This is a genomic window from Olleya sediminilitoris, assembly GCF_016785945.1.
Classification (GTDB): Bacteria; Bacteroidota; Bacteroidia; order Flavobacteriales; family Flavobacteriaceae; genus Olleya; species Olleya sediminilitoris.
Window position 1 is genome coordinate 346,029 of record NZ_JAEMEF010000002.1, and the last position, 80,924, is coordinate 426,952.

82 protein-coding genes and 3 pseudogenes are annotated in these 80,924 nt (G+C 31.0%); 50 read left to right on the forward strand and 35 right to left on the reverse strand.

The features are described from left to right. The first annotated feature begins 17 nt into the window (after positions 1-17). Positions 18-275: a type II toxin-antitoxin system ParD family antitoxin gene (locus JAO71_RS03855; protein ID WP_028608036.1), complete on the forward strand. Its 258-nt coding sequence runs from the start codon at positions 18-20 to the stop codon at positions 273-275. Further along, positions 262-546 (forward strand): type II toxin-antitoxin system RelE/ParE family toxin, encoded by a 285-nt coding sequence (locus tag JAO71_RS03860; RefSeq protein WP_202998999.1) that lies wholly within the window; start codon positions 262-264, stop codon positions 544-546. Before JAO71_RS03855 ends, JAO71_RS03860 begins: the two co-directional genes overlap by 14 nt. 640 nt (positions 547-1,186) lie before the next feature. Here the strand turns inward: JAO71_RS03860 and JAO71_RS03865 are convergent. The 5 genes from JAO71_RS03865 to JAO71_RS03885 all read right to left on the reverse strand — a co-directional run bounded on the left by JAO71_RS03865 (position 1,187) and on the right by JAO71_RS03885 (position 6,643). Continuing rightward, entirely contained in the window at positions 1,187-2,425 is a 1,239-nt protein-coding gene (locus JAO71_RS03865) for an FAD-dependent oxidoreductase (RefSeq protein WP_202999007.1), read from the reverse strand. A 5-nt stretch (positions 2,426-2,430) separates the two neighbouring features. Further along, positions 2,431-2,652 (reverse strand): hypothetical protein, encoded by a 222-nt coding sequence (locus tag JAO71_RS03870; protein ID WP_028290021.1) that lies wholly within the window; start codon positions 2,650-2,652, stop codon positions 2,431-2,433. 241 nt (positions 2,653-2,893) lie between these two features. Next, positions 2,894-3,322 carry a PepSY-like domain-containing protein gene (locus tag JAO71_RS03875; RefSeq protein ID WP_036599892.1) on the reverse strand — a complete coding sequence of 143 codons (429 nt, stop codon included), beginning with the start codon at positions 3,320-3,322 and terminating at the stop codon, positions 2,894-2,896. Positions 3,323-3,329: 7 nt separating this feature from the next. Then, entirely contained in the window at positions 3,330-3,647 is a 318-nt protein-coding gene (locus JAO71_RS03880) for a hypothetical protein (RefSeq protein ID WP_054851046.1), read from the reverse strand. A 170-nt stretch (positions 3,648-3,817) separates the two neighbouring features. After that, entirely contained in the window at positions 3,818-6,643 is a 2,826-nt protein-coding gene (locus JAO71_RS03885) for a M16 family metallopeptidase (protein WP_202999009.1), read from the reverse strand. 124 nt (positions 6,644-6,767) lie between these two features. On the opposite strand from JAO71_RS03885, the gene hpf reads away from it, so the two are divergent. After that, complete coding sequence (hpf, locus tag JAO71_RS03890; protein ID WP_054851044.1) at positions 6,768-7,070, forward strand: ribosome hibernation-promoting factor, HPF/YfiA family; 303 nt, start codon at positions 6,768-6,770, stop codon at positions 7,068-7,070. Positions 7,071-7,141: 71 nt separating this feature from the next. On the opposite strand, the gene JAO71_RS03895 is transcribed toward hpf, so the two are convergent. After that, positions 7,142-8,260: a DEAD/DEAH box helicase gene (locus tag JAO71_RS03895; RefSeq protein WP_202999152.1), complete on the reverse strand. Its 1,119-nt coding sequence runs from the start codon at positions 8,258-8,260 to the stop codon at positions 7,142-7,144. An 87-nt stretch (positions 8,261-8,347) separates the two neighbouring features. Next, complete coding sequence (locus JAO71_RS03900; RefSeq protein ID WP_054851042.1) at positions 8,348-9,901, reverse strand: DEAD/DEAH box helicase; 1,554 nt, start codon at positions 9,899-9,901, stop codon at positions 8,348-8,350. Between the two features lie 109 nt (positions 9,902-10,010). On the opposite strand from JAO71_RS03900, the gene JAO71_RS03905 reads away from it, so the two are divergent. The 11 genes from JAO71_RS03905 to JAO71_RS03955 all read left to right on the forward strand — a co-directional run bounded on the left by JAO71_RS03905 (position 10,011) and on the right by JAO71_RS03955 (position 23,441). Next, entirely contained in the window at positions 10,011-10,823 is an 813-nt protein-coding gene (locus JAO71_RS03905) for a DUF1853 family protein (protein WP_202999011.1), read from the forward strand. Between the two features lie 92 nt (positions 10,824-10,915). Then, a complete protein-coding gene (locus tag JAO71_RS03910; RefSeq protein ID WP_202999013.1) occupies positions 10,916-12,490 on the forward strand; it encodes a DUF4139 domain-containing protein in 1,575 nt (524 codons plus the stop codon). 429 nt (positions 12,491-12,919) lie between these two features. Next, a complete protein-coding gene (locus JAO71_RS03915) occupies positions 12,920-13,414 on the forward strand; it encodes a hypothetical protein (protein ID WP_236011153.1) in 495 nt (164 codons plus the stop codon). Then, the gene (locus JAO71_RS03920; RefSeq protein WP_202999015.1) at positions 13,404-13,853 is read left to right on the forward strand and encodes a hypothetical protein; all 450 of its coding nucleotides are present in this window, start codon (positions 13,404-13,406) and stop codon (positions 13,851-13,853) included. Before JAO71_RS03915 ends, JAO71_RS03920 begins: the two co-directional genes overlap by 11 nt. A 115-nt stretch (positions 13,854-13,968) precedes the next feature. Further along, positions 13,969-16,269 (forward strand): type IA DNA topoisomerase, encoded by a 2,301-nt coding sequence (locus tag JAO71_RS03925; RefSeq protein ID WP_202999017.1) that lies wholly within the window; start codon positions 13,969-13,971, stop codon positions 16,267-16,269. 80 nt (positions 16,270-16,349) lie between these two features. Next, positions 16,350-16,934, forward strand: coding sequence for a pseudouridine synthase (locus tag JAO71_RS03930; RefSeq protein ID WP_202999019.1), 585 nt, complete (start codon positions 16,350-16,352; stop codon positions 16,932-16,934). A gap of 73 nt (positions 16,935-17,007) precedes the next feature. After that, positions 17,008-18,258 carry a mechanosensitive ion channel family protein gene (locus JAO71_RS03935; protein WP_116822797.1) on the forward strand — a complete coding sequence of 417 codons (1,251 nt, stop codon included), beginning with the start codon at positions 17,008-17,010 and terminating at the stop codon, positions 18,256-18,258. A 94-nt stretch (positions 18,259-18,352) separates the two neighbouring features. Further along, a complete protein-coding gene (locus JAO71_RS03940) occupies positions 18,353-19,039 on the forward strand; it encodes a TetR/AcrR family transcriptional regulator (protein WP_116822796.1) in 687 nt (228 codons plus the stop codon). After that, the gene (locus JAO71_RS03945; protein WP_202999027.1) at positions 19,032-20,699 is read left to right on the forward strand and encodes a peptidase domain-containing ABC transporter; all 1,668 of its coding nucleotides are present in this window, start codon (positions 19,032-19,034) and stop codon (positions 20,697-20,699) included. Before JAO71_RS03940 ends, JAO71_RS03945 begins: the two co-directional genes overlap by 8 nt. 1 nt (position 20,700) lies before the next feature. Next, positions 20,701-22,056, forward strand: a complete 1,356-nt coding sequence (locus JAO71_RS03950) for an HlyD family secretion protein (protein ID WP_054851031.1) — start codon at positions 20,701-20,703, stop codon at positions 22,054-22,056. A gap of 2 nt (positions 22,057-22,058) precedes the next feature. Then, positions 22,059-23,441 carry a TolC family protein gene (locus JAO71_RS03955; RefSeq protein WP_202999029.1) on the forward strand — a complete coding sequence of 461 codons (1,383 nt, stop codon included), beginning with the start codon at positions 22,059-22,061 and terminating at the stop codon, positions 23,439-23,441. Here JAO71_RS03955 and JAO71_RS03960 read toward each other — a convergent pair. Both JAO71_RS03960 and JAO71_RS03965 read right to left on the reverse strand, forming a co-directional pair. Next, positions 23,438-24,202, reverse strand: coding sequence for a hypothetical protein (locus tag JAO71_RS03960; protein ID WP_202999031.1), 765 nt, complete (start codon positions 24,200-24,202; stop codon positions 23,438-23,440). The two genes, JAO71_RS03955 and JAO71_RS03960, sit on opposite strands and share 4 nt — an antisense overlap. A gap of 63 nt (positions 24,203-24,265) precedes the next feature. After that, entirely contained in the window at positions 24,266-26,242 is a 1,977-nt protein-coding gene (locus tag JAO71_RS03965; protein WP_202999033.1) for an alpha-ketoacid dehydrogenase subunit alpha/beta, read from the reverse strand. A gap of 155 nt (positions 26,243-26,397) precedes the next feature. On the opposite strand from JAO71_RS03965, the gene JAO71_RS03970 reads away from it, so the two are divergent. From JAO71_RS03970 to JAO71_RS03990, 5 genes are all read left to right on the forward strand, one after another. Then, positions 26,398-27,345, forward strand: coding sequence for an isopenicillin N synthase family dioxygenase (locus JAO71_RS03970; protein WP_028608013.1), 948 nt, complete (start codon positions 26,398-26,400; stop codon positions 27,343-27,345). Between the two features lie 78 nt (positions 27,346-27,423). After that, positions 27,424-27,750 carry a translation initiation factor gene (locus JAO71_RS03975; protein ID WP_028290045.1) on the forward strand — a complete coding sequence of 109 codons (327 nt, stop codon included), beginning with the start codon at positions 27,424-27,426 and terminating at the stop codon, positions 27,748-27,750. Between the two features lie 2 nt (positions 27,751-27,752). Beyond that, complete coding sequence (locus JAO71_RS03980; protein ID WP_202999034.1) at positions 27,753-28,682, forward strand: DUF1835 domain-containing protein; 930 nt, start codon at positions 27,753-27,755, stop codon at positions 28,680-28,682. After that, positions 28,682-29,551 (forward strand): nucleoside phosphorylase, encoded by an 870-nt coding sequence (locus JAO71_RS03985; RefSeq protein ID WP_202999036.1) that lies wholly within the window; start codon positions 28,682-28,684, stop codon positions 29,549-29,551. Before JAO71_RS03980 ends, JAO71_RS03985 begins: the two co-directional genes overlap by 1 nt. A gap of 1 nt (position 29,552) precedes the next feature. Next, entirely contained in the window at positions 29,553-30,407 is an 855-nt protein-coding gene (locus JAO71_RS03990) for a substrate-binding domain-containing protein (protein WP_028608010.1), read from the forward strand. Positions 30,408-30,487: 80 nt separating this feature from the next. Here the strand turns inward: JAO71_RS03990 and JAO71_RS03995 are convergent, their stop codons facing one another. Together JAO71_RS03995 and JAO71_RS04000 are read right to left on the reverse strand one after the other, a co-directional pair. Next, complete coding sequence (locus tag JAO71_RS03995) at positions 30,488-32,341, reverse strand: polysaccharide lyase family 7 protein (RefSeq protein ID WP_202999038.1); 1,854 nt, start codon at positions 32,339-32,341, stop codon at positions 30,488-30,490. A gap of 249 nt (positions 32,342-32,590) precedes the next feature. Beyond that, positions 32,591-33,256, reverse strand: coding sequence for a uracil-DNA glycosylase (locus JAO71_RS04000; protein ID WP_202999040.1), 666 nt, complete (start codon positions 33,254-33,256; stop codon positions 32,591-32,593). A gap of 101 nt (positions 33,257-33,357) precedes the next feature. Here JAO71_RS04000 and JAO71_RS04005 point away from each other — a divergent pair, with 101 nt between their 5' ends. From JAO71_RS04005 to JAO71_RS04040, 8 genes are all read left to right on the forward strand, one after another. Next, the gene (locus tag JAO71_RS04005; RefSeq protein WP_202999042.1) at positions 33,358-34,851 is read left to right on the forward strand and encodes a YfcC family protein; all 1,494 of its coding nucleotides are present in this window, start codon (positions 33,358-33,360) and stop codon (positions 34,849-34,851) included. 7 nt (positions 34,852-34,858) lie between these two features. Then, entirely contained in the window at positions 34,859-35,380 is a 522-nt protein-coding gene (locus JAO71_RS04010; protein WP_202999043.1) for a hypothetical protein, read from the forward strand. A 172-nt stretch (positions 35,381-35,552) separates the two neighbouring features. After that, a complete protein-coding gene (locus JAO71_RS04015; protein WP_202999045.1) occupies positions 35,553-36,575 on the forward strand; it encodes an SAM-dependent methyltransferase in 1,023 nt (340 codons plus the stop codon). A gap of 176 nt (positions 36,576-36,751) precedes the next feature. Further along, the gene (locus JAO71_RS04020; RefSeq protein ID WP_394370842.1) at positions 36,752-37,243 is read left to right on the forward strand and encodes a GNAT family N-acetyltransferase; all 492 of its coding nucleotides are present in this window, start codon (positions 36,752-36,754) and stop codon (positions 37,241-37,243) included. 407 nt (positions 37,244-37,650) lie between these two features. Further along, the gene (locus JAO71_RS15940) at positions 37,651-38,124 is read left to right on the forward strand and encodes a WG repeat-containing protein (protein WP_317193453.1); all 474 of its coding nucleotides are present in this window, start codon (positions 37,651-37,653) and stop codon (positions 38,122-38,124) included. 287 nt (positions 38,125-38,411) lie between these two features. Next, complete coding sequence (locus JAO71_RS04030) at positions 38,412-38,912, forward strand: hypothetical protein (protein WP_202999049.1); 501 nt, start codon at positions 38,412-38,414, stop codon at positions 38,910-38,912. After that, positions 38,905-39,105, forward strand: a complete 201-nt coding sequence (locus JAO71_RS04035) for a hypothetical protein (protein ID WP_202999051.1) — start codon at positions 38,905-38,907, stop codon at positions 39,103-39,105. The genes JAO71_RS04030 and JAO71_RS04035 overlap by 8 nt, the downstream gene beginning before the upstream one ends. Before the next feature lie 158 nt (positions 39,106-39,263). Continuing rightward, complete coding sequence (locus JAO71_RS04040; RefSeq protein ID WP_202999053.1) at positions 39,264-39,878, forward strand: hypothetical protein; 615 nt, start codon at positions 39,264-39,266, stop codon at positions 39,876-39,878. A 211-nt stretch (positions 39,879-40,089) separates the two neighbouring features. Here JAO71_RS04040 and JAO71_RS04045 read toward each other — a convergent pair whose 3' ends face one another. The 16 genes from JAO71_RS04045 to JAO71_RS04120 form a co-directional block, all read right to left on the reverse strand. Further along, a complete protein-coding gene (locus JAO71_RS04045; RefSeq protein ID WP_115840013.1) occupies positions 40,090-40,731 on the reverse strand; it encodes a DUF6266 family protein in 642 nt (213 codons plus the stop codon). Positions 40,732-40,868: 137 nt separating this feature from the next. Next, complete coding sequence (locus JAO71_RS04050) at positions 40,869-41,309, reverse strand: DUF6943 family protein (RefSeq protein ID WP_133965464.1); 441 nt, start codon at positions 41,307-41,309, stop codon at positions 40,869-40,871. A 249-nt stretch (positions 41,310-41,558) separates the two neighbouring features. Further along, positions 41,559-41,717 (reverse strand): hypothetical protein, encoded by a 159-nt coding sequence (locus JAO71_RS04055; protein WP_159140115.1) that lies wholly within the window; start codon positions 41,715-41,717, stop codon positions 41,559-41,561. Between the two features lie 807 nt (positions 41,718-42,524). After that, on the reverse strand, positions 42,525-42,818 hold the full coding sequence (locus JAO71_RS04060) for an STAS-like domain-containing protein (RefSeq protein ID WP_202999061.1): 294 nt from the start codon (positions 42,816-42,818) through the stop codon (positions 42,525-42,527). 31 nt (positions 42,819-42,849) lie between these two features. After that, positions 42,850-43,806 carry an ATP-binding protein gene (locus JAO71_RS04065; protein ID WP_202999063.1) on the reverse strand — a complete coding sequence of 319 codons (957 nt, stop codon included), beginning with the start codon at positions 43,804-43,806 and terminating at the stop codon, positions 42,850-42,852. Between the two features lie 15 nt (positions 43,807-43,821). Continuing rightward, a complete protein-coding gene (locus tag JAO71_RS04070) occupies positions 43,822-47,043 on the reverse strand; it encodes a type I restriction endonuclease subunit R (protein WP_202999065.1) in 3,222 nt (1,073 codons plus the stop codon). A 75-nt stretch (positions 47,044-47,118) separates the two neighbouring features. Beyond that, on the reverse strand, positions 47,119-47,529 hold the full coding sequence (locus JAO71_RS04075) for a hypothetical protein (RefSeq protein ID WP_202999067.1): 411 nt from the start codon (positions 47,527-47,529) through the stop codon (positions 47,119-47,121). Between the two features lie 10 nt (positions 47,530-47,539). Next, a complete protein-coding gene (locus tag JAO71_RS04080; protein ID WP_202999068.1) occupies positions 47,540-49,018 on the reverse strand; it encodes a restriction endonuclease subunit S in 1,479 nt (492 codons plus the stop codon). Further along, entirely contained in the window at positions 49,018-49,500 is a 483-nt protein-coding gene (locus JAO71_RS04085; RefSeq protein WP_202999070.1) for a nucleotidyltransferase substrate binding protein, read from the reverse strand. The genes JAO71_RS04080 and JAO71_RS04085 overlap by 1 nt, the downstream gene beginning before the upstream one ends. After that, the gene (locus JAO71_RS04090; RefSeq protein ID WP_202999072.1) at positions 49,493-51,040 is read right to left on the reverse strand and encodes a type I restriction-modification system subunit M; all 1,548 of its coding nucleotides are present in this window, start codon (positions 51,038-51,040) and stop codon (positions 49,493-49,495) included. The genes JAO71_RS04085 and JAO71_RS04090 overlap by 8 nt, the downstream gene beginning before the upstream one ends. Positions 51,041-51,051: 11 nt before the next feature. Beyond that, entirely contained in the window at positions 51,052-51,243 is a 192-nt protein-coding gene (locus tag JAO71_RS04095) for a helix-turn-helix domain-containing protein (protein ID WP_202999164.1), read from the reverse strand. A 51-nt stretch (positions 51,244-51,294) separates the two neighbouring features. Further along, complete coding sequence (locus JAO71_RS04100; protein WP_202999074.1) at positions 51,295-51,720, reverse strand: hypothetical protein; 426 nt, start codon at positions 51,718-51,720, stop codon at positions 51,295-51,297. A gap of 158 nt (positions 51,721-51,878) precedes the next feature. Then, the gene (locus JAO71_RS04105) at positions 51,879-52,778 is read right to left on the reverse strand and encodes a hypothetical protein (protein ID WP_202999076.1); all 900 of its coding nucleotides are present in this window, start codon (positions 52,776-52,778) and stop codon (positions 51,879-51,881) included. Then, positions 52,779-53,066, reverse strand: a complete 288-nt coding sequence (locus JAO71_RS04110; protein WP_202999078.1) for a helix-turn-helix domain-containing protein — start codon at positions 53,064-53,066, stop codon at positions 52,779-52,781. Between the two features lie 101 nt (positions 53,067-53,167). Then, positions 53,168-55,216 carry a hypothetical protein gene (locus tag JAO71_RS04115; protein ID WP_202999080.1) on the reverse strand — a complete coding sequence of 683 codons (2,049 nt, stop codon included), beginning with the start codon at positions 55,214-55,216 and terminating at the stop codon, positions 53,168-53,170. 3 nt (positions 55,217-55,219) lie between these two features. Continuing rightward, complete coding sequence (locus JAO71_RS04120; protein WP_202999082.1) at positions 55,220-56,437, reverse strand: site-specific integrase; 1,218 nt, start codon at positions 56,435-56,437, stop codon at positions 55,220-55,222. Positions 56,438-56,760: 323 nt separating this feature from the next. Between JAO71_RS04120 and JAO71_RS04125 the strand changes: the two genes are divergently transcribed. From JAO71_RS04125 to JAO71_RS04170, 10 genes are all read left to right on the forward strand, one after another. Continuing rightward, the gene (locus JAO71_RS04125; protein ID WP_202999084.1) at positions 56,761-57,564 is read left to right on the forward strand and encodes a CPBP family intramembrane glutamic endopeptidase; all 804 of its coding nucleotides are present in this window, start codon (positions 56,761-56,763) and stop codon (positions 57,562-57,564) included. A gap of 122 nt (positions 57,565-57,686) precedes the next feature. After that, complete coding sequence (locus JAO71_RS04130; protein WP_202999086.1) at positions 57,687-58,319, forward strand: hypothetical protein; 633 nt, start codon at positions 57,687-57,689, stop codon at positions 58,317-58,319. A 161-nt stretch (positions 58,320-58,480) separates the two neighbouring features. Further along, on the forward strand, positions 58,481-58,948 hold the full coding sequence (locus JAO71_RS04135; protein ID WP_202999088.1) for a hypothetical protein: 468 nt from the start codon (positions 58,481-58,483) through the stop codon (positions 58,946-58,948). 220 nt (positions 58,949-59,168) lie between these two features. Next, the gene (locus JAO71_RS04140; RefSeq protein WP_202999090.1) at positions 59,169-59,750 is read left to right on the forward strand and encodes a hypothetical protein; all 582 of its coding nucleotides are present in this window, start codon (positions 59,169-59,171) and stop codon (positions 59,748-59,750) included. A gap of 138 nt (positions 59,751-59,888) precedes the next feature. Beyond that, entirely contained in the window at positions 59,889-60,257 is a 369-nt protein-coding gene (locus JAO71_RS04145; RefSeq protein WP_202999091.1) for a hypothetical protein, read from the forward strand. Between the two features lie 175 nt (positions 60,258-60,432). After that, positions 60,433-60,975, forward strand: a complete 543-nt coding sequence (locus tag JAO71_RS04150) for a hypothetical protein (protein ID WP_116824492.1) — start codon at positions 60,433-60,435, stop codon at positions 60,973-60,975. A gap of 189 nt (positions 60,976-61,164) precedes the next feature. After that, positions 61,165-61,776: an outer membrane beta-barrel protein gene (locus JAO71_RS04155; protein WP_202999093.1), complete on the forward strand. Its 612-nt coding sequence runs from the start codon at positions 61,165-61,167 to the stop codon at positions 61,774-61,776. A gap of 191 nt (positions 61,777-61,967) precedes the next feature. Beyond that, complete coding sequence (locus JAO71_RS04160) at positions 61,968-62,441, forward strand: Crp/Fnr family transcriptional regulator (RefSeq protein ID WP_116822772.1); 474 nt, start codon at positions 61,968-61,970, stop codon at positions 62,439-62,441. Positions 62,442-62,524: 83 nt separating this feature from the next. Next, positions 62,525-62,935 carry a DoxX family protein gene (locus tag JAO71_RS04165; protein WP_116822771.1) on the forward strand — a complete coding sequence of 137 codons (411 nt, stop codon included), beginning with the start codon at positions 62,525-62,527 and terminating at the stop codon, positions 62,933-62,935. A gap of 293 nt (positions 62,936-63,228) precedes the next feature. Next, complete coding sequence (locus JAO71_RS04170) at positions 63,229-63,534, forward strand: hypothetical protein (protein WP_202999102.1); 306 nt, start codon at positions 63,229-63,231, stop codon at positions 63,532-63,534. Between the two features lie 64 nt (positions 63,535-63,598). Here JAO71_RS04170 and JAO71_RS04175 read toward each other — a convergent pair. Continuing rightward, a pseudogene (locus JAO71_RS04175) lies at positions 63,599-63,901 on the reverse strand (transposase); the annotation flags it as partial. A gap of 277 nt (positions 63,902-64,178) precedes the next feature. Between JAO71_RS04175 and JAO71_RS04180 the strand changes: the two are divergent. Both JAO71_RS04180 and JAO71_RS04185 read left to right on the forward strand, forming a co-directional pair. Beyond that, entirely contained in the window at positions 64,179-65,102 is a 924-nt protein-coding gene (locus JAO71_RS04180) for a DUF6602 domain-containing protein (protein WP_202999104.1), read from the forward strand. Between the two features lie 159 nt (positions 65,103-65,261). After that, positions 65,262-66,338 (forward strand): PIN domain-containing protein, encoded by a 1,077-nt coding sequence (locus JAO71_RS04185; protein WP_202999108.1) that lies wholly within the window; start codon positions 65,262-65,264, stop codon positions 66,336-66,338. A 34-nt stretch (positions 66,339-66,372) separates the two neighbouring features. On the opposite strand, the pseudogene JAO71_RS16000 reads toward JAO71_RS04185, so the two are convergent. Both JAO71_RS16000 and JAO71_RS04190 read right to left on the reverse strand, forming a co-directional pair. Then, a pseudogene (locus JAO71_RS16000) lies at positions 66,373-66,576 on the reverse strand (IS110 family transposase); the annotation flags it as partial. Positions 66,577-66,619: 43 nt separating this feature from the next. Continuing rightward, entirely contained in the window at positions 66,620-67,369 is a 750-nt protein-coding gene (locus JAO71_RS04190) for a hypothetical protein (protein WP_202999110.1), read from the reverse strand. A 358-nt stretch (positions 67,370-67,727) separates the two neighbouring features. Here JAO71_RS04190 and JAO71_RS04195 point away from each other — a divergent pair, with 358 nt between their 5' ends. From JAO71_RS04195 to JAO71_RS04215, 5 genes are all read left to right on the forward strand, one after another. Next, positions 67,728-68,846: a transglutaminase domain-containing protein gene (locus JAO71_RS04195; protein WP_202999112.1), complete on the forward strand. Its 1,119-nt coding sequence runs from the start codon at positions 67,728-67,730 to the stop codon at positions 68,844-68,846. A gap of 149 nt (positions 68,847-68,995) precedes the next feature. Further along, positions 68,996-69,946, forward strand: coding sequence for an SDR family oxidoreductase (locus JAO71_RS04200; RefSeq protein WP_202999114.1), 951 nt, complete (start codon positions 68,996-68,998; stop codon positions 69,944-69,946). Positions 69,947-69,977: 31 nt separating this feature from the next. Then, complete coding sequence (locus JAO71_RS04205; protein ID WP_202999116.1) at positions 69,978-70,589, forward strand: SRPBCC family protein; 612 nt, start codon at positions 69,978-69,980, stop codon at positions 70,587-70,589. A 68-nt stretch (positions 70,590-70,657) separates the two neighbouring features. Next, on the forward strand, positions 70,658-71,572 hold the full coding sequence (locus tag JAO71_RS04210) for a helix-turn-helix domain-containing protein (protein WP_202999118.1): 915 nt from the start codon (positions 70,658-70,660) through the stop codon (positions 71,570-71,572). A 1-nt stretch (position 71,573) separates the two neighbouring features. Further along, positions 71,574-72,098 (forward strand): hypothetical protein, encoded by a 525-nt coding sequence (locus JAO71_RS04215; protein ID WP_202999120.1) that lies wholly within the window; start codon positions 71,574-71,576, stop codon positions 72,096-72,098. Between the two features lie 46 nt (positions 72,099-72,144). On the opposite strand, the gene JAO71_RS04220 is transcribed toward JAO71_RS04215, so the two are convergent. From JAO71_RS04220 to JAO71_RS04235, 4 genes are read right to left on the reverse strand one after another with little or no spacing between them, the layout of a single operon-like run. Beyond that, a complete protein-coding gene (locus tag JAO71_RS04220) occupies positions 72,145-72,834 on the reverse strand; it encodes a peptidoglycan DD-metalloendopeptidase family protein (protein ID WP_202999122.1) in 690 nt (229 codons plus the stop codon). Between the two features lie 31 nt (positions 72,835-72,865). Further along, on the reverse strand, positions 72,866-74,413 hold the full coding sequence (locus JAO71_RS04225) for a hypothetical protein (RefSeq protein ID WP_202999124.1): 1,548 nt from the start codon (positions 74,411-74,413) through the stop codon (positions 72,866-72,868). 25 nt (positions 74,414-74,438) lie between these two features. Next, a complete protein-coding gene (locus JAO71_RS04230) occupies positions 74,439-75,017 on the reverse strand; it encodes a hypothetical protein (protein WP_202999126.1) in 579 nt (192 codons plus the stop codon). Then, positions 75,001-75,558 (reverse strand): RNA polymerase sigma factor, encoded by a 558-nt coding sequence (locus JAO71_RS04235; protein WP_028290671.1) that lies wholly within the window; start codon positions 75,556-75,558, stop codon positions 75,001-75,003. Before JAO71_RS04235 ends, JAO71_RS04230 begins: the two co-directional genes overlap by 17 nt. A 184-nt stretch (positions 75,559-75,742) precedes the next feature. Between JAO71_RS04235 and JAO71_RS04240 the strand changes: the two genes are divergently transcribed. The 6 genes from JAO71_RS04240 to JAO71_RS04265 all read left to right on the forward strand — a co-directional run bounded on the left by JAO71_RS04240 (position 75,743) and on the right by JAO71_RS04265 (position 80,656). Beyond that, positions 75,743-76,291, forward strand: a complete 549-nt coding sequence (locus tag JAO71_RS04240; protein WP_202999128.1) for a DUF2911 domain-containing protein — start codon at positions 75,743-75,745, stop codon at positions 76,289-76,291. A gap of 51 nt (positions 76,292-76,342) precedes the next feature. Further along, positions 76,343-77,410 (forward strand): methylmalonyl Co-A mutase-associated GTPase MeaB, encoded by a 1,068-nt coding sequence (meaB, locus tag JAO71_RS04245; RefSeq protein ID WP_202999129.1) that lies wholly within the window; start codon positions 76,343-76,345, stop codon positions 77,408-77,410. 226 nt (positions 77,411-77,636) lie between these two features. Then, the gene (locus tag JAO71_RS04250) at positions 77,637-78,227 is read left to right on the forward strand and encodes a hypothetical protein (RefSeq protein WP_202999131.1); all 591 of its coding nucleotides are present in this window, start codon (positions 77,637-77,639) and stop codon (positions 78,225-78,227) included. 167 nt (positions 78,228-78,394) lie between these two features. Then, positions 78,395-79,225, forward strand: coding sequence for a TLC domain-containing protein (locus tag JAO71_RS04255; RefSeq protein WP_202999133.1), 831 nt, complete (start codon positions 78,395-78,397; stop codon positions 79,223-79,225). Positions 79,226-79,385: 160 nt separating this feature from the next. Then, the gene (locus JAO71_RS04260; RefSeq protein WP_113786746.1) at positions 79,386-79,742 is read left to right on the forward strand and encodes a hypothetical protein; all 357 of its coding nucleotides are present in this window, start codon (positions 79,386-79,388) and stop codon (positions 79,740-79,742) included. A gap of 233 nt (positions 79,743-79,975) precedes the next feature. Further along, the gene (locus JAO71_RS04265) at positions 79,976-80,656 is read left to right on the forward strand and encodes a hypothetical protein (protein WP_202999135.1); all 681 of its coding nucleotides are present in this window, start codon (positions 79,976-79,978) and stop codon (positions 80,654-80,656) included. A 47-nt stretch (positions 80,657-80,703) separates the two neighbouring features. On the opposite strand, the pseudogene JAO71_RS15750 reads toward JAO71_RS04265, so the two are convergent. Beyond that, positions 80,704-80,924 (reverse strand): annotated as a pseudogene (locus tag JAO71_RS15750) (IS110 family transposase); the annotation flags it as partial.

The window sequence follows — 80,924 nt, forward strand, 5'->3', positions numbered from 1 at the left end:
TATTTAAACAAAAGAATATGTCTACAGTTAGAAAAACAATAACATTTACTAAAAAACAAGATAAATGGATAAAAACAAGAATTACTGATGGGGAATTTACTAATGATAGTGAATACATTCGTGATTTAGTGAGACAAGATCAGGCAAAAAACGCTAAATTTTCCGCACTAAAAGCCGCTATAACAGAAGGTATGGAAAGCGGTATTAGCCACAGATCTGTCCCAGATATTATGAAAGAAGTCGAAGAACGTATGCGAGCTGATGGGCGTTTATAAAGTATCTGGAAAAGCTGAAAGTGATCTTGCCAAAAAGTACGAATTTGGAATCGAAACATTTGGATTAAAACAAGCACAATCATATTTATTTGGAATACACGATATCTTTCAAGTTTTATCAGACAACATCAATCTTGGACGCGATGCTTCAGAATTTATCTTATCACTAAAACAATTTTTTTATAAATCTCATACTATTTTTTATTTGGCCATAGATGATGATATCTTAATAGTTCGTGTTCTAAATCAAAGTATGGATTACGTTACGTAAAGAATTTTTAACTATTAGCTTGTCATAATTACTCACGGATATTATTATTATTATTAAAGGAGTTCGTGAATCTCCTAAAGTCGATTTTCCTTCGATATAAGTCTGGCAACCATTATATTTGCAATTATGTTAAATGTCGCTGAAAAGCGCTATTACGATGATTTATAAATATAACTATGATGCCACAATTAGCTTGTCATAATTACTCATGTATTTATATTTATCTATATGTATTCGTGAATCTCATAAAATCGATTTATCTATCGATATAAGTCTGCGACGTTATATCTGCAATTATGTTAAATATCGTACAAAAGCGCTATTACGATGATTTATAAATATAACTATGATGCCACAATTAGCTTGTCATAATTACTATTGATATAAGTCTTCGACGTTATATCTGCAATTATGTCAAATATCGCTGAAAAGCGCTATGATGATTTATAAATATAACTATGATGCCACAATTAGCTTGTCATAATTACTATTGATATAAGTCTTCGACGTTATATCTGCAATTATGTTAAATGTCGCCCAAAAGCTCTATTACGCTAATTGTTATGAAATGCACTATAATTTATATTATGTAAAATAGAGTTTTTAGAAAACTAACCTATTAAAGAGCTTGAATAAAATATTACTTATTGTGTAATGTTTCAATTATGTGTTTAGCAACAGTTTCTCCGCTTGACATTGCTGCATTAATGGATCCGTTGAGTTGTGTATCTCCTGCTAAATAAATTGTATCTGAATATTTAAATTCTGAACGGTTACTGCTATGACTTACTTGTTTTAAATTTGGTAAGGCTTTTTTGATTTTGTAACGTTTTATAAATCGCTTAGTCACAATATTACAATACGTTTTTAATTCATCTTGAACGGATTGAATTAATTTGGTTTCATCCAAATTGTGAGCTTTAACTATAGTTACAGACAGTACATTTGAATTATTACTGGAGCTTGTCGCTATGCTTGTTGTATAAAAAATATTATTAATTAGTGCATTGCTATTTGTTACTAAACCAATAATTGGCTTTTTGATGGTGTCTTTTTCGACTTCAAAATATAATGTATCACAGGATTTCCAGGTCATTGTTTGTTTGATTCCTAATACATTTGAGGCTTCTGTAGCTATTATAGTAATGTCTGAATCAATTTTGGATTGATCTTCTAATACTAAATGGTTATCCTTTACAGATTGTACTTTGGTATTGAATACAAACTGAGTGTTTTTTAGCTTGGATTGTAGTTGGTTAGGTATATCCTGCATTCCGTTTTTAGGAATTGAAGCTAAACCCTGACCAAACATCTTGTATATGAATTGGAACATTGTACTAGAGGTTTGTAATTGAGTTTCTAGAAAGATTCCGCTAAAAAAAGGTTTGAAAAAATCTTTGATGATTCGGTTTGAAAATCCTTTATCCTTTAAGTATTTTTGTGTTGTGGTCTGTTTGGACTTAAAAATAGCGTCAATAGCTTTGTTTTTAAGTTCAATATTTAATTTAAGGATTGCTATTTTATCTTTTAATGACCCAATATTAGATAGTATGGTAGGTATTAAAAGTGACCAATCCCTTAGAGGATCACCAATGGTTTGTGTTGTTCCGTTTTTAAAAATGACAGCTCCTGGTTTGATTTTTTGAAGTTGTAAAGCGTCATAGTCTAAGTATTGTTTAGCTTTTGGATATGCTTCTAAAAGAACTTGAAACCCATGATCGAGTTGGAATCCTTCAAAAACATCTGTTTTTACACGACCTCCAACTCGATCACTAGCTTCTATTATTGTAGGACTAAATCCTGCTTTTTCTAGGTTTATGGCTGCAATAAGACCGCTTATTCCTGCACCTACAATAGTAATTTTTGTATTAGTACTCATTGACCTTATACTAATCTACCTTTTAAACGTACTTCAATTTTTTTCTTTTTGACCGTTAAACGTTTCATGATGTCCATTAAAGACTTGTCTTTATTTTTTTTGTAAATTTCGTTAATTGCTAAAATTAGACGTTTCGCTTCTCTTGACGCTACTACTCTATCACTTGTTGACATATGATTCATTTTAGCTTTTTCAAATTCTAATGCTTGATTTATTAAAAGTTCCATATTAAGTTTTGTTTAATTTTACATAAAAATACCTAAACAAAACTGTATTGTGTTATTTTTTGTTAAAATTTAATATAATTTTAAGAAATTACTATAAGTAGACATTTCACTAAAAAATGGTACAAATGTGATCTTACCTTTTAATTGAAAGCTTGTCATATGGACGTGTATACTTTGAGTCCCTAAAAAAAGCCCAACATTTAAGTTGGGCTTTTATCATGCAAAGGATTGTATTACTTAATTAGTTAATAATATTACCATTAGCTCTAAACTCGACATCCTTGTTTTTTCCTTTACGTTTAAACTCGACGTCATAAAATGTACCTTTAGATGCGCTAGTCACGTATTCGATTTCGGTTATGGTTTCGTCTTTATATTTATCTTTAATTACCGCTTTAATGGCTTTAGGCAAATCGCCTTTACTAATACTAGATTCGGTTTCTATCCATTGTCCATTAGGACTGAAATCTGCTCTGTATTTTTCGCCTTTTTGTTTGAAATGAGCTTCATAGTTTCCGTTTGAATCTTTCTCCCAATCCGGATCGTTTTCTCCTGGATATTTATTTTCAAAAGCTGATTGTACTGCTTTTGGTGCTTGAGCTTGAATAGTGTTACAGCTAAATGTTAATGCTATGATTATAATGTATGGTATGGTTTTTAAGTATTTCATGGGTTATTTATTTTAATATGTTAATAGATACGACTTCAATTTCGCTATATATATTGTCTTGGGTTGTTTGTTTTAATTTTAAATTAAACGCTTCACCCACGTGTTTGTTTACGTCTAGATCATAGGTTTCTAAAGCTTTACTAGCCTCAATCTCTTCTATAATAATTACATTGTCCGAATGGTCTGTGAAATAGAATAAGCGTCCATCAAAACCGTCGTAAATAACTTTTTTAGTTACTTCTGCTTTATTTATAGTGTTATGTTCTGTATTTACAGCTATTGTTGACGCAAAAAACAGACTTATTATAATGCTTATTAGTTTCATAATTTATGTTTTTAAAGGTTATACTTGTGTCTTTACAAAGATGATAACAACGTGTTGTTTTTACATTACATAATTATGGATGTGCTTTACATGATTAACATATTAACGTTTTTTAACGCAAAAAGCACAATGATGACATTGTGCTTTTTGATAATTAAATGTGTTGGTTGTTAGATTTTATTACCGTAAATATCTAATTCTATTACAGGTTTACCTAATTGTTTAACTTGGTCAAACTGTGTTTTTTTATCTCCCACTATTAAATATACCATTTCGGATTCGTTTAAATATTGATTGATAACGGTTTTATAATCCTCTAAAGACATATTTATTAATTCGTTTTGATCTTTATCTAAAAAGTCGTCCGCTTTTTGGTATTTACTAATCGCTCTAAGTATGCTTAGCTGAGCACCTAAACTTTCATAAGCTCTGGTGTTTCCTTTTAATATTTTATTTTTAGTAAGCTCTACTTCTGTATCTGTAAAACTATCTTTGTAATTAGTAACCATGTCTTTAATAATCTTTAAAGATTTTAAAGTCGCATTAGCACGAACGCTGGTTCTGATAGTAAATGGACTAACCGTGTGACGTGAGGTTATGCCAGAATAGGCACCATAGGTATATCCTTTACCAATTCTAAGGGTTTGAAATAAGCGTCCACTAGAACCACCACCTAAAATCTCGTTAGCAAACTCTAGTTTATTTGCATTATCGTCTGTTGCAGTTAAAGCTAATTTACCAATATACACTACTGATTGTTTAGCATCAGGTACATCTACAAAATACAAGTTTCCGGCAGTATTGGTATTATCAAGCTCTTGATTAGGAATTGTGATTTGGTCTCCAGTCCAATCTTTTAGAGGGCTTAAAGCTGCTTCGGTTTGTGATTTATTGATCGCACCTGCAATATGGAATGTAGCTTGTTTAGGCGATAGATTTTTATAATAGGCCTTTAGGTCTTCCATTGTAATAGACGCAGTACTTTGTAAGGTCCCAGATCCATTAATCCCAAAGCGATTATCTTTACCATACATTAATTGGTTATAGACATTAGATGCTATTGCATTTGGATTAGCCTCGCTACCTTTTAACCCTGTTTCTAATGCTTGTTTTAATCTGGTAAACTCTTTACTATCCCAACGCGGTTCTGAAATAATTTCTTTAACCAGTTTAATGGTTTCGTCTAAATTTTTAGTCAAACACGATCCAGTGATATGAAAGTCCTCACTAGCACTATACATACTTATTCTAGCCCCTAATAAACCAATAGCCTCTTCAAGGTCTGCAGCAGTTTTAGTTTTTGTTCCTTGCATCATTAGATCGCTAAATAAATTAGCCACTCCTTCTTTACCTTTAGGGTCTAATAGTTGACCACCAGGAATGGTAATATCAAATTGTACTAAAGGGACTTCGTTATTTTCTATTCCGTAGATAGCTAAGCCATTTTCTAATTGCCCTTTCCAGATGGCAGGAGATTTAAACACTGGAAGTTTACCAAAATCAGGTTCACTTCTATCAAATTTGCTAGGTGTTTTTTGGTACACAGCTTCCTCACCTTGGCTTACTTCTTCATTAGCGACCTCTTGTTTCACCTCTTCAATCCAAACTGTTGCTTGTTGGCTATCTGCTACCGCTAAGTCTAATTGCCCTTTAGGTACAACACTAGTCATAACAAAGTTTTTACCTTTGATGTATTGGTTATACACACGCATAACATCCTCGGCAGTTACTGCATTGGTTAATTTTGCACGTTGCGTGATAAAACTTGGATCACCATTGAACTCGTTATCCTGTACTAATTGAAATGCTTTATTTAAAACCGTACTTACCCCTTGGTATAATCCAGTTTCAAGTTCGGCTTTAATACGTTTTAAATCCGAAGTATTAACTCCGTTAGTTTCAAATTTTGTTAACCCAGCATCAATTGCTGCTTTTACTTGATCTAAATCAGTACCAGCATTAGCACGCACTCTAAATACAAACTCGCCAGCTAATTCACTGCTATTTTGGTAAGTTCCAACACGAGGTGCCAATTTTTGTTCTTCAACAAGGACATTATATAAAGGAGACTTTTTACTTCCGCTTAACAATTCGCTTAAAATATCTAAAGCATAGCTATCTTCATGATAGTTTTTAACCGTTGGAAATACCATACGAACTTCAGGAAGCTTAGCAAAATTGTCTTCAAAATAAAGCGATTTAGTTTGTTCTAAAACTACTGGGTCAAAATTTTGCTCTTCAACGTCAGGTCCACTAGGAATTTCTCCAAACCACTGCTCTACTAATTTTTTAGTTTCGTCGATATCAATATCTCCAGCAATTACTAAAGAAGCATTTTTAGCACCATAATATTGTTTATAAAACTCTTTAACATCATCAATGGTTGCTGCTTGTAAGTCTGGTAATGCTCCGATAACAGTCCAATTATAAGGGTGTCCTTGTGGGTATAAGTTTTTACGAATAATCTCGTCTGTATAGCCATAAGGAGCGTTATCCACACGTTGACGTTTTTCGTTTTTTACGACTTGCTTTTCACGTTCAAGTGCTGCTTCTGTCACTGTGTTGATCATATATCCAAAACGGTCAGAATCTATCCACATGATTTTTTCAAATGCATCTTTAGGGACTACTTCATAATAAACGGTATAATCGTTAGAGGTTCCACCATTACGACTTCCACCCCATTCTGGAATCATTTTACGATTGGCTCCAACTGGTACATTTTCAGAATCGTTAAACGACATATGTTCAAAGAAGTGAGCAAAACCAGTTTTTCCAGGTTTTTCTCTGTTAGATCCAACGTGCATTAAGGTTGCTACAGCCACAATTGGGTCTGAATGGTCTTCGTGAAGGATTACTTCTAGTCCATTGTCTAGAGTGAATTTTTGGTACTCGATTTTAAAATCGGGTGTCTGTTCTACGGTTGTTTCAGCCGAATCTTTACAAGATATTAAGGCTAAAGCACTTAGAACGAAAAGGGATTTAATTGTTCGCATTATATTAATTTTAATAGATAGACCTTAAAGGTAATCATTAATTATTTGTCTTAAATAAATAATAAAAGATGACCATTTGACAATGATTTTAAGTATCTTTAAGTATAACTTAAAATAAAATTATATGGATATCAATTTTGAATATGATAAGGTAAAAGCTAGTGAAAGCTTAGAGCAATTTACTACTGAGAAAATCCAAAAGTTGTTTAATAAATACGAATTTATAGTACGTGCTGATGTGTTTTTTAAATTAGAAAACACTCATGACGATAAATCAGGCAAAATTGCTGGTATTAGATTAAGTGCACCAGGACCAAGATTGTATGCTGAAGAAAGTAAAGACACGTTACATAAAAGTGTTAGCGAAGTTGTGACACAATTAGAGCGTCAATTAGCTAAAAGAAAAGGAAAAATGAAAGCCCATTAATAGTATATTTATCGACAGATAATAAAAAAAGCCTAATCGTTAGATTAGGCTTTTTTTATGTTATAAATAACTTATACTGTAATTTGTTTCATTTTAATGCCTAAGGTTTGCTCGATTTTTTTCAGGTCTTTGTATTCGTTTCCTAAAATTAAAGCAATAGACTCCCCTTTTTTTCCAGCACGAGCTGTACGACCACTTCTATGAGTGTAATACTCTATATGCTCTGGCAATTGGTGATGCATGACAAATGCTAAGTCGTTAACATCAATACCTCTAGCAGATACATCTGTAGAGATTAATAATTGTAAACTGGTATTTTTAAAAGCACGCATCACTTTATCACGTTCTTTTTGTTGCATATCACCTTCTAAAGCACCAACGTTAAACCCTTCGGTTTCTAATTGATGTTTTAAAGCTTGTGCGCCAGCTTTAGTACGAGTAAAAATAATACCACGTTGGTCTTCTCTATCCTCTAATAATCGCATTACTGTAGACGATTTTTCATGTAAAGATGTTTCGACAAAAAAGTGGGTTATATTTTGATTAACAATACTTGTTCTGTCAATTTCTAATCTAATCGCTTCATCTGCAATGTAGCGTTTTACAATTGCTTTTAGGTCGTCAGACATAGTTGCACTAAATAACCATGTGTTTTTTGGACCAGTAACACCGCTTAAAATAGTAGTTAAATCGTTTTTGAATCCCATGCTTAGCATCTCGTCTGCTTCGTCTAAGATAATGGTTTTAACTTCAGAAAGATTAACTGCTCCACGGTTAATTAGATCGACTAATCGACCAGGTGTTGCAATAATAATATGAGTTGTTCTGGCTACATTTTTAAGTTGAATGTCAATTTTTTCGCCACCATAAACACCCTCTAAAAAAATCTTGGTGTTATTATATTTTGTGAATTTAAAAAGTTGTTTTTTTATTTGTTGCACTAACTCTCTGGTTGGAGCTATAATTACTGCTTGAACTGCATCCTTTTTAGGATTAATTTTATGCAATACTGGTAAACCAAACGCAGCTGTTTTACCAGTACCCGTTTGTGCTAACCCAATAAAATCGGTTGTTTTTTTAAGTAATATAGGTATAGCTTGTTCTTGAATTTGAGTTGGTGTTTTAATCCCTACCTCTTTCAATGATTTTACGTAATTTTTGTCTAAACCAAGGTCTCTAAACGTCATAATTTTAGTAATTAGTCAATCGTTATTTTAATATATTACAAAAGTAAGCAACTGCAAACTGCGACTGGATACTAGTACTTATTTAATTTATTATTCCTCAGGTGGAAACCCGTTTATTTCTTCAAAAATCTCGTCAAAATTAGATCTTAAATACGAATTTAATTTTTTACGATAATCCTCTTTTAGCCACTCTACGAAATTGTAAGTACTTTTACTAATGCACTTAGTATAACGAGAGATACGGTAATCTATATCGTCCCCTAATAATTTAGCTAAAGCTAAAGCATCCCAAAGGTCTTCGCTATTTTCTGTACAAATGTGTGCGTGGTGTTGTATAGAGCGTTCTAATACAACTTTAGAGCTCTCTCCTGCTCTGATACTGTCTATGTAACATTTTTTGATATCAAAATAGACTTGTTCCGACTTTTTAAATTGCTCACGCAACTCGTCTGGCATTTCATATCTAAAATTGTTTTCAAGCTCTTCATCACTTAAAATTCCATCTAAATAATAATTTGGAGAACGGAAAATTTTATGCCAATCTAAGTCACTTCCCCATGGACCAAAACGGTGTAGGTTGTTTCCTAAATCGATTACTGTAAATCCGCTTTTATCTTTTAAAATACGCGATCCACGACCAATCATTTGGTAGTATAAGGTCAAAGATTTTGTGGCTCTGTTAAGCATGATACACTCGACTGTAGGCTCATCAAAACCAGTTGTTAAGATACTAACAGAGGTTAAAATAGCATCAGGCGTTTCTTTAAACCATCTTAAGATTTCTTTACGTTCTTTTTTAGTATTGTTATTGTCTAGGTGTGCGACCGGATAACCTGCTCTTCTAAAGGTATCATACACGTGTAATGACGTATTAATACCATTGTTAAAGATTAGGGTTTTTTTACCTTTACAACGCTCTTCATAAGCTTGAATAAGCTTAGTTAGCATGTCTGTATTGGTATATAAATCTTCAGAAGATTTTACTGTATAATCTCCGTTAGCACCAACTACTAATGAGGTTAAACCTACATTATAGCTATACACTTCAGCACGAGCTAAAAATTCGTTTTCAATTAATGATTGAATAGTTTCACCAACAATAAGCTCGTTATAATTATCCTTCATTGGAAGGTTAATATTACTACTTAAAGGCGTTGCTGTTACCCCAAGTATGAATGATTTTTCAAAAAACTTAAAAAGCTTAGTAAAACTGTTGTAGTGCGCCTCATCAATAATTACTAAACCAATGTCCGAAATGTCTAGTTTATTATCGTTTAATCTGTTGTTAAGCGTCTCTACCATTGCCACGAAACAGTTAAACTCGTGTTGATCGGAAAGATCTGCTTTACTATCTACAATCTTATTAGATACACCAAACTCTGATAACATTCTTGACGTTTGTTTACAAAGCTCTATACGGTGTGTCATTACTAACACTTGCTTTTTGTGAGTTTTTAAATATTGTCTTACAATTTCAGAGAAAATCACTGTTTTACCACCACCTGTTGGTAGTTGGTATAATAGATGGTAATCTTCTGGAGCTTCTTCAAAACATTTAAAAATCTTATCAATAGCACCTTTTTGGTAGCTATAAAGACTTTTTCCTTCTTTGCGTTCTTGTAATTCTATAGTTTTCACAGACATTAATTAATAGTAATTTTAAATTTTGAGATGTGCAAAAATACAACGAATTAAAGGGTTATGACAAATAATCTGAAAAAAAAATTATAATGTCTATTTTTACAATTATAATATGGTACAAAACAGCACACAAATTCAAGCTCAGTTTTCGGGATTTTTTAATACTCCGCATTTATTTAAAACTTCAATTAAAGGATTGCAAGTATTTGCAAAACAGCTAGATACTAATTTTGTTTTCAATAGTGATGTAAGAACAAATATCCGTCTTGGATTACTTGTAGAACACTTTGTTTTTGAAGAACTTATTCGTTTTGACTCTACTGCTGTTTTAGCTAAAAACATTCAAATTCAGGAAAATGCTAACTTAACTGTTGGTGAATTAGACTGTTTGTATACGTATAAAACGCAAGTTTATCATTTAGAAATTCAGTTTAAGTTTTATCTCTATGATGCTACTTTGGGTGCATCAGAACTAGATGGACTAATCGGTCCTATGCGTCGTGATAGTTTGAATGAAAAACTACACAAGTTGAAATCCAAACAACTTCCGTTATTACATAAACCGGTTACTAAACCTTATTTAGAAGATTTAAAAATTGATACTAAAAAAATAAAACAACAGATCTACTTTAAAGCACAACTGTTTATTCCGTATGGTCAGAACATTACGTTTAAAACATTAAATAACGCTTGTGTTTATGGTTTTTATTTTAATTATAACCAATTGGACACCTTTAAGACTTGTAAGTTTTATATTCCTAAAAAAATAGATTGGTTAGTAGATGTTCATACCAACGTAGACTGGCAGAGTTACACCCAAGTCATACCTAAATTAGAGGTATATCGATCTGAGCAGTATGCACCTATGTTGTGGCTAAAATTCCCGAATGGAAATCTCACAAAATGTTTTATTGTGGCTCGCTAATTAAAACCATAACTTCCCTCAATCAAAGGTTTGGTTTACTCATTATTACTTTTTACAACAACTTATTATTATAACTTCGTGAAAAAAAATATATGAACAAACTATTTAGTCTACTGCTACTCTTCACAGGTATTACTGTATTTTCTCAAACAGCAATTGATTCTAAAATCAAAGCTGTAAAAGTCTTTAAAAGTAATGCTGAAATTACAAGAGAAGCCACATTTGTAACAAAAACTGGATCGCAAGAAATTGTATTAACAGGTGTTTCTACATCCATAAATCCATCTAGTTTACAAGTACAATTTAACAACTCTAATACTATTTTGGTCTCTGCTAAATATGAAAAAAACTATCTAGTTTCTAAAGTTAATAACAAAGGCGTTGAAGCTTTAAAAGAGCAGTTAGAACTATTAAATGATGATTTAATCTGGTTGTCACACCAAAGAAATAGTTTGTTAGGCATTGAGCAAATACTTAATAAAAATCAAGATTTAGGGCATGGTAATTCTGGTTTTACACCACAACAGGTTATAGAATTAAGTGACATTTATCAAGCTAAATACTTAGAGATAAAAAAGAAAATTATAGCTTTAGATAAAAAGGAAAAACCTATCCAAGAAAAAGTTACAAAGCTAAACCAGCAATTAAACGAGCTTAATGCTAAATTTAATAAACCCAGTGGAAACATTGTATTACAAATAGACTCAAAAGCAGCTGGTAATATTACTATTGATTGCAAATATGTGGTTGGTAATGTAGGTTGGAGTCCATTATACGATTTAAGATCTAAAAGTATTACCCAGGATGTAGCGCTAACATATAAAGCTGCAATCTACCAAAACACAGGGTTAGATTGGAATAATGTAGACTTAACAATTAGTACTGGTAATCCGTCACAAAATAACAACAGACCAATTTTAAGTCCATTGTATGCAAACATTTATCAGCAGCAATTAAAAAGGCTTCAAGAAGTTGCATTAGAGGAAGTTTCTGTAAGTAATATGGCCTATACACAAGACGCTAGATATGATAATCCTTCAAGCATATCAGAAAACCAATTAACAGTAGATTTTGATATTTTAACAAAACGCTCAATTACAAGTGATGGTAAAGAAAACTTGGTGGCTTTACAAACTTTTAATTTAAAAACAGACTACATCTATCATACTGTTCCAAAGTTAGATAGTGGTGCTTTTTTACTTGCTAAAATAACAGATTGGAGTCAATATAACCTAATTGCAGGACAAGCAAACATCTTTTTTGAAGGCGCTTTTGTTGGTACATCTCATATTAATCCGGAAGTCACTGCAAAAGAATTATTTATATCTATGGGACGCGATAACAGCATTGTGGTAGAGCGTATTCCTGTAAAAAAATATACGTCATCTAAGTTTATTGGTAGCAATAAAAAAGAAACGTTTGGATATGAGATTGTTGTTAGAAATAAAAAAGGAACACCAATTACAATTGAAATTTTAGATCAAATTCCTGTGTCACAAAACAAAGATGTATTAGTAACTTTAGATAGTAGTCAAAATGCAGAGTACACAGAAAATATCGGTAAATTACTATGGACATTAGACTTAAAACCTAGAGAAACAATTATTGAAACCTTTAGATACACTGTTAAATACCCAAAAAGCCAGAGTGTTTATGGGTTAAAATAAATCTATTTTAAATTGAAAAAGTTAAGAAAGGCAATCTGTATTTAGGATTGCCTTTTTTCACGTTTTATTATTTGATTTTATTGAAAAAAAATAACTTCCTTCGAATTTGATCAAGTATCACAAAACAAACCTTAACGAGACTTAAAATTACAGTTGAATAAACACTGGATTTACTGGAATCGATGAACCGTTGACTTAATGCTTAAATTTAGTAAAAACTTAGATTATTTTACTAGATAGAAACCTGACAAAATATTTTTTTGTTGCTTGGTTATATTCATTATATAATGTCTGTATTTTATAAAATAACACTAGTTTTACGTTATATATAAACTAAATTACTCGACTTTTTTTTAAGTGAAAACTCATAAAAACATCCGACGTTTTATCGTTATCCTGCTTTTAATTATTCAGTCCTTTTTTTTGGCTATGATTATAAAAGAGCATTATGCAGAGCATAATTTTATGGTTGTAGTGGCTATTGTATGTATTATTTTTGCTGTTTATTTTGGATATCGCTATTTAGATTTACATCATGAGACCTACGAATACGAACGAATATCCGTAGCTATTTGGGTACCGATTGGTGCCATTTTATGTTATATTTTAAATATTGTCTTTGGTTTAGGTAGTGTCTTAGCTGCTGGTATTGTTGGATTTTTAGCCTCGTTTTTACCAGCACTTAATAGTCAATCTAATTATTTAAAACAATTACCAACGGTAATATATTGTGGAGCTTTTGTTGGTATGTCAAGTGTGCAAATTACACCCTCAATGGGTTTTGTAATTGCAGCAGGTGTTATTACAGGATTATTATATATGCCCTCTAAAAACTTGTTTTTAGGTATTGGTGGTAAACTTGGTGCTTTAGCTTTTGCTGGTGTCATTATTGTTTCATTAATCCATTGGTTATATGTTTATTAATAGCATTATCATTATTGTAACAAGTATGATAGGTGCCATACTTACATTTTATATTAGTGAGTCTTTAAACCAAGGCGCTGTTAGAGCCTCATCTTTACTAGCTTTACTTGTTGGTTTGTTTTTTTATGTTTTTCCAGACGTTTTAAATGTGTATTTAACCAAAAGTATTCCTGTCGTTTTTATTGGAGCAACATTTATTGGTATGGCCTCACCTAAAGGTCGTAACAATTATCTTTTATTAGCAGTTGCAGGTGTTTTATTTAGTCTTGTTTACATCAATAAAAGTCGTTTTTTTAATGGGTATGGAGGTGCTTTAGGGACTTTAGCATTTATAGCTTTACTCTCTACACTTGCTTTAAATCATATTTTTTCACGCCATAGCCCAGTTTTAAAACGTCTACAAAGCATTAAAAATAAAGTGTTTAAGTATAAATCGTAGTTTTTACAATACCACATCCTGCTCTATTTTATACTCTAGTTAATAACTACTGACAAAACCCTTTTAATAATTTAAGTAATTGATTTACTTTGCAAGTCTAAATTTTTATAAGCTTTTGAAAGTCTGTATTGCCGAAAAACCGAGTGTTGCTAGAGAAATAGCCCAAGTATTAGGAGCCAAAACTAAACGTGATGGTTATTTTGAAGGTAATGGATATGCGGTAACTTACACTTTTGGTCATTTATGTACATTAAAAGAACCAAATGATTATAAACCGTATTGGAAAAGTTGGGATTTAAACAACTTACCCATGTTACCTGATAAATTTGAAACCAAGGTCACCAAAGATTCTGGTATTCAGAAACAATTTAAAATTGTAAAGCGTCTATTTGATAGTGCTGATGTTGTTATAAACTGTGGTGATGCAGGAACAGAAGGAGAATTAATACAACGTTGGGTTTTAGACCAAGCCAATTATAAAGGTGAAGTCCAACGTTTATGGATTAGCTCTCTAACAACCGAAGCTATTAAAGAAGGATTTGAAAAATTAGAACCAAGTAAAAAATACGATAACCTATATTACGCTGGATTTTCTAGAGCTATTGGCGATTGGCTTTTGGGTATGAATGCCACACGTTTATATACTGTAAAACATGGTGGTTACAAACAGGTTTTAAGTGTTGGTCGTGTGCAAACACCAACCTTAGCCATGGTTGTCAACCGTTGGAAAGAAATAGAACACTTTAAACCACAACCCTATTGGGAACTACAAACCTTGTATCGTGACACTTTATTTAGTTATGAAGAGGGACGTTTTTTAAAAATGGAAGATGGCGAAAAGTTAGCCAATATTGTTAAAGCTCATGATTTTGAAATTGTCTCTATTACCAAAAAGAAAGGTAATGAGTATGCTCCAAAACTATTTGACCTAACTGGACTGCAAGTATATTGTAATACCAAGTTTGGGTTTTCGGCAGACGAAACTCTAAAAATAGTACAGAAGTTATATGAAATGAAAGTTGTGACTTATCCAAGAGTTGATACTACATTTTTACCTAATGATATTTACCCTAAAGTTCCAGGTATTTTAAAAAACCTGACACAATATGCTAGTTTAACAGCTCCTGTTTTAGCTAAAAAAATCAAGAAATCTAAAAAAGTTTTTGATGATGCTAAAGTTACAGATCACCATGCTATTATCCCGACTGGAGTACAAAGTAATTTACAATATAATCAGCAACAAGTCTATGATATTATTACCAGACGATTTATAGCTGTTTTTTATGACGAATGTAAGGTCTCAAATACCACAGTTATAGGTAAAGCCGAAAGCGTCAACTTTAAAACAACAGGAAAAGAAATTTTAGATAAAGGCTGGCGTGTTGTTTTTGAAACCAAAGATAGCCCAACACGAGAAGCTGGTACTTTACCTACTTTTGTTAAAGGTGAAAAAGGTCCACACACTCCTAGTTTTTTAGAAAAGCAAACCAAGCCACCTAATCAATTTACTGAAGCCTCTCTCCTACGTGCTATGGAAACCGCAGGAAAACAAGTTGATGATGATGAGTTACGTGATTTAATGAAAGAAAATGGTATTGGTAGACCCTCTACAAGAGCCAATATTATTGAAACACTATTTAGGCGAAAATACATTAAACGTAATAAAAAACAGGTGTTACCAACGGTTACAGGTATTCAGCTGATTGATATTATAAAAAATGATTTACTTAAATCTGCTGAGTTAACTGGTCTTTGGGAAAAGCAATTAAAAGACATTGAAAAAGGCGAATATTCTGCTTCAGCGTTTATAAACAACATGAAAAGAATGGTAGATCAATTGGTCTACGAAGTACGCACCGAAAAAGTTGAAGCCAAAATTAGCTACACCAATAATAAAACAGGTAAAGCCAAAACTAAAAAGACTAAAACAACTACAAAAGGGATTGTTGGTAAAGCCTGTCCTAAATGTAAAACTGGACAAATTTTAAAAGGAAAATCGGCTTATGGTTGTAGTGCTTACGGTAAAACCTGTGATTTTGTATTACCGTTTGATTTTGGTGGAAAAAAGATTTCAGAAAACCAATACAAACGTTTATTGGATAAAGGCTCAACTGTAAATTTGAAAGGGTTTAAAATTGAAGGTGTTTCAGTAGAAGGCTTACTTCGGTTTGATGATGATTTTAAGTTGAAATTGGAACCAAAGCATAAAAAAGCCTCTCAAACCACAGCTGATTCTGACGAAAAAACTTGTCCTAAATGTAAACAAGGCACCATAATAAAAGGAAAAACAGCCTATGGTTGTAGTGCATATAAAACAGGCTGCGATTTTAGATTTAGTTATGATCTGATTCGCGAAAAAGCCAATGGACAACCCTTAACTAAGGCTTTAGTATTCCAGATTTTAAATGCGAATTAAGCTGATTCTTTAAGCATTTTACTTAAAGTGATTTTGATTACTAAAATGACTTAACTAGAATTGATAATAACATTACTACATTGAAAGACCACAAACATTTTAAAATCTATAAGCCTTACAAAATGTTAAGTCAGTTTTCTAGTAACGCTAAAAAAGAACAACGTAAACATTTTTTAAGCGAGCTAGGTACTTTTCCAGAAGGTACTATGCCAATTGGTCGCTTAGACGAAAAAAGTGAAGGTTTACTGTTGTTAACAACTGATGGCAAATTAAGTGATCATGTTAACCAGTCTGGTATTGAAAAAGAATACTATGCTTTGGTGGATGGCGAGATTTCCGCGAAAGCGATACAAGATTTATGCAATGGCGTCGAGATTGGTTTTAATGGTAAAAAATACCAAACCAAACCCTGTACTGTTTTGAAGTTAAAGAATACACCAATATTACCAGAACGGTCTCAAAAAATAAGAGATGCAAGACATGGTCCAACCACATGGATTTCGGTAACTTTAACAGAAGGTAAGTTTAGACAAGTCCGTAAAATGACTAGTGCTGTGGGTTGTCCAACTTTAAGATTAGTACGTGTTAGAATTGGAAACATCACGCTTGACAACCTACAACCAGGAGCTATATTACCTATTGCTAATCCAAACCAATTACTTTAACGTATCTTTAGTTTTTAATACTATTGTAATCGTTTTAAACCCTTTACTTTTGTAGCATAATTACACTTTACAAATGATTAAATACGCACATTTTTTTTACGACCATTTTAGAGATTTAGGCCTTACTGCAATCACGTCAAAATACTTAAACATGACGGTTTTACTTATTTTGGTTGCTTTATTTATTTTTTTAATAGATGTCTTAGTTAGAAAGGTTTTACGTTTAATATCTGCAAGAATAGCCTCTAGGACTAAGTCTAATTTTGATGATTTATTAATTTCAAATCGCGTTCCAAGAAATGTTGCACACATACCTGCTTTATATATTGCTTTAAAAAGTATCCCTATTGTATTTAAGGATTTTAATAATCTACACTTACTTTTTCAAAAATCCATACAAATAGCTGGTATAATTTTAGGATTATGGATTGCAAGAAGCTTATTAAATACTTTAAAAAACTATTTTAAAACATTACCAAGATTTAGAGATAAACCTATAGATAGCTATATCCAAGTCTTTATGATTTTTGCTTGGTTTTTTGGTGTTGTTATGGCTTTGGGTGTTATCGTTGGTGGTGACTCTTTATGGAAGTTTTTAACAGGTTTTGGTGCTGCAACTGCTATTATTTTATTGATTTTCAAGGATACCATTTTAGGTTTTGTAGCAAGTATACAAGTCTCTATTAACGACATGGTACGTATTGGAGATTGGATTACATTTGAAAAATTTGGTGCTGATGGTGATGTTATTGAAATTAATTTAGCGACTGTAAAAGTGCAAAACTTTGATAACACCATTACTACTATACCAACCTATGCCTTAATTTCAGATTCGTTTAAAAACTGGAGAGGTATGACCAATTCGGATGGTAGACGTATTAAACGACACATGTTAATTAAGCAAACTAGTATTAAATATTTAAATGGAGAAGATATTGAAAGGTTAAAAAACATTGAAATTATATCAACGTATTTAAACACTATGCAAGATAAAATTAACAATTTTAATCAATCACATACCATAGACAAATCTGTTTTAATTAATGGACGTAATTTAACAAACATTGGTGTCTTCCGTAAATTTATACAAACCTATTTACAACAACATTCTGCCATAAATAATAACATGTTGTTAATGGCTAGGCAACTTCAACCTACTGCACAAGGCATACCTTTAGAGATCTATTGTTTTAGCAAAGACAAACGTTGGGAAAGTTATGAGTATGTTATGAGTGATTTATTTGATCATTTTTTAGCTGCAGTCCCTTATTTTGATCTTGAGTTGTTTGAATTGCCCAACGACACGTCTTTTTTAAAGTCTTAAAACACACTAATAATCAATAGAAAAGTTAATGATTAGTTAATTTGATTTCATTTATGATAGTATTACTATTATATTTGCATTCAAATTAATTGTTATGCAGTCACTACTTTCAAATTTAAAAATTAACATTAACGAAAAAATCTACCTGAAAGACCCTGAATCTTCAGCTTTAGGTAAGCGTATTGTAGAAAATAGCATCTTGCTTATTGATGAATTAGGTTTTGATGCTTTCACATTTAAAAAGTTAGGTGCAAAAATAGGCTCTAACGAAAGTAGCATTTATCGTTATTTTGAAAGTAAGCATAATGTCTTAATTTATCTAACATCATGGTATTGGACATGGCTTGAATATCAATTGGTTTTTACAACTAATAGTATTGAAAACCCTATTCAAAAGATTGAAAAGGCTATAGTCATCTTAACTAGGAATACTGTAATTGACTCTGATTTTTCACATATTAACGAAGTTCTTTTAAAACAAATTGTCATAAACGAATATTCAAAATCATACTTAACCAAAGAGGTTGATGAAGAAAACAAAGATGGTTATTTTAAAGTTTATAAGCGTTTAGTTACCCGTTTACATGATATGATTTTAGCTGTAGATGCTAATTATACTTACGCCTTTAGTCTTGCAAGTACAGTTATTGATGGTGCCTTACATCAGCACTTTTTAAAAGATCATTTTACTACCATTTCAGATTTAAAACCTGAAGAATCACCTACTAATTATTTTAAAGATTTAGTTTTTAAAAGTTTAAACATTTCGACACATGAGTAAAAAAATACTAACTGCTTGGCAACGTTTTATTGCATTATTAAAACTAGACCGTAAAGATGTAAAACAGGTGTTTTTTTATGCCATTTTTGCAGGATTAGTCAACCTATCTTTACCATTAGGTATTCAGGCTATAATTAACCTTTTACAAGCTGCACAAGTCAGTACATCATGGATTGTATTGGTTATATTGGTTACCTTAGGAGTTATTTTTGTAGGTGTTTTACAGCTTATGCAAATTAGAATTATTGAAAACATACAGCAAAAGATATTTACAAGAGCTTCTTTTGAGTTTGCTTATCGTTTTCCTAAAATGAAAATGAGCGAACTTAACGGTTATTATCCTCCAGAATTAGCCAATAGGTTTTTTGATACTATAAATGTTCAAAAAGGTATTGCAAAGGTTTTGATTGATTTTCCTGCAGCAGTTTTACAAATTATATTTGGACTTTTACTACTTTCATTTTACCATCCGTTTTTTATAATTTATGGTGCATTATTAATCATTTTAATATATGTGGTGTTTAAGTTTACTGCCGAAAAAGGTTTAAAAACTAGCATAGACGAGTCTAACCACAAATACAAAGTCGCGCATTGGTTACAAGAAATTGCACGATCAATTGTTAGTTTTAAACTATCTGGAAAAACTAGTTTAGCTTTAAATAAAAATGATAAATTAGTTACCGATTATCTTGAAGCTAGAGAAGGTCACTTTAAAATTTTAGTCACTCAGTTTATTCAACTTATTGGATTTAAAGTCTTAGTAACTGCTGGTTTACTAATTATTGGTGGTGCTTTAGTATTAAACCAACAAATGAATATTGGACAGTTTGTAGCTGCCGAAATCATTATATTATTAGTAATCAATTCAGTTGAAAAACTAATTTTGGGTTTAGAAACTTTTTATGACGTATTAACCTCAATTGAAAAATTAGGTAAAGTAGTTGATAAAGATCTTGAACCACAAAACGGAGCTCTATTAGATGATTCTGTAATAGATTTTAATATAGAGTTAGACGATGTCACACTAACTGTTAGTGATAGATTAGATCCAATTATTGATAATTTATCATTACAGATTAACACTAAAGATCGCATTTTAATTCAAGGTAAAAGTGGTTCTGGAAAATCTAGTCTTTTAAAACTAATAGCAGGTGTTACAAAACCTACTAAAGGTAGTATTTACGTTAATGACAAAAACCTAAGTAGTATTAATATTAATAATTACCGAGCAAATATTGGTCAGACGTTAGCCGAAGAAACCCCTTTTGAAGGTACATTAAGAGAAAACATCACCTTTGGTAATACAGATATTACAAGTAAACAATTGGATTGGGCTATTAATAATGTTGGACTAAAAGATGTTATCAAGCAAATGCCAAACGGGTTAAACACTATGATTTATCCTGAAGGAAAAGGTATTTCGTTTACAGTGTCTAAAAAAATTATGTTAGCAAGAAGTATTGTAAAACAACCTAAATTACTAATGCTAAAAGAGCCATTAGATCAATTTGAAACACAGGAAGCTAATCAATTAATGGATTTTTTAAGTCAACCAGAACACCCTTGGACATTAGTAATAGTTAGCCAAAACCACCTTTGGAAAACTAAATTAAACCGAATCATAACCTTGGATAAAGGTCAAATAATTAACACGCAATAATATGTTAAATATTTCAAGAAATAGCGTCAATAAAAATGTTGATATAAGCAGGTTTAGTTCTGTACAAAAAGCATTTAACAAAAAGCATTATAAACATTTTAATCGTTTACTAATCACCTCAGGAGTTATTGGTATTATCGTATTATTTTTACCTTGGACACAAAATATTACAGCCTCTGGATCAGTCACTACCTTAACACCAGACCAACGTCCTCAAACCATTCAATCACCTATTCCTGGACGTATTGAGAAGTGGTTTGTACGTGAAGGTGATTTTGTAAAAAAAGGCGATACTATTTTGTTTATTTCCGAAATTAAAAATGATTATTTTGACCCTAATTTAGTCGAAAGAACTGGTCAGCAAATTAAAGCTAAAACCTCATCGGTTCAATCCTACACTGGTAAAGTTAAAGCATTAAACAATCAAATAGCAGCACTAAGTAATGAGCGAGGTCTAAAATTAAAGCAAGCAGAAAATAAACTATTACAATCCAAACTTAAAGCCAAAAGTGATAGTATAGATTTTGAAGCAGCTAAAACCAATTTAAACATTGCAGAAACACAATTAAACCGTACCCAACAATTACAATCAGAAGGCTTAAAAGCAGTGACTGAAGTCGAAGAAAAGCGTCTTAAACTTCAAGAGACTCAAGCTAAATTGATTTCGCAGGAAAACAAATACTTAGCCTCTCAAAATGAAATCATTAATGCTAAAGTCGAATTAAATAGAATTAGTGCTGAGTATTCTGACAAAATTTCAAAAGCACAAAGTGATCGTTTTACTGCAGAATCTAATGGTTTTGATGCAGAAGCACAAGTCACAAAATTGGAAAACGATTTTACTAACTATTCCATGCGTAATGACATGTATTACATAAAAGCACCACAAGATGGTTACATCAATCGTGCTATAAAAGCAGGAATTGGAGAAACATTTAAAGAAGGCGAACAACTAGTAGGAATCATGCCTGCAACTTATGACATTGCTATCGAAACCTTTATAGCACCAATAGATCTTCCACTAGTACATGTTGGCGAAGAATTTAGAGTCCAGTTTGATGGTTGGCCAGCTATTATTTTTAGCGGTTGGCCTAATGTATCTTATGGTACTTATGCTGCAAAAGTTGTAGCAATCGAGCAATTTATAAGTCCAAACGGAAAATTTAGAGTCCTACTTTCTCCTGTTCAAAAAGCACACAAATGGCCAACAGCAGTCCGTGTAGGATCTGGAGCAAAAACAATGGCTTTATTAGAAGACGTCCCAATTTGGTATGAGTTATGGAGGCAATTAAATGGGTTTCCACCTAACTACTATCAGCCAGACAGTAAAGCGACTACTAAAGCAGATAAAAAATAAACATGAAACACGTATTCTATTATATTTTATTGTGGTGTCCCATAATAGTATCAGCACAACAATTAGACAGTCTTAGTTACACTGAGTTTTTAAGTTATGTCAAACAAAATCACCCAGTAGTAAAACAAGCCAATTTACAGTTAGACACTGGTGAGGCAACACTTTTAAAAGCAAGGGGAAGCTTTGATCCAAAAATTGAAGGGACTTTTAATGAAAAAGACTATAAAAATACCGAATATTTTGAGCGTCTAAAAACTACTTTTAAAATTCCTACTTGGTATGGTATTCAGCTAAAAGCTAATTATGAAGAGAATACTGGCTACTATCTAAACCCAGAATACACAGTACCAGATGACGGTTTATTTAGTGCAGGTATTGGCTTTTCATTAGGTCAAGGTTTACTAATTAATCAACGAATGGCTGATGTTAAAAAAGCTAAAATCTATCAAAAACAAACTAAAGCAGAACGCGATTTAATGGTAAACCAAGTGCTTTATGATGCTTCAGTTGCTTATTTTAATTGGTTGCAAGCCCATAAAGAAACTACTATATATCAACGTTTTTTAGACAACGCTAACATTCGTTTTAAAGGTGTTAGATCAAGTGTTATAGCAGGTGATAAAGCAGGAATAGATAGCCTGGAAGCTGGAATTATAGTAAAAAATAGAGCATTACAATTAGAACAAGCTAAAGTAGATCTTTTAAAGTCCAAATTAGAAGCTTCTAATTTTATTTGGCTAAAGAACATACCAGTTGAAATTACAGACAATATAAAACCTGTTGTTATTTTAAATGATGAAATAGATAGCCAATTAGCCTTAAATAACACTTTAGAATATGATAATAACAATCATCCCAAATTACTTGCATTGCAAAGTAAAATAGACGGTTTAAATATTGACCGAAGACTAAAAGCTAACAAATTACTACCTGTTATTGATGCTGAATATAATTTTTTAACCGAAACTCCAGATGTTTCAAATTCTTTTAATGCAGGAAATTACAAAGCTAGAATAAACGTCTCTTTTCCTTTATTTTTAAGAAAAGAACGTGGTGATTTAAAAATTAGTAAAATTAAGATTTCTGATGCTGAGTTTGATTATTCCGATAATAAGCTTCAGATTAAAAATAAAATTAAAGCATTAACCAAACAGCTTGAATCTTATACAATCCAAAACCAAATGATTACTGATATTGTAAACGATTACAACACGATGCTACAAGCAGAAGAACGTAAGTTTAGTTTTGGAGAAAGCTCAGTCTTTTTAATAAATAGCAGAGAAAATAAATTAATAGAAGCGCAAGTCAAAGCCATTACTTTAGAAAACAAATTATTAGCCACAAAAGCTAAACTATTTAATAGTTTAGGACTTGTACCAAATTAATCGTCGTTTTTAGGATTAGGGTCTGCTTCAGACTTATCTTCTGTTTGAGATTTAAGTTTAAGTCCAGAATCCTTTTCCTTTACAACAATTATAGATGCTTTAACACCTGTAGCAAGATTCCATTGGTTAGTTGCAATAACATTACCTAGCTCATCTAAAACCTGAAACTCTGCAGTATTAGGACCTGAAGTTCCTTGGTTTAAAGCCTGAAAGTCTATTTTATTAATACCCTCATCTAAAGGCATTAATAAACCATTAAACCCAGAAGTCAGTGTCACACTGGATACCATAATATCATCATTAACATACACTCTAATTGCATCACCATCCGGATATTGATGATCTCTGTATATAATATTAACAGCTTTAGCAGTAGTCTTGTATTCTCCTAAAAATTGATTAACTAAGCTTCCGTTGTTAGACTTTTCGTCATCTTCTTTAAATTTAAGTTGACGTTTTAATTGTCCAGCATACAATTCAGCTGGATTTCTAAAATTATTATCCTCTTCATACACTGAAAATTTAGGTCTTGGCTTTGTTACTGTTTTAACTTCTTTAGGTGCTATAACTTCGTTATTACTATCCTCATCAGGTTTAACGTCTATAGCTTCAGGAGCAGGATCAATAATTAATTCTGGATCATCTTCAGGATCATCACTCTCAATAGCAGGAATGGCAAACCCATTGTTGTCGCTATCAATTTGAGCAAAGCTTACCGTTGATAGTGTTAGTAGAATGAAAAGAGAAATATAAAATTTCATGTTATTACTTTATAATATTTGTCGAAAATAAACCAAAAACCATACCTTAATGCTAAAAAAATATTAATACTGTAATAATTTTAACAATTCACCTTCAAATTTATCTCTAGACAAGTATTGATCTTCCAGTTGATTAATAAACGGAATTGGTGTATCTAAACTTGCTACACGCTTTACAGGTGCATCTAAATACTTGAAACAATGTTCCATAATTAATGCAGAAATATCACTAGCAATTCCTCCAAACAAAGAGTCTTCTTGTAAAATAATAGCTTTACCTGTTTTTTTTACTGAGTTATAAATAGTCTCAGTGTCTAAAGGCTGTAAGGATCTTAAATCTATAAGATCTGCATTAATATTTGGATGTTTATCTAAGGTATTTAAAGCCCAATGCACAGCAGCACCATAAGCTATAATCGTAATATCCTCTCCTGTTTTTAAAGTTGCTGCTTGACCAAACGGTATGGTATAATAGTCTGTAGGCACATCTTGTCTTATACTTCTATATAAGGCTTTATGCTCGAAAAACAGTACTGGATTAGGATCATTAATTGCTGTTGCTAATAAGCCTTTTGCATCATAAGGAAATGCTGGATAAACCACTTTTAAACCTGGTGTTTTAGTAAACCAAGCTTCGTTAGTTTGGCTATGAAAAGGTCCTGCTGCTACTCCTGCTCCACATGGCATTCTTAAAACAACATCTGCATTTTGATTCCATCTGTAATGAGATTTTGCTAAATAATTAACCACAGGATTAAAACCTGAAGTTACAAAATCACTAAACTGAAGCTCTACCACGCTTTTCAAACCAGCAATACTTAATCCCATTGCAGTCTCGATTATTGCAGATTCACATATTGGTGTATTACGCACTCGGTCTTTTCCAAACTGTTTAACAAATCCATCTGTGATTTTAAAAACACCACCATATTCGGCTACATCCTGACCCATTATAATTAAGTCGTCATGTTTTTCCATGGACTGTTTTAAGCCTTCAGCAATAGCATCAACTAGACGTTGTTCTTTTTTAATTGAATTTTCTTTAGTTTCCTTATAATCAAATAATTGATAAACGTCATTTAACTCTACAGTTTCAGTTGAAACGATTGGTTTTTCCGCGTAAGCGATATCTAAATTATCATTAATTTCTTGAATAATTTCAACTTTAAATTGAGTCACTTCTCCAGCTGTTAAAAGCCCTTCGTCCTTTAAAAATTGCTCATAATTGTCTATCGGATCTTTTGCAGACCACTGATCCATTAATGCTTGAGGTACATATTTTGTTCCGCTAGCTTCTTCATGACCACGCATTCTAAAGGTCTTAAATTCGATTAAAATTGGACGCGGATTTTCACGCACACTTTTTGCTAACTGGTCCATTGTGTTATAGACTTCAAGTATGTTATTACCATTAATTATGTGGCTTTCCATACCATAACCTAAGGCTCTGTCTGCTAAATCTTTACAATTGTATTGCTCATTAGTTGGAGTTGATAATCCGTAACCGTTATTTTCAATACAAAACAATACTGGTAATTGCCAAACTGAAGCGACATTTAAGGCTTCATGAATGTCGCCTTCGCTTGTACCACCTTCTCCTGTAAATACAGTAGTAACCTGTTTTTTATCTTTTAATTTAGACGCTAATGCAATACCATCTGCCACACCAAATTGTGGTCCAAGATGACTAATCATCCCTACAATATTAAACTCTTGTGTTCCAAAATGAAAACTTCGATCACGACCTTTAGTAAATCCGTTAGCTTTACCTTGCCACTGTGAAAATAAACGATGCAAAGGGATTTCTCTGGTAGTAAATACTCCTAAGTTTCTATGCATTGGCAAAATGTATTCTTCGTTAAGCATAGCAGAGGTAACACCTACAGATATAGCTTCTTGACCTATTCCAGAAAACCATTTACTAATTTTACCTTGTCTTAGTAAAATTAACATCTTCTCCTCTATTAATCTGGGCTTTAGCATACGCTTATACAATTGTATAAGTGTCGCTTTATCTAAGTTTTTTTTATCAAAAGTCATTTTGGTTTTTATAGTTGGTGTTGTTTTAGTTAGTGTTTGTCAAATATAGAATTTTTGCCATAAACAATTATGAGTGCTATTAAAATAATGTAAGACTACCATTTTATCAATGTTTTCGCTACATTTGTATATATTAGTATTATAATTTAATAAAAATGAATAGCATACCTAGCGTTAATTTAAAAGATTTTATATCTGGAGATCCTGTTAAAAAACAACAATTTGTGGATCACATTGGAAAGGCTTATGAAGAAATAGGTTTTGTAGCCTTAAAAGGGCATTTACTTGACGAAACATTAGTTGATAATTTATATGAAGAAATCAAGAATTTTTTCTCTTTACCATTAGAAACAAAGCATAAATACGAAATTCCAGGCATTGGTGGTCAACGTGGTTATGTATCTTTTGGAAAAGAAAGTGCGAAAGGAAAAAAAGAAGGTGATTTAAAAGAGTTTTGGCATTTTGGTCAATACGTAGAAGATGATGAAGCACGTGCTAAAGAATACCCTCAAAACGTTACTGTAAATGAGTTAGCTAAGTTTAACCAAGTAGGTAAACAAGCATATCAAAAGTTAGAAGAAACTGCTAAATATGTGTTACGTGCTTTAGCTTTACATTTAAATTTAGAAGAAACTTACTTTGATAATTATATCCATAACGGAAACTCTATTTTAAGACCAATACACTATCCTCCAATCACACAAGAGCCTGATAATGCAGTACGTGCAGCAGCACATGGTGATATTAACTTAATTACGTTATTAATGGGTGCTCAAGGACGTGGATTACAAGTCCAAAATCATAAAGGAGAGTGGATTGATGCAATTGCAGAACCAGACGAATTAATGATTAATGTTGGAGATATGTTATCTAGACATACCAACAATAAATTAAAATCAACCATACACAGAGTGATCAATCCACCAAGAGAACTTTGGGGAACTTCACGCTACTCTATCCCATTTTTCATGCATCCGATTAGTGAAATGAAATTGGATGTTTTAGATAGTTGTATTGACGATAATAATCCTAAACAGTTTGAAGATATAACTGCTGGAGCTTTTTTAGATGAACGTTTAAGAGAACTTGGATTAAAAAAATAGTACTTAGTATTAGGCCTTAATAATTTGTTTATACAACAATTATTAAGGCTCTTTACTTATTTTCAAACATTTAATAGCATGGATTTAAAAGATCAACTTAAAAACCTTTTTCCAGAACACGTCTCTGAAACTGTTGAAAAACAAGACACTAAAAGCGATATCTGGTTGCAGGACGATCCCATTATTTGCAAATACGAAAAACGTAAAGGGAAACCTATAACTATTCTTGAAGGTTATACAGGTGCAACCGAAGATTTTAAACTATTAGCAAAATCACTTAAACAAAAGTTGAGTGTTGGTGGTAGTTTTAAGGATGATAAAATAATAATCCAAGGCGATTATCGTGATCAAATAATGACTATCCTAAAAGACAAAGGATTTAATGTCAAACGTGTTGGTGGATAATTATGGACACTAATATACTGCATATTACCAATGGTTCTAGCCTTACAGCGTTTTTAGAAAAAATAAATATTTCTGGAGATTTTCTGACTTGGAGAGAAATGTTATGCGAAGGTCCAACTATTAAAAACATTGATACACCAGAGTTTTTTAAACTAAGACAAACGTTTTTAGAACACACTTATGATGTAGACTACGACCTTGATTTAGCTAAAAAAGACATTGCTAAACTAGACGATGTTAGTCCATACACAGAGATAGTGCTTTGGTTTGAATACGATTTATTTTGCCACATTAATTTAATAGCTGTTATTAGTTTAATAAAACAAAAAGGCATTTCGTTACCTCTATATTTAGTGTGTAGTGGTCGTGTTGCTGGAGAGAAAGACTTGAAAGGTTTAGCACAATTAAGCACACAACAATTATTAGAGCATTACGATAATAAAGTTAAATTAAATGTAGATAACATTGCTACAGCCCAAAAAGCTTGGCGAATTTATTGCGAAAACGACCACAACCTTTTTAAAGAATTAATTATTAGACCTTCAAGTTTCAAATACTTAAGCAACTGCCTAAAAGCACATTTAAGACGTTTTCCTGATACCAGAAGTGGTTTAAATACCCTAGAGTATAACATTCTAGTTTTAATAAAAGAACACAACATAACTTCTAAAAATCATTTATTGGGTTACTGTTTACATTACCAAGGTTATTATGGTTATGGTGACTTACAGTTACAACGTATGATAGATAGATTGGCTATTTTTTATACTGAAACTGAAGACACATTAACCCTTAGTAGAGATGGCTTTTTGGCAATTGAAAACCAAAAGACCTTTTTTAAATCTATTGATACAGATTTTTACTTTGGAGGTGTCAATAAAAAAGACTTCCAATACTATAAAAAAGAAAATAAATTAATACAAACCATTTAATGGCTATACAAGACTCCGAATTAATTTTAAATCCAGATGGTAGTGTATACCATCTTAATTTATTGCCAGAACACATCGCAGACACCATCATAACTGTTGGTGATCCAGATCGTGTACCAGGTGTTACAAAATACTTTGACTCGGTTGAGTTTACGACTCATAAAAGAGAGTTTCATACTCAGACAGGTACGTATAAAGGCAAACGTATGACTGTTATATCAACAGGAATTGGAACTGATAATATTGACATTGTTTTTAACGAGCTAGATGCATTAGTAAACATAGACTTAAAAACAAGAACAATCAATAAAACACATAAATCACTAGACATTATCAGAATAGGAACCTCAGGATCTATACAAAAAGAAATTCCTGTAGACAGTTTCGTAATTAGCGAAAAAGCTTGCGGTTTTGACAGTTTACTTCATTTTTACAATAGTAAACACATACAACACACAGTGGTGTCTGATGCTTTAATAGAGCATACCAATTGGTCAAAAGATAAATCAAAACCTTATGTAGTCACTGCTGATAAAGATTTAATGTCTACACTAAGCTCTGATCAAACAACAAAAGGATTTACAGCTACTAACGTCGGATTTTACGGACCTCAAGGTCGTATTTTAAGGTTATCTATTCAAGATAATGACTTAAACGATAAATTAGCAACCTTTAATTATAACAATCAACCTATTACAAACCTTGAAATGGAAACCGCAGGAATCTATGGTTTAGCAGGTTTACTGGGACATCGTGCAGTTTCTATGAATGCCATTATAGCCAATCGTGCTACAGGTCAATTTAGCAAAGATCCTAAAAAAGTGGTTGAAACATTAATACAATATACCCTTGATAAATTAGTACAATAACATGAAGCAAATTAACATTGGTGGTGTACCAGAACATTTTAACCTAGCTTGGTATTTAGGTTTAAAAAATGGCGAATATAAAGCAGAAAACATCAACTTACGTTGGAAAGACTATTTTGGTGGTACAGGTGCTATGTGTAAAGGTTTAAGAGATGGTGACATTGATATGGCTGTCATCTTAACCGAAGGAATTGTTAAAGATATTATTGCTGGAAATAAATGTAAAATTGTTCAGGTTTTTGTTGAAACACCTTTAATTTGGGGAATTCATGTTGCAGAACAATCAAAATACAATACCATTGAAGCATTAAAAGGTACTAAAGCAGCCATTAGTCGATATGGATCTGGATCACACTTAATGGCTTATATTAATGCTGAAAATAATGGTTGGGATATTAAAAAGGACTTAGACTTTGAGGTTATTAAAAACCTTGATGGCGCAGTTAAAGGTTTAACCGAAGGGAAAGCAGACTACTTCATGTGGGAAAAATTCACCACCAAACCTTTAGTAGATAATGGGACATTTAGACGTATTGGTAATTGTCCTTCACCTTGGCCTTGTTTTGTAATTGCTGTAAGAGAAGATTTTTTAAAGACGAATAAGGAAGACGTCAAAACCATTTTAAATATTGTTAATAACACAACATCAGAGTTTAAAGACATACCAAGTATAGATCGTATGATTGCCAATCGTTATGAGCAAGAATTAGAAGATGTACAAGAATGGTTAAGCTTAACAGAATGGTCTCAAGAAAACATCTCTAAACAAACCATTAAAAAGGTTCAAGACGAACTATTTGCCTTAAATATTATTCCTGAAAAATGGGATTATAAAGATTTTGTCGAAGAGTTATAACTCCTATAATTTCAAATAAGACATAAAAAAAAGAGGCAGAATATTTTGAATATTCTGCCTCTAATTATTGTAATCAGATATTAATTATGTGATTTTTCTAATTTATAAAACGTCACTTGCTCATAATCAGAGCTACTTGTCACAGATTTATTTCCAGAATACACACCTGCTTTAAAGTACATCCAATCGTTAGCAAAACCACTATTACTCATATTAAAAGTTTTAGATGCTATACTGCTTCCGCTTGCATTGTAAATAGTTACATACATTGTATTAGCAACAACTTCTATCTTATAAGAAAACTCTTCATTAAGCGCTATACCATTAGATGGACTACCAGCACCTGTATAATCTCCTGCTCCACTTCCTGTTTCTTCTACATAATTTCCTATCATATTTTCAAAGACTTCATCTCCAACACTTGGATCGTGTGCAAAATATATAGCACCTTTACTATGACCAGGTTGTTTGTGGTAGTATAACCTAATTGGTTCATCTCCACTAGCGTGAATTTGTCCAATTATAATTCTACCAACTTGAGATGTACTTCCAGAAGTTGTTGTTACACGATTCACCTTTAAAGTTGCTTCCATAACACCATCTACTCCACCAGCATTATTCTGGCTGCTAGAATTAGAAGAGCTAAACACCCAATTATTTCCGTTAACTCCAGACGTAGAAATACTAGTATTTGTACCACGTAACATTTCTCTAAGTTCAACTCTAGAATATGTAGAGTTGGTCGTTGTACCTGCTCCTAAAGGATAGTTTTTAAATACCATTCCTCCATCAGAAGCAGTATAAAATTGATTACTAAGCTCGTATCCATTATTTAACTGCGATACTGACTTTTCGCTACCAGAAGACAATGTAATTTTCCATGTAGACAAATCAAAATTATCAGAAGGTGCTTGGTCAGGATCTAAATTACCAGAACCACCAGTTCCGCTACCATCAGCAGCAAACACCTGTACCTCTGCTAAAGACAATGGGTTTGTGTCTTTCAGTTTTATTCTCACTCTTGATCCTAAAACACCATCTGTACTGATAGTGACTGAAGGACTAGGCGTTGCAGTTATTGTAGTTTTATACACCTGTACTCCAGCTGTATTGTACACAAAGACATCAAAATTGCTTAATCTGTCTGCACAACAATCTGTTCTGTTCCAGATTTTAATATCTCCAATATTATAATTTGCACCTAGCTGTACTTGCCACCAAGGACGGTATGTGCTATTTGTATGCGTTACACTACCTTGACCCCAAACTCCAGTTGTATTGCCATCAACAGCTCTACTAGCAACACCATTATTACTAGTAGACGATTGCGTTGCAGATTTATTTAATGCTAAGTTTGTAGTATTGGAAGCATTAGCATCTACATTTACAGGAGTAATTTTTATCCAGTTAATATTCCAACCACTTCCTGTAGCTAATAATTTAAGTGTACTGTTACCAGAACTTAAATTAACCGTTTTAGAGGTTGTTGTCCAATTTTGCCAACCACCAGTACTTGCTTTATTAACATTGGATAATTTTGTGTTGCCTTGGTAAAAGTCCATTTTAGAGTTATTTGATTTAGAAGCCACTCTAAATTCAAATTTGTAACTACCAGACGCAGTTACATTTAGATCATATTCTAAATAATCTCCAGAATCTATCCAACCTACGTTTTGGCCTCCTCCAGAGTCGCTAGTAGTTTCTGTCTGAATACCACTCATGTTGTCATAATTTTCCGCTTCAATAGTTACACTATTGTTACTAGAAATTGTGGTTCTTAAAGCATGGTTACCGATTTCGGTTTTTGCTTTACTGTCTTGAGTGTTTGTTTCGAGTTCTTCAGTAGAGCAACTTACAATAATGAGCAATACTAATAGTAATACACTACTTAAAAGCCCTTTTTTCCTAATTAAAGAATTGATTTGTTTTTTCATCTTGGTTGATTTAAAAAAATTAATAATTTTGGGTTAACAGACTGGTAATCCAATCTGGTAAACCAATTTAGTTTAAAAAAATATATAAATCAACTATTAACAGTTAAAAAAATCAATAAAAATCAATATAGGTATCTTATTTTAAGAATATGCGAATAAGCAAACCTTAGAGTTTAAGCTTGATAAGCTAACAAATGACTTAATAAATCCTAACTTAAAATAAATTAATATTTAAAATAGTAAATTGAATTACCACTTAATACTTTCCAATCCATTATCAATTAATAAATCATTAGTTTGACTAAAATGTTTGTTACCAAACCAGTAACCTCGATTAGCACTTAAAGGCGAAGGATGACCAGAGGTTAATATATAGTGTTTTGCAGCATCAATTAATTTTGCTTTTTTCTTAGCAAATCCTCCCCAAAGTAAAAACACCACATTGTCCTTTTGATCACTAATGGTTTTGATTACAGCATCTGTAAAACTTTCCCAACCTTGTTTTTGATGGCTACCAGCTTCGTGCGCTCTAACGGTTAAGGTTGCGTTTAATAAAAAAACACCTTGTTTAGACCAGGATTCTAAATTTCCGCTTGACGGATATTTTTTATTAATATCAGTTTCTAATTCTTTAAAAATATTAACTAATGATGGTGGATGTTTTTCATTGTCATTAACACTAAAACACAATCCGTTTGCTTGGTTGTAATTGTGGTAAGGATCTTGACCAATTATTACCACTTTTAAATGGTTTAAGGGACAAGTGTTAAAGGCATTAAAAATCAAGTTTTCAGGCGGAAAACATTGGTTGACTTTATATTCTTTATCCACAAAAGCCTCTAGAGTTTTAAAATAAAACGCTTCAAATTCTGGTTGCAAAAAGGGTTTCCAACTGTGATGTATATTAAGATTCATAACTTTTGATTGATGTGCTTTAACTTAGGCACAAAATAATACTATCTTTATAGCTATTAAAATTACCAGCTTAATATTTATCTATAATAGTAACTTAATTCATGAAACCTATCAAATTTCCTTCTGCTCAAACCATTTTACTTATAATAGCAGGACTTGTCACGCTGTTAACATGGTTAGTACCTGCAGGTAAATACCAAACTTTAAGTTACAATAAAGAAACCAATTTGTTTACCCAAATTGGAATAGACACAACAACGACCTTACCAGCTACTCAGAAAACATTACAGGCTTTAAATATTAAAATTCCATTAGATAAATTTACTAATGGAGACATTTACAAACCTATTAATATTCCAAACACTTATCAAGAATTAGAAGCTAGACCACAAGGGTTTTACGACTTTGTAAAATCTCCTGTTAAAGGTATTATTGAAGCTGCAGATATTATTTTTCTAGTATTAATTATTGGAGGATTAATTGGTATTATTAACAGTACAGGAGCTTTTGATGCTGGTATTAGCTGGCTAGCTAACGCTTTAAAAGGACGCGAATTTATTTTAATTATACTTGTGACCACTTTAGTCGCTGCTGGAGGAACAACTTTTGGTTTTGCCGAAGAGACTATAGCCTTCTTCCCTATTTTAATTCCGGTGTTTTTAGCAGCCAAATATGATGCTATGGTTGGTATTGCTTGTATCTTTTTAGGAAGCTCTATAGGTACTATGTGCTCTACTATTAATCCGTTTAGTACTATTATTGCTAGTGATGCAGCAGGAATAAGTTGGACTACTGGACTTTGGGGACGTGTATTTATGTTAATTGCTTGTTTGACTATTGCTTTAATCTACATTATAAAATATGGTAAACGCGTACAAAAAGATCCTACTCAGTCTATCATTTATGACCAGCAACAGCAAATTGCAGCTTTGTTTACGCAATCCAATACTAAAACAGTACAGTTTACGTCACGTTTACGGTTATCGTTAATCGTTTTTGCGCTTTGTTTTATTATTATGATTTATGGTGTTGTAGCACTTGAATGGTGGTTTGTAGAAATGACTGCAACCTTTTTAGTTGGAGCCATACTTATTGGTTTTATTGCTAAAATTAAAGAAACAGATTTTATAGACACCTTTGTTAAAGGTGCTGGAGATTTACTAGGTGTGGCCTTAATTATTGGTATTGCACGTGGTGTAACTGTTATTATGGCAGATGGTTTAATTAGCGATACCTTATTACACTATGCTAGTGCATTAACCACTGGAATGAATAAAGGTGTTTTTGCTAGTGCTATGACAGCAATTTACGCAGGATTATCCTTTTTTATACCTAGTAGTTCTGGTATGGCAGTATTAACTATGCCAATCATGTCGCCTTTAGCAGATAGTGTTGGAATAGGTCGAGAAATTGTTGTAAATGCCTACCAATATGGCTTGGGATTATTTTATTTTATTAATCCAACAGGATTAATATTAGCGTCTTTAGCTGTTGTTAAAGTTGGTTTTGATAAATGGCTAAAATTTATCATGCCCTTATTTGTAGTGCTTATTGTTTTTACTTTAATAGTCATGACTGTATCTAGTTATATTTAATATAATTATGGAATACCTTTGGCAAATTACATCAATACTAATAGCACTAATTATTTTTATAATTGAAATAGTTAACAAGTTTCAATCAAAAAAAGCAAACAAAAAACGACTACAGTTATTTAAACGTTTTAAACAGGTTACATTAGTATTAGATCACATAAAAATAGACGGACTACATTGGCAAGAAAACAGGCCAGTAGATATATACGACAACCAATTAGACCCAAACGGTTCTAAATTTAATAAACAAGCACATTTAGGAGGATATCACAAACAAAAAAACCTAACTAAATTTAAAAGTACATTACAAATACCAATCCATTATTTAGGTCAAGAGTATACCTACAATACACAATTACCTGTAGAGCATACTATACTTAGAATGAAATTTTACCAACATAAAACCTTACCAATTTACATCTATCCTACTTCACCAATAACAGTTGAGTTTGCTTTAGACTTTACTTGTTTAAATCTACCTAATGTAGGCCTAATGACAACACCTATTTATAATATAAAAAACACGTAGTTATACGTATTGTAGTTACTGTGTGATAATTGTAGTTTAGCTATTAATAAAATAGCTACAATTACATGATATCTATTTGTATACAAATAATAAAAGTTGTTGTTCATAATTATAAAAATTATCCAGATTTAAATAATATTTCTATTCTCAAGGTACTATAAACAAGACCAAAATGGACACTCAAAAAGAGATAATCAAAGTAACGTCAGTATATTTTGAAGATACACTAGACTACCAAAAACTATCAAAGACCACTAAAGCCTACAAGTCTATTTTAAATACCATTTGTGAGCAAGATCTGGATATTGAGGAGGGTAAAAAAGACATCGCTTTAGGCAACGGTAAAGCTCTTGGTACGTTTTGGGCTGCACTTTGTTTGGATGATATATTAAGAACTCGACAATTTATCAGAGGTATAAATAAAGCTATTGAAGACCAAATAAAAGCGAATAAAAAACAAATCCATATCCTATATGCAGGTACAGGACCATTTGCGACACTTATACTACCCATTATTTTTAAATACAAAAAAGAAACTATTAAATACACTTTATTAGAAGTCAACCCATTTACTTTTAAAATATTACAAAAAGTAATTTCTAAATTAGGATTAGAAGGTTATAACATAGACCTAATAAATGATGACGCTACTAAATTTAAGATAGATCCTAAAAATCAACCTGATATTATTATAAGTGAAACCATGCAAAATGCATTGGCAAAAGAGCAACAAGTCCCTATTTTTTTAAATTTGATGCAACAAGTCTCGTTTGATACTATATTTATACCAGAAAAAATCGAGCTACATTTAGGCCTTAAAGAAGCAGGAATTCCAACAGAAGCTCTTCAAATTAAACACTATAATAAAATACAAAAAGTATTAGACATCAGTAAAGCATCGGTATTTCCTAAAGGTCAATCAAAATCACAATACGATAACAAAAATCATTTTCAAAAAATAAAAACTGTTATTAAAAATGACACATTAAAAGGATTCAATCAACTTGTTATTATTACAGAAATACAAGTTTATAAAAATATAACAATAGGCATTAATAATAGTGGTTTAACTACACCCCTTTTTATTCAAAATATTCCTGAAGACACAAAAGGCTCAGTCTTAATTGACACACAGTATCAAATTTCTTCAGAGCCAAAACTTGAATATAAAATAACGTTACCTAACCATGCTTAAACCAAATCAAATCTAGAAAACAATAAAAAATAATTGCGTTAACAACTATATAAGGCTTACAATTATCTCAAAACTATCACTAAAACGGCACGTTATACATTACTAGATATTGCCAACTTCTTAAAATTATTAGGGTTTTCCATTCTGTTTTTATTTGCTAAATTTACACTATACCAATGCCACAAACCACGTTGGTATTAATTAAGATAACTGCTTTGAAAATTAGAGAAACACATAGAAATGATTATACCATTTCAACAGATAAGGATAAATTAGATGTTTTTAGCATTCACAAATTTCTCACAAACAAAACCGATTGGGCTAACGGTATCCCTCTTAACACTTTAAAAACATCTATTGAGAACTCTTTAAATTTTGGACTTTATTATAAAAACAAACAAATTGGTTTTGCTAGAATAATTTCTGACTATTCGACTATTGCATATTTAGGAGATGTTTATATATTAAAAGAACATAGAGGAAAAGGATTAAGTAAATGGTTGATAACACAAATAATGGAACACCCAAATCTTCAAGGACTAAGACGTTGGATTTTATTAACAGATACAGCAGAATGGCTTTATAAAAAATTTGGTTTTACTAAAATACCCAATCCTGAATTTTATATGGAGAAACACAACCTAAATGTATATAATAAAGAAAACTAATGTATATAATAAATGTAGTTTAAAGCATATAAGACGCTACAAAACTAATATAAAATACGTTATAGTATAAATGATAAGAAACATAGATAAATCCATAATACCACTTTTAATTTCAGTAATGCTTCTGGTAATTTCAATCGGAATTACATGGTTTACTAATTATCTTTTAAATTATAAGCACAATTTAGGAATTGGACTAGTAGTAATCTCATCAGTACTTTTAGACTTCTCTATAGGACAGTTAATAATTCAATTTTACTAACTTTAAATTCAAATTGTCACAATTAATGCGATTAACGATTTAAAAAAAACAGAATACAACATTGGCTGTAATTAATAATATTTTAGTTCTTAATCCAAAAAACAATGTGTTTTAATAAGTCCACAAAATCTTCTGATCTGGCTTTATTAATCAGACAGGTGACTGGGTAATTGATCCTGTGTTTTCAGGTTCAGGCTTTGTATCATCTTTTGAGTCAATCTATTTCTCAGGAGGGTTAGCTCCTGTTCAATCAACTAATGGAAAGATGTTATTAATTAATAAAAAAGGAGAACCAATAACAGACGCTATTTACGACACCACTTTTCCTTTTTCAAAAGGTCAGGCTTTAGTATCTCGTGATAACCTTTATGGCTTTATCGATAATTCAAGCGAAGAAATAATTAAATGCCAATTTGGAAAATATCCATTTAGAGGAACTAGTCATAATAGTTGGTCTTCAAAAGGGTTAGCTATGGTTCTTAGCAAAGAGGAAAATGATAATAATTTAGGGTACATTAATAAACTAGGAGAAACTGTATTTAAATCTCAATTTTTATACGCTAGTGCTTTTTCCCAGAACTATACAATGGTACAAGATTGGGAAAGAAGATATTTCTAAAAAAGTTAAAGGATATACTTGTCATTATCTCAAAAATTAAATACATCGTAATAACCTACAATAGCTAAAACGGTATAAAATTAACACTACTTTTTTTTAATAAAAAATACGTAGTTATACGTATTGTACTTGCAAGTGCATTATTGTAATTTAGCTTTTAATAATACAACTATAATAAATATGAAACTTATTTGATATAAGTTACTAAAAGTTGTCATAACGGGAAATATAACCCCAAAAACAACTATATTAGTTGTCATATAACCAGTTATGCACAAATTGAGAAAATGACCGAAAACACAAATCAAGATAAGTTAAATGGCCTTTATAGGCTTCTAATAGCAGTATTAATAATTTGGTTATTATCTGTATTCTTAATTCCATTCATCTATCCAAAGTTAACGGACAGAGCACTTTTAGGAGATAGTTTTGGATTAATAAACAGTCTATTTTCCGGACTTGCATTTGCTGGAATTATCTACACAATTTTATTACAACGGAAAGAATTAGCCTTACAAAGACAGGAATTAAAAGAAACAAGAATGGAACTTGAACGTTCCGCTACCGCACAAGAAAAATCAGAAAGACAACAAAGACGACAATCTGAAAATCTTAAAATTACTGCGAAATTAAATGCATTAAGTACACTTGTGAGTTACTATTCGACAGTTGAAACGAAAACCAAAAACTTTGACGGAGCAAAACACAAGTTTTCGCAAAGTGAACAAGAAAAATATATTAGTAGAATTAAGCAGATATTGGACAGAAAAGAAGAGCAAAATGATTAGACAAAAGGTAATTACAGTTAATATTTATACAGGAGAAGCTTCAAAAGGCAATGACAAAACCCAAGAAGTAGAACTACAAACTGTGAACAAATATCTGGATGAGGGCTACACAGTCATTGACCGATTTACTTCTGGAACAAATTCAACATATCATATTAATATAACCTTTGTTTTGCAAAAGGAATCGGAATAAAATCTGTGCATAACAATGTATAAAAATAATTGCTCAATTTTGGGCTTAACCAAAGATAGTTGCAAGTTTACTACGTCTGATTTTCCTGCGGAAAATCCTCGCACGTAAACCCGCAACTATTCTTATACGACACCGTTGTGTGTCATTAAAAAAACTGAATGGATTGGAATGAAATCAATGACTTATTAAATAGTCAGATAAAAGAAAATAAAGATGTTTCGTCTGGATATGAACAAATAAAAAAGGTTCTATCCGACAACAATCTACCAATCACTCAAATCGATACAAATAGAATTTTAAAGCGATTTCAAGATTGGCTGATAGAAGTTCTGGAAAAAGAACCCATACCGGAAGAAATAAAATCAATTTATTTTGGACTTTCTGAATTATCCTTTCCAGATATTGATGATGGACAAAGTAAAACAACAATTTACATAGCTGGCTCAAAATTTTCCCCTGACGAAGACTCTGATTGGAATTGCGATACTGAATATTTACCAAAAAGACGTTATTTATTGTTAGATGACTTCGAAAAAATAGACAATCTTAAATCCGAAAATGAGCTATCAGGAGATTACGAAGTTTTGGTTTTCAATGGACTTCTGAATTTACTCGTTGCGCACACAATGAAAGACTTGAAAAGTCAATTTTTAACGTACAAAATTAAAAAGTTTGGTTTATTCGAGTCAATTAAGGAACGTGAACAATTATATTTTGGTGTTGGATTTGATTCAGGAGATACATATCTCATTGGACAGTTGAAAAAGGAATAAAAAACGCCACACAACACCGTGTTGTGTAGATAACACTCTGTATGTATTGATTTTATTGACTTATATAGAAATATATTAAAAAAGGTACAACATAGGTACAACTTTTTAAACTATAAATTTGAGAAGTAAAAATAGTGATCTATAAGCATAAAAAAACCGTTACAAATATACTGTAACGGTTTCTTTTTGAATGTATTTATGCTTAAAGTTATTAAGCTGCCGTACCAGAGCCTAAATACACACTATTCGATACTTGTGTTCCATCAGCAGAAACAAACGCCATAAACAGCTCTACTGTATCTCCTGCATAAGTGCCTGGTATGGTAACGACTTGAGAACCTACAGTTCTATCAGCACCATCAAGAATAGAAATTGATTCTTTCTTACTTGGATTATAAACCAATACCATTGCTTTATCCGTTGCATTTGCATTTCCTTCTGCTGAGTTGTCACCCCAACCAAAAGAAACTTGTCCTGCATTGGTTAAATCAGTTGTACCATTTAAAACACCAGACAAACCACCTCTACTTAATAAAGCTAAAGAATAATCAATCGTGAAGTTAGGTGCAATACCGCCTACTGCATTATTTAACACATAAGACATCGCAGCATTAAATTCCGTTTTCTTGGTCGCAAATGACTTATAACCGATTTTTATAAAATCTTTAGTCGCTTGCAAATACTCCAAAGTAATAGTAAATTTATTACGCTGATTCACTTGTCCCTCTGTTCGAGGATTCGCCACACTTGCTGGCTTAATTCTGATGTAGTCGATACCTTTCCAACTACCTCCAATAATACTACCTACCTTACCCGATAAGCTTCCTAAAATACCCTGTGGAATTTTTCCCATCTCTATTACAATTTAAAATTAATATTTGTTCGGATTTGGTACGGACTTGATATTGCTTTTAAACTTTGTTTACCCCTCTAATATAACTAAAATTATACCATTTTGTTACTGTTTCAAGCCTTTACGATGCCTTTGCGTTAGGCTTCTTTGCTTTGCATCAAGTTGAAACAATTACGTATATATGCGACCTTTAAAACTGCCATTTTTTCAATGACATTTTGTAACTCTTTTTCTTTTTTACTGATAACCTCTACCGCTTTAATATGTTTTTGCATCATATCATCTACATTACAATTTGATTTTAAACTACTTTTAAGCGTTTTTCTGCAATCATCTATTGAGATAAACGGAATAACACTTCCTTTTAAATAATAAGCGTAAAAACCGCCTATTTGTAGCATCATAGATAAATGAAAAAGCGTGTTTTTTTCTTTTTCGGTTGAAGTTTGCAATACAAAACAATTAGGACAAGGATTTGAGAGCGGTTTTCCGCTGTTAAGCCCTTTGTTTAGGATGAAAAAATGAGGGTTTGAGTAAGTTTTTCCTGTACGGTGTGTTTTCAGTTCAAAAGTTGACATAGCTATCCAATTTAAAATTGCTCGCTACGCTTCGCTACATTATTTTTTTTGAAAAGAATAAAAAGATAGCCATAGTTGTTGTGGCGTGGGTAAGGCTGTCAAGGTTTTTGGATAAAAGTTTTTTGAGTTAAAATGTTTAATGAAAAAGAAAAAAGTTTGTAAAAAAAGTTTTATTCAAAACCCGTAGGGCTTGACCTTTATAGCCTTGTGCGGCTGGCAGAGGAAGCCACATATATTTGCTACCTTTTTTTATTTTAATCCTATAAATGCGAATATTACTATAATTATCAGCATAACTATTGTGAAAACTTTTGTTGTATATGAATCGTCGCCTTCAGGATTTTCAATTTCAATACCGTTTTCATCTATATCTTTTGGAAAGAATAAATCAAATAAATCTTCAATCATTTTTTTCATACTATAAATTTAACTTTTCTGGGGAATTAACACTTAAAAAAATAGGTTTTAATCTTTTACTGTGCGGTGGATGAAGCGTTTGTATGGGTATTGGTTTAAATAGTTGTTTGATAAAACAGCATTTAAATTAATACTTATACAGGACTTTTAGACGATAGCTTTTTGTTTTTTTGAGGTACGAGAAAAAGCAATATGCTATGGCGTAGTACTAACTTTCTTAAACCTATTTTTTTATATCCTACTACTTGGGTGGTGGGGAAAAGTGGACTTTAATATTTGTTAGTGAAATGAAACAAACAAAGACTTGAGTTAAGGAATACTTGGACTTAATGATGGTTTTGTGCAGTTGAATGAGATAACGAATATTATTTTCAATTATCTTAATCCTTTAATTGTTCGACTGTTTAATGTTTGTTCAAAATGTGGTTATATGTTCGGATGTGAGCGTTGGATAAGCGGATATTTTACATAATAGCAGTTATAGCGACGAAAATATAATAAAACGCCGTAGGCAACCTTTGAAAGGATTTTTGCTCCTATAACTTCTATTATGTAACTTAGCTTTGGGTTGGTTTTGTGGCGGAATAGTTGTTTTGAGCGTTGGCAATAGCTCTTTGCTTTTTTATTGTACTACTTTTATTAAAATAGATACTTTTAAATAAAACAAGCAATGTGCTATTATAGCGTTGGCTACAACTATTGTGACATAAAACCAACTATGTGGTGGCGCGCGGAATAAAATAAAAGACAGAGGGTTATTGCCTAAGCAATAAACTGGGTTTTATTTTGTGGGGAATTTTAAGCAGAAACTAACTGCATTGCTCTTTCTTTAATTGTAAAAGCAACAGTCTTTTTGATTATATCATTTGTATTGATAAAAGTAGATTTCTTTTTTAATTCGTCTAACTCAACAACTTCAAGAAGTTTAGCAAAACATTCATCTGCAAATGAGTGTGAAATTAGTTTTACACCTTCAAAATTGAACGTAACAAACTGCTCCGCTTTAAGAGATTGTTCAATCTCCAAACGTAGTTTTTTACCTAAAACCCTTGTTCCTAAGCTGTTTCCGATATGTCCGAACTTAATTTCCATTGTATGTATAGTCGTAAAAACTGTGCCAAAATTACCAAAGATCATCGAGATTTCCTAATAATTTCTCTTTGAGTTCTTCAAATGCATTTTTTTGACCATCATCATCAAATATTTTATCATAAGTAACAGCTACATCTGTATTAACTCTTATATATGTGTAAACACCTTGCCATTTTGATGTGTTTTCTAGGTTTTTATTATTGTCAATTTCTAAAGAATGATTACCTGAATGTATAATGAGTTTACCACCATTTTCTCTTATAAGAGTATCTGTTGCCCATAAACCAAATCCCATACCTGTACTATTTGTAACACCTTTGTTAACACTTTGATTTAAAGCTTCTGCTTCATTTAATAATTTATATTTACTATTAGGGTGTGTAGTCAATGCTTGATGAATACCTTGGCCATTATCTGCAACAATTATTCTAATTTGTTTTTTACTTGGAAAATATTGACAACTAATATAACCACTACCATTATAAATTGTACCATCAGATTGAGAATGACGGATTGTATTATCCATAACTTCCCATAAACAATACTCGAGAACAGTCATCATATCATCATTAATAGAATCTTTTAGTAAAATAGAAACAATCTCTTTATGAATATCTAATGCATTATCATCATCAAACCTTTTTATCTCTGTAAAACGACCAGATGCTTTTTGTCTTTGAAAATTTTCTGCGTAGGCAAAACCTATTTGTTCAAAAAAGTTAACTCTGCTTGCGTATTTAACTTGTGCTGAATCAACTCTAAAATCTTGAAAATTACCTGTGACTATTACACCAATACTCCTCAAATGATTAACTGTACTACCTATTAAAACTAAATGATCTGAATATAACATAGAATATGTATTCAGATTAATTGTAAAATGGACTGTATCATCTGCTACAGCATCAAAAGCTGTTGAAAGTGCATCTACAATTTGATTATGACTTGATATATTTCTGAAATCTATTGTTATGGGAAAGTTTGCCAAAATAATTCTACTTTATTAATTCCAGAAATCTGCTAAAAGTTCAGCTTGCTTTAAAACTGTGTCCGTTGCCAACTTTTGTTGATCTGGTGGATAACCGAATTTTCTAAGCGCACGTTTAACCATTACTTTTAATTTAGCTTTTACACTTTCTTTTATTGTCCAATCTATTGTTGCGTTATTTTTAACTGTTTCTACTAAATATATAGCCAATTCTTTTAAAACCTCATTGCCTAATACCTCTTTTGCACTTTCATTTTTAGAAATCGCATCGTAGAATGCCAATTCATAATCTGTTAAACCTAAACTATCACCACGTTTATCTGCCACTTTTATTTGATTTGCTAATTCTATAAGTTCTTGAATAACCTCAGCAGCAGTCAATACTTTATTTTGGTATTTTTTTATAGAATTTTCAAGCATTTCCATAAGTGATTTGCTTTGTATTAAGTTTGTTTTACTTCTTGTTTTTATTTCTTCATTAAGCAATTTTTTCAAGGTTTCTAATGCTACATTTTGATGCTCCATATCTTTTATCTCCATCAAAAATTCTTCTGATAAAATAGATATATCCGGTCTTTTAATACCTGCTGCATCAAACACATCAATTACCTTGTCTGATACTAATGCTTCATCTATAACTTGACGTATTGCTGTTTCTAAATCCTCATCTGTTCTACCTATACCTGTAGTATCAAATTTTGATAATCTTGCTTTAACTGCTTGAAAAAATGACACCTCATCTTTTACGTCCATAGCTTCATCGTGTGGCACTGCTATTGCAAATGCTTTAGACAATGCTGTTACTTCGTTTACAAAACGCTTTTTACCATCTTCAATACTTAGAATATGTTCTTCAGCTATAAGAATAATTTTAAGCTTTGTTTTGGTATCAGCAGTAAAATACTCTTCATATAGCAACCCTCTATCTTTACCAATGTATGGTGCTGATGGTTCGTTTACTAAATTTTGTAATGCTTCAGAGTATCCTCTTTCAGGTTTTTCTAAAAACATTTGTGATACTACTTCTATTTTCTCTAACATTAAAGAAACTGCTTGTTCTTGTGCAATTGTTGGGTCTCCTTTACCTCCACTATCACTATAAAACGCCAATGCTTTTTTAAGGTCTGATGCTATCCCTAAATAATCTACAACTAAACCACCTGGTTTATCTTTATACACTCTATTTACCCTTGCAATTGCTTGCATTAGATTATGACCTTTCATTGGTTTATCTATATACAAAGTATGCATAGAAGGTGCATCAAAACCTGTTAACCACATATCTCTAACAATTACTAACTTCAATTCATCATTAGGGTCTTTCATACGTTCGGCTAAGGCTCTTCTTTGCTCTTTCGTTGTATGATGTATTGCCATTTTCGGGCCATCAGAAGAAGATGCAGTCATAATAACTTTTATAACACCTTTATCTAAATCTTTGTGATGCCAATCTGGTCTTAATGTTATTATCTCATTATACAATTCAGCAGCAATTCTACGAGACATTCCAACAATCATTCCTTTACCCTCAAAAACATTTTGCCTTGCTATAAAGTGAGAAACAATATCCTGAGCTATATTTTTTATTCTATTTTCACTACCAATTAAGGCTTCTAATTGTGTCCACTTTGCTTTTGCTTTTTGAGTTTCTGTAAGCTCTTCGTTTGCTAATTCTTCATCTAATTGCTCGACTAACTTTTTACCTTCTTCACTTAGATTTACTTTAGCTAATCTACTTTCATAATAAATACGAACTGTAGCACCATCATCTACTGCTTGTGCTATATCATAAATATCTACATAACTTCCAAAAACTGCTGGTGTATTAACGTCTGTACCTTCAATTGGTGTTCCTGTAAAACCTAAATATGTTGCGCTTGGTAATGCATCACGCATATACTTTGCAAAACCATATACAATACGTTTACCAATTACATTACCATCTTCATCTTTATCATCTACTGTTTTTGCTTTAAACCCATATTGTGTTCTATGTGCTTCATCTGCAATAACAATTACATTTTTTCTATCTGTTAAGGTTTTATATACATTACCTTCTTCTGGTTGAAATTTTTGTATTGTAGTAAATATTACACCACCAGAAGCTACTTTTAATAATTCTTTTATATGTTGCCTATCTGTTGCTTGTACTGGTTTTTGCCTTAATAACTGTGTAGCTGAAGCAAAAGTATCAAACAATTGATCGTCTAAATCATTTCTATCTGTAATTACTAATACTGTTGGGTTATTAAGTGCTTGTACAATTTTACCTGTATAGAAAACCATTGATAACGATTTACCAGAACCTTGTGTATGCCATACCACACCACCTTTTCTATCTCCATCTTCTGCAGCAGCTATTTTACTACTTTCTACTGCTTTATTTACTGCATAATATTGATGATATGCTGCAACCTTTTTTACTGTATCAATTGTTGTAATACCTGTTTTTAAATCTTCTTTTTTAGATTTTTCAAATACAATGAAATACCTAATAATATCTATTAGCGTTTTTTTATTTAACTGCCCTTGTGCCAATACTTCCATTTCAGAATCTAAATGAGAAGCCAACGTTGTACCATCTTTTGTTTTCCAACTCATAAAGCGTGAAAAACCTGCTGACAACGAACCTGATTTTGCCTCTAAACCATCTGAAATAACACACAAACTATTATAAGTAAATAGACTTGGGATTGTAGCTTTATAGGTTTGTAATTGTTTGAAAGCTGACTTTAATGTTGCATTTTCATCAACAGCATTTTTAAGCTCTATAACCACTAATGGTAAACCATTAATAAATAAAATAACATCTGGTCTTTTTGTGTGATTATCTTCTATTACAGTAAATTGATTAGCAACTACAAATTCATTATTTTCTGCATTATCAAAATCGACCAACCAAACTAAGTCACCACGAGAAACACCATCTTTTCTATATGATACTTTTACACCTTCTGTAAGCATTTTATGAAACGCTTCATTATTTACTAAAAGGTCTGGTGAGCTAATACGTAACACTTGATTAAAAGCATCTTGTCTTGCTTCATCTGGAATAGATGGATTAAGTTGATATATTGCTTCCTTTAAACGATTATGCAATACAACATCTGCATAACTATCTCTTTCAGGAAATTCACCATCGTGAGCTATTTCAGGACCATATACATAATAATATCCTAAACTTTCTAACTCTTCTATTAGTAATTGCTCTATGTCATTTTCAAATAGTTTTGTCATTATATTTCTTTGTTTTACTATACCAACTACCTTTATTAAAATATTATATCTCTTTTTAAGAAAATAATTTAAAATTTAATAATCGTCTTCTAAATCATCCCAATTTTCAATTAACCCTTCTTTTTGCATTTTAGCAACGAAATCAGGTGCATCTTCTGTTAAATGACTTCCATCTGATAACTCTCCTGTATTTGGTGGTCTTGTTACAATTTTTGCATCTGAATAATCGAGAAACATTCTAACAGCCTCACGACCTAATCCATTTTTTTTAACAGGACAATACATTCTTGACAATCTATAAGTAGGCTCTGAATAATCTTCTAATTCATCAAACGAAAAAACATCGTTATAAGGTGAACCTAATTGATTTCCTCCTTCCCAAAAAGAAATTTCGGTTAGATCATCTTCTAAACGCAGTGTAATGATTCTGTTATCCTTTAATTTAAAATCCTTTTCAAAATCTCTATCCTCTATAAGTTCAGCCATTCTATATATTTTATAATTGCACTCTTACTTCACCACTCATTAGCTTAGGTAAAAGTGTATCTCTTAATTTTTCAACTTGTTTTATTTGTTGATTATTTGCTATAATCTTATCTATTAGCGGTGTAAATGTTTTACTCATTTTTGCTAATTCTGAAGGTGGTGGAATGATTACCATTGCATCATCTAAATCTCCTCTTTTAATATGACCCATCGTTGTAGCGTGCGCTTTTGCTATTGCTATAAACATATCTAAATGATACTTACTCCATAAATAATAAAACCATTTAGGAAAACGCTCTGAGGTTACTTTAAATAAATGCTGATTTAAAATACAATCTTCTCCATCCCATATTTTAACTACCAATGAAGCTGACCAAGAAAATATAACGTCTCCATTTTTCACAAAGTATTTTTCATTTACATCTGTACTTGCAAAATCACTACTATCTGAAATACCAGACTTTAAGTCTTTAATTTTTAGTACCGGTAGTTTATCTATTTCATTTTTTGGTGGAAATTTTTGACACGCTAAACCGTTTAAAAAATACGCTACTGAACTTAATGATTCTTCCTCCCATTCTTCATTTGCTTCTTCAATAAAAAACTGTCTAAACAAAACTTTGGATAGAGCTTCTAAGGTTTTATTTTGTCTGTGTAGTAAGGCTATTTTATTTTCTAAACTACTTAGCGCATTAGCAATAGCTTTTTGCTCAGGAAGTGGTGGTAATTTTATCTCTAAAGCTTCTATGTCCGATGGTTTTAATGATGGATAAGTGGATGTTGAACCTTCTGCTATAGAATGCAAATATTCTGTTTGATTTGAATCGGTTAAATAATGATATAGAAACTTTGGATAAATTCTATCCTTATCACATCTAATTACTGTGAAACCTGTTGAAACCACTAAATTTTCATCAGGATTTTTTATAAATCCATAATGAAGCTGTATTGGTCTAACAGTTGAGTATATAATATCTTCATCGTTAACGAGTCTTTTTGCTCTACTTGGCGCTTCATCTAATTTAAAAAACTGATAACCTTCAATTTTATTTTCGGTAATTGAACCTGTATCTAAATACTTAATATCTTTATGTGGAAAACCCTTAGAAATATTATTCTCATTGGTATATATAACATCTCCTAACCTTTCTTCTTTCCAATTGTTTTTATTTATTTTCTCTAAAACATTAATACGATTATACAAAGAAATACCAACTCTGATTATGTGGTTTATTAAATCTTCATTCTCTATTTTATGAAAAATAGAAATATCCATTTTGTAAGGTAACAATAAATCATCTAAATCTGTTTCTATTGAAAATTGTTGAGATAAGGTAAGTGTTTTACCTACTAAGGTTATATCTATATCTGAGTGTGGCTTATAATTACCCTTAGCTCTTGAGCCATATAATATCGCTTTTTCAACCTCTGGATATTTACTAAAAACCGAGTTTATTTTATCTATGTCTTCTTGTTCTAATCCGTACATTATTCCTCTTCAAATAAATTTTCTTGCTCACCACTTCGCTTTCCTTCCATTGTGGTTAAGAATGATTTAAAAACATTATGATAATCATTAATAACTAAATTAAATATTTCATCAGCAGTTTCTTCATTATAAGTATGCGATGTCTTATTTCTACTTAGAATCATTTCCATCCATATTTTACCGTTAGGAATTATACCTATTTTAAAAGCTTCTCTAACCGCATCACGAGAGCCACCAACATTAGTATTACCTTGATATTCGGCATAATCCTTCATTACGTTCCAAGCTATCTCGTGCGTATACTCAAATCGTTTTATGACCCCTTCTTTTATGATGTCATCTAAAAATTCATCATCATCAATATTACCATCTTCATCTACTACATAATCTTCTTTGATTTTTGTAACCGCTTGGTCTAATTTATTAAATGCTTTTACGTAATTAGAAAAGCGTTGTTCCCATCTTATATCTTCTTTACTCATTGTTTATTACGATTTTAGAAAGGTTATCTTTTATCGCTTTATTAAGCGCATCTTCTTCTTTTAGTTGTGTCTCGAATGTTGCCTTTAAACTTGTAAAACGTTCTGCAAAATCAAAATCATCTTCTTCATCTGGTAACCCAACATAACGCCCTGGCGTTAATACACAATCGAGTTCTTTTACTCGCTCTATACTTTCGGCTTTACAGAAACCTGCAACATCTTCATAATTACCATCTGTATTTCTCCAATTATGATATGTATCAGAAATAAGGTCTATATCATCTTGTGATAATTCTCTTGTTCTTCGATTTATTAAATGCCCTAAATTACGAGCATCAATAAATAGTATTTCGTTTTTACGATTTCTAAACTTTCCATTGGTGCGATTTCGACTCATAAACCATAAACAAGCAGGTATTTGCGTGTTTAAAAAGAGTTTTGCAGGTAAGTTCACTATACAATCTATTAAACCTGCTTCTACCAAGTTTTTACGTATTACATCTTCACCAGAAGTTTTAGTTGTAAGCGAACCTTTAGACAATACAAAGCCTGCTTGACCGCTTGGTGATAAGTGATACAAGAAATGTTGAATCCAACCATAGTTTGCATTTCCTTCTGGTGGCACACCGTGTTGCCATCTTCCATCTTTTCTTAATAAATTACCGCTCCAATCATCATCATTAAATGGTGGGTTTGCGATTATGTAATCTACCTTTATATCTTTGTGCTCGTCTTTTAGAAATGAGCCTTCATTATTCCATTTTACTTGTGAACTATCTATACCACGAATAGCTAAATTCATTTTAGCTAAACGCCACGTTGTTTGATTGCTTTCTTGCCCATATACAGAAATATCACTCACATTTCCCTGATGCTCTACAACAAACTTTTCACTCTGTACAAACATTCCCCCACTACCACAACAAGGGTCCATTACACGACCTTTGTATGGCTCTAACATATTTACCATTAATTCTACCACACTTCTTGGTGTATAGAATTGTCCGCCTTTTTTACCTTCTGCTAATGCAAACTCACCTAAGAAATACTCGAATACGTGCCCTAATACATCTGCGCTTCTATCTTTTACATCACCAAATGCGATATTACCTATCATATCTACTAATGTACCTAAATTGGTAGTGTCAAGATTTTCTTTTGCATATACTTTTGGAAGTACACCTTTTAGTCTTGGGTTTTCTTTTTCGATAGCATCCATTGCTGCATCAATATACTTTCCTATTTCAGCATTTTTGGCATTGTCCTGAAGGTAACTCCAACGTGCTTTAGTAGGTACAAAGAATACATTTTCTCCTTTATACTCATCTTTATCCTCTGGGTCTGCACCTTCAAATTCTCCTTTTCCTTCTTCTAATTTTGCATAAAGGTTTTCAAAAGCTTCTGAGATATAACGCAAGAATATTAAACCCAACACAACGTGTTTATATTCTGCTGCATCTATATTTTTTCTTAGTTTATTTGCAGTTGCCCAAAGTACTTTTTCTAAAGGCTCTTCTTTTTTGGTTTTAGTTTTTGCCATTTATTTATTAGCTATAAGTTTGTTTTTAATAATTCTTTTGGATCTACGTTTAAGATATTAGCAATCTCATACAACACCTCTAAACTTGGCTGTGTTCTGTTTTGCACATAACCATTTACTGTATTGAAACTCTTACCTAAGCGTTCTGCAAGCCATACTTGCTTAATACCTTTATCTTCAAGAACTTCTTTTATTCTGTTTATTGGACTATTGACCATTTTCTTTTTTAATATTAGCTGTAGATGAAACAAACATTAATCTTCATTATTATATTTTATAAATTCCTTTTTAAGCCAATCTAAATGTTGTGACAACACTTTTTTTATCTCTACTTCATTATGTCTGACCTTTGTTTTTAGTAAATCATCCTTGAAATATATGTCTTGTTCTTTTTTAAGAGACTCTACACGATCAAAATAATCATTGAATAGCCAATCTCTACAAAACAAATCTAAATTATCAACAAATGGATCATCAGTTTCATCTTGTCCATTTTTATAATAATCCGTTAAGATTTCGGCAGAATTATCTTTTGGAAAACCAACAATATCAACTACAACATCCCAATTAGATGTATCCAATTTATTAAAATCAATTTGAATCCCTTTCTCTTCTAATTCCTCTAATAGAAAGTTAATTCTATATCCCGTGTATAAAATTTCAATTAAATGTTCTTCCATTCTTAAATCTTATTTCTGATGGTTTAAATATAGTAATTACATTATATAAATACACAGTATTACATTATATAAATATTAGAAAATTTACATTCTCATTAATTCAGATCAATTACTAACTTTTTACCCCTGTTTTAGGGTATATTACAAGTTGAAAAACGTTAGTTATTTAAACTATTTTGAATGACTGTATTTAGCTTATTAAAAACCTTGTTTTGAAAGGCTGTGTTATCTACATTTCTCATTAAATTAAGATACTTTAAACGCTCTTTTTTATATGTATGCGAATACTGTTTCCTCATACCTTCTTTAATCTTAAAATCTCTCATTGAAGCTACTAAGCGCATTTCCTTTAATGTTAGTTCTGATAAATCAATCTGTGCTTCTTTTTCAATCTTCTGATACCTTTCTATTAAAATATTACAAAGTTTTTTATACTTTACTTTATCAATTAAATCTGCAACTGTAGTAATGCCAACATTGTTAGTTTTATTGTTAAAGAACTTTGTTTTTCCTTCGATTTCATATCTAAAATATGGTTTCCCTATATTGATTTTATCTTTGCATTGCACTTGAAATGTTTTATTATATGCTTTTATATAATAATCGTTTAAATGAAATTTAGCACCGTAGATTTTATTTTTTTCATACATTGGTTTTGGTGGTTTTCCCATATAAAACTTCCATTCGTTATATGCTTTTTGTGCATCTTCTTCTATAACTACACCAACTGCTAATCTTGTAACTACTGCCTCATAGATATTAAAAGGCACTAATTGATTTAGCTTAGAAAAAGCGTCTAACACCTGACTAAAAGAGAATGACTGATAATTATTATTCATATAAAAACATTGTAGAGAGTTTTTAATATAAATTTTATCGCCTTTAAACACCAATCTTAAATTCCCTATATATGTGTAATAGCAACTTAAATATTGATGCTTATTAGTTATGGGATGCCACTTTAAATTCAACCAACTTAATGTTTCATTTTTTTGATTTACAAAATCTATAGGTATGTTTTTTACTTGATGTTCAATGTGTAATGTGTCAAAACACATTTATCTTCTACTATTTTTAAAGGCTTTATTGTAGTTTTTATCTAACAAGACTTCTACATCTTTCATCTTGTAGTAAATTTTACTGCCTATTTGAGAAAATGATACTTTACCTTCATCTCGCCAAGTTTGAGCTGTTCGCTTGCTAATATTCATTAGCTGGATAAACTCTTGATTATCGAGAAAGGTTTCGTGTGATGGTTTTTGATTAGATTCTAAAGTAGAATTTAATTTGTCTAATCTTGATACTAAATTGTTGTACTGTTCTGCTGTTAAAATTACTGCTTCCATTTACTTAATTTTTAATGTTACTAATTATTTCTGTAACAAATATTAAGCTCTGGATAGGTACTTATAAGGCTGACCTTATAAGACCTTTTATTGACTGTATTTTAATGAAGTGGATTGTCTTTTATGTATTGTTTTGCCTTTTTATGATAGTCATCTGATGTGTTTGACCAATCTAATTTTGATTTTAATTCTAAGTTAATTTGATTCGCTATTATATCGCATAATCTTTTTAAACTCAACTTTGGGATGATATGTTCTTCTCTTAATGCTTCTATTACACCTCTTACTGTGCCTTTACTTCTATCACCTAAATTATACACACCATCTTTTGTAATTGCTAAGTCTTCGAGTAGTTTTAATATATAATCTTGCTTCTCTTGATTTACAAATGTTTTAAAACTATCTGTTTCTTTTTCTAACAATAAAGGATCTGTTTGATTGGGTAATAAAGTGACAGGAAATATTTGAACTGTTTCTTTTATAAAGTCGGCTTCTATAGATAAAAACTCTTTAAATAAATCTGGGTATTTATCTTCTTTATCTTTGAAATTACTCTTTCTATCAGTTAAGTTTCTAAATTTTAATTCGCGATGTCTTAACTGTTTTAATCTACTTTGTATATATAATACTTTATTGTTTGGTTCTGCATTATCTAAAACATCCTGTAAGCGTGATATACTTTTCTCAAATATTCTGCTATACTTTTCACGATGGTTATAAAAATGCATATCTAATGGTAATGACGTACTATGCATTTCTTTAAGAAAAGAATCCATTGCTTTATTTAATTCAATTGACAACTCTTTATCTAATACCATATCGTTAGTTAATGATAAAATCATTAAATGTGAAGTAGCATCCTTTTTGAAGTAGATAGTTTTAGAATCAAAAAATTCATTAAACGTTAAAGAAATATGCCAACTGATATTTTGTAAAATATATGCTTCTTTTAAATTCCTTAAATATGCTGCTTCTTCATTATTAAATAATGCATTTATCTTAAAATCTGATATAAGCGGATTTCTATTTTCATCCCTTAATAGATAAAAAATTTGTTTGTTCTCAATGGTGTTATATTTATCTATTTGCTTTTCAAACTCATTTCTTAAATACTTACGAATCTCTTTTTTGCTTTTAGCTGAATCAAATACAAAATCTTGTATCTCATTAATTATAGGTTGTAGTTCTTTCTCTGCTTCTGCAATTTTTTGTTTTAATAAATCTTCCCAAACAGGATATTTAAAAGGCTCTTGAATAGATTTCCCTTTAACAATATCCTTTAACCAAGATAAGAACACGTCAAGCGTATAAAACACCATATATTCATTACTAAACAGCGTTTTTGGCTTACTTGACAACTTAGTTAATACTTTGCCTACTGTTGATGGATTTAAGCGTCTAAACTCTATTCTGTCATTAAAAAAAGATGGGTAATTATATAATAACAATTCATCATTAAAATTGTCTATATCAAAACCTTTAAAAGCAAATAGTTTAGATAGTATTCTTTTTATTTCTTTAGCATCGCTTAATGATTCTATTAATTCTTCTTCAAGTATTTGAATTTGCTTATTAATAAACTCTAAAGGTTCATTTATTTTAGAACAATATTCTTGATGATTTTTTACTAACAACTCAACCTCATAAGAAACTACTTTTATAAGCCTATCAGATTGCCAAGTAACCATTTTATAATAGTCCTCTTTTTCTATATTATACTGGTTATCATAAGTAATAAGGTATTTACATTCTTTACCAGATAAAAAATCATTATAAGTAAATTTTGGTATTTGCTTTCTTGAATCACTAACTCTTTTATGTATTAGGTAATTAATTTTCCCTAAATAAATAGCTTCTTTTAATTCTGCAAATTCATCTACATTCAATAAGAAATGCCTGCTTGAAAATTGTGAAAGCAACCAATCTTTAGAGCTATGATTTTTTACATAATATGGATGTTTATTTTTATCAATTAGAGCTTTAATTTTGTTTTCTTCAGCTATTAGAAACTTAAATTCGTCAAAGTGTTCGAGGTTCTCAATCTTATTTAAAACGTTAGTTTTAAAATCTTGTTCTGCTGTTTGCACAGCTTCAGAATGAATGGTTTCAAATTGAGCCTTTAAAATAGTATTGATTGGTTTATTAAACATATTCTAATTGATGTATTTATCTACTGCATTATCTAATTCACTACTTATAATTTTTGCATATACTTGTGTTATTCCAATATCGGAATGATCCATTAATTTAGATACGTGTTCTATACGCATACCATTATTTAATGCTCTGGTAGCAAATGTATGTCTGCTAATATGAAAGGTTAAAGAAAAAGGTAATTCTAAAGTTTTACCCATTTTAGTTAAATACATATTGCTTAACGCTATTGCTTGTCTTACTACTTTTGCTCTTTGTTCTCTGTCTGTAAAATAATCGTTATCAATATTTGCGAAAGGAAATATTATATCGTTTTGATTTACATTTTCTGTTTTATATTTTTCTAAAATATCTATTGCTACTTGCCCAATTCTAATACTGTGCTGTCTGTTTGTTTTGCGTATTGTCTTAGTTATTTTATTCGTTTTAGCATTGTAATTATTCCACTTTAATTCTATTATATCGCCAAACCTTAAACCACCTGAAAAGACAGAAAATAAAAACATATCTTTTATAATTTGTGCCTTTGCTTTATCTGAAACCTCTAATTTAATAAAAGCTTCTAACTGTTCTGCTGTTAAAAAACGTTTTGTACTTTTTGCTTTCTTGACTTTAAATTTACTAAAAGGAAAATGATTTAACGGTATTAAATCCTCTCTCTGCGCTTCTTTAAACATTAGATTAAGAATCTTTAAAGAAAAATTTATCGTCGTATTATTGTTGCCTAAAGTGGTGCTACAGTAACCTGCATAGTCTTTTAATGTCGTTACCGTAATATCATCGAACATCAATTCTTTATGGCCTATAAATTTTTCAAACTTTTTAAGGTAATTTTTATAGTTGTTATATGTTGATAGTGCTAAAGTGTCTTTTTGTTTTTCGCAACGATTGTATGCATACTCAAAGAAATTAACTAAAGGTTTCCCCTTGATAGCTTCTTTTAGTTTTCTTGCTGATGTAGATTGATTTTTAGTTTCTAAATCTGCTATTTGTCCTTGTGCATCTGCAACCTTTTGAGAGATGTATTTATTTAGGCGTGTAGAATTACTATGATTTTTCTTTACCTTTTGCTTTTCTTCATCCCATTCGTTAGGCTCTAATTTTAAGCTTAAAGAAATGAATTTAGTTTTTCGGTCTTTTATCACTCTTAAATACAAAGGTGCTTTTCCAGACTTATCTACTTTAGATTTTTTTAAAATTAGTTTTATTGATGCCATAACTTATTGGTTTAGAACAGGTGCAACTGAGTGCAATCTAATACTAAGGTACAACAATAGGTACAACAAACAATGCTTTTTATTGTATTAAATTACATTATTTTGCATTACATAAAACAACAAAACCCTTTATTTATAAGGGTTTAAATGAAATTAAAAGAAATTGGATATAATAGTTAGACAACACCGTGTATAATTAATTGCTTGGTCACTGCCAACTTACGAACATTCCTGCGGAATATTCTATCTGTGATTTATTTGCTAAATTAGGTGCTTAACCACGCAACTAACCATACACAACAACGTTGCCAGTAATTTGAAAAATGACAATACTTAAAGCAATCTTACTAACTTTACTATTGATTTTTGTGTTTAGCTTGACTCAAGTTGGATTTGGATTTATATTCTATAAAACTGAAATATTACCTGAATATTTACAGAAACACATTGGAATAACTACGGTCATATCATTTCTTGTAGCTTATGTAGTTATGTTTATATTTTTTTGGAAACCCAAAGCAAAAATTAAAAAAACGCTGAATTTCAGAAACTACGAACTAAAGATTTTACCTTATTTAATTTTAATAGTTTTTGGACTTCAGTTATTAGATAGACCATTTTGGGATTTAGAAAGGATATGGAATTATTTAAACTACTCGGAATTTGAAACTGATTTTAGCACTTTTAATGGATTTAGTCCAGACTTTTTATATGGAACAATTTCAACTCTAATAATCTCGCCTATTTGCGAGGAATTATTCTTTAGAAAATTCTTATTGAAAAAATTAATGGAACAAAACAGTCAAAAGATTGGAATCATAATTTCAAGTTTATGTTTTGCAATTATTCACATTGAAACACCATATAATTTAATTCCTACATTCATTTTTGGAATTATAAGCAGTTTGATTTTTATAAAAACAAAGAAAATAGGTTACTCAATTTTATTACATTTTTTAGTCAATTTATTGGTTCAGACTTTATACGTATTTGACTTTACTTTTGACAGGTGGTTGTTAGATTTAAATTTTAATTTTATATATTGGATTATGTTTTTAATCGGAATTGGAATAACATATTTCGGAATAAAAAAACTACTGGCAACACCGTATAAAATTAATGGCTAGTTTTCGCCTACTTACGAAAATCCTCGCGGATTTTCTATCTGGTTTTTATTTGCTAAATTAGGTACTTAAACACGCCACTAATCTTATACAAACACGTTGTACACCATTAGAAAAAAACAAAATTGAGCAAAGAAAAAGAAGAAAATAAAGAATTATCGAATTCATTAGTTGAAACAATTTCTAGTTCTGATTTGACTAATATTGGAAAAGATATTCTTGAAATCGGAGTTGATAGAATATTAACAGATGGTCTTTTAAAGGAAATTCCAGTAATAAATGTTGCTACTGGATTTTGGAAAACTGGAATTGCAATACGAGATTACAGATTTATTACAAAACTTCTTCATTTTTTAAACGAATCGTCCAAGCTAACTCTAAAGCAAAGAGAAGAAATTATAAATAAGCTTGAAGACGATAAATATCAATCAGAAGCTGGAGAGAAATTAATTTCTATAATTGACAATTTAGAAACAAAATCTAAAGCTAAATTAATAGGAAAAGCAATATGTCTTTTTGGGAATGATATAATATCACGTGATGAATTTTGGAGAATTTCATTCATTATAGAAAAACTTCCAACATCTGATATTAATGCACTGAAAAACTGGAAAGAAACCGATTTAAACAAAGTTGAACATATAAGAAAACATCTTTATATGTCTGTTGGTTTAGGATGGTTTGTACTTGATATGTCATCTACTGGATTTGTATGGACAGAAAGACTTTGCGAAATTATATCTGAACATTTAATCTAAAAATAACGGTGTACAACACAGTATATAATTTATTGCTAGTTCTAGCCTACTTACGAAAATCCTCGCGGATTTTCTATTCGGTTTTTATTTGCTAAATTAGGTGCTTAAAACACGCAACAAACCATATACAACAACGTTGGCAGTAATTACGACCCTAAAAAATGAGCATATTTAAAAACCTATTTGGTACAAGGCGCAAAGAAAATAATAAGAGTGCAAAACAGAATGAAATGGAATCTCAAATTGTATCAAACGAAAAGGGAATTACGATTTCAAACCAAGCCAAAGTTAACTTTGCAGATTACTTTTCTGAAAGTGATATTAATCTTCCTGAAATAATGGTGATTAACAAAGTATATGATTTAGGAATTGGAGGATGGAACATTAAAGCTCGAATTTATGGAACTCAAGAGAACTATTATATTGACTTTTTTGCTGTTCATCGAATGACTAATAGTAGGCACGAAAGACTAAAACCTGACGGAAAACTTGAAGGATTAGAATACTTGTGGGAATTTGGATATCAGGTTTACGAAAACGATCCTGAAAGAACTGAAAGGGAGAAACAAAAGAGAATTAAAGAAAATGATAAAGTAATCGAAATTCTAAAGAAAAAAGGGTTTTATTAAAATAACTACTGCCAACACGGTGTATAAAACATAGCTAATAAGTATTTAACCGAAAGGTAGTTGCGTATTTTCGAAGACCGCCAAATTTTTAATTTGGCTTTTAAATAGAGAAAAATTAAAAACAAAATATAAAAATTCGGCTATGTGTTAATCCGAAAAGTTAGTGTCTTTTTGCACGCTACGTTCCATACACAAGTCCGTTACCCAACATTTGAAAAAAATGCGAACTGAAATTAAATATTTAGAACTTAAAAGCGGATTTTCTGGAAATGGTCCAGCTTGGATTGGACTTGTTTCCTTCTCGAAAAGCGGAAAAACAATTTACTTTGACGGAAAAGCATTTAAAAGTCTCGATGGAACTGGAATTAGCGGAAATTATTTTGACTTGGAAACTGGAGATGAATATTGGATTTCGGGAGTTAAAAAAGATATGTCTGACCGACACAAGTTTGGCGGAGGAAAAATATTTGTGGAAAAACGGATTTTAAGTGAGTATTTGCAAATAGTTGGTAAATCGGAATTACCAAAAACTGATTACGAATTGACAAAAGTGGAAACTGAAAAGCCGATTAATAGAATAAATGAACTTGAAAATGAGTCTCTCGAACCGACTGAATTTGGACAAGAATTATATTTCAAAGAACCAAACGAATTAAAAGATAACGAAATTGAACATTTAATTGCAGAATTAATTGAAGACGAGAAAAGTGTTCAGTTCAATAAAGCTCGTAGGACTTATAAGAAAAAACGAATTGAATTAGAAGCGGAATTAGAAAAACGTGGAATAAAAAACGTTGGGTAACACCGTGTATAATTCATTGCTAGTTATAGCCTACTTACGAAAGTCCTCGCGGACTTTCTATCTGTGATTTATTTGCTAACTTTAGTGCTTAAACACGCAACGAAATCATACACTAGACCGTTGTACACAATATTCAAAATGAAATTAATTGACAATTATATATTAGATAATAATGAAAAGATCAAAGATAAATTTTTGAATAAAACTGATATGGTAAAAACTGAACTCGAAAAAGTTATCTCTTTCTTGAAATCGGGTAATGGCTACGTTAGTTTATCTTCAAAATGGCAATGTGAATTTTGTACTGAAAAACTGACTAGACTCTATTCAACAGATGGGAAATGGATTTGGGGAAAATGGATAATTCACTACATTGAAAAACACAATGTAAATTTGCCTGTAGAATTCATAAATGACATGAAAAAGTTTAATTATAAATCTCAAAAATTATCAGAAGAACAGATTAATTCATTGATAAATGGAGAGACTGAAGAAATTTCATATTGAACTTAATGACAAAAAAAATCTAAAAATAAAGTGTACAACAAAGCGTATAATTAATTGCGGCTGAATTTCCTCATCGGAAATTCAATCTTATTAATTATCTTTCCGAAACAACGGAAAAGAACTCGCGTCCTTTTCCCGCAAAAAATCATACACAAATACGTTGTACACCATTTGAATGAAACAATTTTTAGTAATAATAATTCTTCTGTCCTATAATCTCTCAAATGCTCAACATTCGGAAAGATTCGAAGAAATTTTAAGCGAATTAAAAGAAATCGAGTCGAAAGCTGATACTATACGTTATGGTAATGGAAAAGCTTGGTGGATAAGCACTCTGACAACGTATGAACATAATACTGAAAAATACTCTACTTATACTGGAAGACAAGTTCAATATTACAGAAATGGACAAATCGCGAGCGAAATTTTAATGGACAAATATGGTAACATTCTCAGTTGGAATGGATTTGACCGATTAGGGAATAAGACAATTGAATCCCTAACTACCGAAATTGATTCAGACGCATCGGACTTAAGTGAATTTTTCACTTCTGAAAAACATATAAACTTCAAAAGACATATTAAACTATATAAATGTTCGAAAAAGTTGGGTGTTTGTTATTTACACAAGGAAGGTCAGAGAATTAATGGAAAGAAAAAGGGTTTATGGAAAACCTATTCCGAAAATGGTGATGTGAAAAAAGAAAAAGTTTATTAATAAACGTTGTACAACAACGTGTATAATTAATTGCTATGGCAATTGCTTATTTGGAAAATTCCTTCGGAATTTTCTCTGGCACGTTTTTGTTTACTAAATTAGTTACTTATACACGCAACTAACCATACACAACAACGTTGCCAGCAAGTGAGGACAAAGAATACACATTTAAAAATCGAAAAATAAAATATGAAATATTTAATCTGCTTTGGACTATTAATGAGTAGTTTATTATGTAGTGGTCAAACGAGAGAAAAAGGAAATATTGAATTAACACCGATAGTTGGATATAGTGCTTCTTATCAATTAGACTCATTCCTTTTTGGCTCATCATCAGTTTCTGGAATTCAATTAGGAATTTATGGAAATTATTTTTTTAACAACAGATGGAGTTTGCGTACAGGTTTGTTATATCAAAAAATGGGAACTAACAATGTTGACTTTTCAATTTTCACCAACGAATATTACGAAAGAACAAATTACATTACAGTTCCATTGACTGTAAATTATCATTTCGGATCAAAACGGAACTGGTTCTTGAATTATGGAATAGGTGTCGGATTTTTGACTAATGCAGAAGCAAATTATAATGACGGAAATGGATTTGTTGAAATAAATAACTTGGCGAATTCTACTCAATTTGGAATTAACGGTGGAATTGGATATAAATTTAAAATATCGCCTAATTTTTTAATGGTCGTTGAAAATTCAAATTTAATTGGATTAACTGACTCTACTGAACAAAGAAGTGGAAAGAATTTTTATATGAGCTTTAATATTGGTGCTATTTTTAAAATCTAAAAATAGAAAGTACGAATTAACACTTGCTGGCAACACCGTATATAATTTATTGCTAGTTCTAGCCTACTTACGAAAATCCTCGCGGATTTTCTATTCGGTTTTTATTTGCTAACTTAGTTCCTTAAATCACGCAACTAAGCATACACAAACACGTTGTATGCCATTTGAGGATACCTTAATAAGACTTGAAATTGAAAAAAATAAAGGTAAAAAAAGGAACCATTTTACAGCGAAAAGGCGACATAAATACAAAAGTGTACTATGTGGAAAAAGGCTTATTACGCAGTTATACAATTGATGAAAAAGGGAAAGAGCATATTTATATGTTCGGACCAGAAAGCTGGTTAGTTACAGATAATTGCGATTCTAAAGACCCTTGTCAATTATTTATAGATGCCATAGAAAATACTACCATAAATGTAGCTTCAAAGAAAGAAGTGTTAAAACAAGACCCTGATCTAAACCCTATATTAAGACGACTAAATAAAATGCAAAATAGAATTGTAATGTTAATGAGTTCAAGTGCCAAAGAAAGGTATGAGCATTTCATTAAAACTTATCCAAACATTACTCAAAGAGTTCCGCTTAAAATGATAGCTTCTTATTTAGGAATTACGCCTGAAGCCTTGAGCCGTGTTAGAAATGAACTTTCTAAAAAAAAATAATCCAATATCATTTCTTGATGTAAATCAAGGCATAGGTTTTCTAAAACTATGAATTTTGTTATATAACTAAAACTTAAAGTATAATGACAAATAAAAAAAGCAACAAAGCAATTAACATAGCATTATGGATTGCACAAGGATTATTAGCCTTAATGTTTATCATGGCTGGATTAATGAAAGCTACACAACCTATTGAAGCACTTACAGAAGCTCTGCCATGGGTAGCAAATACACCACTTGCATTAGTTAAATTTATAGGAATTAGTGAACTATTGGGTGGTTTAGGATTGTTAATCCCTTCTATTTTCAGATGGAAAACTAACTTAACGATATTGGCTGCTCTTGGTTTAGCCTTGGTTATGATATTAGCAAGTGGATTTCATGCTTCTAGAGGAGAGTTTTCTGCAATAGGAATGAATGTGATTTTACTAATACTTGCACTTTTTATTGCTTGGGGACGAAGAAAAAAAGCACCTATACTTTCCAAGAATTAATGTAAAATAATGGCTTTATAAATTACGTGAGCTGAATAAAACGGCATACAACAATGTATAAAAGCAATAGCGGTTCAGGCGTAAACTTGAACCGTTTTTGTATTTAATTAAGTATCTTGTTGTCCTTAAAGTAATAGTATTTAATCCGCTACTACTCTTATACTAACCGTTGTGCATAATTTGAGAAGCACAATCTTTAATTTAGATTTCACACTAAATCATACTAATTTAGAATGAGCAATAAAACCATTACGATTGAAAATTTTGAAGAACTCATTACTAAAATGAAAGCAATGGAATTTTCTGTTGAGTGGAGAGTTACTTCTGATATTGGTCCAGATTGGATAGGTAGTTATAGAACAATAGATTTTTATTTAAATGATTACACCTTGAATGAAACAAATTTTTGTAAAAAATTAAAGAATAAGTTAATTGATTCAATACCAATCCCTAATGAAAGTAAATACCACGTAATAACTGGAGATGGTGATATAACTTTAAAAGAGAAACAACTCGAAATATATTATGATTGGGAAGCAACAATCCCTTACGATAATCCAAGTAAGTCTAAAGAAGGAAAAATATTATTCTATCCCTGAACAGAGTATCTAAATAAAAACTATACACAACAAAGTACTATAGTTAAAAACAAGTAAAAACGCATTAATTTTTCAATAAAACACTTCTATAATTATTATCATAAGTTAGTCCTGATTTTGCTATTGCAAAAGCCTGTTTTAATAGTGTATTACACACCGCTATTAATACTAATGTTTTTCGCTTCTCTTTGGCTACTAATCGATCATAAATTGCTTTGCAAGCATAGTTATATTTACAGGCATTAAAACTGCACATAAATAATAAATTTCTAAGCTTTTAATTCCCTATTTTACTAATTCGCGGACGTCCTTTCACACTACTCCCACTTTGACGGATCACTGGTGTTAACCCAGCGTAACTACATAATGTGTTGTCCAAAAATAGGTAGACTAAAATTAAACAATTAATTACGGTCACTTATTAAAACACAAAATAATCACTAGCTAAAAATACGTAGTTATACGTATTGTACTTGCAAACGCATTATTGTAATTTAGCTTTTAATTATAAAAAATACAACTATAATAAAATGACACTTATTTGATAGCTACTAACAAAAATTGTCATAACGGGAAATACAACCCCAATAACAACTATATTAGTTGTTATATAACCAGTTGTGTAACATTAAAAAAATGAGATAATGAAATGGAATGATAGCCTTCCAAATCCTGATGATTGGAAACCAAGAATTAAAAAGGCAGATTCTCTTCAAGAAGCATTCTATAAAAAATGTAGTCACATTGAGAAATTAATAAAAATTAGAGCTAAACTAGAAGCAGAATTAGATATTGACAACTATGATTCTGGACCAGGAATAGAAGATATTATTAGAAATGAATTAATTAAAATTATTCCGAAAAGATACGCTATATCAAAAGGTGTTGTAAATGACAGTAAAGGAAGAACAGTTGGTGATTGTGATTTAATAATAATGAATGACACTTGGTTTAGTGCAATCAAAGAAGGCGCTACGAAAGAATCACGCAGGTACCATTTTCCAATTGAGTCAATTTATTCAATTATCGAAGTAAAAAAAACTCTTTCCTATAAATCCTTAGATGAAGCACTAAAGAAACTTGTTATATGCAAACGTCTTGAAAGAGAAAAAGTTTATGAATGGAATATCACTGAAAATAGTCATAGAAAAGATAAAACATATGAGACCTATAGAAACGAGCTCTTCACTGGCATAATAGCAACAGAACTACAAGAAGGTATTACCATAGATGACATCTTTAAAAGATTTAAACAAATATCTAAGCAAATTCCAAAAGAAGATAGAATAGATTCTATTTGTGTATTGGGTGAAGGCGTTTCGACTTGGGGATTTAAACCTGTAAAAGAAAGGTATAAAAATATTAGAGAAAATGGAATACGTACAACGCCAATTTACATTGATGAAATAAATGAATTAGAACTTTACCGATACTTAACAGATGAAGATGGAAGTTCATTGGTTCACTTCATTTCGAATCTACTAGCTAGAATGCATCATAATATTTTAGAAGCACATTATTTCTGGTCAAAATATGGTATAAAGAATTTTCCAATGAAAAAATTATAATATAACGTTACACAACATTGTATAAAAATAATGCTAAATTAGTTGCTTAACCAAAGGTCGTTGCACTTTTGTTACGTCTGATTTTCCTGCGGAAAATCCTCGCACACAAACAACGCACTATTCTTATACGTAACCGTTAGAGGTAATTAAAAAAACATCATGAACATAATTCTAGATTCCAATATTATCATTCAAGATTTCAGGTTGAAAAGTTCTGACGCAATACTTTTTCTGAATAATTTTTCAATTAATAAAACTAAATGCTTTATTTCTAAGGTTACGTATTTCGAGGTTTTAAATAATTTCGAAAAACAGTTAAAACAAAAAATCGTCAAAATTGAATCGCAACTAAATTCGATAAAACGTCAAACCGATAATCCACCTTTTGATTTTGATGAAAACTATGTCGATAATCAATTAAATATCTACAAAGCATATTTAGATAATAAACTGAAGGAATTTAAAATCTCGATTCTTCCTCTGCCTATGATTCCTCATCAGAAAATCTTAGAGCAAATTCTAAAAGAAAAAGCACCATTTAATGGATCTGACAGTGGATATAAAGACTTCCTGATTTTCCATTCTATTTTGGAAAGCATAACCAAATATAATTCCGATGTAGTATTCATATCTAATGACAATGATTTTGGAGAAAAAGATATATATCCAGATTTAGAAGAATTAAATCAAAGTAAAAGCAAAATTATTTTAAGAAAATCTTTAAAAGAAATTAATCAAAATGAACTTAAGGAGAATATTACAAAAAGTAATGCACAATTAAAGTTCATTACGGAATTATTTGAAGATGAAAATCATCAAAGTGATTACTTAGAATCTGTTGTTGATTATATAAATTCCAAATTCTTTTTAGAAATTCTTCCAATCCATTTAGAAGATTATATGGATTTAATAAAAGATAAACCAGATTTAGATGTTTATGAATTCTATTCCGATTCGGGTAAAATAAATAGCGTTGATGCAGTTAACAAAGATTTAGTGATAGTTAATGCGGATTTGGATGCGTTTATAGCTTATTCATTTTATATTAACCAAAAAGACCTTCACATTTTTAGAAATTTACCAGAAGAAATTCAATTCGAATATCACATTGAAGAAAATAACGCTCTTATTTGGTTCGGAGCTTATTTTCGAGTTAGTACAACTGTTCAAAGTGATAAATCTGGTCTAGATATTAAAAAGGTTGAATTAAGCATTAAGGAGGATAACTACCTCTAAAAAAGTACTGTAGTTAAAAACAAGTAAAAACTCATTAATTTTTCAATAAAACACTTCTATAATTATTATCATAACTTAATCCTGATATTACTATTGCAAAAGCTTGTTTTAATAGTGTATTACAAACAGCTATTAATGCTAATTTTTTGCGCTTCCCTTTGACTACTTATCAATAGTATATTGCTTTGCAAGCATAGTTATATTTACAAGCAATAAAACTGCACCTAAATAATAAATTTCAAAGCTTTTAATTCCCTATTTTACTAATTAGGGCAAGTCCTCTAAAAACATTTTAAAAGCCTAAGACCAACACTATCTTTAGCATTTAAAGCATACAAAGCTCCATCAACCATTTGGTAAAACCGCACACCAAGCACTAAAAGCCTAGTTCCAATCACAGTAGGCAAAGTATCAGGCGTTAAAGTCAAAGTAGATCCAGCATAACTGCCATCCATAACTACAGGAGCTGCCATATGTAAAGCATAATCTAAACGCTCAAAATCAAAATCCATAACACCATAAGTCAGTGCAATATGTGTGGCACCATCTACAAAACCAACCTGATCAATATTAAAATCAGTAAAGGTCAAAGCATAATCACTATCAGACACACCATACTCAAAAGGCAATACCTGTGGCACATCGCACGCTGGTGTATAATTAAACTGTTCCAATAATTGCAAACCTTCCGCCTGCCCTACACCATTAACTACCGTACGCATACCACGTGCGTTAGTAGTATCTAAGGTCTTTAAACGCGCAAATAAGCCCATCAAACGACTATGAAAATGCGGAAACGTGTACCCCTTATAAAACGGAGCCAAAGCTAATCTAAACGCTTTATTCACAGCAGAACAATGCCCAAACTCATTAGCATTTTCACGCACACGCTGCATACTGGCCTTACTTTTTATAGCCTTTTTAGTAAACCCTCCACCTGCTTTTCTGGCAATAGGCTTCCCATGTAAATAATAAAAATTAACACCATTTATCGTCCCTACTAAGGGTATAATTCCTGTCTGTTTTGCCATATCCTCAAATTTTATATTAAACACCTATAATACAGTAATATACAAAATATTTTAATAAGGGTTATAGCGTGGTTATAGCATGCTTATAAAGTGCTTATAACATGGTTATAGCGTACTTTAAAGTAGTCATTAAGCACTAAGCGTAATAGTCAACTTAATAATACAAGTGTAAAACGTTAAGGCAACTAGATTGGATTGACTTGGGGCAAACTTAGTTACAAAATACTCTTATGGTAAAAAAAAAGATGGCTCAGGCAACTAATTACCAAATAATTGCGTCTATATAAATAAATGGTGTAATCAGTAATTCAAATAGATTACTTAAAACCTTTAAACATTTAATTTAAATAGTCTACCAATGAAAAAAGTTTTAAAAGTATTGCTAATAGTGTTATTGTTTAATGCCTGTAAAAACAACCAACAACAAACCCATAACGGTTTACCCATTGTTAAAGCAACTAAACAAAATATAGATTATAAAATAGACGATACTTGGAGCTTTGGTAGATGGGGCATTGCACCTCAGGTTGCACACGACACCTTACCTGTTATTTGCTACAAACAAAATCAAGAGTTCACATTCAAAACGGACATAGACAGTATATCATTCAACATCAAACCCAATACAACTAAAAGTTTTTATGTGGTATTAAACGATAGTTTATATGCACATACCATTATTAAAGGCGTACCATTTAAGGCCAACCAGATAACGCATGATACTACAAACAAATCAAATATTATAATTAATTACAGTACAGACGCTAATAGTTACTTAAAGACTTTAAAAAATGAATATCCGCTTGATTTTATTAACAACAATAAGTCAGAAAAACAAACTGTTTTAGAAACTTTAAACTGGACCAATAGTCGCTGGAAACATAATGGTAATAATACACCTAAACAACAAGATGCTATTTCTATTTTAAACGAAGCTAAACAAGGTGGAGAATTCCCATGCTTTGCATACGCAATAGTGCTTAAAGACCAATTAAATGCCAATGGTTACAAAGCCAGAACAGTATATTTAAAAACCGAAGATGCTGCATACAGAAAAGGATCTCCTGGACATGTTGTAACCGAAGTATATTTAAAAGACAGTAATAAATGGGCTTTTATTGATGGACAGTTTAATGTGATGCCAACCTTAAACGGTACACCTTTAAATGCTGTACAGTTTCAAAATGCAATAAACAATAACTATCAGGATTTGGTTTTAGAAAGTCTAGGAAAAGAAGTAATAACAAAAAGAAATTATATAGCCTTTGTTTACGACTACTTATTTTATTTAGACACAACTTTAAATAATAGTTATTCTAAAAACGAAAGCTATACAATAAACGGAAAAAAGTCGTTAATGCTAGTCCCACTTGCAGCACAAAATCTAACTAAAATTGACTTTTGGAAAATGGATGTAGACTATTGCCTATACACCAACGCCATACAAGACTTTTATGCTAAACCAATCAGTCAATAAAATAAACAATTTATAAAACAGCAATTGACACGCATTTTACATAAAAACGGGACTACAAAACAAAAAAGTATACAAGTTTAGAAAATCTGTATAAGGGCTTTGTCTACCTCCAAATTACCTTTGTCTTATAAATTTAAAAGATAAACACAATGGAGAAAAATCAGTTCGGAAAACAAGGATGGACACCAGATAGAATTAGTAGTTTAAAAGGTAAAACGTATGTAATAACAGGTACTACAAGCGGTACAGGTTTTGAAGCAGCTAAAATTTTATTATCAAAAGGCGCTAAAGTAGTAATGCTTAACCGTAATAATAATAAAGCCCAAAACACTATTGATACATTAAAACAACAACTTGGTAATACTATTCATGTTTCTAATATCCAAATGGATCTGGCTGAGCTAGCATCTGTTAAAAAAGCAGCTGCAGTGGTTAATCAAACCATACCTCATATTGATGCATTAATCTGTAATGCGGCAATTGCTCAAGTCCCTAAACAAACCCTTACTGTTGATGGTTTTGAAAGCCAATTGGGTGTAAACCATTATGGTAATTTTTTATTACAAGGTTTACTTTTTCCGCTAATTGAAAAATCAAATGGACGTATCGTTACTGTAGGTAGCGAAGGTTATAAAATGGGAATAAAAGCCATTAAATTTAATGACATAAACTGGGATAAAGACTATAACCCTAACACAGTGTACAGTCAAAGTAAATTGGCTCAAATAATGTCTGTGTATCAGCTACAAGATAAACTTAAAAAGGCTGGTAAAACAAACGTAAAAGTGTATGCTTGTCATCCTGGTGCCTCCAGAACATCTTTAATTAAAACTAGTGGTAGCCTAATAACTAGGTTTATTTGGCAAATAATGAAATTATCTCCTTTTGTCCAATCTGCAAAAAAAGGGGCTTATCCAGAACTAATGTGTGCAACAGAATCTAACCTGGATCAAAAAGGATATTATGGACCTACAGGAAGAAATTACTGGACTGGACCTGTTGGAGCCTGTAAACTACAACCTCATGCCAAAGACAAAACTGTAATGGAAAAACTTTGGGAAGTGTCAGAACAGGCAGTAAACTTTAACTGGAAGATATAAACCTTAATAAAGCCATAAAAAACATATCATTATGAAACCTATTAAACACCTAAGCATAGTACTAGTCTTGTTAATGGCTTGTAATACTTTTTCTCAAAACAGAAATTGGACAGAAAAAACCTTAAAAGACGGAAAAACAACTGTAAAATATGAACTAGTAAAGGAAGATCAAGGGACTCATTTTTATTACATAGCTCAAACAACAGTAAACACGACTTTAGACAAATTAGATACTTATTTTTCTAATACAGATAATCATAAACTATTTTTAGAAAGAACACCCATTACTAAACAAATAGAAAAAATATCTAACAACCAATGGCTAGCCTATTATTATTTTAATGCACCTTGGCCACTTTCTAACAGCGATTTAGTCATTAAAATCACCCGTTTTAAAGAAAACAACAAACTTAAATTTATTGCTACAGCTACAAGTAGTGATTACAAAACAAAGGAGGTTGAAAGAATGAAAACGTATAAAGTTATTTACCAATTCGAAAAAATCGATGATACAACAACTAAAATTACTTACAATGCAGATTACATACCAATTGGGTCTATTCCTAACTTTTTACTAAAAACATGGTTTCCAGAAGGACCTGCTAATATTGTTGTTAATTTAGGAGCTACAAAACAAAAATAATGGTCTAATTAAAAATTACTAATTTTAAACAACATCTTAAGTATTTTAAAAGTAATACCACTTTAAAAATGAAACACTTTAAAACACTATCCGCGTATTTAGACTATCTAAAACTCCCTAGTCCAGAGCATCCTATGCTTAGCATATTTACATCCAAAGGAGACGGTTTTTTACCGTGTCCTAGAGAAAGCTCTCCTCCTATCACTACAGATTGTTATTCCATTAGTTTAAAAAAATTCGTAAAAGGTGATCTAAATTATGGACGTACTAAATACGATTTCACAAATGGAGCTTTAATTTTTATAGCTCCAAAACAAGTACTACAATGGGATAATAGTGTTGTATTTAAACAAAAAGGCTTTTCTATTAATGTACACGAAGATTTTTTTAAAGGAACAGAATTAGCTCATCAAATAAAAAAATACGGATTCTTTGCGTATTCCGCTAACGAAGCATTGCACCTCTCTCCTAAAGAAGAAAGACAAATCGAAGCTTTAGTTAAAAATATTGAAATAGAATACCAAAACAACCAAGATGAATTTAGTAAAGACATAATTATCTCGCAATTAAGTACACTTTTAAAATATGCTAATCGGTTTTACGAAAGACAGTTTTTAAACAGAAAAGAACTATCCAATAGCTTATTAGAACAATTTAACAAACAACTAACTGACTATTTTGAATCAGGACTTTTACATGAAAACGGTATACCAAGTATAGCAGAAATAGCAACTAAAATGTCAGTATCTAAACGCTATTTAAGTGATACACTTAAAATTGAAACAGGTAAAACTACAACCGAACATTTGCAGTTATATTTAATAGACCTAGCTAAGAATAGTTTATTAAAACCTAACAAAAGCATCGCTGAAGTGGCTTATGAGTTAGGCTTCGAGTATCCTCAGTATTTTTCAAGAGTATTTAAAAAGAAAGAAGGTATTAGTCCAACCAAATACCGAGAATTATATAAAATGAATGAATAACATGGATATTTTAAAAACAGCAACAGATTGGGCTAAAGCCGAGCTTTTTTCAACACCTTTTTTTGTACTATTTGGACTTCTATTTTTAGCTGCAAGTATTGGCTTTTGGCAATTAGGAAAAACAGATATAGCAAGAGCATATATTATACCTACACTAGTAGCAGGACTTTTATTAATAGTCATTGGATTAGGTTTATTTTTTACAAACAAATCAAGAATCTCAGCATTTAAAACTGCCTACAATACAAATGCTTCAGCGTTTGTAAAATCAGAAATAACACGTACTGAAAGTACTTTAAAAGAATATCAAACAGTAGTCTTTAAAGTCATTCCTATAATCATTATAGTAGCTGCAGTAGTAATAATATGTCTTAGTAGTCCAACGTGGCGTGCAATTAGTATGACAACCATAGCAATGCTTATAATAATTTTATTAATTGATGGTATCGCATACGCAAGAATAGACAACTACAATAAACAATTACTAATAGTTATTAAACAACATAATATATATGTAGTGAACTAAGTTTAATTCAATGTAATCAATTCTTATACAAATTTTAGATTAACCATTACAAACCTAAAATCTCATTTGGATTAATAGTATTGGTTTTATAAAACTCTAAATCATTTAAGCTACAAACTCCTGGATAATCACCTAATTTGTTTTGCATATCTATAATAATCTGAAAATGTAAATGTGGCGCATAATCACCATTTACTAAAGCTTCTCCAAGACTGGCTATGGTTTCGCCTTGAGCGATAATATCACCAATTTTTATATTAGCTATTGAAGCTTCACTTAAATGACCATATAATGTATAAAACACTTGGTTATCTAAACAATGTTCTAAAATAATTGTTGGTCCATAATCACCAAAATTGGTATTGTTTTTAAAACTATGTACTTTACCTTCAAAGCACGCCAAAACAGAGGTGTTAGCTGGACACCAAAGATCTAAACCTAAATGAATATTACGTTGTTCTGTTTCGGCTTGAGCCGAAAAATAAGAACTTCTGTTGTATAGGTTTCTAGTTTCTAGATAACCACCAAAAGCAACTTGCTTATTGTGTTGTTTTAGGTATTGATTGATGTAGTCTTCCCAAGCTTTTGACGAAGAGATATCAAAAGAATTTAAATCAGGATTAGCTTTTGATAAATCAATAGCGATATAGTCTGTTTTAGAAATAGAAGCATCAATAACGTTTAAGTCTGTTGTAGCGGTTTGACTTAAAATTGAAGAAAGTAAGTTTGAATTCATTTTAATAAAATTGAATTCAAATTTAGAAATTTTATTTAGCAATTACATTACTATATTTAGCATTTATGATTATAGTTTTATTGGTATTACTATTATTATTTGGGTAGTTTTTGATGGTTTTATTAGACGCTAACTTGTTATTAAATTTAGATTTATTACCATTAAAAAACAGGTTAAAATCTGTTTTTGGTAGTTTTAATTTAGCGTCACTATTTTCTAATATAATATTCAAGTTGCTAAAATCTGTAGCTATTGCATTAATAAATAAATCTCCAAAACTTCCATTTATAACCGAGTTACCTGATAAATTTCCAACTTCGACGTCAGACGACACTGCATTTAATATTAAATTATTAGCGTTAGCAATAATAGCATCATCCACATAATTTAATTGTAATTGTCCAGAGGTCCAATCTTTAATAGCCACTTTAGCATAAGACACATTAATGGAGGTATTACCTCCATTAATGTGATTTGCTATTAATGATCCATGACTAATACTACCCTTTGCATTATCTAATACATTTGCCATTTTTAACTCACCATGCTTAACATTTAATTTTAGCTTAGCTTTTTTAGGCATTTTAATAATAATGGTTTTTGTAGTATTATAATCTACGTCATCAAATAATTTAGTGTTCGTCTTTTTGGTCGTTCCGTTTTCATTAAACTGGGCTTCCATTCGCTTTTCAAACTCTTCACCAAAACGTTTACCCCAAGCTTCTAGTTTAGGTGCTAATTCTTTTTCAAAACGCTCTCCTAACTGTTCCATTTTCACTTCAAACTCTTCACCAAAAGAGTCTTCTATTTTTTTTCCTAAATTTTCTCCCCATTCTTCCATCTTTTTTTCAAAATCTGGCCCAAAAAGGTCTTCTACTTGTTCACCAAGACGTTGTCCCCAAGCTTCCATTTCTTTTTCAAACTTATCTAGATCTTCTTGAGTAATACTTTTTGCCCAATTACGCATGTCTTGCTCATAAGCTTCACCATATTCATTTCTGTATTTAATACTCCATGCATCAAGATAAGACTCGCCTTCCTCTTTATATCTATCAAAATCAAAATTGATATTATAATTACCATCAGGTGATTTTGGGACACGTAGTAATTTTAGTTTTTCTGGTAACTCGCCAAAAATTTCTAAATTCTCTAATCCTTCTAATAATGGAGATAAATTAAGATCTAATTGTTCTGGTAGGTTAGCTAAAGCTTCAATGGACGCTTCATCCAAAAATGTTACACTCATGTCATCCGACCAAATCCCTTGAGCACCTTTAGATGTAATCTGTACATAATCTGAATCTCCATTTAGGCTAACATCCCAATTATCTAAAGCCTTTTGCATTTCTTGTTTAGATAGCTTGGTACTTTCAATAAATGCCTGTACTTCTATATAATCTTTGTTCCAAGTTTCTACCACTATATTGGTGTGACTTGTATTTAAATCTATTGTTACCTCTTTATTTGCTCTAACAGATTGATCTATTTTACTCAACTTTTGTTGTGCGGTAACACTTACGGTTATTAATAAAAGGAATACTTTTAAGTAAATATTTTTTAAAATTTTATATTGTTTCATTGTAATTATAGTTTTTTTTTGAAGCTTACCCTTGAGAAGCTTTAATTGTGTTTAACTGACTTAATTGATTTTTAAGACGAAGCATCAAGTTTAAACGTAATTTTAGGTTTTTAATTAATGCATTTACTGTATGCTCATCAGGACCATTTAAGGTCAACTCATTAGACAAGTTTTTATATTCTGCATTTAATTCTTCTAACTTTAAAACATAACCATCAAATAGCTCTTTATTATCAGGAGTTAATTTTAGTTTTGATAATTCTAAATTAATATTAGCCACATAATACTCTTCCACCTTTTTTAAATCCGGAGAAATATCTCCAAGCGTCATTGTTTTAGCTGTATTAGTTGTTTCTTTTGAAGGATTTGTATTGACTACTTGTGGTGTAATTGTATTATTTTTAAATACAGTATAACTTCCAAATGCCAAACCAATAACTAACAATACACTGGCAGCAATATTTAAAACCGTCCATTTAGATTGCTTTTGCTCTGGCAATTCTAGGTGTAACTTATCCATAAACCTAGCCTCATGTCCTTTAGACATTTTGTTGTTAGATTGTTTTTTATCGTCATTAAATAGGTCTCTAATATCTTTGGCCATAATTGGTATGTTTTAAAAGGTCTTGTAATTTTGTTTTTCCTCTGGATAATTGTGTACGTGATGCGACTTGTGTAATATTTAAAATTTCAGATATTTCTTGATGGTCATACCCTTCTATTAAATACAACATGACAACGTATTTATATTTTTCCGGAAGACTAGTAATGGCCTCTTTAATTTGGTCTAAAGTTGTGCTATCTTGGACTAACCATTTGTCACTAGTATCTGTATCGATTACTTTTAGGTGCACCTGATCTAACTCAACCAAACGTTGTTTTTTAGATTTTAAGTGATCAATACTTTTATTAATAACAATACGTTTTAACCATGCACCAAAAGTCACGTCGCCTTTAAATTGATGTAATTTTGTAAATGCTTTAATAAAGGCATCTTGTACTACATCTTCTGCTTCTGCAGTGTGGTTTACAAACCTTAAAGCTACCTGATACATAGCATCACAATATTGCTTATACACTTGCATTTGTGCTTTACGGTTGTTTTGTTTACACAACTGGATGTTATCTAAAGTAACGACTTTCACTTGTTGGTTTTTGGTTAGTGTTCATGATAAAGACGACACATAAAAAGTAGTGTTGCAAAAAAATTTATATTTTTTTCAATTTAGCACAATAATTTAGAATATTTTAAGGCTTATCGTTCTGTCAGTCTCAAATTTTAAATTAATTTTGTTTGCAATTACTTATCCTTTAGACAAAAAAAATTAGATGAAAAAAATCATATATCTTTTATTACTAGTAGTCGTTGGCGTTTTAGGTTATCAATTTGCAACCAAAACAGGCTTATTTAATCAAACTTTAAGTCCAAAAGATACTGCTGGAATTAAAATAAACGATTTAAATGTTAAAGTAGTCTATAACAGACCATCAAAACGAGACAGAGCTGTATTTGGCGCTTTAGTACCCTTTAATAAAGTTTGGCGTACAGGTGCTAACGAAGCAACAACCTTTGAAACCAATCACGATTTATCTATAAAAGGCATGACTTTACCAAAAGGAAAATATACCCTTTGGACAGTTCCAAAAGAAAATAATTGGAAAGTTATGTTTAACTCTAAACAGTATGATTGGGGAGTTAATGAAAAAATGGAACCTAATTGGGATCCTAATTTTGATGTGGTTGAAGTAGAGGTTCCTGCTCAAAAACTAGATAAAATAGTAGAGCAATTTACTGTAGCTTTTGACAACTCTACAGACGATTTAAAAATGACTATGGCTTGGGATAATGTAAAAATTGAAGTTCCTTTAAAAGATTAATATTAATTCAATACAAAAAATTATATCGCTTTCGCTGAAATTAAAGCAGACATGTCAAACAAAAAATCAGCATTATCAGAAACTGAAGGTGTTTCTTCTCCAGAAATGACTAATGCAGATGCTGTATCAAAAATTAAAGCAAAACGAAAACAACAGCGCACAACCAAAGATTTAGTTGATGCCATCTTAAAAGGAAACATTACCGCTTTAAGTCAAGCCATAACTTTAATAGAAAGTAAAAACCTTAAACATACAGATCAAGCCAATGCTATAATTAAGGCCTGTTTACCACATGCCAACACTTCTATAAGAATTGGTATTACAGGTGTACCAGGAGTTGGTAAAAGTACTTTTATTGAAGCCTTTGGCACACACCTTACCACATTAAACAAAAAAGTAGCAGTATTAGCAGTTGATCCAAGTAGTAGTCTTACCAAAGGAAGTATTTTAGGAGACAAAACCAGAATGGAAGACTTGGTAAAAAACAAACAAGCCTTTATACGTCCATCGGCTTCCGGAACCTCATTAGGTGGTGTTGCCCGAAAAACACGCGAAACCATTATACTATGTGAAGCTGCAGGTTTTGATACTGTAATAATAGAAACTGTTGGTGTTGGACAAAGCGAAACCGCTGTACACAGTATGGTTGATTTTTTCTTGCTATTAAAATTAGCAGGAGCTGGAGACGAGCTACAAGGTATAAAACGTGGTATTATTGAAATGGCTGACGCAATAGCCATTAATAAAGCAGATGGAGACAACCTTAAGCGTGCTAAACTAGCAAAAGTAGAATTTAACAGAGCTTTACATATGTACCCTACAAAAGACTCTGATTGGCAACCTAAAGTTACAACCTGTAGCGCAATAGACAATCAAGGTATTGACAACATTTGGCAAATTATATCAGATTATATCACGCTAACAAAAAAGAACAATTATTTTAAAAATAAACGTACAGAACAAAATAAATTTTGGTTGTTACAAACTATCGAAGAACAACTTAAAAACACTTTTTTTAATACACCAAAAATTAAAGACGAATTAAAGAAACAATTAGACCTAATTGAAGCCAATAAAACAACTCCTTTTGCTGCAGCAGATTATTTATTAAGTTTATAATATTACTTTTTTTTACTAATTTTAACAAATAGCAAAACCCAAAATAACAACATAAAAGTTGTCATAACGGGAAATATAACCCCAAAAACAACTATATTAGTTGTTATATAACCAGTTGTAGCCAATTTGAGAAAAACGCATTTACTCGACCAAAAATATAGTTCACTCAATTTGACTTTGACTAACTAAAAAGCTGAATTAAGTTTGAGGAATCAAAACAAAATAAATGAATTACAAAATAATATTTCCTCTGTTGACCTTAATCGGATTTCTAACCTCTTGCAATTCCTATAAAATAAAAGTATACTCTTTAAGCAGAAACATAGAACTTATCGAAACGAATGGGAATAAACGAATGTTTGCCACAGAGCCGAATAAATCCATAGTTTTCGTTTCGGACTCGACAGTTAATTACGCAAAAATTTATGGACATTTAGGAGCTTCAACTACGATTAAATACAGAAAATCCAACGACACGCTGATTTTGGAAACTCAAGATATTTACGGAAAAAATTTGACCAAAAATAATCCTGACTTTTCCAATCTTTATCTGATAAGTAATGACAGTTTGACCAGCTTAATGAATAACGAAAAATATTATTCAACTGACTATCTAAAAAGTTCGTCCAAAAAACCTAAAGGATTTTATATAATTTACGAAAATAAAGCCTACAAAATAAAAAGTCAAAAAAGTGCTGACCGCATACTTGGAAAAATTCAAAATATGGATGCAAATAGATTTGTCGAATTGGACAAAGACTTTGCGAATAAGAAATACGGAATAAACGAAAAATATAAAACACTTGAATATAAATAAAAACTGGCTACAACACCGTATAAAATTAATGGCTAGTTCTAGCCTACCTGGAAAATTCCTGCGGAATTTTCTCTGGCAAGTATCTGTTTACTAAATTAGCTGATAAAACACGCCACTAATCTTATACATCAACGTTATGCCTAACCTGAAAACCGAATCCATTCAAAATGATAAATAACGAAAGAATTCAAGAAATAATTAATTCAATTATGATTTTTTCTTTTGAGTTTGATATTGAAAAAGTCAAACAAGAAATGGAATTAAAAGAAGTTTCAGATGATGAGTTAGAAAAATTAGGCGAAAGTCAAGTAAATCAAAAATTTAATAATGGAGAATTTAAAATTAAAATGCCAAATGGTGATTTATTTGATGCTAATTCTATAAAACAACAAAGTTCTAAAAAAGGAATTAAAGAACCTGTAATTTACATAAACCCTAATTTTAAATATGTTCAATGGATTATAAAAAAAGACTTCACAACTCAGCAAATTAAAAAACATATAAAAAAACAATTTTCAAATAGTTCAGAAGTTGATATTAATGAAATAAAAAAAGCGTTATTAATAGAGGAAGTAAAGTCGAAAAAAGTTGAAGGATATATTGGAGAACTCGCATTAAAGACAAGTCAAAATATAAATCAAGGTAAATTTCATATCCAATCTTCTTGTTCAAAAGAAAGCGCAATAAAAATGGTGTTTGAATATATAAATGAATTAGAAAGTGAAAGAGAGATTTATGTAAAGAAAAAGATAAGAAGTGACTATAAGAAACTTGGGGTTTATCTAATTTTCATTGTATTTGTTTCTATTCTATGGTTTATTAATTCTGAATGTAAAAAACTACCTAATTGGGCTTCTACCTCAATAGCGTTTATTTTATTTTTAATTTCATTTATAATTATGCGTTTAATTAATCATAACATATTTGACACTTTACTATCGAAAAAAAAGGTAATAAAAAAATATGAACAAGAATTTTACACTACAACAAATGAATAAAAAGGCATAGGCATAACACTGTATATAATTTATTACTGGCTTCTCGTCTACTTACGAAAGTCCTCGCGGACTTTCTTAGCCGGTAATTATTTACTAAATTAGTTTCTGAAACCACGCAACAAACCATATACAACAACGTTAGCTTTAATTGTTCCGAAAAATGAAAATTGTAACCGAAAAAATAAATAGCGAACCAAATCATTCCATCTCGAAAAAAGATGTGAAAGCGATTATCGAAATTATTCCTGATGATTGGATTGGAGTTGCTCACATTTTTTCAATTTCCTCTCAACTCTTTGAGAATTCGAATTGGGACAGACCAGTTATTCAGAATAATACAACGTTCAAAATATTATCACGCGGAATTGACCGAAACGAAATAATAAAAGAATTGCTAATTGAATTGGCTATTAGACCAACCAAAACGTATCCACCGAAAGGACATTCTTTGACAAAATCGCAACGGAAAAAATTAGAGGAATTAATAATGCCATATTATAATAAATTGACTGAATAAAATGGAATTATCACTCAAGCGGAATTTGAGTAAGTTTGTGGAATTGAAAAACGGAATAATAATAAAACGTGCTCACTCAAATGTGTCACAACTAAAAGCTAACAATGTATAAAAATAATGCTAAATTAAGTGCTTAATCGAGAGTTAGTGCACTTTTGTTACGTCTGAATTTCCTGCGGAAATTCCTCGCACACAAAACCGCACTATTCTTATACTAGACCGTTGCCAGTAATATGAAAAAAATACCGTTAATATTAATAATTCTGACTTTTTTGGGTTGTAATCTGAAAGAGAAAAACCTGAATTTATTAAAAACGGAAACCAAAACTGAACTGACCAAAAAAAGAGAAACCATATTCTGGGTTGACACAATTTCAAATGGAAAATTCCTGAAAATTTTTTCAAAACCCGAAAATGACTGGCAAAATCTAACAGCGGAATTTGGGAACGACAACCAAAAACATACAATTAACTTAAAAACGGATGAATATCAAATGCTTGGAATTCCGTTCACAAACCAAATTGAGTGGATTACAGAAAAAAGTTTTGCTTTGATAAACGGTTGCGGAACGAATTGTAGATATGTCTTGATTTTTAATACAGAATTGGAAACACCAATCGTAATGCCAATCGAATATTATCCCGAAATAAAATACGCTGATTATAAAACTGACAATCCTAATTTATATATTTCAGTTAATGAAAGTAAAGGAAATTCCTTGAACTTAATAATTGTCGAAACCGACAGTCAAAAAAAGGTGGAATTGAATTTACCAGTAGATTGGAATCGTGGAAATGGTCAAATTTATGGAATTATTGATAAAATTGAAATTAAGAATTCTGAAATTAAGATTTTACAAAATCAAGAAAACGGAAATACAAAAGAACTGAATAAAAAGATAACGTGGGAATAAATACTACTGGCAACAAAGTACTGTGGTAAAAAACAAGTAAAAACTCATTAATTTTTCAATAAAACACTTCTATAATTATTATCATAAGTTAATCCTGATTTTGCTATTGCAAAAGCTTGTTTTAATAGCTTATTACAAACAGCTATTAATGCTAATTTTTTGCTCTTCCCTTTGGCTACTAATCGATCATAAATTGCTTTGCAAGCATAGTTATATTTACAGGCATTAAAACTGCACATAAATAATAAATTGCGGAGCTTTTGATTCC

Excerpts from the sequence above, each read along its gene's own strand:
- JAO71_RS03855 (WP_028608036.1), top strand. The coding sequence starts at position 18 with ATGTCTACAGTTAGAAAAACAATAACATTTACTAAAAAACAAGATAAA.
- JAO71_RS03860 (WP_202998999.1), top strand. The coding sequence starts at position 262 with ATGGGCGTTTATAAAGTATCTGGAAAAGCTGAAAGTGATCTTGCCAAA.
- JAO71_RS03865 (WP_202999007.1), bottom strand. The coding sequence starts at position 2,425 with ATGAGTACTAATACAAAAATTACTATTGTAGGTGCAGGAATAAGCGGT.
- JAO71_RS03870 (WP_028290021.1), bottom strand. The coding sequence starts at position 2,652 with ATGGAACTTTTAATAAATCAAGCATTAGAATTTGAAAAAGCTAAAATG.
- JAO71_RS03875 (WP_036599892.1), bottom strand. The coding sequence starts at position 3,322 with ATGAAATACTTAAAAACCATACCATACATTATAATCATAGCATTAACA.
- JAO71_RS03880 (WP_054851046.1), bottom strand. The coding sequence starts at position 3,647 with ATGAAACTAATAAGCATTATAATAAGTCTGTTTTTTGCGTCAACAATA.
- JAO71_RS03885 (WP_202999009.1), bottom strand. The coding sequence starts at position 6,643 with ATGCGAACAATTAAATCCCTTTTCGTTCTAAGTGCTTTAGCCTTAATA.
- hpf (WP_054851044.1), top strand. The coding sequence starts at position 6,768 with ATGGATATCAATTTTGAATATGATAAGGTAAAAGCTAGTGAAAGCTTA.
- JAO71_RS03900 (WP_054851042.1), bottom strand. The coding sequence starts at position 9,901 with ATGTCTGTGAAAACTATAGAATTACAAGAACGCAAAGAAGGAAAAAGT.
- JAO71_RS03905 (WP_202999011.1), top strand. The coding sequence starts at position 10,011 with ATGGTACAAAACAGCACACAAATTCAAGCTCAGTTTTCGGGATTTTTT.
- JAO71_RS03910 (WP_202999013.1), top strand. The coding sequence starts at position 10,916 with ATGAACAAACTATTTAGTCTACTGCTACTCTTCACAGGTATTACTGTA.
- JAO71_RS03915 (WP_236011153.1), top strand. The coding sequence starts at position 12,920 with ATGATTATAAAAGAGCATTATGCAGAGCATAATTTTATGGTTGTAGTG.
- JAO71_RS03920 (WP_202999015.1), top strand. The coding sequence starts at position 13,404 with ATGTTTATTAATAGCATTATCATTATTGTAACAAGTATGATAGGTGCC.
- JAO71_RS03935 (WP_116822797.1), top strand. The coding sequence starts at position 17,008 with ATGATTAAATACGCACATTTTTTTTACGACCATTTTAGAGATTTAGGC.
- JAO71_RS03940 (WP_116822796.1), top strand. The coding sequence starts at position 18,353 with ATGCAGTCACTACTTTCAAATTTAAAAATTAACATTAACGAAAAAATC.
- JAO71_RS03945 (WP_202999027.1), top strand. The coding sequence starts at position 19,032 with ATGAGTAAAAAAATACTAACTGCTTGGCAACGTTTTATTGCATTATTA.
- JAO71_RS03950 (WP_054851031.1), top strand. The coding sequence starts at position 20,701 with ATGTTAAATATTTCAAGAAATAGCGTCAATAAAAATGTTGATATAAGC.
- JAO71_RS03955 (WP_202999029.1), top strand. The coding sequence starts at position 22,059 with ATGAAACACGTATTCTATTATATTTTATTGTGGTGTCCCATAATAGTA.
- JAO71_RS03960 (WP_202999031.1), bottom strand. The coding sequence starts at position 24,202 with ATGAAATTTTATATTTCTCTTTTCATTCTACTAACACTATCAACGGTA.
- JAO71_RS03965 (WP_202999033.1), bottom strand. The coding sequence starts at position 26,242 with ATGACTTTTGATAAAAAAAACTTAGATAAAGCGACACTTATACAATTG.
- JAO71_RS03970 (WP_028608013.1), top strand. The coding sequence starts at position 26,398 with ATGAATAGCATACCTAGCGTTAATTTAAAAGATTTTATATCTGGAGAT.
- JAO71_RS03975 (WP_028290045.1), top strand. The coding sequence starts at position 27,424 with ATGGATTTAAAAGATCAACTTAAAAACCTTTTTCCAGAACACGTCTCT.
- JAO71_RS03980 (WP_202999034.1), top strand. The coding sequence starts at position 27,753 with ATGGACACTAATATACTGCATATTACCAATGGTTCTAGCCTTACAGCG.
- JAO71_RS03985 (WP_202999036.1), top strand. The coding sequence starts at position 28,682 with ATGGCTATACAAGACTCCGAATTAATTTTAAATCCAGATGGTAGTGTA.
- JAO71_RS03990 (WP_028608010.1), top strand. The coding sequence starts at position 29,553 with ATGAAGCAAATTAACATTGGTGGTGTACCAGAACATTTTAACCTAGCT.
- JAO71_RS03995 (WP_202999038.1), bottom strand. The coding sequence starts at position 32,341 with ATGAAAAAACAAATCAATTCTTTAATTAGGAAAAAAGGGCTTTTAAGT.
- JAO71_RS04000 (WP_202999040.1), bottom strand. The coding sequence starts at position 33,256 with ATGAATCTTAATATACATCACAGTTGGAAACCCTTTTTGCAACCAGAA.
- JAO71_RS04005 (WP_202999042.1), top strand. The coding sequence starts at position 33,358 with ATGAAACCTATCAAATTTCCTTCTGCTCAAACCATTTTACTTATAATA.
- JAO71_RS04010 (WP_202999043.1), top strand. The coding sequence starts at position 34,859 with ATGGAATACCTTTGGCAAATTACATCAATACTAATAGCACTAATTATT.
- JAO71_RS04015 (WP_202999045.1), top strand. The coding sequence starts at position 35,553 with ATGGACACTCAAAAAGAGATAATCAAAGTAACGTCAGTATATTTTGAA.
- JAO71_RS04020 (WP_394370842.1), top strand. The coding sequence starts at position 36,752 with ATGCCACAAACCACGTTGGTATTAATTAAGATAACTGCTTTGAAAATT.
- JAO71_RS04030 (WP_202999049.1), top strand. The coding sequence starts at position 38,412 with ATGACCGAAAACACAAATCAAGATAAGTTAAATGGCCTTTATAGGCTT.
- JAO71_RS04035 (WP_202999051.1), top strand. The coding sequence starts at position 38,905 with ATGATTAGACAAAAGGTAATTACAGTTAATATTTATACAGGAGAAGCT.
- JAO71_RS04040 (WP_202999053.1), top strand. The coding sequence starts at position 39,264 with ATGGATTGGAATGAAATCAATGACTTATTAAATAGTCAGATAAAAGAA.
- JAO71_RS04045 (WP_115840013.1), bottom strand. The coding sequence starts at position 40,731 with ATGGGAAAAATTCCACAGGGTATTTTAGGAAGCTTATCGGGTAAGGTA.
- JAO71_RS04050 (WP_133965464.1), bottom strand. The coding sequence starts at position 41,309 with ATGTCAACTTTTGAACTGAAAACACACCGTACAGGAAAAACTTACTCA.
- JAO71_RS04055 (WP_159140115.1), bottom strand. The coding sequence starts at position 41,717 with ATGATTGAAGATTTATTTGATTTATTCTTTCCAAAAGATATAGATGAA.
- JAO71_RS04060 (WP_202999061.1), bottom strand. The coding sequence starts at position 42,818 with ATGGAAATTAAGTTCGGACATATCGGAAACAGCTTAGGAACAAGGGTT.
- JAO71_RS04070 (WP_202999065.1), bottom strand. The coding sequence starts at position 47,043 with ATGACAAAACTATTTGAAAATGACATAGAGCAATTACTAATAGAAGAG.
- JAO71_RS04075 (WP_202999067.1), bottom strand. The coding sequence starts at position 47,529 with ATGGCTGAACTTATAGAGGATAGAGATTTTGAAAAGGATTTTAAATTA.
- JAO71_RS04080 (WP_202999068.1), bottom strand. The coding sequence starts at position 49,018 with ATGTACGGATTAGAACAAGAAGACATAGATAAAATAAACTCGGTTTTT.
- JAO71_RS04085 (WP_202999070.1), bottom strand. The coding sequence starts at position 49,500 with ATGAGTAAAGAAGATATAAGATGGGAACAACGCTTTTCTAATTACGTA.
- JAO71_RS04090 (WP_202999072.1), bottom strand. The coding sequence starts at position 51,040 with ATGGCAAAAACTAAAACCAAAAAAGAAGAGCCTTTAGAAAAAGTACTT.
- JAO71_RS04100 (WP_202999074.1), bottom strand. The coding sequence starts at position 51,720 with ATGGAAGAACATTTAATTGAAATTTTATACACGGGATATAGAATTAAC.
- JAO71_RS04105 (WP_202999076.1), bottom strand. The coding sequence starts at position 52,778 with ATGTGTTTTGACACATTACACATTGAACATCAAGTAAAAAACATACCT.
- JAO71_RS04110 (WP_202999078.1), bottom strand. The coding sequence starts at position 53,066 with ATGGAAGCAGTAATTTTAACAGCAGAACAGTACAACAATTTAGTATCA.
- JAO71_RS04115 (WP_202999080.1), bottom strand. The coding sequence starts at position 55,216 with ATGTTTAATAAACCAATCAATACTATTTTAAAGGCTCAATTTGAAACC.
- JAO71_RS04120 (WP_202999082.1), bottom strand. The coding sequence starts at position 56,437 with ATGGCATCAATAAAACTAATTTTAAAAAAATCTAAAGTAGATAAGTCT.
- JAO71_RS04125 (WP_202999084.1), top strand. The coding sequence starts at position 56,761 with ATGACAATACTTAAAGCAATCTTACTAACTTTACTATTGATTTTTGTG.
- JAO71_RS04135 (WP_202999088.1), top strand. The coding sequence starts at position 58,481 with ATGAGCATATTTAAAAACCTATTTGGTACAAGGCGCAAAGAAAATAAT.
- JAO71_RS04140 (WP_202999090.1), top strand. The coding sequence starts at position 59,169 with ATGCGAACTGAAATTAAATATTTAGAACTTAAAAGCGGATTTTCTGGA.
- JAO71_RS04145 (WP_202999091.1), top strand. The coding sequence starts at position 59,889 with ATGAAATTAATTGACAATTATATATTAGATAATAATGAAAAGATCAAA.
- JAO71_RS04150 (WP_116824492.1), top strand. The coding sequence starts at position 60,433 with ATGAAACAATTTTTAGTAATAATAATTCTTCTGTCCTATAATCTCTCA.
- JAO71_RS04155 (WP_202999093.1), top strand. The coding sequence starts at position 61,165 with ATGAAATATTTAATCTGCTTTGGACTATTAATGAGTAGTTTATTATGT.
- JAO71_RS04165 (WP_116822771.1), top strand. The coding sequence starts at position 62,525 with ATGACAAATAAAAAAAGCAACAAAGCAATTAACATAGCATTATGGATT.
- JAO71_RS04170 (WP_202999102.1), top strand. The coding sequence starts at position 63,229 with ATGGAATTTTCTGTTGAGTGGAGAGTTACTTCTGATATTGGTCCAGAT.
- JAO71_RS04180 (WP_202999104.1), top strand. The coding sequence starts at position 64,179 with ATGAAATGGAATGATAGCCTTCCAAATCCTGATGATTGGAAACCAAGA.
- JAO71_RS04185 (WP_202999108.1), top strand. The coding sequence starts at position 65,262 with ATGAACATAATTCTAGATTCCAATATTATCATTCAAGATTTCAGGTTG.
- JAO71_RS04190 (WP_202999110.1), bottom strand. The coding sequence starts at position 67,369 with ATGGCAAAACAGACAGGAATTATACCCTTAGTAGGGACGATAAATGGT.
- JAO71_RS04195 (WP_202999112.1), top strand. The coding sequence starts at position 67,728 with ATGAAAAAAGTTTTAAAAGTATTGCTAATAGTGTTATTGTTTAATGCC.
- JAO71_RS04200 (WP_202999114.1), top strand. The coding sequence starts at position 68,996 with ATGGAGAAAAATCAGTTCGGAAAACAAGGATGGACACCAGATAGAATT.
- JAO71_RS04205 (WP_202999116.1), top strand. The coding sequence starts at position 69,978 with ATGAAACCTATTAAACACCTAAGCATAGTACTAGTCTTGTTAATGGCT.
- JAO71_RS04210 (WP_202999118.1), top strand. The coding sequence starts at position 70,658 with ATGAAACACTTTAAAACACTATCCGCGTATTTAGACTATCTAAAACTC.
- JAO71_RS04215 (WP_202999120.1), top strand. The coding sequence starts at position 71,574 with ATGGATATTTTAAAAACAGCAACAGATTGGGCTAAAGCCGAGCTTTTT.
- JAO71_RS04220 (WP_202999122.1), bottom strand. The coding sequence starts at position 72,834 with ATGAATTCAAACTTACTTTCTTCAATTTTAAGTCAAACCGCTACAACA.
- JAO71_RS04225 (WP_202999124.1), bottom strand. The coding sequence starts at position 74,413 with ATGAAACAATATAAAATTTTAAAAAATATTTACTTAAAAGTATTCCTT.
- JAO71_RS04230 (WP_202999126.1), bottom strand. The coding sequence starts at position 75,017 with ATGGCCAAAGATATTAGAGACCTATTTAATGACGATAAAAAACAATCT.
- JAO71_RS04240 (WP_202999128.1), top strand. The coding sequence starts at position 75,743 with ATGAAAAAAATCATATATCTTTTATTACTAGTAGTCGTTGGCGTTTTA.
- meaB (WP_202999129.1), top strand. The coding sequence starts at position 76,343 with ATGTCAAACAAAAAATCAGCATTATCAGAAACTGAAGGTGTTTCTTCT.
- JAO71_RS04250 (WP_202999131.1), top strand. The coding sequence starts at position 77,637 with ATGAATTACAAAATAATATTTCCTCTGTTGACCTTAATCGGATTTCTA.
- JAO71_RS04255 (WP_202999133.1), top strand. The coding sequence starts at position 78,395 with ATGATAAATAACGAAAGAATTCAAGAAATAATTAATTCAATTATGATT.
- JAO71_RS04260 (WP_113786746.1), top strand. The coding sequence starts at position 79,386 with ATGAAAATTGTAACCGAAAAAATAAATAGCGAACCAAATCATTCCATC.
- JAO71_RS04265 (WP_202999135.1), top strand. The coding sequence starts at position 79,976 with ATGAAAAAAATACCGTTAATATTAATAATTCTGACTTTTTTGGGTTGT.